We start from the raw sequence: 115,343 nt of genomic DNA, 5'->3' as shown, positions 1-115,343 counted from the left end.
GCTGCCCATACGTCATGGTATGATCTTGAAAGGACCGGGTCACGGGCCTCACATCGAGTTGAATCGTATGCGATATGGCCTCTAACTGCACATAATGAATGCCGTGTACCCGCTTCAGCGTGATACGCGTCATTTGTCCATGGAACAACGTACGCAGCCGCTGGCCATCCTTGTCCTTTTCGATGACTTCAACCGGTTCGGCTTCACTCTCCAACTCCATAAACCGTTCCTGCTTTTCCTCCGGCACGATGCCACTTACTACCAAACGCACATGATCACCTAATCTGCGCTCGATGCGAATGTCTGTCATGGTTTGCAGCGGAACTTTACTTAGCAATTCCACATGACGGTAACCGGATGTTTCCTGCACCTTGTCCATTTGATGAGAAACCCCCACTATCAGTCCAGATTCTGCCCGTCATTTTCAATCGTTATTGCTCCGCAATACAGGCAGGTATTGGTACAATGCTCCAGCAAGGCAGGCTGTCCCTCGACGAGCACATCCTGCTTGCCCCCAATCCAAGGTCGAAGAATGACCGGAACACAAGGCGCCTTCTTCACACCGAAAATGTCCACCATCTGACTATTTTGAACCGCCGGATTGGCCGGGCTAAAACAGTTCCCGAACCCAGAAATATGAACTCCCGGTTCGTGATCCCCCACATTCATCTGGGCCTTGTCCTTGATGTAAACACCGTGGCTAAGCGGACGCTTGAGCCGGGTGGGTTGTGTACCGCAATTGCATTTCAAAATAGCCCCTGCAACCACATATCCTTTTTTTGCACCTGATCCGGCCTGGATGGTCATGGGTGCTTTTTCTTTTGTCATGGTCTGCTTCCTCCGTCAATTCGTTTTGACCTCGCTGCCAACGACCGATGTGTCACCACCGAGTGTAATATGACTGCTGCGGCTGGACAGGTTGATTTCCTGACCAGCGGAAATGGTTACCTTTTGACCTGCCTCCATGTGGATATTACCGCCTGCCGAAAAATGAATATGTTTGTTGCTCACCATATGAATACCGTCACCTTGGTTCAGCTTGATGAAAACAGCACCGTCCTTGCCGGTAATTACCACCTCGTCCGGTGTCAATCGGATTTCCTTACCATGAGGCGTTCGGAATATTTTTACGTCCGGATGCTTCAAGTCGTTGTGACCGCCATCCCCCCGATCCTGCCGGGCCGAGCTACTGGCGATGCCCTCATCATCATGATGGTTCGGGAAATAAATACGCACTTTATCCCCCAGTTCAGGCATCACATACCAGCCGCTGTGCCCCTCAGCGCTATACCCTGTTGCATACGGAAACCAGTGGGCTGTATTTTTGTCCTGCTCCGGGTCGATATCCAGATGTACTTTAACCCGATCACGTTCGACAGCAATCACTTTTCCCTCCAGAGACAGACCCGTTAGCTGCTCGTTATAATACGTTTTCTGTCGCAACCCCTTATGTGTCGTCAAGGTATATGTGTGCAGCAGCACGCCCTGGGTCATACGAGTTTGTGCCTCGTATACATATAGCGTTTTGCCACGGAATTGGATTTCATTGCCCAGTTCCAGCAACTGTTCTGTTTCAACGGTGTAATCGAGAAAATCCTGCTCATCCACCGAGGCAGTATCATTTCCTGCAAAGTAGCGATATGCCGAGATTCTTTTGCTTACCGTGTAATGATAATTGTCCAGTTGAACGGCTGCTCCGCTTTCCTCAATGCCAAAATGGAACTTTGGGGTATCAAATATGGCCGCGGGCATAAGGGAGGTATGGTAATAGGAAGCCAGCCGCTTGAGAAAAGCCCAATCAGTCTCGCGGTACTGCACCCACATCCGCCCGATCGACGCTCCCCCGGTGGCCGAATCCATGATGTCTAAGCTAGGATAAAGAAGCGAAATACGACGCAGCAGTTCATCCACCTTCATATTTTTGTCCTGAAAAGAATGACTTTGGGGGCGTACATCCAGCCTGTAGGTATGCGACACAGCCTCTACCTCCAGGTAGTACACATCTCGTACCGCCTTCACTTCAATTGCCAGCACTGTTCCGCTAAACAAGGGAACCTCTGTGCCATCCTCTGCCAGCTGCGAGATTCCAACAGGTGAGTCAAATTTGGTCATATCCACATAAGTGTCTTTTAGTTCCTCCGGCACGATAGCGGTAAAACGCAACCGGGTATGGTCATTTAGACGCTTAACCAGATAGAGCTCCTGTACATTGATAAGCTGATAAGGCGTGATTTTCAGATTAGAATAGGTGGTGCTTATCTGCTCCATGTTCCTTCTCCTTCAGCCTCACTAGGCAGGATTTTTAGTGTGGTCATCATACGTTGAGCGACCGGACGCCATGTGTCCATACGTTCCTCCGTACAGTTAAATGAGCATATAAGCGCATGCCCTTCCAGAACTGCAAAAAAGGTCAAATTATACAGACGCGTATTCAAAGCCGGAGTCATAAATTCACAGTATCCGACCCGTCGTCCGTGCACCTTGTACATACCGTCTGCATACCATTCCGTCAACTTTTGCGTGTGGTGCAAAATGTAGATCATCTCGCTGGTGAACTCCTCTAGCTCCTCATCCATCAGTTCGCTTGCTGTCAGGTTAAAAGAAAAATTGATCTCCCCAGTTGGATCGGTCAAAATGAGCGGTGGACGATAACTCGAAGGATATTTAAGTTCGATCTCCCGCTCGCCCATCTCGGTGAATGTTCGGGGCAACCACATCGAAATTTTGTCGTTTAGCAAAGGACGTTCTGCAAAAGCAATTCGTTCTCCGTCCAGCATCATAAGTGGATGAAGCTCCATTTCCCTTTTCTCCAGTTCCAAGCTGCTCTCAGACTCTATGTAATTGTGTAAATCCGATTTTGGAAGACCTGATCCACCTTTTTGTTCCTTCCGTGCCGCATTGATCATGGCTACAATTTTCTCATCCATATGTCCCATCGTCGATAAATACTCCTTTATATGTCTAATCTTGATACTCATTTTATGGAATTTTTTAACACAATTGAATCAAAAGAACCATTTGAATTCCAATTTATCCCTTACATTATAGGTATCATACGGAGTGTCTTTGTTATTGTCAATTTATAACTATTATAAGACAAACAAGATATTAGACCTATTTTCATGCATAAAAATGAAAGATTTACTATGATTCAGATTCTTTTTACCCAGAGTAAGCATCCATATTTGTGAAAACACGTCTTCATTTACATAGAAACAAAGGTAATTTACCTATATTCCTCTTAAATTTAATATAATCATATGAATTTTAACTCCCAAAAAATGATTCTTTAGAACCTGAATCAAATTTCCTATTTCCGAGATTAATAGCGAATAATTAACGGATTTCTATGGCCTTACGATCATTTTCAAATCAAAAAAAAGCTCCCTTCTCTGTCAGGTGAGCTCCTCAGGAATAGGTATTAAATTGAAAGTTTTATAGTGAATTCAGCCTCTTTCCTCCTCCGCATAGTTCCACACATGGCGTTCCACAGCAGAGCGGTATTCAACGGGCGTCTTGCCTGTGTGCTTTTTAAACAACATATGAAAATACTGCCTGCTGCCCACACCTACGTAATCGGCAATTTCCTGAATGGGAATGTCCGTTTGCTGAAGCAGCATTTGGGCCTTGTCCATTCGCAGCATCGTTAAATACGCGGTAAGCGTTTGTCCAGTATGTTTTTTGAAAATACGGTGCAAATACCCCGGGTGCAGATTCACGGCTGCTGCCATGTCCTTAACCACAATATCCCGGTCATAGTTCAGATGGAGAAATTCAAGGCACCGTTTGATATACAGATCCATTTGCTGCGTGTTGCTACGTTCGGCCTCTTCCCGTAGACGTGCAATTCGTACTAGCAATTGCATAAAAAGCAGCTCTGCCATTGCACCCGGCTGTTCTTTTCGTTGGTCCAGCTCCAGCACGAGACTTTTCAGCGCATAATATACCTCTTCCGGGTCCGATAGTACCAGATACGGGAATGGACGCGACATGAGGGCTGTGACCTCCTGCTCCTCCGCTGCCATTTGTCGGATAGACGGCCCTACCCTCACCCCCTCCGTAAAACCAAACTCTACGTTCAGCATCCGGCACGGTTGATCTCCCTCCACCACCAGCCGGTGCGATACGCCAGCGTCCAGCATAATAAACTCGCCTTTACGCAGCGTGATGCTTTCTTCCGCATTTCCTCCCGTTTGTACATCCACCCTGCACAAGCCGGAGATCATGTACATGATTTCGGTAGAATGATGATCATGGTAAGGCATGGTATAGTCATGCCATTGCTTGTAATAGTAAGCAAAAAAACGGGGAATATAATCCCCGTCCCGTAACCGTTGCTCAAACAAACTTCCGTTCATCCCCGCACCTCCGTAAAATAGATAAGGCTAACATGGCAACTTATCTGCAACCGCTCTATTTTCACAGTTTAACAGACCGAACCATGTTATTCTATTTTGTTCCATCGGACTATCTGAAATCTGGCGGGATACGACGGGCCGTTCCGGTCAAAATAGCGGCCTCAATCACAGCATATCTCACCTTGGTAACAACCTGCTCATTGAATATGCTTGGGATAATGTATTGCTCGTTTAATTCCCGTTCGCTCACAACGGCTGCAATGGCGCGGGCGGCGGCTAATTTCATCGGCTCGTTAATACGGCGTGCGCGGCAATCGAGCGCTCCTCTGAAAATTCCCGGAAATACAAGCACGTTGTTGATTTGATTGGGATAGTCACTGCGTCCTGTCGCAAACACGCGAACATGCGGTATCGCTTCTTCGGGCGCTATCTCCGGATGCGGGTTGGCCATAGCAAAAATGATACTATCCGCGGCCATGCGCTGAACATCTTGGGCATTCAGCAGGTCCCGCCGGGATACGCCAATGAACACGTCCGCATCACGAATGACTTCTTTTAACGTGCCTGGCTTCGGCTCCACTTGAGGCTGATCCGCCAGCCACTGCCACATCGGATGGGAATAGGTCCCGCCACGTACAATAGCTCCATCCCGGTCTACAGGCACAAGCCGGCTTACACCGGCGGCGAGTAGCATTTTGCATATTGATACACCGGCGGCGCCGATTCCGTTCACAACGATTCGAACGTTTTCAATTCGCTTATTAACGACTTTCAAGGCATTCAGCAGGCCTGCAATCACCACGACCGCCGTGCCATGCTGATCATCGTGAAAGATAGGAATATCCAGCTCCTCGGCCAGCCGGGTTTCGATCTCGAAGCAGCGTGGGGAACTAATATCCTCTAAATTAATTCCCCCGAAAATAGGACTGATCGCCTTAATCGTACGGATGATTTCCTCCGTATCCTTCGTATCCAGACAGATAGGAAAGGCGTCGACTCCGGCGAGTTGCTTAAACAGCATCGCCTTGCCTTCCATCACAGGTGCAGCCGCATGCGGGCCGATATCGCCAAGCCCCAGCACTGCGGTACCATCGGTTACAACCGCGACCGTATTCCGTTTTATGGTCAGCGAGTACGCTTTTTTAGGATTCTCATGAATGGATGTGCACACCCGGGCCACCCCTGGAGTATACACCCGCGACAGATCATCCCGATTTTTGATCGGCAGGTTGGGTTGGATTGATATTTTACCCCCCAGGTGCGCAAGAAACGTGCGGTCAGAAACGTTAATGAGTTGAATGCCTGCTAACGATTTGAGTGATTCGATGAGCGAAGTCTCCGCTATTTCAGCGACATGGACGGTGATGTCACGAACGGACGAATCCTGTCCGGGACGAATAACATCAATGGAAGTAATGTCTCCCCCAGCGCGGCTGATGGTTGATGCGACATCACCGAAGTTTACTTTGGAATGAACAAGCTCCAATCGAAGAATCAGACTATTAAAGGCCACGGTACATCCGCTCCTATTCTATTCATAGCACGTGTGCGGCCCAAAGGCAGACACATGTACTGTTCGTGTCCAGACGGTAACAGACACAATATGGTACAGCCAAAAAGTCGAACACTCAGGTAGTTGCCAGCTGCACCTCAGCACTCCCCTTTTCGTCTGAACATAATCATGTAGCTCCCCTGCTTTTACATGTTACCGCTTTCATAAAAGCCTTGGGAAGCTTTTGTTCATATTGTTACTTATGGTCATTTTGATCACGTAGCAGCTCATACCGATTAACCGGACGACCGACTCCACCGTAATTTACGACAAGACGCACGATCCCTCTTTTCTCCAGATAATCCAGGTATCTTCTTGCCGTTACACGGGCAATCCCTACTCCCTCCGCGGTTTCTTCAGCAGACAGCTTGCCGCCATGCTGCTCCATGACCGCAAGCACCTGCTTCAAGGTGGCAGCATTCAAGCCCTTTGGCAGCTCATCGTAAGACATCGCCCATTCCTCGTACACTGGAGTAGGGACTACCGCTTCCTTGGCTGCTTCTCCATTTTGCATAATGAGGTCCAGCTCTTCCTGGGTTCCTACTTCTTCTGCCCATAATCCGGCCTGCTGTACCCGGTAACGCTCCAATGTATGGTGGATACGCTCTACCTTGAACGGCTTCATGATATAATCGAACGCTCCGTTTCGCATCATTTCACGGATCGTCTCCGTATCCTTCGCGGCGGTCACGACAACTACATCTACAGGCAATCCCATAGAACGGATGCGCTGCAAGGTCGTTATCCCGTCCAGCGACGGCATGAACACGTCAAGAAAAACCAGATCAGGCTTTAGCTCCTCGATCAGCTCCAACCCCCGAAGCCCATTGGAAGCCAGACCTACGACTTGGAACCCTTCAACCTGTTCGATAAACTGCCGATTCACCTCTTGTACCATCGGATCATCCTCGACCAGCAGCACACGAAAATGTGATTTAATAGGTTTACTCATCGTCGCTCTCTCTCTCCTTTAACGGAAATAGAATCTCTATCGAGGTTCCCAAGCCAAGGGATGACTCGCATGTCAGGCGGCCGTTCCCCTTGGTGACAATCCCGCTCAGTAAATGCAGCCCCATGCCGCGGCTCTCTCCGTCCTTGGTTGTAAATCCGCGGTCGAGCATTCGTTTCTTCGTGGTCTCCGACATTCCACAACCGTTATCCTCAACCAATATGGACATATATTCGTCATCCTGCTGGATGCTGACATAAATCTCCTTGGAGCCGACTTCTGTATCCGCCAGTGCATCAAAGGCATTCTCCATTAAATTTCCGAGTAACAGAACAAAATCATGTCGGTCAATCAGCCGGGGAAACTGATTCATTCTGCTGTCAGGATCAATCCTAATATCAATGCCAAGCTCTTTACCACGGCTAATTTTACCCAATAGCAGACCTGCAACTCCGTCATCATCGAAATGCTGTTGAAGGAAGCGTGTAATCTCCTCCTGTTGTTCGGTCACCTCGAACAGATAGCTCAAAGCCTCATTCTGCTGCCCAAGCTGGAGCAAGCCGGCGACGGTATGCATTTTGTTCATATGCTCATGATTTTGTGCACGAAGCGCATGAACAAACTCTTTGACACCTGTGAGCTCCTCGGCCATTCTCGTCACCTCGGTCTTGTCCTGAAATATGGAGATTGCCCCCATCGTAACTCCCCGTTCGCGAATGGGAATTCGGTTGCTCCAAATAATAGTTCCGCCAATTTTTAGCTCCTGGCTCAAAATTGCGACTCCCGAATCCAGCACTTCCGGCAAACGAGTATCCGGGATGACCTCACGGATCGGCAATCCCGTTACATCACGGTGCACATCGAAAATTTGTTTGGCCCGTTCGTTGAAAATCGTAATGATGCAGTTGCGGTCAATGGCAATGACGCCCTCGTGCATCGCCTGAAAGGCGGCGCTTCGCTCACGAAACATTCTCGCAATCTCCTGCGGCTCCAGATTGAACATCTGGAGCTTAATATGACGGGCCAGCAATGCAGAGCCAATCACCCCAAACATCAGCGACAGCAACGAAGTCATGACGATAGATTGTTTCTCCTGACGGATAATCTCCGTCACACTTGGCAGCAGGCCGCCCGCCACGACGACGCCCACCTGCTCCGAGGAAGCATTCATAATCGGCACAAAGGAACGCAAGCCGATGCCCGCTTCGCTGCGCACTTTGGAGACATACGTATGTTCAGCAAATGCGGCATCATCATCCCGAGCCTCAAACGTTCCGCCGATTCGCTCCGAAAGCGGATGAGACAGCCGTTTGCGGTTCATATCAAGCACGATGATATAAGCCGCATCGTTTAATATCCGAATTTTGTCCGCCATAGGTGCAATCACGGCAGAAGCATTGGGGTCGTCAATTCTTTCCACTACGTCCGGCAGGTTCGCAACCGTCTGAGCTGTAATCGTAAGCCGCTGTTTGAGTTCTTCTTCCTTGAGCCGGGTGGCGCTACCGAACAGAAAAAGACCGCCGATCAAAAGAGAAAAAAGAACGACTCCAAATGAAAGTATCATTATTTTCCAATATATGCGAAGTCTGTTCATCCTCTTCACCTTCCCTTTAAACCGTTTACCTTTGAATATCATTGTGGAATAATGGGACTAAAATAGCAACAGATGGGAGGTTACTTTGTGAAAAGAGCTGCTGGATTTGGTGTTTTGCTCGTACTGGGTATCCTAACGGCTTATGTGATCGGTTTTCAAAAGAATTTTGGTGAAGAGCTCCCTTATGATAATGAATTTACCGGTCTTAAAGATCGGATCGTGATTAAATTTAGCCATGTGGTGGCGGAAAACTCGCCCAAAGGACTGGCCGCCGCTTATTTTGCACAGCGGGTGAAAGAAAAATCCAACGATCGGATTGAGATTCAAGTGTTCCCAAATGGAATGCGCTATTCAGAAACCACGGAAGTTGCTGCACTTCAACGGGGAGAAATCCAGATGATCGCTCCTTCGTTTTCCAATTTGAATGCGATTGATCCAGCCTGGCTCGTGATGGATCTTCCGTTTGCCTTCGAGGATCAGGCTGAAGTCGATCAGGCATTGAACGGAAAATTGGGCAAGCGGTTATCGCAAACACTTGATCCCTTTGGAATGAAAGGCGTCGCTTTCTGGTCAAACGGCTTTCGGCAAATGACCAACAACGCCCATCCACTCAGCACACCCACAGATTTTACGGGCTTGAAATTTCGTATCCAGCCAAGCCGGGTGTTGGAACGTCAGTTTGAAGCGCTTGGAGCATCGACCCTTAGCACTCCTTTTAATGAAATATACCACAGCCTGGAGACGGGCACGGCAGATGGACAGGAGAACACGATATCCAATATCCTTACCAAACGGTTTTACCAAGTGCAACGCTATATGACCATCAGCAACCACAGCTATCTGGGTTATGCCGTCGTATTTAACAAATCCTATTGGGGTCGCCTCCCAAATAGCGCTAAGCTGGTGCTGCAAGAGGCACTTGAGGAAACGACGCGTTGGAACAAACGGGAAACAGATGAAAATGCGGATCGACTTAGCCAGTTGCAGCAGACTGGAGACATTAAAATTACCCACCTGTCCGAGGGTGAGCGTAAGCTTTGGAGGGAAAAACTGCGCGTACTCTATCAGGAGTTCACTCCCATCATCGGGTCGGACCTGATGGATATGATTCAAGGACCATAAAGACCAAAAAGAACGTTATGACCGTATTCTTGTTTGCCAAGAACGCAGCTTTTACACTGGGGATACAAAAATAAAGCGTTTTCAAAAACCAAAAGAAAGCGAGAGCGTATCCCTATGAAACTGAGAATTAATTTTAAAAACTTGACGGTTCAGGTCGTTATCGCTATTGTTCTGGGCATTCTTCTTGGCCACTTTTTTCCTGCAACAGGCGAAAAGCTCAAAATACTCGGAGACTCCTTTATCAAGCTCATTAAGATGGTCATCGCACCCATTGTATTTTTTACAGTTGTACACGGGATTGCCAGCATGGGAGACATGAAGAAGGTCGGTCGCATCGGCGGAAAGGCCCTTCTCTATTTTGAAATCGTTACCACAATTGCGCTGGCTATTGGTCTAATCGTTGTTAATCTGGTAAGACCGGGAGCGGGCATTGATGTGAGCAAAGCAACCGGAGACGTATCTCAATATGCTCAAAAAGCAGCGGAATCAAGTCATGGGCTCGTTGATTTCATCGTCGGCATTATTCCTGAAAATGTAGTGAGCGCTATGGCAGGCGGAGATTTACTGCCTATCCTGTTCTTTGCCATCCTCTTCGGGCTGTCACTGACGGCCATGGGGGAGCAAGCCAAACCCGTCATTGTCCTGTTCGACAAGCTGTCGCACGCCTTCTTTGGCATCGTGAATATGATCATGAAATTGTCTCCAATCGCCGCATTCGGTGCCATGTCTTATACGATTGGTAAATTCGGCATTGGGTCGTTAACCTCTCTGGGCAAGCTGATGGGTTCCGTTTACCTGACCATGGCCTTATTCATTATCATTGTGCTCGGTATGATTGCTCGTATGTACGGTTTCAGCATTTTCAAGTTTATCGCTTATATCAAAGAAGAAATTTTGCTTGTACTCGGTACTTCATCCTCCGAGTCTGCCCTGCCCCGTATGATGGACAAAATGGAGAAATACGGCTGTTCCAAATCGGTGGTCGGCCTGGTCATTCCAACGGGCTATTCGTTTAACCTGGATGGTACGGCGATCTATTTGTCCATGGCCGCCATATTCGTAGCTCAGGCCTCCGGCGTCGATATGACCATATGGCAGCAGTTGACACTGCTTGGTATCCTCATGCTGACCTCAAAGGGAGCAGCGGGCGTCACGGGCTCCGGATTTATCACGCTGGCAGCCACACTCGCGGCGTTCCCTTCCATCCCGCTGGCCGGAATGGCGCTGCTGCTCGGTGTGGATCGCTTCATGTCAGAAGCGCGGGCCATCACCAATCTGATTGGTAACGGGGTCGCTACCGTCATCGTCGCCAAATCGGAAAATGAGTTTCATCCCGACAAGCAGCCAGAAATTGCTCCGGCATCGACTGAGCTTGAAACCCGTCCTTTAAACAGCCCGGTTACTAAATCTGTATAATAAAGTATGCTTTATAGTAGAGCCGGTATAAACAATTAAATGTGTTAAAAAAGAAGGAGCACTTACCGCTCCTTCTTTAGATATTTCTGTTACCAAATACCAACAACATTGAACGTTTAAGCCAAGTTAATACCGGAAGAGGTCTTGGTTAGATACCTTACACCTTATACCTTACACCTTAACCTACCCCAATACCGCTATTGAGAACGTACTGATTTATTCTTGATTTACACATTGGGTTCCCTTTTTGCAAACTCTTGTAACATACCTCTTATTTGTTCTACCAATAAAGTAGGCGCTTTCTTTGGTGAACCCGTGTCAAACGGAGGCTGAGGATCGTATTCCAAAATCAGTTGGACTCCTTTACCCATATCTTCTCCCAATTCCCATGCTATTAGTTGGAGTGCCATATCAATACCAGAGGAGACACCGGCTGCTGTAACGATTTTGCCCTGACGAACCACTCTCTCATCTGTTGGAATGGCTCCAAGAGATTGGAGCAGGTCTAAGGAACCCCAATGACTGGTGGCTACGATTCCATTTAACAAGCCTGCGGCGCTCAAAATCAAAGAGCCGTTGCAAACCGACGTGGTCCATTTCGTAGTTTCATGTATTTGGCGAATCCAATTTAACGTTTCTTCGTCATTCATTGGAGTTTTATAATTTGGCGGACTGCAACCTGGAACAACAAGAATATCAGCTGAAGTAACTTCAGAAAAACTGTAATCGGCATGCAAATAACCCATATTTGAGTCCAGCTTGATTAACCCTTTTTTCTTAGCGACAAACTTCACTTCACATTTCAGTGTAGCAGCAAATACATCGTATGGACCAATTGCATCTAATGCTGTGATTCCATCGAAAAGCATGATTGCGATTTTCATGATGATCTCTCCTCTGATGTGGGATTTTTTTCTTACACACTAATACTAACATACCCATAGGGGGTATGGGTATATAAAATATTGCGAAAACTTACCAGTGTAAAACCCTCTGTCCTCGACCGAGGTATCTTAATTTCAAACATCTCTTGTCACAAAAAGGCTTACTTAAAAAGGACTGCCCCAGGGTAGTCCTTTTTAGCATTATAAAGCTTCTACATCATGCCTACAAATCTGCTTATCCAGAGCCGGCTTAAGAGCTTTGCTTTCTCAACTGACCATAGTATAAATCACTGTAAAATCCTTTGTGGGCCAGCAGTTCATCATGTGAGCCCTGCTCATCCAAACGTCCATCCTTTAAAACGAGAATCCGGTCAGCCTGACGAATGGTATTCAGTCGATGCGCAATGACGAAGCTTGTTCGCCCCTGCATAAGCCGCTCCAGTCCTTCTTGTATTTTTATCTCAGTAATCGTGTCGATGCTGCTGGTTGCCTCGTCTAGTACGAGGATTGAAGGGTTGGCCAAAATAGCGCGGGCGATAGCCAATAGCTGTTTTTGCCCTTGGCTGATGCCGCTGCCGTTAGCCTCCAGCACCTTGTCGTATCCGTCCTTCATCCGCATGATAAAGGAGTGGGCATTCGCCAGCTTCGATGCTTCCTCTATCTCTTCATCGGTGGCATCCAGTCTGCCGAAGCGGATATTTTCGCGGATTGTCCCTTGGAACAAAAAGGAATCCTGTAGCACAAACGCCATGCGGGAGCGCAAGCTTTCACGCTGTATGGTGGTAATGTCACGTCCATCTAGCGTGATCATTCCCTTGTCGGGACTGTAAAAACGGGATATCAACTGGATCAGCGTCGTTTTTCCGGCCCCGGTCGGACCGACCAGTGCGATCATCTCACCCGGCTTGGCTTCAAAAGAGATACCTTTCAGCGTAGCACTCTCCTCATCATAGCCGAAGGAAACATCGGTAAACCGAACTGCCCCCTCTACATGCTCTACCTCCACTGCACCGCGTTCATCCTTGGACTCTTCATCCTCATCCAATATTTCGAATACACGCTCAGCTCCGGCAATAGCGGACAGTAGTGTGTTCCACTGGTTAGCCAGATCGTTCAGCGGTCTGGTGAACTGGCGGGCATACTCCACAAAGATGATGATTGTCCCGATGGTAATAGAGCCGTGAATGGCCAAAATCCCGCCGATCCCCGCTACAATGGCAAAGCTGAGATTATTCAGCCCGTTCATCAGCTTCGGAATAAAACCGGAAATCGTTTGTGCCCAGAAGCCCGACAGACGGATACGATCATTACGTTCGCCAAAGCCGCGAATAACTCTCTTTTCCTGCGAAAATGCTTTGATAATCTGCTGCCCGGACAGCGTTTCTTCAATATAACCGTTCAGTTCCCCCAGGTTCTTCTGGCGTTCCTTGTATAAAGGCCCGGTGCGGCGCGTAATCCAGCGCATCCCGACTGCCATCAGCGGCACCACGATAAAGGTGAGCAGTGTCATCAGCGGACTTAACCACAGCATCACCGTGAGCGTACCCACCAGTGTCAATATGCTCGAAAAAATCTGAATGGCTGAGCTATTCAGCGTAGAGCTGACATTTTCGATATCATTGGTCAGACGGCTCATGATCTCTCCCTGCTGACGTTTGCCGTAGAAAGGAATTGGTAGCCGATGCAAATGTGAAAACAGGTCGAAACGCATCCGGTACACAGTCTCTTGGGCGATTTCGATCATCCAGATATTTTGCAGCCAGGAGGTCAGCGAGTTGAGCAAATACACAGCCCCCAGCCCAATGAGAAAATAAATCCACGTGCGTCCGCCCGGACCTTCCAGAAAATCGTCCACTGCGACGCCGACCAAATACGGACCCATCAGAGCCAGGCCGGAACTGAGCAGTACCATGAACAGTACCAGCATCAGCTTGGCCTTGCGACGGGCCAGATACGCCCATGTCCGTCCTAACGTGCCGGACCAGTTCTTGGCCTTGGCCTTGGCCTTGCGGCGTCCCTCTGCTCCTGCCGGGTTCCGCAGCACACCGGACGGCGGTGTAGGCTGACGGAACGGATCAATGAGTTCCTTGAACATGCGACTCCTCCTTTCCGTATTGTGATTCATAGATGCGTCGATACAGCTCCGAACTGTCCATGAGATGCTCATGACTTCCACTCGCAGTCAGGCGCCCCTCATCCAGCAGTAAAATCTGATCTGCTGATGCGGTCGAGCTGATCTTCTGCGTAATGAGAAATGTCGTGCAGGACAGGCCATCGAGTGCATTCAGCAAAGCCGCCTCTGTCCGCACATCCAGCGCACTGGTGCTGTCATCCAAAATAAGCACCGCCGGATGGCGCACAAGTGCGCGGGCAATCGAAAGCCGCTGTTTCTGTCCGCCAGACAGATTGACGCCACGCTGCCCGAGCATCGTGTCATAGCCTTGCGGCAAGCGTTCAATCATATTATGGATCTGCGCCATACGAGCCGCTTCCTGAATCTGCTCCAGGCTGGCATTCTCCAGCCCCCAAGCGATATTTTCCCGAATCGAGCCTGTGAAAAGAAGCACCTCCTGCGGCACGTACCCAATGGCCTCACGCAGTATGGAAGCGTCCAATTCACGCGCGTCCTTGCCGTCAAAACGCACATGCCCCTCATCTTCTTCATACAAGCGCGTAATTAGCTGCACAAGTGAGGATTTCCCCGAGCCAGTGGCCCCCATAATAGCTATCCGCTCACCTGATCGCGCCCTAAAAGATATATCCTTTAGTACAGCCAAATCACTGCCCGGATAATGAAAGCTCACCCGGTCCATTTCCACCTGTCCCTCAATCCGTGTATGATGTGTTGGAACAGAATCCATCGCTCGCCCATCTTCATTATGTGTTTCCAATACCTCTCGAATCCGCGCCGTGGAAGCGGTCGCCCGGGAAAACACAACAACAATCCCCGACAAGGCAGACAAGGCTCCAATCGTCCGCAATGAATAATTGACGACAGCGACCACCTGTCCCACACTGGCATCCCCTGTTGCAATCTGACCCCGTCCGAACCAAAGCACAGCAATAATCCCTGCATTCATGGTAAACAAAATGAACGGCATCGTCGTTTCTGTCCAGCGCAAAGCGGAAACCGTCCCTTTCATCAATTCGCCCCCGTAGTGGGCAAAACGCTCGATTTCATGCCGCATCCGCACAAAAACCCGAATGAGCCGGATACCTGTCAGGTTCTCCTGAATCACCCCGTTAACATCATCCAGGCGACGCTGGACACCCTTAAACAAAGTGACCGTCCTCCGCATCATCACCAGCACAAACACGAACAGCACCGGGGCCATAACCGCCAATAGCAGCCCAAGCCTGAAATGTACAACCAGTGCCATCACAATACTGCCGATGACTACAAGCGGAACCCGTGTCATAAACCGCAGGCTCATAAACACCGTATCCTGTACTTGCGTGACATCCCCGGTCAGGCGCGTAATCAGCGACGAAGTGGAAAAACGTTTAAACACAGGATACGAAAAGGATTGCACTTTACGATACAGCTTTTCCCGCAAATCATAGCCGAAGCCCTGACTTGCATGTGAAGCAAAAAAAGAGCTGGATATGCCCGCCATAAAAGCGATAACGGCACTCCCCACCAGTACACTGCCCCATAACCAGACGACGGACAAATCCTGCTGCCGGATGCCCTCATCAATGATTTTGGAGATCAGATACGGTTGCGACAATTCCACCGTCAGCTCCAGCAGCATCATCACGAGCGCTGCGATGGCTGGAACCCGATATTTTTTTAGAAAAGAGAACATCATCCCCACAAGCATTCCTCCAATTGCCCAATAGCCGTCCTTCCAGATCAGCGTGTAATGGTTATAAGAATCGAACCTGCCTGCTGTAAAACCATATATACGCACTTTATACAGCACTATATTTTATTATACCCTTCTGAACGGCTTCGTTTAACCAGCAAATTGGAGACTCCGGTTGTGAAATTAAAAGATATACAAGAAAGCGTTCCAGTCACGGTCACACTTACCGGACGGGAACGCTTTTTCGGTTATTTCGGCAGCTCTGCCGGATAATACTGCAGCCAGCGCTTTAAGTCCGCGCTGTAGATAACACGCTTGGGGTCTTCACCGACCAGGCGAAGCCGCTCCAGCAGGAACTTGATTTCACCGGAGCCTGCCTCGATTCCTTCCTGCTCCAGCATATATTGAACTGCACTTCTGCCCGAATGCTTGCCGAGCACGAACGAATGGTCAGTACCCAGTTCGGTCGGATCAAGGGCCTGATAGGCGGCGCGCTCCTTTAGCAGACCATTGATATGTATGCCGGATTCATGGGCGAATACCATGTCTCCCACAATTGGCTTGCCTTCGGGAATGATTCGGTTGGAGGCTTTGGACACCAGTGCAGCCAGCGGGTTCAGCAGCTCAGGGCGGACGCTGCAGGTTCCTTGATATATGTCCCTCCACGACATCACCACCTCCTCCAGCGCCGTATTGCCTGCCCTTTCCCCAAGGCCCGAAATGGTTGTACTAGCCCAGACAGCTCCCGCCTGCAAAGCTGCCAGCGTATTGGCAAGCGCCAGGCCATAATCGTTGTGGCAGTGGATCTCAAGCTCCACATCCTGCGGCACGCGCGATACAAGCCTGTCTATACGGACAGCTATGGCAGCAGGATGGTGAACGGACAGCGTGTCGGCATATCTGAAGCGCCGGATACCATCCCTATAGAGCTGATTCGCCAACTGCTCAAGGAACAGGTCATCTGCCCTTGAAGCATCCTCAAAGCCTACGGAAACAGTCAATCCTTTACACTGACCGTAATCGACAGACTTGCGGATCAGCTCCGTCACCTGCTCAGGATTCATACCCAGCTTGGCCTTCATCTGCACCGTCGACACGGGAACCGAAATATGGGCCCAGCCGACACCCGTCGATTCCGCTGCATCAATATCCGAGAACACTGCGCGATTCCAGGTCATCAGCTTCATCTGTAGTCCGAGAGCGGCAATCCTGGCAATAGACCTGCACTCTGCCTTTCCCATTGCCGGAATTCCGATCTCAGCCTGCTCCACCCCGGCCAGATCCAGCATAATGGCAATTTCTGCTTTCTCTGCGGCCGAAAAGGCAACGCCCGGTGCCTGTTCTCCGTCACGAAGTGTCGTATCACAAATATGCAACTGACTCATCTATATCCCCTCCCGTTCCGCAGCAAGGACAACGCGGGTTGCGTTTGACCGCTATGGTGCAGCTGCTCATATCCAGCACATTCATACGGTACATGCGGTCAGTGAACAGATTGCCCGCATTCGTAATCCATTTGACCGCTTCCAGTGCAGCCATACAGCCAATCAAACCGGAGGTGGCTCCCAGGACCGGGAATCCCAGAGGCTCCCAAGACTGTCCGCCTTCCGGGTAGAGACATTCCAGGCATGCCGTCCTACCGGGATCAATGGTCATCAATGATACTTCATAGGCGTACATGGCGGCTTCTATCATCGGTCTGCCATGTCGAACACATAGTCTGTTCAGCGCATATCTTTCCGGAAAATCATACCGTGCATCAATCACGATATCCGCCGCTTCTACCCATGGTCCAGAGGATTCTTCCGTGATTCTGTCGGCGTGGCCCTCAAGCTCGGTCTCCGGATTGATACGATGCAAATGCTGCAATGCCGTCTCCATCCGTTCCTCCCCAATTCGTCCGCTGTCCATCAGCACCTGCCGGTTCATATCGGGCAGATGGATTACGCCCTCATGGGCCAATATCAGCTTTCCCACTCCGGCAGCGGCCAGGTACATGGCCGCTGTCCCTCCCAATCCTCCGATGCCTGCAACCATAACAATAGCCTGCTTTAGCCTGTTCTGACCTTCCACTCCCAGCAGCTTCAACTGGCGTCCGTATCTGCTGTCTTCCAGCAGCTGTATCATTCGTCCACCCCCTCCATGTGCGGCCCCGCCTTTAAGATATTCGGTCCGCAGGATCTTGACATCATATATGGTTGCTCTTCCTTACAGAAGGCTCATGATTCAGCTTTGCCGCTGCCCTCCTCAGCATGCAGGATTTTGGCAAGCCACATGGGCGGATTGCGAGCCAGCATATGCTGGAGACGCTGGAGCTGCTCCTCAATGGTGCTGCCGAAGGCCACCTTCACAGGCATAATGGTCCGCTTGGTCACCTGTGCAGCGGCCGAAGCGCCGATCTGTACCAGGAAGATCAAGGCACAATCCTCGATCAGGCCAATGCGGCTGGCGATCTTGCCCGCCTCGTTCTCATCGCTCCCCAGGGCTATCCGCCGATGCTCCAGGAACTGGACGCCTGAGTGCCGGATTTCGAATACAGTGAACATGGGACTCTGCCCAAAATGAGCATTCACAAGCACACCGTCTTCCGTCGCAAATGCAACCTTCATCCTCCCCTCCCCCTCTCGGCAAGCAATACATTGCCCACCTTGTTCACCCACTCCATGGTTCCACGATATCCGACGCTTACAGATGTGTGGGCGCCCAGCTCGTCATACACCGGCAAGCCTGCCGGTACGAATGAGGCCCCGGCCCGTGCCGCTCCCTTTCTTCCATGTGAATTGCTGATCCACAAATCCACGCCCTGTGCGCTCTCCTCTGCATCATCCAGATCACCGATCCAGACTTCCCGTTCTGTCTTTTGCAGTGCGGGCGTGCTGCAGGATGTAATTAGCCGCTTTAGTTCCACTCCCATCTCCTCCAGCCAGGCTGCGGTTGACAGCATATGATCCGGTTCTAGCGCCACTACAGCCGAAGCGCCAGAATAATAGAAATGGGCATCCAGCATGCTGTCCAACAGATTTTCACGCTGCCAGCGGAAGCGAACGGGGGCTGGCTCGCGGCTGATCTTTTGCAGAAAATGTATGAACGCATCGCTCGCGGCCAAGCCAGACAGACCAGCGAACAAGTGGTAGGGAATGCCTGCGGCATGATCCAGCCTGCGCGCCGGACGTTCCATGCTCGCGCCAATGGCAATGGTGCAGGAGGACTCCAGCATCTGGCAGGCTGAATCCAGCGGAGTCCCCCCTCTCGTCAAAGGGGAAAAGCCTGTCAGCAGGTGACCGGACAAGGAAGTGGAGATATCGGGGAGCGTAATAACCTCCAGGCCGAAGGAAGCGATCATATCCTTAATTTCCATGACATCTCCGGCAGTCAGATAAGAAGCCGGCAGCAGATTGACCTGCGTCCGGCGCTGTTTTTTGGGGGACTTGCCTCCGGCCAACCCGAGTACGGCATCCATTAGCGACTCTACTGTACTGCTGTAGCCCGTCTCCAGAGAACCGTGAAAATCAGGCAGCGATACAGAAAACAGCAGACTGTCCTTCAATGCCCGTTCTCGCTTGAACGCCTTTACTCTGGAATGAAAATCAACGCCTGCCACCTCGGTGAGGGCCGTGCTGATCACGCCGATGACATCTGGATGGTGCTTGGACCAGATATGATCCAGCGCCTCCTCCAGATTCCGGTCTGCATCAAATATAACGTCCATCTCTTGCAACGCAGAGGTCTGAACGGCAATCGGCTCTCGAAAATGACGAGTCAGCAGCGCCTTGGAGAAGGCCGAGCAGCCCTGAGCGCCGTGCAGCAAAGGCATTGAGCGATACATCCCCTGCAGAGCCAGTACGCCGCCCAAAGGCTGTCCTACCTTGAGCGGGTTGACACTGACAGGCTTCGTGGCGGATTTAATCGGCAAATTCCGTCTCCTCCTCCCATGGAGCCAATTTGGCGGTCAGCTCCCATACCGGATGCTGCAGCGTATGCACAAGCTGTTTCGCCAGAGACAACAGCCCGTCATAGCCCGCATAGGCTTTGTGCCGCTCCTGATTGATGTCCACAAAAGGAATCTGTTCCTTAAGCGCCATATACATGTTCCGGCCTCCGGCAATGACCATGTCTGCCTTGCGGCTCCGTACGGTCTTGAGAATCTGCCGGGCGCCGCCTTCCGGGATGTATTCCACATCATCTCCGATACGGTCAGCAATCCGGGATACATCCTCGGCTGTGCTCTTGTTCGTGCCTACACCAACCACCTTAATGCCCAGCTCCTGCAAAGCCGTAATGACAGACCAGCTCTTCACACCCCCGGTATAGAGCACTGCCCGCTTTCCTTTCAGCTGCTTACGGTAGGGCTCCAGCTCCAGCGATAGCCTCATTTCCTCCCGTGCGGCCAGCTTATCCACCCGTCGCTCCACATCACGATCTCCGGTCAGGTAAGCCATCTGCCGCAAGGAATAACTCGTCTCCTTTGCTCCATAAAATGAACCTTCAAAATAAGGAATGCCGTATTTACGCTCCATTTGGACTGCCAGACCCAGCAAAGCCCGGCTGCATACGACCATGTTGGCCTTGGCACGATGCGCCCAGCCCACCTCACGGAACCGGCCGTCCCCGGTAATTCGGGACAGGATACTCATTCCCGTCTGCTGCATCAGCCGCTCGATATGCCACATCTCGCCCGCAATATTGTATTCCCCGATGAGATTGATATCATGGGAGGTTGTCTGTTCCGGCTCGGTGCTGCCGATAATATGCTGGAACAGCACATCTCCAGCCAGCCGGGTCCCGAGATTCTTGCTGCCCACAAATCCCGGACTGTTCACCGGAATGATCGGCGTCCCCAACCGCTCCGATTCAGCCTTGCAGACCCCCTCGATATCTTCACCGGTGAGGGCTGTGACGCATGTTGTATAGACGAACACAGCGGGAGGAGCAAAACGGCTGACAATGTAGCGAATCGATTCATGCAGCTTCTGTTCACCACCAAAAATAATGTCCTGTTCTCCAAGATCAGTAGTGAAGCCATACGCCGACAACTCTGGGCCGCTGGACAGGCTGCCTCTGCTCTCCCAGCTATTGCCGAGACACGCAATCGGCCCGTGCACCAGATGAGCCGCATCTGCAATGGGTATCAGTGTAATCTGGGCCCCGTCAAAGGAGCAACCTCCCGAAGCCTCCCCCGGCACAGGCCGGGGACAGGGCGTGCTTTTGGGAATTTTGTTGCCGCAGGATACCTCCACCCTTCCGTTAGACACAGCCGGGTCCATCCGCACAACCCCCTTATTTCAGATAAAATCGATTAAAATCACAAGCCAAGCTGCCAACTTCCATCTACGCGGTACAGCAATTAGCGTACCAGATCAAAGCTGTGATCCGGAGCCTGCTCTTCCATGACATCCAGTACGGTATTCACGAATTGGGTAAGCAGATTCAACGCACCCTGGTAGCCGATAATCGGATAACGATGCAGATGATGCCTGTCGAAGATCGGAAAGCCCACACGGAGCAAAGGGATTTTCGCCTCTTTGGCCGCGAACTTCAGATGGGAGCTACCAATAGCCAGGTCCACCGGGTCCTGGAACAGCAGCGAACGCATATGCCACAAATCCTGACCGGAATGAACCGTGGCTTCTGCACCGTAAGGGCTGGATTTCAGCAGAAGCTCTGCTTCCTTCTCAAATTTCCGGTCCCCATTGGAGCAAACAATATGCACCGGCTCCATGCCCAGCTCCAGACAAAAGCCAATCAGACCGATGAGCATATCCGGGTCTCCCGCCATAGCCACTCGTTTGCCGTGCAGATAAGCATGCGAATCCATCATGGCATCCACCATTCGGGCGCGCTCCTGCTTCAATGCCTCGGGAATTTCTTTTCCGGACAGACGACTGATCTCTTCAAGCAAGCGATCTGTAGCGCGGATGCCCAGCGGCGTGGAGGTGGAGGACACCTGCTGCTCCCAGGTTCGCTGCATATAGCCTAATGTTTTACGAAGAGAGTACTGCTGGATCGCCAACGTGCCGGCAGCATCTGCGGCCTTGGGCACATCCTCAAGCGGCGTTCCCCCGTAATAGTAGCTGTACTCTCCAGTAGCCCCTGAATCAAAATTACTGCTGTGGTCACCCAGAATGGTATACGTAACGCCGAACATTCCCAGTATGCGCCGCATTTCCGCAAAATTGCCCGTATACCCGTCAAACCCGAGCAGTACATTCAGCTTCAATTCATGACCAGGCTGCGGCGTCCGGCCTGACTTGTTATACAGCGTCTCCAGCACAGAGCGCAGCATGGCGTCATAGCCTGTAATATGTGAACCGGAGAAGCTGGGGGTATTGGCAAAAGGAACCGGCATATCCTCGGGAAGGGCTCCCTCCTGACGGGCATTGGCCAGGAAGGCAGACAGATCATCCCCGATCACCTCTGCCATACAGGTCGTGCATACCGCAATCATCTCCGGCTGATACAAGGCAATGCAGTTCTCTATACCGTCAATGAGGTTGCGCATGCCGCCGAATACGGCGGCATCCTCGGTCATCGAGGTGGAGACGGCAGGAACAGGCTCCTTGAAGTGGCGGGCAAGATGGCTGCGGAAATAAGCCGTACAGCCCTGTGAGCCATGAATGAACGGGAGCGTTTTTTCGAAGCCCAGCGCAGCCATAACCGCTCCCAACGGCTGACAAGCCTTGGCCGGGTTCACGACTACGGCTGTACGAGCGAAATTCTTGTCCTTGTATTCCTTGGTCTTGGTGTACTCCAGGGTGGCTCGGGCCTCCTCCGGCGAGCAAGGGGCCTCGAAGGCTCGTTTCTCCTCACGCTGGCGCACATATTTATCCTGCCGAAACAGCTGATTGTGATCGACAATATTCAGACGCTCGCTCATACCGGCACCTCCGCAGTCTGCCGGGACGGCAGCAGGCTCCATACTGGACTGTTTATGGTCATATCCATATCACGTGCAAAAATCTTGAAGCCGTCAAAGCCATGATAAGGCCCGCTGTAATCCCAAGAGTGCATTTGGCGGAAGGGAATGCCCATTTTGTGATACACGTATTTCTCCTTGACTCCGGCGCCCATTAAGTCAATATTCAGCCGCTGGGCCAATTCCTCCAGCTCATAGGCAGTTGGATCATCGTACAGAATAGTGCCTTCTTTTACATCGGGAAACGTCTTTTCGTAATCATCCTTATGGGCAAATTCATAGCCTGTAGCCACAATTTCCATACCCAGGTCCTCATAGGCACCGATGGTATGCCTTGCCCGCAGCCCGCCAATCAGAAGCATCACCTTTTTGCCTTCCAGACGTGGGCGGTATTTACGGATGACCGCCTCCATCTGCGGCATATATTGGGCGATGACCTGCTCACATTTTTCCTGAATCGTCTCGTCAAAGCGGGCAGCAATCGCTCTTAGGCTTTCCATCGTCTTGGTCGGGCCGAAGAAGTTATATTCCATCCAGGGAATTCCGTATTCCTGCTCCATCGTTGTGCACATATAATTCATGGAACGATGACAATGGATCAGGTTGAGCTTGGATTTATGGGCAATCCCCAGCTCATTGATCGTACCGTCACCCGACCACTGCGCTATGACCCGCAGTCCCATTTCCTCCAGCAAAATGCGTGAGGCCCAGGCATCACCACCGATATTGTAGTCCCCGATAATGGAGACATCATAAGGCCCGCATTCCTTCAGCTCCCGGCGCCCCATCAGAAAATCGCGGATAGCATCATTGGCAATGTGATGGCCCAGAGACTGACTCACCCCGCGAAAGCCCTCACAGCGTACTGGAATGACCGGAATGCCCAGTTCCTCTGTCATTTTCTTGGCCACAGCCCCGATATCATCACCAATCAGTCCGACCGGACATTCAGATTGTACGGAGATACCTTTGGCCAGCGGGAACATCTCCTTAATTTCCCTGCAGATCACCTCCAGCTTCTTATCTCCGCCGAACACGATATCCTTTTCCTGAAAATTGCTTGTAATCTGCATGGCGGTAAAATTATCGATTCCCAATATCCCATTCGCATAATTGCGTCGGGTACCCCAGCTGTATTGTCCGCAGCCGATGGGACCATGGCTAATGTGCACCATGTCTTTAATCGGGCCCCATACCACACCCTTGGAGCCTGCATAAGCACAGCCCCTTGCTGTCATGACGCCGGGCCGTGATTTCATGTTGGACTTGATGGAACAGGTTCCGCAGTTCACAAGCTCCTCATCCGCGATCTCAAAATGCTTGGCCCGGTCCTTCTTTAACTTCTCGGGATATACCTCCAGTATCTCCTCTACGACCTGCTTTCCCTTATCCACAATACTGCTCATTTGGCCTATTCCTCCCTCCTGCGAGCTGCGCGTTCAGCTCCCCCCATTATCACACGATAGTTCCGTCATGAAGCCTTCTGGCTACGGTCTACTGCCCCGACGCCTCAGCTTTGTTAATAGCGGTCTCTTCATCCTCAATAATGCCGAACTCCATCAACAGATCCTCCAGATCTTCCATGGAAATGGGAGTGGGAACCGTTAGCATGTCGTTATTCAAAATTTTACCTGCCAGCTCTTCATACTCCGCAGCCTGCTTATGTTCCGGGTTATATTGGGTAACGGTCATACGGCGCAGCTCAGCGTGCTGCACAACATTGTCACGCGGCAAAAAGTGGATCATCTGCGTGTTCAGTCTCCTTGCAAGCTCTGTAATCAATTCCGCTTCCAGGTCCGTATTCCGGCTGTTGCAGATTAAGCCGCCCAAACGCACCCCGCCGCTATTGGCGTACTTCAAGATCCCGCGTGCAATATTGTTGGCAGCGTACATAGCCATCATCTCGCCTGAGCATACGATGTAGATTTCCTGCGCCTTCTTCTCCCGGATCGGCATGGCGAAGCCCCCGCACACGACGTCCCCCAGTACATCGTAGGACACGAAATCCAGCCCTTCGTAGGCCCCCTCTTCCTCCAGAAAATTAATGGCTGTAATGATACCGCGCCCTGCACAGCCGACACCAGGCTCTGGCCCGCCGCATTCCACGTTCAGGATGTCACCGAAGCCCTTCTGGACAACGTCCTTCAGCTCCAGGTCCTCCACCGTACCCATCTCAGCCGCCAGATGCAGTACGGTCTGTTGGGCCTTCGTATTCAGAATAAGACGGGTGGAGTCTGCCTTGGGATCACAGCCTACGATCATAATTTTTTGTTTGAATTTGGTTGCGAGCTGAGCCAGTGTATTCTGCGAGGTTGTCGATTTGCCGATACCGCCCTTACCGTAAAACGCAATTTGTCTCATATTTTCTCAGCCTCCAAAATGTTCAATGGGTAAATGCTTACTTCCCTTATTGCTCTGCACAGGATACATATAACGCAGAAATTTTACATATTCCAGAACGGATTCCTCAATATCCCCGCCGCATACAATAGGTAGCACGCCAGCTTCCTGCAATGCCTCTTTGGGGGCTTCGCCTATGCCGGACGACAGCAGCAATGCACAGTCATGCACCATGGAAAGGATCTCCTTCATCGTCTCGGCCTTGTCCCCGTTGCAATCGGCTTTCCCGTGGCAGTAGGATTGCACCTTACGAATGCCTATGAAATTTACGATGGTCCCGTCGCTTTCATAAATCATAAATTCCTTGGCACGACCGAAATGCTGATTCACCTTCCCTCCGCCACGACTGGTCACAGCGATTAGGACTGGCTTTGAGGCAAAGCTCGCTTCAGGCTTATCCCCCGATAACGGGCAGCTACAACCAGGCCCGGTTGACGGTTGTTTGTGGTGCAATTGTCCCTCCTTGCGCTCCATTCTCACTCTCACCTTCTCATCCAGTTCTTTCTGAAATTGTGCCCTTGCCCCTTCATCCATGGGAGGAGCAGCCGCTATGTTCTCCCATGTAAAATCCTGATTGCGATCCTCGCCCAGCAGTCCAATCGCATCCGCCCTGCACTGACGGCAATGGCGCATAATGACAGCCCCCGCGTCAGCACATTGCTCCTGCAGCTGCCGGACCAGACGGGGACGGGGGGCCCGCATCCCTTCCTGCTCATACCGGCTACCGGGTGCGATGATGAGTGGCATAATGTTGTGCAGCACCGCGCCGTGCTCCTTGACCACCCTGGCTACCTCTGGTAGATGGGCATCATTGACTTCGGGAATCAGCACCGAGTTCACCTTGCACAATACGCCTCTCGAAGCCAGCATCTTCAAGCCTGCCAGCTGGCGGTCAATCAACAGCCGCGCGGCCTCCTCTCCTGCATAGCGTTTTCCTTCATCGTAGACCCATCCATAAATGCGGCTCCCCACCACTGGATCTACAGCATTGATCGTGATCGTGACATGCGAAATGCCCAACTCTACAATCCTGTCGACATGCCTGATCAAGGTAAGGCCATTCGTGCTGAGACAGAATATGACATCCTTAACTGTCTCACGGACCCGGCGGAAGGTATCGAAGGTTGCCTCCGCATTGGCCAGCGGATCTCCAGGTCCCGCAATGCCGACAACGGACAGCTGCATCAGCTGTGCCGCTACGCCATAGGTCTTGCGCGCCGCCTGCTCCGGCGTGAGCAGTTCACTGACAACGCCGGGACGGCTTTCATTGACGCAATCGAATTTGCGGTTGCAATAATGGCACTGAATATTGCATGCCGGGGCCACCGGAAGATGAATGCGCGCAAAATAGCGATGTGCCTCTTCGTTATAACAGGGATGTCGTCTGAGGGCTTCTAATGCTAAAGGGGTCTCCGAGAGATCAGCTAAAGAGTCCATTCATTCCCTCCTCTCTACGTTATATTACCTTACACAAATCTCTGTTTTTGCCTGGGATATAATTACATATTAGAGACAGGAACCAATCCAGTCAATTTGATTTTCCATGAAATCCCTGACATATATCCTCATTTCACATATGTGTCAAATTTTACGTTAGATAAGATATCACATACTTTACATGTCTGCGGTTACATTTCATATTCTCAATGATATCAAGCCGTAAAAAAAGAGAGTCCGTATACACGGCTCTCCTGATGAATAAGAAAATTCAAATTTGCTCGATCCTTACATGTTGGTAAAATGCCTGCCCTCCAAATACATTCACACCCACATGTCCCTCGGTAAACGTACCATCTTCCAGGTCGATGACCTGCTCACCGTCTACGTCAACGCGAATGCGCAGGCCCTCTGCCACGATTTTAATATGATGAAACATTTCCGGCAGAACAAACCTCGGGACCTTGGCAAGCACCTGCTGATCCTCGAATCGGCCGTCTTTTTTATAAAACAGACGGATGGATTTCATATTGGGGTCCACATTCAGGTAATAGCCGCTTGATCCGTCAGCATTGGCGCGGAAGAGCATGGAGCCTGCACTCCCATGTTCAGACAGCTTCACATCTGCCTCATACGTGAAATCTTTCGCCTGCTCAATAGCCATGTAATTCGCATCCATGATATAGCTTCCACGTATCCCATCCGTTGTCACGATCCACTGCGATGCAGTAACATCCGGCTTCCAGCCCGTCAGGTTGGTATGAAACACCCCGCCGTGCACTTTGACCAAGGTACTGCCACGCACCTTACCCTCCAAGTCGGAAGCTGTAATAACAGCTTCTCCGGGCGAACTCGCTTTCATTAGTGCACTTCCGTCCTCAGATGCGGTGATCTTTACAATCCCAACATTACTGGAAGCCCAAATCAGCGAGTTTTCTTTTACCCCAGGCTCATTCTCCACACTCGCGTACAAACGCTTTGACTGCTCCCTCGCAAGCTCCACATACGTGTGATCCATGATCACTCTGGCGAACGAAGCATCTGGCAGCCTCCAGCTGTTTCGTAGCGCATATACACGAAGGGAAACGATTTTGACCTCACCGCCTTGGACGAAAAAGCTCATCCCTCTTCGCGCCGAATCGGGCAAAATAATATCCGAAAATACGACTTCTCCGTCATTCCCAAACACCTCGACCGAGGATTCATCCACGAATATTCTCATTTGGATTCGATTTCCGACGGGTGCAAGTGATGCTTCATGAAGCGTTGAAAACAGACTGGAGAAATCAGTAAGCCCTGAATCAGCACGGTTTACAAACAATTGTTGTACGTCTGTTTTATAGCCGACTATGGTTCTTTGCTCACCGCCATCCCGCACGTAAAAACCAAAAGTCGAGGTAACCCCAACTGAAGGCAGTTCGAACTCCGCTTCAATCTCATAGGCACCTGCGTTCAAACCTTCCAGTATATTCGGAGAAGATTCCGCGACGCTCTGGTTGTCTAGCGAAAATAAACCAGTACGCAGCGAAGTCAACTCGGATATCGGATGCTGTATCAAACGGATGCCTTCACGGGTTGTTTTTAGCGATAACTCTCTCGGGATGCTAAACTGCCCCTTCCAGGGAGAGGTCGGAAAGCTGAACGGATAGTCCCAATTCGTCATCCATGCCAGCATGATACGCCGCCCGTCGGGTACATTGGAGAAGGACATAGAGGCATAGAATTCCTTTCCCCAATCGGTTCTTAACACATTCCCAGGCGAAAGATCATTAAGAAATTTGCCATCAGGCGTCAGTTCACCGATAAAATATTCCGCATCCGAGCCTTGAGTGTTCGTGCTGGCTCCAGTGCTAATCATCAGCACCCATTTAAAGTTACTTTCATGATTATCTTCATAGTCATCTTCATCATCGACCGGAAGCCGGAATAGATCCGGGCATTCCCACACCCCGCCACGTATATAATCGCCATAGCCGAAATTATCCGTCCATATCCAATCTATTAGATTCGTGGAGGTAAAAAAACGGATATGATCGCCTCCCGACACGACCATGATCCAGCGCTGATGGGTTTCGTCCCATACCACTTTTGGATCACGAAAATCCCAGTTGCCGGGGTCTTCTTCACTTTTGCCCGGATTCTCTATCACAATGGGACGGTCTTTCGGGTATTGCCATGTACGCCCCCGGTCCGCGCTGTAGGCAAGACCGATTCTCTGGTTGCCCCTGGGCTGATCGGGATTGAAAGAAGTATAATAAGCGATCAGTCCTGTTCCGCCATAGTCGCCGAATAAGTCGGAGGCATTGGTTAGGTCTGCTACAGCCGAGCCGGACCAGATATGGCCGAGATCATTCCACTTCAATGCAAACGGAAGCCTTTTCCAATCCAATAGATTGGTGCTGACCGCATGTGCCCATTGTCCTCCATCCTGATGGAACAGGTGATACTCGCCTTCGAAATAAACCAATCCGTTCGGATCGCTGGCCGAACCTCTGGCAGGGGAATAATGATATTGGGGTCGGTACTTTTCTGTATAGTAATCCGGGGCCGGGGTGAGGTAGAAATCCTGAAAATAAGCTGTCCCCCCAGCTACCTTTATGCCTGTAAAACCACTGGAATAGCTATTATCCACAATGTCAATCGCCGCAGGAGTATAGCCATCTATAAATACGCGAATCCGCTCTCCATGTGCGTTGATTTCCAAACTGTGTTTGCCGCCCGTTGTACCCGGATACGTCTGCGCCGACCTTGTAATCACCGTTCCGTCCGCCTTCTTCAATTGTACACGAACCTGATTGCCTTCTCCTTGCACAGAAGCAACATATCCATCCTTTCCGTCCTGGCTCCCTCTGAAAAATAGTCCTGCCTCCATTCCCGGTTCAGAAGGATTCAGCGTCACACTCCCTTCCAGTACCAGGTCTGTAGCTGCGGAGCCATATATTTTCAACGCACCTTCTGCACTTGTTCCCTCAGCCCTTTGTCCCCTCAGGTCAGGCTCCCATTTTCCACGGACCAGCAGCGGCTCACTTACATTGGTATCCATATCACTAACCTGAATGTTCTGAAACAAGGCCGAGCCATTCCAAACATTCAGTCCCAAATATCCTGCTGTATACGTCGTATCGACTACATCCATGATTGGACTATAGCCCTCATCCCAGTACACCTGAAGATGAGATCCTTCCACGCTCACCTTGAGATGATAAATATCTCCTTTTTTTAAATCTACCCGACGTTCCTCTTTCAGTCTTTCAGTGTCTCCGGCAGCATCCCGCAATCGCAACAATCCGGCATCCGGCGCGATCTGGAGCATATAGGAGGAGCGTCCATCCTCACTGGAACGGAATACAAGCGCAGCATCTGCATGTGTGTCTATGACCATAACATCTGCTTCAAAACTAAAATCCTTTGACATTGTCCCAGACATAGCCATCACAATTTCCTGTGGCTCCGACCTTAGCAAAAGACCCTGGACGTTATCCTCCATGTGCCCCTGTCCTTTAATCTGCCAATCGGTCAGGTTCGTTCGCGTGTTTGTAAACTCCACCTTCATCCCCAACCCCCTACCTTCTAGTACGGATCAACACCGCACATCCACTACAAAATAACTGGAAAATCCGCTGTTTAGATCGTCATGGAGAACGTCTCATTTCAGCGTATAAAGCTTTAGGGAAAAACTCGCAATTCCCCCAATCTGTAATAAACCATCTGTATAACAAATTTGAAAAGGCTTACAATTTCCATCTTCAATTTACCAAATCGAAATGTCATCCGTCAATGATTTTTGTAAAACAATTTATTTACATTTGACTAAAAAATACTATTAATAAGTTATTTTTTTGTAATATAAAATGTATAAAATTGAATTTAAATTCATTTGTCGATTCGATGAAGATAAATATAAGTTATCAAATAAATCTTCCAAATGTAAATATTTCTTGTTCATTTGTAATGTAAAAGTTGCTATTTTATGCGAACTATTATACATTTAAGATACATTAAGGTCTGAACGGAGAGCCGTAAGAGGCAACTGTATCTCTCAAGCAATCCATTTATTAGTGAAGGTGGAACCTGTCTATGAAGAAAGAAAAAGTCACCATTCAAGACATTGCTGACGCTTTGGGAATCTCCCGAAATACCGCGTCCAAAGCGATTAACGGTAATGACAGCATCCCGGTTGATACTCGGAGCAAGGTCATAAAAAAAGCCATAGAACTCAAATATAAGCAATTTGCCTATATGGAAACGGAGAGCATCATCCCGAAAAGTCAAGGTAACATTGCCCTGTTCACATGCAATCTGCCGAACAGCTCACATTTTGGCTCCTTCCTCATCAGTGGTCTGGAGAAAAGAATAAGCGCAGAAGGATATAACCTGTCGATTCATATTGTGCGGGAAAATGAAGTACATGCAGGAACACTTCCTAACAATTTTGAAGCTTCCAAGGTCGATGGAATCATTTTTATTGAAATGTTTGATCCACAATATAGTGAGCTCATTACGGATTTGGGACTGCCCACGATCTTTATTGATTGCTCTGTGGACATTTTTCACCTTGATTTGAAAGCGGATTTATTGTTGATGGAAAATGAACATAGCGTTTATTCTGTCACCAAAAGCCTGATTGATGAAGGATTTACACGGATCGGTTTTGCTGGGAATTATAAGCATTGCAAAAGCTTCAACGAGCGGTGGATTGGATATAACAGAGCTTTAATCGAAGCGGGTCTAAATGTGGATTTATCTTGCTGTATCGTCGATCAGGACCGAAATTTTTTCTCCGAATCGGATTGGATGGATAAACAATTGGAGAGCATGAATGTGCTACCGTCTGCGTTCGTGTGTGCCAATGATTTTATTGCCGTCAGTGTCATGAAAGCGCTCAAAAATAAAAATTTGAAAATTCCTGCGGATATTGCTGTGTTTGGGTTTGATAACGCTCCTGAATCCCGGATTGTGGAGCCTCATTTATCTACCGTCCATATCTACAATAACGAGATGGGCATTACGGCGGCTGAGATGCTATTGGCACGGGTCAAAGATCCTTCCCGACCTTATCAAATCACACATATCAAAACAGAGCCGATATTTAGAGAGTCCACTCCAGCTTTACAAATAGAAGGGTAAGAGTAAAAGAGGTGTTCTAACGACGCTCCGCGTTCTATGCTGCTGTTAATGCTTTAAAAACGCAAAAAGGCAAGCGTCTAAATACTTAAGAGGCTTGCCCTTTTTCTAAATCCATTAACTAATTTTATGTGGTAAAGTCTTAGTCTTAAGCTAGTCGTTTATAAAGCCTCTGCTGGAACTGCTGACTCTGCCTCATCCACCTCATCACTGCTCTCTTCCTCCATCAAAGCTCTTGGCGTGTAGAGCTTGGGAATCGGCACATTCGCCCAATTCATATCGGATGCAAGGTAAAAGCTTGTATAGGATGGCTGGTTATAGGCCGAATTCTGGCGGGCCACGTCCGCCCGATACTGCGGATCATGCATCAACGTGTATAATTTATGTGTTGTAGGTTCGGTGCTCATATAGATACGGATCGCCGAGCTATCCGCTGTACGAACAAGCATTTCCTCGCGCCAATCTCCGAAAACGTCCGCAACCAGCGATGGCGTTCCTTTCGTATAATTGTTCGTTTTAGTTCCAGTTGCGGTCAACAGTGTGCCCCGTCTCCAGTCCTCAATGGTTGGAGTCACGTCAATCGCTCCGTTTACGATTTGGGTGGTCATATCGGCGGCCCATTTGATATTCATATTGGTGCCCGGCATCTTCGTATCGAGCTGTTTACCCGTAGCAGTCCACAAGCCCATGGCCCAGGTTTCCAGCCCTCGCTGTTCAGGGTCTATATCACCGATCATTCCCCGGCCTGTATCTTTACCGGAATATCCTCCGTAAATGACTTTGCCCGTTTTGGCATCCCTTAGAGCATAACCATAAGGAGCATAGGTACCGCCCTCATACACCATAAAGATTTCCTTGCCTGGTCGATCCGGGTCAATGTCCGTCACATGCAGCGCATCTCCATGTCCCAGTCTAGCTGTTTGGCCCGGAATCGCGCTTTCAGGAGGCATGACATCAAACGAGCTGTACAGCAAGCTGCCATCGTGGTCGATCGTGGCGGCGCCGTACACGATTTCGTCCTTTCCGTCACCGTCCACATCCGAGACGCTAAACGAATGCGCTCCCTGTGTGGTCAAAGTACCGAATTGCGAGTCCGTTCCATCGCGCCCGTGCGGACTGTCGTTAAACGGATTCGTCATCGGCACCCAACCGCTATCCACCATCCAATGCTTTTGGAGATGGCGTCCATCCCATGTGTAGGTGACCAAGGTAGAACGCGTATAATAGCCGCGTGCAAATACGGCATAAGGCTTGCGGCCGTCCAGATAAGCCACTCCTGCCAGGAAGCGATCCACACGGTTAGCGGGTTCAATTCGGGCCATAGCGTAATCGCCCCACATGAGCCCATCGTCATGACGCTCCGGCTCATAGCGGACGGTATCCAGCTCAGCCCCCGTTTTTCCTTTGAAAATAGTCAAATACTCCGGTCCATCCACAATGAAGCCTTCGAACTCTCTCAGCTTGTTTTTGCCGCTCCGTGCAGGCGCATATACATCCATAAAGTAGTCTGTCAGGCTTTCTGCATCCTTTCGGGATAACGGATAATTATACTTCGGAGCGATGCCAAAGCATTCCTCTAGCGTAGCAGGCCATTGTCCCTTGACCACTTCTTCATGCTTCGTCCAGTTCATAAACATGTTCACCACATGCTCATAATAATCCGAACGACTTAAACGGTAATCGTCCTTGTGCGTAATCCCTGCTTTACGATCCTCACGAGGCAGGGTAATATATTTTTCTTTTTTCGGCTTGCCCTTCTTATCAAAAGAAATCGTTTTGGTACCCGGAGCCGTTTTGAACATCAGCTCGGCTTTACCATCGCCGTCAAAATCGTACACCATCATCTGTGTATAATGCGCACCTGATCGAATATTCACACCCAGGTCGATCCGATATAACAGCTTACCCTCGACCGTATATGCATCGACATACGTATTTCCGGTATACCCCTTCTGAGATACATCTTTGGAGTTGGACGGGTCCCATTTCACAAAAAATTCATATTGCCCGTCTCCGTCCACATCCCCCACACTCATATCGTTGGCCGAATAGGTATAGGATTCACCTGCTGGCGTTACTCCATCCGCAGGCTTTTGGAGAGGAAGTTCATAGTAACCCTGCTGCCACGGCGTCACTTTGGCGCTGCGATCCTTTTCCCGCCCATTAACGACCGAAGCCACCCTGTACACTGCATTTCCGTTTCCTTCCTTATCAACATAGTTGGTGCTGTCGGTTACCGTCGCGATCTTCTTGCCGTCACGGTATACGTTAAAGTCCGCTCCCGTCAGCCCTGTTGAGCCGTAGCCATTCACTTCCTGGGCCAGCAACCGCCAGCTTAAAAATACCCCCTCCTGCGTCACCTCAGCTATCAGTCCCCGATCCAGCTTTTCCAGTTGGATGCTGCCGCTACGGTGCTGTTCAGCAGCGATTGTTGATTCCGCCTGTAGCGTCGTCGGTTCGGACAAGTCTTCCGCAGCCACTGCTCCAGTCGTACCCGTCATCGCCAGCATCGCTGCCAACGCGGCGGTCAAGCTTCCCCTTCGCCATGCGCCTTTCCTTTGAGCCATCCAAGTCGTCCTCCTCAATTGTGTGTGATGACAAGCAAGTACGCCAAGATGATTGCGCTTACAAAATTTAAATTCTTTATTATTATAGTTTTGCAGTTCTCCCAAAGGCGTTTAAATATCCGGGGATTTCTCTTCACAAATCCGTGTTGTTTGCGGCCAAAAGAAACGAACCCATTTCTGATACGGAATACCCGATACGGCCAAGCTCCCCATTAAGGCTGAGGAAGTAGGCAAAATCATATTTGAAAATCCATCTCCCAACTGGAATGCAAGTACCGTAGTCTGCCGTGTAATGACGATCAAGATGACAACAGGATGGCACGAAGCCACAGCCCTGAAAAAATAGGAATTTGCGCAATCACCTGTGCCAAGCCGACATTAAATGGATTCAGCAGACCAGCGGTAAATCCGCACAAAGCCCCAAACGAAATCATAGCTGTACCCGTCATCACATCAAATTTCAACGCCCGGGCGAAAGAAACTCGCTTTTAAAGCGACCGCTTCGCTTGTACAACACCATTCCGCCTACTCCGTTTACTTGTACATTTTTGAGTTCAGCTTGCATAGAAGAAGCTCACCGAAGGATGAAAAGCATCTCCCATCAAGTGAGCTTCTTTTGGGTTCTTAATGTGGAACAAAGGAACTAAAATCATCCCGGCTCGACTGATCCGCATGATAAAACGCTACATCCCCATCCTGTAAACGAAAGGTATGTCCATACGGGTCTTTTACTTCTCTCCGGTAGCCTTCCAGTTGCCACTGGTTCAGCAGCGGGCCGTTAATATACTGCAAATGTGGATGCTCGGTATCCCCCTGACGGAGCGACTCCAAATTGAAGTTAACAATGATGTAGCCCGTTTTCTTAAATATGCTCGCATGCTCGTTTAGCTCCCGGCGACGGCTTTCTTCACGTAAATCCGTCCCTTTAGGAACCACGTATACATCAGCAGGCAAGCTATATTCGCCATACCAGCGCTGAATCGACGCATTGGCACGGTCGACATCGACTCCATCCGGCAGGTCCGTCTTGGGACCGATCAAGGTACGCACCGCCGCAGGCAGCACCAGCCAATCGTAACGGCCGATCCACGTCTTGCTGCGCATGATACGCTGGGCATACAAGGAAACATAGCGTTCCAGCGTCGACTGGCTCCGCTGTGCTTCACTCAGCTCATGCTTGTATTGATAGGCTGCTGTATCCTGTATTTCCTCTGTCGGTACATTACGCAGCCGCTCATTTAAAATGACATATCGCTTCTCCCGATCCTCCGCCGATCCCAATCGGATGAACTTGCGGCTTCCCGCATGTGTATACAACTCCACCTCTTCTCGCTGACGCCCATCCTTGCTCACCCAATAGAATGATGGCGTGATGCGGATACCATCCTTGGCGCTGAACATATTCCCTTTGGTTTTGAGGTCAAACTTGAAGTGGTAGCCTGTCTTGATCGCCACATTTTGGTAGCCTTCATGCGGATGACTGCCAGGGCGGACAGGCAAGGTAAACGGCTCCTGATTCCCCCTTGGCAGTCCGTCGATGTTCCCTAGTCCCGTCCAATAGGACAGTCCGCTATGCACCGGACTTCCTTTGCGCTGTCGGAACACCCTCTCCCAATGGTAGTCGGCAATATCTGTGATATGAAAATCATACATCCGTCCGATGACCTCGATCTCTACCACATCATTGGCGACATGATGCTCGATATCCGTATTGGCATGACGCTGCTCAGTGAACCCGTCCGGTGCGTTTTCCGCAATCGTACGAAACTCAACGGTATAATTCCCTTCATCCACCCATACGGGCAAATAGAAGTCTGTGTCCAGTTGCCTTACCGGAATGTCGATCCAGGTTCCATGCGGATAGAATTGAGTTTTCCCCTTGTCGTACACATCAAACGGAAATCGCACCTGCTTGGTTCGCACATATTTGGCATACTCCCGATCACCATAGCCGGGAATATTCAAATGCGGGCCTGCCGTCGAAATCGTCACGCGGAAAGGACGTTCCAGAATGAGTGCCGATCGACCTTTCGTCGGTTGGGTTTTCTGGTTGTGGGTAGCATCGTCTGATACGCTTGAAAGATTCACCACGGGCGTGTGGACGGTCACGGTGTTGATCCCTTGAATCGGCAAAGTCTTATCTGCACCGCCATTGATATTTCCTTTTAGAATCGCATAGGTGATATCACCGCTACTTGACGTATTGGGTTTATTGATCTTGTGCTTTTCAATCACATGGCCTGGGCTGTACAGGGTATCCGACCCGATTTTTACGGGTTCAGGGATTTTGCCAGGAGTCGGGCCTTTTTCCTTGACACGCTGGTGGTCCATGATCGTCTGACCGTTGAATTTCACAGTATCGTTTTCCACCTCTACGTCTGGTGTAGCCTTCTGGGCCACAGGCTCCAGTGACCTTTGTTCATTGGGCACCTTCGGCATACTCTTGCCGCCATAAATATAAAGTGAACCGCCGTCGATAATCCCCGGCGAAGGAGCCGGATAGTATTTCCCATTGGTCGCGGACTCTAAAGCAGGAGGGGCATAGTCCTTCGGCGGAATCGTAATACTACCTCCCGGCAGTGCATAGTTGCGTAGCTGCGCGTTCTTGATACCGTACACCTCGAGGTTGTCGATCGTCCAGTAGGAGTACGGTTTTACAATTTCGTATTTGTAATATTCCACGACCTTCATGTGCCGGGTATCGTTAATATCTTCCCATTCCAGATCATACGTGCGCTTCAGCTTGACGTTGTAGGTGCATTCGCCCTTGAGCTGTTGGTAGGTGTTTTGAAACAGGTAATTCCGGGCCAGCACGTTTCCATACAGACTTTCAGAGGTCGGGATGCCCTTGGCTACATCAAACCGATGTGCGCCACGCTGGTCGGCCTTTATGACCGCAGAAACCATCGGGTCAAGGTATTTGTCCGACTGGCTACCGCTAGGCGTAGGTCGAGTACAGGTGACTCCTGTCGGGGGCTCCTCTTCAGGCTTCAGCTCCTTGTAGAACAGATGGACGGTGTACTGTTCAAATTTGCCGTCATACGTCAATGCCGGGAGCTGGCCGGGCGTAATGTTGCCACTCGGCGGCGCATCGGTGGAGCTTTTCTTGTAGCCCACGTACTCGTAGTTCGGGTTGCTGCCTGGCGTGAAGTCGTAGGTTTGACCAACTTTCAGGTCTTCATTACGTGTTGGAAACACGTTGTCAAGCAATTTTTCTGTCTCGGTATAATGCTTTACGGTCAAGCCGCCATCCAGTTCGATCTTGAACAGGATCGGCTGGTAGATACGCCAGGCCTCAACCTCTTTGGCACAATTCGGGCAGCTATCTTCCTTGATGTTTTTAGCCTGTACTTCTGCATCAAGTTTTATATTCACAGTGATTGGAATGATAGCGGTATCTGTCCCCACTCCCTTCGGCTGAAAGTAATGTTTATCATCCTCCACCGTGCCTTTACTCATCGCGTAGGCATACTGTGCGTAGCTATCAGAACGGGATTCCTGGAAGTATTCCGGATGGCTCCCATTGTCCGCTTTTGTGTACAAGCGAGCCGTTACGTTCTTGATTTTACGACCCGGAAACTGAAATTTGTAGGTGAATTTGGCTTCACCATGCATTCCCTTCCCTGGCTCCTTACCGCCATCTGTAACCCACTTACCAGCGGTGTTCTTCCACATATCAAAGTACATCATACCAACAAAGTAACGGTCATTCTTGTCCGCATAGTAAGACAGCGGTGTGATTTCTGTATCAGCTGCCGCCTTATCAGTGGAAAAAGAAAAAGGTGGAAGCTGCAACAAAAGCAGTACCCCCACCAGCAATACGGCCAGAATGCGTTCCGTGTTCTTCATGTGCTTAGTTTCCCTTCCACGGGTTGACCAGCATAGGGATGTAGTCATCTGACGCTAATCCGAATGCAATATATTCAATGTCTTGCAATTTAAAGGATTTGTAATTTTTAATGCCTTGAAAGAGTTCATCTCCAGACAAATAAATTGGGTAATATACCATCTTTGTACCGTCTCCATTATCTTGCATCAAGCCGTCCATCGGAAAACGCACACGTGCATCCTTATTCTTCGTCAAGTAAAATATGCTACCTGCTGTAGTAGACTTCGTTTTCACCCTCATACGCAGATAAGGCACACCCTTTGGAGATGTGTAAGGCTCAATCGAATAAATACCTTCAAGTAGCTTAATAGGCAGATCAGATTGCTTGAAGATCACTACTTTGTTGTATGGCTTACCTGCAACATCGTTTATAAGATTTGGTATCTTGTTTATTGCCTTTTTATACGGTTCAATGCTCACTGCCTGATGCCCCGTATCCTCCAGCGCAGCGATCTCCTTCTTCCCAATCCAAACCCAGCGGCTGACCTTATCCCATTCCACCGTCTGTCCCAAGCCTTCACTTACCAGCCGTAGCGGTACAAAAGTACGGTTCTGCTTCAAAATAATCTTCGTCTCATATGTTTTACTCTGTCCATCCACGGTAGCCGTGTTCTGTCCCACCGTCATGTTGACCACATGTGCATCATTCTTAATCGACACAGCCAACTGACCGCCTGCTTTCTCCCAGCCTACCTTAGCCCCTAGCGCTTCGGATACAAAACGAATAGGAACCATCACATAATCATTATCATCCTGAAATGGTTTAGCGTCCGGAAACTGTATTTTTTTCGCATTCAATAATACTTCAATCGGTTTGGAGCTACTTGCTGCTTCCGTCGTTGAAATTGTACTTGTTGCTCCCCATAGCAATGTGACTGCGGTCAAACTCAACATCCATTTTTTCATACTCATCTCTCTATCCCCTTTGTCTGTTTAAACTATAAACTATGTACTATCAGCCCAAATCCCATGAACTTATCGCAACCCCACTTCCGGAAAATACTGGATACAACTTATATATTATATGGTTTCCCTATCACAAAATCTATAAGAAAAACTTCTAATATAAAGGCATTCTAAAAAAACAGACTACATTGACCAAAGTTTTATCCCCCTAATATCAGGAACCTAACTCCTTCAAGTAGTTACATTTCGCAAAAATCTCAACAAAAAAGGGCTGCCTCTCCCCTGTAAGGAAGAAACAGCCCGTGTGCTTCACGCGCAAAAAACGATGAATATATCAGCGCATACCCTAATGATTGTTCCAGCAGCATCCAATATTTCTTACATCATAAATCATAACTGACTAAAAATCAAACGTTACTTTTTTCTCACGAAACATCTCAAATATTATTCATGCAAACCTGAACTGCAGCTTAATTAAGAAATCCGGGCGCAACAGCGATGGAAAGCACCATCCGACCGCGTAGTGGCGCCTCATGTACATCTTTAGCTAGCTTATATACTAAAAAACTCTATGCGAAAAGCGCATAAATATCAACATGTAGCTTACTTATGCCGTATACTTTGCCTTGGGTGATGGATTTACGTGAGGACAAAGACTTAACACAATAGTATTCATAGGGAGGCATAATGAAAATGATTTTGGAAGATATGTATTATGGGAATTGGCGTCCCAGTGAACAAATAAAGTCAACCGACCCTGAGTCTCAAAAAGTGAATCAAAAAATTAGTGAATATATGGAGATGCTAAAAAATAAATTATCAGAAGTCGATTTTGAGCAAATTGAAGTCATGTTTGATTTATTGAGCGAGTCAACTTCCCTGCACTCCGCAGCAGCATTTATCCACGGGTATCGAACGGGGGCCTTAACGATGATTGAAGTATTTAACGGGGAGAAAGAACTTGTTGATGGTAATAAACCATGAAGATAGATGATGGAGGAGGAGTTACGGCGGGGGAGCGCGCAGCGCCTCCCCGACACACACCCAAACGAGCAACTATGTTTTTAAGCCTCCACCCGATTCAAAAACACCTTAGTCCGCTCTAGCTGGGGATTGCCGAATATCTGCTCCGGCGTACCGGATTCCGCAATTTCTCCATTGTCCATAAAAATGACACGATCCGCCACATCTCTCGCAAAGTTCATTTCGTGGGTCACAATGACCATCGTCATATGCTCCTCAGCCAGCTTTTTGATAACACGCAGCACCTCGCCCGTCAGCTCGGGATCAAGGGCCGAGGTCGGTTCGTCGAATAGCAAAATGTCGGGATTCATCATCATTGCCCGGGCAATCGCCACACGCTGCTTCTGTCCACCCGACAGCCGGGATGGATACGCATCCGCTTTATCCGCCAAGCCGACTTTAGCCAGCAGCTCAGCGCTTTGACGACGCAGCTCAGCCTTGCTAACCTTTTTCACCAGCTTCGGAGCCAGCTCCAGATTATCCTGCACCGTCAAGTGAGGAAACAGATTAAAATGCTGGAACACCATGCCCATCCCGGTAGTAATGCCCTTAATGTCACCTGCCGGAGCGTACTGACCGTTTTCCACCAGTGCTTTATCATGGATGCGGATCGTCCCGCCCGTCACATCTTCCAGGTGTACCAAACTACGGAGCATGGTACTTTTTCCTGAACCCGAAGGACCGATGACAGCTACAACCTCGCCCTCCTTAACATTAAAGCTCACTCTTTTCAGAACGTCGAGCTTGCCGAACGATTTTTTCAAATCGGTTACTTCTATTGCGTTAGTGTTCATATCCCGACATTCCTTTTACTCAAATTTAAAACGTTTTTCCAGCGCTCTAAAGAATAGCGTCAGCACCAAAGCCAACAACAAATAGATCATAGCCGCTACAAAATAAGGCACAATCGTAAAATCACGGTTCACAGCCGTATTCGCAAAATGCAGCAGTTCCGGTACAGCTACCGCGTATAGCAGAGCCGTATCCTTGACCAATGTTGTCGCCTCATTCGTGACCGCAGGCAAAGCAATCCGTACCATTTGTGGCACAATGACTCTAATCAACGTCTGCGACTTGCTCAGGCCCAGCACTTGTGAAGCTTCGTATTGCCCCTTATCAATCGACAACATCCCGCCTCTGAAAATTTCAGCAAAATAAGCCGCATAATTCAGCACAAACGCCAGCAACGCAGCCGTTGTCCGGTCCAGAACCAGATACTCCCCGATCACAGGCAACATCGGCAGACCAAAGCAAAAGAACAGCAGTTGCAGCAAAAGCGGTGTGCCCCGTATGACATAAATGTACGTATGCATCAGCCAGGCAATAGGCTTAATTCGGCTTTTCGCTAGCAATGTAACGATAAATCCCAGCGGAATGGACAAGATGAGCGTGATAAAAAATAAAATAACCGTCATCTGCGCCCCTTCGAGCATAGGCTTCATAATTCGTAAAATATAATCCATACTCATAACCTTCGACTCCTAAACCCTTAGTTCAATACGCTACGTATTAATTCAAAACTTTATCTTCACCAAACCACTTTTTCGAAATCTCAGCAGCTTTGCCATTCTTGTGCAGCTCATCCAAAGCAGATTGCAATTGCGTCAGCAGCTCTTCGTTCCCTTTTTTCACGCCGATGCCGTACTCCTCAGGGGCCAGCGATTCATCAAGCAGCTTATACGTTCCTGGCTCTTTGGACATATAGTATTTGGCTACCACTTCATCAATGACAACCGCATCCAGACGTCCGGTTTTCAGGTCGGTCAAAGCGAGCACATTATCGGGATACTCAGACACCTTCACCTTGCTCTTGATCGGATTCGCATCTAGTGCATCGGCTGCCGAGGACAATGTTTGAAGACCCACGTTTTTGCCCGCCAGATCGTCCAGCCTCGTGAGATTGGATTTGGTCGGAAGCGCGATCACCTGACTATTTTTCAGATACGGCTTCGTAAACAGCACTTTTTCCTTGCGCTCATCCGTAATCGTATATCCGTTCCAAATCAGATCAATACGGCCGCTGTTCAGCTCGGATTCTTTGGTAGACCAGTCAATGGGCTGAAATTCCACTTGCTTACCCATCTGCGCCGCAGCCGCCTTGGCGTAATCAATATCAAATCCGGTCAGCTCGTTATTTTCATCTCTAAAACCCATCGGTGCAAATTTATCATCAATTCCGATGATCAGCTTGCTGTTATCTTTACCGCCGGAACATCCGGCTAAAACGATCATAATCAATCCAATCATCATTGTGAACATGGCTGTTTTTCTCATTTTATTCCCTCCAGCAATGGTAACCTCCCCATCCTAAAGGACAGGCGGCAAACGCTTTAGTTCGTTAACACGTTATCAGAGTATCATCATAACATACCGCAGGATACTCGTCGAGAGGAATGAGCGGAATCTTAGCCTTATAAAAATGGAAAACCTGTGACAAAAATTTGACCAATGTTTTATAATGTAAAACCTTACCTAAACGTATGAGAAGCTTTCTTGCGGTTGGTAGGCGCTGCGCGTGCAGATTGTTCTTCCGATCGCCACCGCCCTCGGATTTTTATTATTTTATACAACCTGTAAAGGTTAAAATCCGGGACAAAAGCGAACGCTTCGCTTCTTCAGAACAATTCTGCCCGCTCCGCTCGCAACCGCCGTAATGCTTCTATACGTTTTAGTGGTGGGTAAGGTGGAAAAAGGGGTAGGCTAAATTTAAATCACTTGGCTACCTTACTTTGTAGCTCAGGTACAAAAAAAGAATTCCGTGGAGTTTATTCGCGGAACTCTCTTTTTGACTTTTCCTGAAATCGTTAAGGGACAGTTACATAAATATATTGATTTGCGGTAATTTAGCGGCAAATGTTTTATAATTCAGTGAGGAGGAGGTTTTATAATGTTTAAACCGAGATATACCATTACGTCGTCGATGATTAATGATTTACTGAAAATAGAACGCTCCAGCGTAGTTGCAGAGCAGCTTCCGCTTCCGGCAACGATTCTTGAGGAATTAAAAAAAGAAGCGCAAGAGGTGACTGTACTACTTTCAACCAAAATGGAAGGTAACACACTGGACAATGAAGCAAAGCGGAAGGTTCTTTATAAATCCAGTAAAAACGACGAAGAGCAAGAGGTTTATAACTTGATGAAGGCCATTAAATTTCTAGATGAGTCGGAGCAGCGTGAACTGCCCATCACCGAAGAATGGATTAAAAAACTACATGCTATCATCAAAGTAGTACATGGACGCAGACCTAGACTGAGCGAATACCGTAATGAACAAAATAAAGTTGGCGACCGCAATCAAGCAGGTTTTTATCTCCCGCCGGAGTCTCAAGATGTTCCCGTTCTGATGGAAGACTTGATTGCATGGGTTAATTCGCCGCATAATGTGAATTTAGCTGCTCCAATTCAAGCAGGAACAGCCATGTGGCAGTTTCTAACTATTCATCCGTACATGGATGGCAACGGACGAACCGCTCGTATGATCGCTACGTACATTTTGCGTAGAGGGGGTTATGGTCTGAAAGGATTGTTCGTTTTGGAAAATTTCTACGATCGAAACCTAAATGATTATTACCGTGCTTTGCAGATGAAGCTTTCCCATAACTATTATTTTGGTCGAAATGATGCAGATATAACTGTTTGGTTGGAGTACTTTTTGAGTGGATTGGCCGAAGTATACTCAGAAGCAGCAGAGATCGTTCGACAAAAAAATAGCGAGATGCTCAGGGTAGAACCTGAACTGATCCGTAAACTGGACATACAGCAACGTACACTATTCCGTCAATTGGTATTCAAGCAAAATGCCGCCTCAATAACTGAGATTTGTAGGCTATTGGACGCTGGTGAACGGACGGTAAGAGAAAAGATTAAAAAGTGGATTGAAGAAGGGTTCCTGGAGCCAAAAGATCCGGAAGCGCAACGTATCCGTACTATCGTTCTTTCAACCCAATATGAAGAGCTTGCCGCCGATATTCGCAATGAATCCGAAAAATATCAGTATCTTTTGGGTAGTGATGACTAAACAGACAGTGCCCATCGTGTTATGTTGACAAGATAGATAACACAGGAAAAGAGAGCTCCGCGGAGTTTATTCGCGGGACTCTCTTTTTGTTTTCCTTAAGTCTACCATCTGCGGCGTTCGTCGCCTCTCAGGGGAAAGTCGCTCAAATCTCCGAGTTGGTCATACGCATCTTTGTAAATTCGGATCATAGCTTGTACCTTGTTAAAGTCGCTGTCTTCCGGGCCGAATCCTTCCATATACATTTTTTGAATGATGTTCTGGAAAAATTCGATACGCTTGCGGATGGAATCCTGCTCCATATGCAGCACATCTTCAAAGCTGTGTGCCTCGGCAAATTCAGACAGCTCATCTGGCTCCTGCTCTTGAAATCGCTCTCTCCGGGTTTCAGGATTGAGATCAATAGAGGTGCGCAAGGCTGACAACAAAATATTTTCCCGTACCAGCATGACATGAAAATCCTTGTTCTTAAACAGGTCCGCCACGATCAGACGGCACATTTCCTTGTTCTGCAACAGAATCCCGTCAAAGGGATGCAGCGTCCACACACCATAATTAAAAAATAAATTGAAATTAAAACTGCTGCTTCCATACTGATACACAATGTTGATTTTCGATTCGTCGATGATTTCAAATGAAAATTCCAGCATGCATTCTCCTTTGGGATTCCAATATTTAACTCTATCCTATCAGAAAATGCATGATTTTCAATAAAAAATTTTATTTCACAGAATCATTTAATTCCACGATAGAATCGGCTTTTTCGCTACTGGCAGCTACAAGCAGATAGACAATCACACACCCCATAATAAAGGACATCATACACTCGTTCTCTCCTTTGTTATTTCACTTTTTAAGAGTTTATGCACGAGATTGCTATGTATGATCATCATGTCCTTTATTTGCTGCCCCCAAACCAAAAAAGACGCCTTTCGGCGTCATTCGATATAAGCTGTGCTCAAAAGTTAGTTCAGAAACGAGCTTGGTCTTTCGGAAGAATCGTTATCCTTCAAACTCTTGGGCTGTTCCTTCCCTTCTATCCCCAAACGTTGGCTGAGGTTGGCGTTGATTGCCGTCATTTTGCTCGTATAATCATGACAGCTTTCAATAATTTGACGGTTGGATTTTTCGGACAGATCCAAAGCAGATACCAAATCCCCAATCGCCTGATTCACAGCTTCCAGTGACATTGAAGGCTTGCTAAGTAGATCCGTCGTTCTCTCGGTCGTCGTTTTGAGAAGCTTGGCATTTTCCTTGAATTGATTCTCAATCGTACGATTCGTGGCATCCACGGCTGAAATGATTTTGTCCTGATCCGCCAGCGCCATCGCAATCATAGCCGATACAGTGATCAGATTCGATGTTTTATCAATGGCATTATTTACGGAATCAATCAGTTTATCATTATTATCATTAATAATATCCGTGGCCGCAATCGCCTGATTGTAGAGCAAAATCATTTCGGTCATCGACTGCGTGCGAGTAACCACCTTGCGCAGTCCCCGTTCCAGATGAGGCTTCCGCGTTTCATTCTCCGGCTTGGCAATCTCAGTCTCGAACAGCTCCTTCAACCGATTGCCAAAGGCGATCTTCGTCTGCAAATTGTAGATTTCCTCAATGGAAGCCTTTTTCAACTGTCTCATACCGACGATGTTTTCTTCCAGATTGTCCTTACCGTCTCTCAAGGCTGTAATGATTTGCTCAATGTTCGTTTTGACCGACTGATATTTGTAAATGTAATTCTTCAGCGGGCTTTTCCGTAGAAGCTTGCCGAAAAGGCTCACATTTTTGCTCTGCTGGAGCGTTTCACATTCGTCCCGCAGCTTTAAGATCATGTTCGATACCTCGGCCCGGTCGCCGGACATGAGATCGTTCACCGGACGATCCAGCATTTTAAGAGTCTGTCCCGCACGCTCCTGCGTTTTTACCCCCAGCTTCCCGATGTCGTCCATTAAGGTATCCAGGCTCATGACATCGCTCTGTGACACCTTCTGAATGAGTTGTGAAGCCTCCTCGGTCACCTTTTGTTCGTCTTCTTTTTTCAATTCAGCCCATGGGGTCGCCATAACGCTACCTCCTATCCTAAACAATAACTGTTATCCAAAGGCTAATAGTTATTGTTTAGGGCAGCTATGCTGCTTTTTTTAATTTTAAAATCCAACGGCTAATCGTTGTTATTCAGAGCAGCTATGCCGTCATTTTTATCAATTTTCCCAAAAAATAGCCTACAATTCGGAACTGCTGTACCGCTGGTGAATCAGCTCGGCTTTGCTTTGTAATTCCATCAGATCCTTGTGCTCCACCGTGGATACAATCACGGATATTTTGCTATCCACATCCCGCAAGCCGTTTAATAACGTTCTCCGGTTGGTTCGCTTGGCATCACCGCTGAGCCGGAGAAACGGATTAATCAGTCCGTTCAGGTCCTTCAAAATTAGCCTCCGAACGGTGTGGTTTACTTCGCTGTTATTTAATTCATGCAAAAGCGGAATCACCCGCTGTAAACGTGCGAACAGAGCCAATGCCTTCTCGACGATCTCGTTATCGAGCGCATCCTTTTGCCCCTCGGAGATTACCATATCCTCCAATACCTCCAGATACTCCATAACCTGAGCAAATTCGCTGCTCACCTGGTCTGGTAAGCGTGGTCTTCCAGTCATAGGCTTCGATGGTTCCGAGGCTTTCTTTTCAATCTTCTGTGTTTCAGCAGCTTGCTCCTGCTCTACCGGTATAACAGAACCCGTCAGATTGGGTCGGGGATGGCGGATAGCCATAACGACGTTGTATCCCCCTAAACCAATGATCGGAATCGCCAAACACACAAAAAATGGCAACCAAAAGCTCAGCAAAAGCGCAATCAGATAGCTGGCCACGGCAATCGTGGTTCCCCACATTTTTGACGTCATAGCTTGTACCTCCTGACGTAAACCCTTACCATATTGTAGAAAATATACTCTACATGTGTCAATGTAAGGATTTACGTATGGTGATTGGCTGCTCGATATGACTGGCTAAAATGTCGTATTGCGGATGAAGCGGACCGACCTCGTGACCCAAAGCCGATTTCACCGCCAAATAAGGAAAATTGATGCCGGACAAGCATGATACATGCAGCCCCCCGGACATCCGCGGATTGATCTCCAGCAGCTTGGGACGCTCGCCGTTATATTTTACCTGAATGTTATAATTGTACGGAATGTGATACGCATCAGCGACCTTATGCGCCACATCCAGCAGCTCGGTATGGTGCTCCAGCAACCGTAATCGCCCTCCCGCCTTCCTGCGCGGAACTGCTGCCAGCAGCTTTCCGTTTCGGTCAGCCAGGCAATCAATACTGTATTCATAGCCCTCCAGCAGCTCCATCACCATCAGGTTGGGGAACGACTCTGTGGATGACAATACACGATGTGCCTCCTCGAACGAGATATGGTTTAGCGCATGGCCGAACAGCTCCTCCAGCGGATTACGTTCATTGTCGATGATGCGAAAACCCATTCCGCCCTCTGCATTACATGGCTTGAAGCATACCTTATGCTCGCGTGCCGTTAACGTCTCATAAGCCTGTTTAAACTGCTCTGCATTACTGGCAATGGCATAATCGGGAATCGTGACGATGTCCTTTTGGCGAATGGATTCGTAAAATAAATCCTTTTCCATCAACTGCTCCAACAGTTCGGTATCCCGGCATACGATGACCTTCGTCCCAATTTCGTCGAATAGATGAAGATTCTTGCTAATATCGAGCATATTCCACCGTGGAATAAAGACATCAATTCCGTGACGCTTACAAAAATCAGCGCAAAATTGTGCGTACTCCACACCACTTGTGCGCGGCTCTACTTCAGCTACATCACTGGCCTGTAATGCCATATGCTGCGGGTCCGAGTGCGTCGCATAGATCTCGAACGGAATACCGTCCTCATTGTTACGAATAGCATTCATATAATGATACGCCACCGAAAACCAGCGGTTAAAATATACCTTGACCTTCTTCACAGAGCCACGTCCCCTATCTATTCTGAAAATGAAGTTCGAGCTGCAAACACACTCCGATGTATTTCATGAACATACGCCATGATTTCGTCCGCTGCATAAGCCCCCGACACTTCCGTAAAACGGTAATTGACCTCCAGCTTATCCCGCAGCTGTTCCCGGTACAGCTCGCCATGACGCGGAGCAATCGCATGGTCGGCATAGTCCAGCAGACAACGGTCCAGCAAAGAGTCGCCGGACGCTACAACAGGCCCTCCATCCGTGAGGTTACGGATATGCTCCACGGCTGCCTGTTTATTTACAGCCGCAGGCACCAGATACACCTTGCGCCCCTGAATGGATACCTCCCAGCCCATTTCACGCATGATTCGCGCCTTCTCCAGCACCTGCTCCAGCGGCATCCGATCCCGTTCAATCATGAAAGCATAAAATAGCTCATCGCAGAAACGCTCACTCCTAACCCAGTCTTCATGCAGCACCTGTCCGAACACCTGACGTGCTTCTTCCGCATTGGCACCATCTCGGCGTACTTGTTCGTGGATACTCCGATTCCACTCCCGATCCACCTCGCCTCTGACGATGATGTTACCGCCATTACTGGTCACGGCGTACGTCGGAACCAGCTCCGTTTGAAACACCGTGATTCGTCTATACTGTGCCATCGTGCGGGTCGTCACAGGCATAAACATCACGTCTTTTGGCAGCGTCTTTAGCAGTTGGAGGGCTTGTGTTGAAATAAACGCCGCCGTTGCCCCTTCAATGTGTTCCGCAGGCAGCAGCCCAGGGGACTCCAGCGGCACGCCAAGCGAACGTTTGGAGTAAATTAGCGTCTGGTCCAGGTCACTTGCGTAGATCATTCTTGTCCTCCCTTGAGCGGCTTGATGATCCCGCAGCAGGAATAGGTCAGCCCTTTAAATACCTCGACAGGCACTCCCCGGTCCTTTGCCAGCAGCACGATATGCCGAAGATTCGGATTATCCTCACGATCAATCAGGATTTTCCACGGTACCCTGCGCAGCAGCACACGGGTCGTCTCCCCCACACCGGGCTTGACCAGATTGATATCCTGAATACCAAAAGCCTTTTGAATCGCCTCGATATCCCGTAAGCCCTGCCACGTCACCGCAGGTGGATTCAATGTCATCTGTTGAGCATACGCAACGGCAGCTTCAGCCACGTCTTGAAAGTAACCGGAAACCGTATCCACAAACGTATTGGACTGATCCACCGACCGCCAGGATTCATAAAATTTGGCCCCATGAAAATCGTCCGGACCTATCAGATCGTCGCGCAATACCGTCCGGCTCATCAAACCAGATACGGTCGAATTCAGACAAGCGCTCGGGATCAAATAATCTTCCCGTGTACCGAAGGTATCCGAGCAGCTACCCGGATCGGCCAGCACCGCCAGATCATCATTTAGGCGCAACCCGTAATCCGCATTCATCTCACGGCAGGCCTCGATCAGCACCTGCCGAATCGCCCCTTTTCCCGTCCAGCCATCGACAAACTGGAGTTCAATTTCCAGCCCATGCTGCTGTAAAATATACAAAATAGCATTCCGGTCAATGCCTTTGCCGCGAATAATGGAAATGCTGTAATGCGGCAGGGAAACGCCGTACTTCCAGTCAATATACCGCTTGATCAGGATACCAATGGGCGTTCCTGCTCTGGCAAGCGAAACAATTGCCGTGTTCAGGCCCCTTTTTCTCACAATCATTTCAGCCACAGAAGCTGCGGCTAACGCGACTTTTTCGGCCGATTGGGCAAGCGTTTCGTGAAACAACGCAATATACTCCGCTGTAGGCTCATATTCCACCGGAAGCATTTCTGAATAATGGACTCCCGACTGAATCGCCTCTTCACGATCCTCCGTCCCTTTTTCCAACGTAACGCGGCTCAAATCCTTCAATAAAAAAGTAACATCCGATGCAGGATAGCTCCCCAACGGCTCGGGCGGATGAATGTTCTTCTGTTGTATTTGCTTAATGAGTGTCTGCTTCATATCCGTGCTCCTTTACTCTCCTGCCCAGTTAATCGGTTAAAATAAACGACATGCACTTGGTCGCAGCCAAGACGGGTCAAAGCATCCAGCATGGGCTGCATTCGCTGCGCGACCGACTCCCTTTCGATCAACACAAAGATCTCGTCATACTGACCAGGATCTACATTATAAATAAAATTGCGTATCGTCCCATCATCAGGTGAGGGATAAGGCACACCACAAACTACGCCATATCCTTCCTCACGATGGGGGTAAACCGGGCTGCGCGTCGTCGACTGATAATACACATTCGGGCCTAGCTCCGCTGCAATCCGCATCGGAATGTACATAAATTCCCCCGTACCCATCACCAGCGTGCGCTGCCCTGAACGAAGCTTCTTCAATCGTTCCGCAGTATGCGTAATTTCCGCATCCAACGCAGTATTATCGGCGGATTGCAGGCCGAAACGACCTGTATATTTCAAATAAGCAGCCTTATTGGCGTATCCGTCCGTTGAAATCGAGCTGTGTACTACCCGTTCAAAATCAGACGCATCCTCTTCAAAACAGTGGTCAATTATTCCAGAAGCGTCTGTCGTATCCTCTGCTATGCTAGTAGCAGCATGTTCTGCGTGCCCAGCTCGCCCAGCGTATTCTGCGTAATCCAGCATCGGCACTCCTTGTACCTCAATCTTTCCTTTGAGCAAGCTTAAAGGCGTAATCGTAATGCCCAACTCTGCCTCCAGATCGGTAAAAGCCTGCTCATCGCTGTCTGTCCGCCAATCCAATAACGAAGCAATCACATATTGCTTTCTTGGAAAATGTGCCTGAATATCCCGAATAATATTAAGGGTCGTTTTGCCCGTCGTAATTTCATCATCTACCAGAACAATGGGGCCGTCTCCCGCAAATGCATTCTCATCCAGCGCATAGCACCGATGATCAACAGCGTGCGAGTGCTCTTCTTCAAAACGAATGACCGGCCGAAGGCCCGGAATATCCTCGCGCGTCGTATGGATATACGAGGCACCATCGTCAAACAACCGATACATGCTGTGTCCCAGTGCTGTAGCCGTCTCGGCAAAACCAACAAACTTGATCGGCTCCGAAAAAGAAAAAGCCAAACGCTCATCCATCAGCTTTCGGTAGGCCTCTTTCGCATAGTCCGGGTCTAGAAGTCCTCTCACGGCCTCTCCGATCAGCTCGTCCATCTGTTGTCCTGCCTGTGGGACAAGCTCCTTGTACAGCAGTATCGCAAGTGCCGCTCCACTCAACAAAGAGGTGTATGGATTTACCGGAATATGCTTGCCTAGCACCTTGCTGACAAACAAAAACGAACGCTTCTTGTTCACCCGCGCCGCCATCGCAAACAGCTTGTCCACAGGAAGGCGGAATGGATTATGTGTTTCCGTAATTTTAACGCTGAACTGCTCCAGAATAGGCAGCAGATGTGTTTTCATGGTTGGGTAAGAGACTGACAAAATGTTGTTGTTCATGTAACACCCCGTATACTTTTGATCTGTTTATAATACGATGAGCCCAATTTAAATGCGGCTTAATTTCATTCATTTTGTTGGCATAGGTGCTTTTGAATACACCCAGACTACCGTCATTACGCTCCACAATCGCGAGGGCATCCATATACTCCTCATGTGTCACTGCGTACATGGCCTGTACCGGCTTAATATGGGAAGGATGGATGATCGTTTTGCCGATGATGCCATTTTCCTTGTCCATCATGACCTCTCGGATCAGTCCGTCCATCGCATCTGAAATGAAGTCCATCCGCAGGTTGCGTCCCTGCTTACCAAATGCATCCTCAAAGGGTGATACTCTTAATTGAGGCTTAAATACACGTTCCCGATGGGAGAAATATTCCCACACTGGACCGGAAATGACATAATCCGAGTCTACGCGTCCAAACAGGTTAATAATATCAGCGATGCAATCCCGAATGACGGCAATTTCATAGATTGTAATATCCGGGCTACGTCTCAAGCCAAACAGGCTGGAAAAATCAGTTGCCCCAATTCGTACATTCAGCACATATTCCTGATACTCGTCCAAAATCTCTTTGATCGACAGCAGCTCATTCCAGCGGGTTTCCCGGTAAATGATGTTGGAGCTTTCAAGAATCGGTAATCCGTACAACACAGGGATATTCCATTCAGCCTTAGCGTTAGTGTTGATGTCATCTCCAGCAACAGCTTCGCTTTCCCCTTCGACCTCCGTAACCGTGCGCTTCCCCCGGTTATATCCGGCAATGAGTTCAAAATATGCTCGTCCATTATCAGAAGAGAACTTGGGCAAAACAAAGCCGGTCAGCAGTGTCAAGGATTCTCCTAACCCGTTCAGCAGCCGCTCCAGCTGTTCCACAGAGCGCACACGTACAAACAGCAGCGGCAAACTCTGTTCACTCATCGCGCCTGTCCGTACATAGGACAATAGTTGAAGCAGTTGCTGCGCCAGCGATTGTTCCGCCTGTCCGACCTGCTGATCCCCTATAGCATCCTCCAAATCCAAAATGACCGTCGTTAATCCTTCATGTTTTCCATTTTTGATCTCTACCGCTACTTCCGAGCGGGTAGCAGGCATATACAAAGCTGCTCCTATCGCATAAGCCAATATACTTTTGGGAGAACGGTTATGAAACTCCAACGGTGGAGTACAAAAGATCGCTTCTACTTCCTCAGAGGTCAAATCATTAAAATATTTCAGGGCCTTCTCCTCCTCTTGCTCTTTCTTGCCTGACTGAAGCCCTGTGCCTCGGGTATAAAAGAAATCCCCCCTTAAGTTCAGGAGGGATTTCGCTATACTTTGTACATTAAGCCTCTTCGTCGGCCTTTTTCTTTCTTTTCGCCGAGCTAATAACCATTGTGCCTACAAAGACGGCAATCAAAATGCCGAAGAACAAGACCTGCGACATATGAAAGCCAAAAGCAGCAGCCAGCATTTTACCCCCGATAATGGCGATCATAATAAAGGCTGTCTGTTCCAGTTCCGGAAATTTATCAATGAGCTTGAGGAACACTTGAGCAACACCGCGCATCATCAGAACGCCGAGAATACCACCCAGGAACAGAACCCATACCTTCTCGCTCACACCGAAAGCGGCAATGACGCTATCAATACTGAAGGCAATATCCATCAGTTCGACCATTAATACCGTTTTCCAGAAAGAAGTAGGTTTGTTTTTCACTTCTCCTTCACCTTCGGACTTGAATAAGCCCTTATAAGCAATATAGAGAAGATAGGCCGCACCCAGTACCTTAATCAGCGTGAACTTAATCAGGAATGTACCCAAGCCGATGGCCAGGAACCTGAATATATACGCACCCAAAATCCCGTAAAATAAGGCTCTCTTCTGTTGCTCCTTCGGTAAATGCTTAACCATAACCGCGAGAACCAAGGCGTTATCCGCCGACAAAAGACCTTCCAGCAAAATGAGAGTTCCAATAATCCCCCAACTCACCGGGTCAGAAAGCGTAGCTACAACATCACTCCATGAAAAGAAATGGCCGTAGTTCTCGCTGATATTTTTAAATAAATCATTCAACATGAAAAAAGTGCCTCCGATAATTCAGTTTTATTTGCTACCCTGCGACCATCGCATGCCCCAGTTATGTGCACGATCCAACTCACGATGACCGCCATAGAATTGCACGAGTCTTTCAATGCTGAACGTTTCATCGTTCACGTTTTGGAGCATGGCAATCGCACACATCCCCTTGCGGTTGTCATGTTCATTCAGGTGAACGACAATATCCGGTCCGTCCTTCTGGTACAACGTGACCACCCCATCCGCCTGCGACCAGTTCGTAACGCCTTCATAAATGAAGCTAAACACCAAAATTCGCTTGATTTCAGAAATTTTAGCTCCGTTGATGCGGAGATTTTCCCCTGTTTTCACAGAACCAGTACGGTCGTCGCCGTCCAAGGCAATGTACGGGAAGCGAGTCAGCGAGCCGAAAGCTTCACCTAGCGCCTGAACAACACCTTTATCCCCGTCCTTCATCTCATACAAGCAGCCCAGATCCAGATCGACACCCTTGGAGCCACGACTGAAAAAGCCCTTGCTCTGCTGCACCTGATTCCAGTTCAGATTGATCAGGATTTCACCCAATCCGCCCGAGCCTTTTTTCAGGTTGATGGTGTCGCCCTTCTTCTTCAGCTCAATTTTGCGCAAATTCAGATTCACCGGTGTTGCAGATGGCTCTGGCTTCGGAGCAGGAGGTGCTGGCGGCGGTGTTGGTGCTGGCTGAGGCGTTGGAGACGGTGGTGCAGGCACTGGCGCCGGAGGAGCCGGATTATTTTCCACTTCAATCCCAAAATTAACGCACAACGCATCCAATCCACCGGAAAAACCTGCGCCAATCGCGTTGAATTTCCATTCCCCGTTATGACGATACAGTTCACCAATGACAATGGCCGTTTCCACTGTAAATCCGCTATCCAAATTAAACCGCAAAACCTCTCCGCTAACCGGATGAGCAAAACGAATGAATCCACCTTGAACCTGTCCAAAATTTTGCCGTTTCTGATCCGCATCATAAATCGTCAACGTAAACGCAATCTTCTCGATGTTTGCCGGAATTCGCGTCAGATCAAGGGCAAATTGCTTTTTGTCACCGGACTGTTGTCCGTCTGAATATGTGATAAAGGGCGTGGTCGGATTGTTATAAAAAATTAAATCCTCATCGCCTGATACTTTTCCTCCAGGACCCAGCAAAAATGCCGAAGTATCCAGTTCCAGAGACGCTGGGGACTCCCAGCCAATCCCTACATTGACATGGGTCAGACCCGGATTCGTTTTGGTCAAATCCGCCTTCTGTCCCTTTACTACGATAACAGCCATGATTGTGTCACCTTTCTGTCCGTTTGTCATGTGTCAGCGTACGCCCATTCAATGGCTTAAAAAGAAAGGGTAGCGCCCTATGGACACCACCCCAAGTGGATATTATTGAGCGTCCAAGCCATAGTTTTTAGCAAGCGCACCCAATCCACCAGCAAAGCCACTGCCGATCGCCTGGAATTTCCAGTCCGCATTCTGACGGTAAAATTCACAGAATACCACGGCCGTTTCGGTGGAGAAATCCTCTCCCAAATCGTAGCGCAGCACTTCACGATCCGTCGCTGCGTCTACCACACGTACGAAAGCATTGGACACTTGACCAAAGTTTTGCGCGCGTGCCTCGTAATCATAAATGGTAACCGTGATCCCGATACGGTGGATGTTCGCAGGAATCTTCGAGAAATCAACGATGATTTGCTCGTCATCCCCATCGCCCTCACCTGTGCGGTTATCGCCTGTATGGGTCACAGATTCTGCTCCGCCTGTTGGATTGTTGTAAAATACAAAATCATCAGCAGCTTTCGCTTTGCCATCTTCATAAAGCAGGAAAGCCGAAGCATCCAGGTCAAAGTCCGCGCCACCGCTGTATTTGTTCGTATCCCATCCAAGACCTACGACAACACGGGTCAAGCCGGGATTCGTTTTAGTCAGATCAATACGTTGTCCTTTGGAAAGACTAATGGTCATACTGCATACCTGCTTTCTTTGTATAGATTTCAGTTACGCCAAACCGTAATCGCGAGTCAACCCTGCAAGACCATCCTGGTAGCCACTGCCAATGGCATTGAACTTCCACTCACCACTATGACGATACAGTTCGCCTACAACAACGCCTGTTTCGATCGAGAAATCTTCTCCCAGATCAAAGCGAATCAATTCTTCATTGTTTGCTTCGTTCACGATACGAGCATAAGCACGGGACACTTGTCCAAAGTTTTGGCTGCGTTCTTGTGCTTCATAGATTGTAATCGTAAAAGCGATCTTTTCAACGTTAGCTGGCACGCTGCCCAAATCAATTTTAATTTGCTCGTCATCTCCGTCACCATCACCTGTACGGTTATCACCGGTATGAACAACAGAGCCGTTCTCATTTTGTGGGTTATTGAAAAAGACGAAGTTCTTATCCGATTCTACTTTACCCTCTGCATTAGCCAAAAATATGGATACGTCCAAGTCAAAATCCTTACCGCCGTCGTATTTGTTCGTATCCCAACCCAAACCAACCGTGATTTTGGACAAGCCTGGATTAGTTTTCGTCAAATCAATCTTTTGACCTTTGGATAAGTTAATTGCCATGATAAGAACCCCTTTTCCATAATTAAGTTTTGTATTCGTAAAATAAATTACATATAGCGCTGAGCCAGCACATCAATATGTACGGCATGAGTGCCCTCACCGATGGCAGCAAACTTCCATTCGTCGTTATGACGATAGAGCTCTCCACAAACCAGCGCAGTCAGTCCTTCATAATTATCAGATAAATTAAACGTGACCAGTTCCTTGGAATTAGCACCATCCAGAATGCGGATATACGCTTTCTCGATCATGCCGAAATCCTGTTTCCGGTTTACGCAATCATATATATTCACAACAACAAGCACTTTGTCGACATTGGCAGGAATACGTGCCAGGTCAATCGCAATTTGTTCATCATCACCGTCGCCTTGTCCGGTCAGATTATCACCGGAATGAACGACTGAGCCGCATGGGCTTTTTTTATTATGGAAGCATACTACATTGTCCGACTGAGTCAGTTTCCCGTTTGCGTCCAGCAAAATGGCAGAAGCATCACAATCAATATTCGGTTGCTTCTTGATGCCAAAAAATCCTTTGGACTGCACCGGGTCCCATCCCAATCCGGCAATAACTTTGGTTAGACCTGCGTTTCCTTTGGTCAAATCAATTTTCTGGCCCTTGACCAGATTAATTACAGCCACTGATTAACACACCTCCCTTCCGTAAAATTTACAGACTAAATTCAGACGGATTCAAACCCAAAGCGCCGCAAATTTCAGCGACAATTCGTTGTTCATTGGCATCAAAGTCACCGTCAGCAGCACCAATGGCACTACATACGCCAACGACGAGTCGGCCCACTTCAGGCTTGCCTTTCAATTTGCCAATAGCTTTGAGTGCTTCCTGTTTGCCGATTTCAGGCGAAAATTCAAAGTTCGCTACATAGTGATTGAAACGGTTGATGACCTCCCCCATATCAAACACTTTCAATTCTTCACTGATATTTATGTATCCGGCCATTTTCGCTTTCTCTTCCGGACTAATAGTACCGTCAGCAAAAGCTACTAATGCACAACCTGCAACAACAGCATCCATAAAATCTTTATTCTTAAATTTTTTAACTTGGTCTCCAAGTCCTTTTTTAGTTGTATTCAGCCAATTTTTAAATGTACTCATGGTTACCTCCACAATTACGTATTTGAGTAAAATGCATCCTAGTTAATTTCTTCCTTTACTATAACCTGAATTACGATCTTTTTCTACAATAATATACAAAAATACGGTAAATACGATCTATTTATTATTGGTATCCTCTCTATCTTTAGCCCTATTTTCTACATAAAAGGCCCTCTTCTATCATCCATCATTTGGTACCCCAATTGCAAGTCCGTAGATACCGCGCAGATACGTTCATATGGATATGTGGCTAAATACAGCCCTATGCTACCTTCACAGTATTAGAGCAGAGACGAAAACTAGCAGTTTAGCTGCCTTTAATAATAATCATTTGCCTTTGGATAACTATAATTATTTAAAATGGATTGACAGTTTGAGAGGAATAAGCTATTGTTCTATCAAATTACAAGTTTTTAGCTGGGAATAATAAAAAAATAGTATAGCCAAATTAGGAGGAAATTCACATGACAGCACCTTTTGCCAACCTAAGACTATCTCCTTGGAAAATCATCCCACTATCCACTGCCCTACTCATTGCTGCCTTTTCCAGTCCTATTGATTCCTATGCCGCACCCGCGGCAGCCCCGGTCGTCCAGCAAGTAAGCATCTCCAGTTCAAGCAATATCACTGATTCGGACAACCAGCTCACCTATCTAAAGGACCGTTATAACATTCAACTATCCTCCACCCCGACAAAAGGGGAATATATCGTCGCTCTTGCCACCGTGCTGAACCTGAACAGCTCAAGTACAGCTTCTGCGGACAAAAACACCGCCTTTACAGGTTTAAACTCAAATGACCCGTTGTATGCCCAAGCGGCAGCACTGTATGCAGAAGGTATTCTGGATAACACTGACGTAAAACCGTCTGCTCCCCTGACACAAAACGACGCGATCCGTATAGCTGTAAAAGCCGCTGGATTGACTGAGTTGGCTGCTACATACTCTGAGGATAAGGCGCAGGCTGTGCTGACTAAATCGGGTATTCGTACATTGACTGGAACTGCTGAGACCCGTCTGGCGGCCTCGCAGGATCTGGCAGTCGCTGTAGATACAGGACTGCTGCCGCAAAGCGCGCTGTCCTCCTTCCAGCCGGACCAGCAGGCCGATGCGTCATTCACCGCCGAGGTGCTAAGCCGTGTGCTGGCATTCCACGGCGAATACAAAAATACCGTCGGTCAAGTACAGGATGACGATATTTTTGCTAAAATCCATCAGGCCTACGATACACAGATACTTGTCCAATCCCCAGAGCTGCAAGCCCTGTTCGACGCAGGACTTCAGCAAAATCTATTCACAGGCTACAATATCAAGGACAGCCGCTATGATGCCCATTTTGATCCGAAGCTGTCCCTTACTTACGGACACAGCGATCTCAAGCACGCGATCCAACTGATTGGGCTGCTTCGCAGCGAGGGTATTCAAGCCAAAGTACAGTTGGAACCGAAAACTTCGGCTTTTGTATACTTGAAAGAATGGGGAAAGCCTGTCCAGACCGAAAACTATAAAGCCGTACAAACCAACAACGGTAACTATATCGCCTACTCCAAGGAGTTTGACCTTGCCCTCGAATTTGCGACGATCGGGCAGAAGAACCGTTTTGACACTATCATCAACCAATACGCCAAAAAGAACAGCGAAGACCAAGCCGGCCTGATCGCTAAGTCCTGGTGGCAGCCGCTCTATTACTCCCTGTCCTCCCCCGGCTCAGCCTACTCGGAGATTGCGAGCAACCGGGTCAGCGCAGGACGCTATTACGCCAAGTCCTTTTCGCTGACGGACAAGGCTTCCTCCATTGCCGATGGCTTACGTAAAATCAAGCCCGGCGTAGAGGTGGAAAGCTCCCACTTCTGGGTGGATGCTCCCTTTTATCGTTATTTGAACGGGGAAGCCCAGTAAATTTAATTAAAGCAACGAAAAGGCGCAGCCTTCCAATTCAACGGAAGCCCTGCGCCTTTTACCATAATCCGCGGTTCACCACAGCTTTTTTCAAGCTTGTATAAAACGCTTCAAGGTCTGTGTGTTCCGGCAATCCCGAAACCTGCCCGTCTCCCAATTCTATAATGATCCATTGTCCCGCTTGCGTACGAGCAATATCCATCGTGAAAAATGGACTCCGAACCTGACCTGCTATCTTTATAAAGTCCTCCAGATCTGCCTGAACTTCCTCATACGCCGCTTCATCCCAATAATTGACCATAAATACTGGCTTCCCGAACATAAAGAAAATACGATATTCCTTGGACAAAGGCATACCACTTTTCGGATGATTCGTTAAAAATTCCAAGGGTACAAACTCCCTTAACACGATTCCCCCATTCATTTCCGTTCCTTGAAGTTCAACAAAACGACGAATCACGCGTTCCACATGCTCCTCATCTGACGCATCTGGAATATAGCAGGCCTCCAGCCAATCGTGCTTCCGTGATTTAACGAAATCTTTGACCATAAGCGCCGATGTTCCGAAAGACTTGATCACCTCTCGAATATGTTTCACATCCAACTGCTCCTGCTCCAGCCACACACTACGTGGCGTAAAGTCCTGAATTACTGCATATGATTCAGGGAAATAGTGGCAGAAAGATGCATATGGATCCCCCCCACATGCTCAGCTTCTATTTAATTTGCTCATTTTGTCTATAAAATTATAATCCCATCTCTCAGATTCGATCTGGGTTTTCAACAGTTCTTTGAATCGTCGGCGCTCCAGTCTACTAGAAAAAATCCGTTTGGGAACCAATACAAACTTATGATTAGGCAACAATATATAAAAGGCAGTCAGCGTATTAATGACCCCCTTTACTTCATCCCAGTTGTACCCCGCAGAGTACGTAAAATGGAGGCTTTCTTTTGAGAATTCATATTCTTTTTCAATAGGCCATTGCGGATGATTAAGGTAATTAGCTCTCACACCCCTGATCAAAAAGAGTGGAATCACTACAAAAACCAAGATTGGAAAGAAAAACATAGCTATTGTATTAGTGTGAAAGTAATCATCTGTTATGAGCTTATAAATAGCCATGATAAGCATTAAGAATTGGATTGTCGCTAAATAACGGAGTCCCGTAGACTTCTGATACGTCCAACAAAAATTAAACAACATGATATCTTTTATCGTTAGCTTATACTTGTACTTAAATATTCCAGAATCTTGCATAAAATAACTCCTTTGATGTTATACGGTTCCTCCTGAAGATGACCCTTAAATTGAAATTTTAAGATCTCCCTACCCTCGCAAAACAACGCGGCTACTAATCCAGCCAATTAAACCATCAGAAGTTTCAACACGATACCATGTTCGCCCGTCACTAGGGTCCAACACAGTATCTTGTAGAAATTCTAAATAGTCTTGATTGTGTACAATACCAACAGATTTACTGCTGATGGATGGTTCTGCACGCAAATTCGCCTGGCTCACGGTAACCTGCCAGTATTCGATCTCCTCCGTATCCGCATAACCACTGTAGTAACGTCCATCAGACTTGATAATGACCCGACTGCTTATCCACCCAATTTTCCCTTCCCATGTCTGCACTTCATACCAGATGCGATCATCATTAGGGTCTATGTATTTGTGGTGCAGATATTCAAGCTCTTCGTCCCGCTCAAGTACAGCCATTGACTGAGAATGAATATCTGGTCCCTTTCGAAGATTCACCTGTGCCTCGGTAACACGCCAATACCATGTATCTTCTTCAATCGCAGTTTCCTTAACCGGATAACTAGATTTTACGGATTTCTTTTGTAATGCTTCAGAGGTTGAAGTTGTGCTGTCAGTTGCCGTTTTAACCTTAGATGCAGTTGCATTGCCAGTAACACTTTGAGTGTCAGAACTTGTAGCGGTTGAATTCTTAGCTTCCTGAACCTTACTTGGCTCAGACTGCTCCTTATTTCCATTAATATTAATATCAATTTGAGATGGTACGTTACACCCAGCAAGCATTATTAAGCTGGCTACTCCCAATACACCGACTCCTATTTTTTTCATTTACTATTTCTCCCCCTAAAACTACCCAGTATTTTTCGTCTTTTTGAATTATTCATTTATTTCGCAGATCATGAATATGTATCCTATCTATTAATATATCGGTTTTCAGAAAAATTTGGTAAACAAAAAAATCTACAGACTTCTCCAGCTAGCGAGTTTTACAGTTTCCAACTGCCACTCACCTGTTCCAGAAAAAAAGACTGTAGATTTTATAGATACCACTTCTAGTTATAGTCCTCCCAGTAGCGGTATTCCATTTCATTCTCACCCTTGGTGACGATGATCATGTTTTCGATATGTCCGGTTTCCTTGTCGGTTCGGTAGATCATGGTGCGGGTTTCGCCTTCATCCGGTACAGAGAATAGCACCTTGTCACTGATCATGCCGCCACCGATACCGACGACGTGCTCTCCCCAGCCGGAGGCTGCACCTGAACTAATGCTCGAACCTGCTCCACCAACGCCAGTCCCACGCGACAAAATAAGACCTATGCCATACCCGGTGACGGTCTGGGCCGTTTTACCCAGAGCGTGCTCTTCAGCGGATTGGGTATGCTTTTGGACCCAGTAATCATATTTGTCGGTATTTTGCTGGTAGCTGACGACGTTACCTTTTTTATCTATGGAAATATCCGTTTTTGTGCCATCCTTACCTGTCAGCTCGGTGACGGCGACGAGAGAATCGGATGTGATCTTTGACGTTTCTCCTGTATTGTAATCTGTACGGGTCACCGAGTCCTCATATTGCAGCCGCACGGCGTTCATCTGGTCGTGGATTTTCTGCATAACCTGCTTGTCTCCAATCGCCTCGGCATCTTTCAGTAATTTCTCATATTGATGGTATTTATCGGCGTCGGCCTGATCCCAGTCATCTATGTTTTTGGGCGGCTCGGAGGCATCTCCAGCGTGTTTCCCGGCTTCTCCACCGCCCGCGGACGCTGCACTGGCGCTCATAGCCGCCGCTAATGCAGTCCAGAAGCCACGCGGGTTGTCATCCGTACTTCTAAACTTCGAAGCAATGCTTTTCAGCTCAATTTCAATGGATTGAACCTTGTTTAACACGGAAGAAAGCGTATATTTAGCCGTCCGATAGTCGCTATAAAAGCGATTTCTCTCCATACCGTCCCACTGGCTGTGAAGATTGTTCATTGTGTTATCCAGGCCGTTTAACTGGTTATACAGTGTTCCATGGGCATTGGCAAATTGGGAGGCCACGCTATCCAGTTGCTCCGGTGTGACTTGGATTTTCGTCATGATGATCACATCCCGTCTATGAAAATAGGAGATAGGCATTATTTTTTACAGTAATCCTTATTTTATATTGTAAGCTATAGAAGTCGGACATTCATGAGGATTTATACGTATTTGTGTATTCAGAAGCAGTTCCTTTGATATAATGAATCCATATGAGTTCATTTCGACAATACATTATTGAAAGTCAGGTGTAGGGACATGTCAGACAAAAAAATTATCTTTTTCGATATCGACGGTACATTACTGGACGATGACAAAAAAATGCCGCTAACGGCTGAAAAGGCTGTCTTTGCTTTGAAGGAGCAAGGGCATGAGGTGGCCATCGCCACAGGCCGTGCACCTTTTATGTTCAAGGAAATCCGCGAGCAGTTAGAAATTGATTCCTACGTTAGCTTTAATGGGCAATATGTCGTGCTTCGCGGGGAAGTCGTCGCTACCAATCCGCTGAACAGAGAGGCCTTGCAAGCGATGACCGATCTGGCACTCACACATAATCATGCGATCGTATATATGGATCATGCCAATATGAAGGCCAATATTCCTAACGATGAGCTTGTAGAGAAGTCAGTCCAAACGTTAAAGGCCAAGATTTCGGTTGGATACGATCCGCTTTATTTCCAGGGGAGAGATATTTATCAGACACTGTTGATGTGTACGGCAGAAGAAGAGCCCTTCTATGAAGCGGTATTCAAAGCTTTTGACTTTGTACGCTGGCATCCAAGCTCTGTGGACGTTGTTCCTCACGCTGGCTCCAAAGCAAAGGGCATCCGCGAAATTACGTCCAGACTTGGCATTGCCGATGAAAATCAATACGCTTTTGGCGATGGTTTGAACGATGTGGAGATGCTGACGGCTATACATAACAGTGTCGCGATGGGCAACGGCTGTGATGAAGCCAAAGCCGCAGCTAAAATGGTCACAAAACGCGCAGATGAAGACGGCATTTTGTACGGGCTGCAAAAGCTTGGTTTGTTAAGCTAACAGGATTGCTGACTGACTGGGCAATGTTTCGGGAAAAATAAGACTTACATCCGAGAAAATAGGAGGTTGTCGTTGGATATGGAGACGGAAGGCTTACGCAATGTCGAACAGCTAGCCATGAAGAAGTACAAAATTTACAAGCAAAGCCTGCTCCGGTATTTGGCGCGTTCCATGCTGGCGAGTATGTTCATCGGGTTCGGTGTTATTGTAGCGTTCAAGACGGGCAACTTTTTTTACATGGAGCATTCTCCATTCACTTATCCCATGGCGGCGCTCACGTTCGGGGCGGCTATCATTCTGATCGCATACGGCGGCGGCGATTTGTTTACAGGCAATACCTTCTATTACACCTATGCTGCGCTCCGTAAAAAGCTGCGCTGGGGACAGGTGCTTCGGCTGTGGGCTGCCAGCTATGGCGGTAATTTGCTGGGTGCGGGGGTATTCGCGCTCCTTATTTACTTAACCGGGCTGTTTGACTCCTCCAGCGTGAACAGCTTTCTACTGAACGTGGTGGAGCATAAAATGGAAGCGCCTGCAATGCAGCTGTTCTTCCGGGCTATTTTATGTAACTGGCTGGTCTGCCTTGCCTTCTTCGTGCCCATGTTCATGAAGGAAAATGGCGCCAAAATGTTTGCCATGATGCTGTTCGTGTTCTGCTTTTTCATTTCGGGATATGAGCATAGCGTGGCTAATATGTGTACTTTCGCCATTGCCCTCGTGCTGGACCATCCGGGTACAGTCTCTGTCGCTGGTGTGATCCATAATCTCGTTCCGGTTACGCTCGGGAATCTGGTTGGCGGTGTGCTGCTGATGGGAGTCATGTACTATTCGGTGAATCTCCCGTTTTTGGACGAGGAAGAACACTAAAAAAAGAAGCCGTGGGACTTAGGTTCCACGGCTTCTTTGCATTATTTTGAATTAGACATTTTGAATTAGAGCATGCAGCGTCTACAGGTGTTTACGTATCTGTTATCCTTCTTGAGCAGGAAAATGAATAAATTCCTCCAGCTCCTTGAACAGCTTTTTGGGATTAACGGTGTCAGGTACCACCAGAGTTAGCGGTTCATCCAGCTTTAGCACATACATGCCTAAAATGGATTTGGCATCTGCCATGCCGCTTTTGCCATGAATCCAAATGTCATAGGTATAATTCGAAACGATTTGATTGATTTTTTCAATATCCTTAACGTCTTTTACCTTGATGGGTGTCATCATTGCACAGCACTCCCCTGCGTTGAATTGGGACTTACGAAACAAGTCTCAACTTCACTTTACCCCATATGAAGCATGTTGCAAAATCTTAATTTAGAAAATGACATGCGGTGCGGAGCTGATTTTCCAGTAGCTGCCGACCTTTTCAAAATTTACGGTGATTTTCTCGTTCGCCTGCTTGGTTCCTGCCGGATAAGGCACGGTCAGCAGATAGCTGCGCTTCACCGGGGTCATCGTCACCATTTTCGCTGTAGCCCGGTTGAACTCCAGCAGGTTACCGCCATCTGCGTCCAGCTGAGCTAGTTTTCCGTTAATTTCAACGAAACACTTCCCAACAAATTGCTCACTGGCCTGCTTGGTGTAGGCCTGCGTCAGATAGCTGACCAGCTTGGTCTTCGTACCGATATCCTCGGACAGATAGCGGTAGCTTTTGCCGTTCCACTGGAACGATTCGCCCACCGTGCTACCACCGCTGATCGCGTACAGATAACGCGACTGCGCCTCCAGCACGAGCGGAATGGCGCTCTCGTGATTCAGCTTGTCCAGCTGCGTTGGTTTCACGCTGGTAGCCGCGGCCGCTACTGGCGCCGAAGTGGACGGCGGCTGCGGCTTGGACGGCTTCGCAGTCGACGGTGCGGACGGAGCAGCCGCTGGCGCTACCGACGCGGATGGACGCGGTGCCGGTGCAGACGGAGCTGCTGGTGTAGCGGCTTTGGCGGAACCTGCGGCTGCGGACGGGGCCGGGGACGATGCTGCTGGAACCGACGGCGCTTGTGCCGGGGCTGGCGCGGTAACCGACGCAGATGCTGCTGGTGCTGGCACCTTGGCTGGGGCAGATGCTGCCGGACTGGCAACGCCCGGTTGCGTCGCTTCCGCTGGAGCGGTCACAGCGGGCGCGGCTGCGGCGGCCTGTGCTACGCTCATAAGCGTAGCTGCGATGCACAGCGCGGATAGCTTCGTATTTATTTTCATACCTGTTTTCATCATTCGATGCACCTCCATAGTCATATGTCTGCATAAACTGCACACGTTTCTATTATAAGAATCTCGCTTCTCGATTGGGTTGCTAAATTGTTTCTATTTGCCTTTTTTTGTTCATTCTATACGAAGTTTGTCCGTATTTGCCGGGTGCGTTTCTTCTGACTGCTTCACTCGCTTTGCCTCCACCTCTTCCAGGGATTGTGACAGTTGCTTAACAGACCGGTCAAGCTGCTCCAATCTCCGGCTAAGGGTGACAAGGATATATTTTAACAGAATCAGACTTAATGCAGCAGGGAATCCGACATTGGTTACGAGCGCAATCATACCTTCCGTCGTTAGAGAAGTCACATATCCCGCCTCCTTTTTCATGCGTATTTTCACTAATAAGAACTAATGTTCCCATTTTTATAAAAGTCATACGTTGTCTTTTTTTGGCATGACAAAAAGAGCTCCGATCAACCCGGAACCCTTTCCGTTTTTGTTCATTCGCGTTTCATTTCGACCTGCAAATTGACCTGCAAATCAAGGGGTGTATATATTCGGCTGCGCGGGCTTGGACATCCCTTCTCCCAGATAAAATCCAGTGTGCGGCGGCTGGTTATAGACCACGTTCTGCCAAGCCACGCTCAGGCGGTACACCGGATCATGCATAAGTGTATAAAAACGATACTCTGACTCATATGGTGTTGTGTAGATACGCAGCGCCGAATTATCGCTTTTGCGCCAAATCACTTCCTCGCGCCAGTCTCCGAATAGATCGGCCTGCAAGGACGGTGTTCCTTTCGTTCCGTTATTGGAGCTGGTGCCTGTCGCCGTAAGCAAATTGGAAGTGGTTGAGTTCGTATAGTTCCACTTATCTATTTTTCCAGCGCTTGAAGAAGTATGGTCCAGCAGCTCACGCAGCAAGTCGCCATCCCACCAGATGCCAAAATTAATGGAGGACGGTAGCGTATTCGTAATAAGCTCTCCTTTAGCCGAACGCACGCCGATGCCCGGTGCCCATTGCTCGTTGCCCTTGGTACGCGGGTCAATATCTGCCGACATGCCTCTTCCAGTATCCTTACCTGTATTTACGCCCCATAAAATGTTTCCATTACGCGGGTCATACATGGCAGCGCCGTAAGTGGCGTTTTTGTCCTCGTTTACCTTGAACACTTCATAGCCTGAACGGTCTGGGTCCAGATCCCCAACATGAAGCGCATCGCCGTGTCCCATGCCCGTATTTGCTAGCTTGGTCCCGTTATCGTCCACCACCAGCGAGCCGTACACGATCTCATCCTTATCGTCTCCATCCACATCCGCCACGCTCAAGCTATGGTTGCCCTGTCCGGCGGTCCCGGCATTGGCGGAGCTGTTGCTATCAAAGGTCCAGCGTCGATTCAAGTTACCATTACGCCAATCGTACGCGACCAGAACCGTCCGGGTATAATAACCCCGTGCCATCACAATGCTGGGCCGTACGCCATCCAGATAAGCAACCCCGGCGAGAAAACGATCCACCCGGTTGCCATAATTATCTCCCCAGTTGGATACCGTTTCCCGTGGCGGCACATAGTCAATCGTGCTAAGTGCTTTGCCCGTATCGCCCGAGAACACGGTCAGAAATTCAGGCCCGTCCAAAATATAACCACTGGCATTGCGATAATCCGCCGAGACGTTGCCGATGATCACCCCTGTGCCATCTTTAGTGCCGTCTGCTGTTTTACATACGATTTCCGCTTTGCCGTCTCCGTCAAAATCATAGACGAGAAATTGCGTATAGTGCGCTCCTGCCCGAATGTTCCTGCCCAGATCGATCCGCCATTTGCGTGTTCCGTCCAGCTTGTAGCCGTCCAAAAATACATTTCCCGTATAGCCGGATTGTGAATTGTCCTTGGCATTGGAAGGGTCCCATTTTAACACAAGCTCATACTCGCCATCCCCATCCAGGTCACCTACACTGGCGTCATTGGCATGGTACGTGTAGCTGACATTATCCGGAGTTGTACCTCCCGCTGGTTGCTGGATTGGAACATCCAGATTGTTGTTGCTCCAGACTTTTACCGCCAGAGAAGCAGCCTGTTCTGCTCCATTCACTATGGCACGAACAGTGTAAGATGATGAGGTCGTACCTGCCTTGTCCAGAAAGTTGGTTTTCGACGTAATCGGCGCAGCATTGACCTTACTTGTCCCTCTGTACAGATTGAAGCCGGCCGAATCCGCTTCCGTGCCCAGCAGCCGCCAGCTCACCAGCACGCCCTCCGGCACCTTGACCGCGACGGCTCCCCGGTTCAGCTTTTCCATTTGCCTCGTAGAGGCAGCAGAAACCTGGCTATCCATCGGGGTGACCACTCCACTCAACATTACACCGAGACAGAGCAACACAGTATACCGAAACCTTTTGTTCATCTGAATCCTTAGCTCCTTTCATGGTTTGTATTTTCAATAAATTTATTTTATCTGACTGATAAATTATTGTTGTTTAAATTTTATGATAGCGCTTACATAAAAGTAAAGGAACGAATACGTCCTTTTTGTTCACAAATCCAGATAAATGCTTTAAAAATCAGAGGTCCATGAATAATCGTTCTTCATCCGCTATGCTCTGGATATCCTCCGAGCTGATGCTGATATACCGATAGCCTTCTGCCTGTTGTTTTGTTAATGCCAGCTCTTTCATAAAACGCGGACTGCCCTCTGCCGCATCCTCGTCATAAACGAGCAATAAACCATCGGTTTTGCGGAAAAGCAGTTCATCCCGTGCCTTGAGCTGCCATATTCCCTGATAAGGCTGGCGGCTGACTACTCCCACATAGTCAACTCCCTTACAGATCTGCTGAAAATACTCCTTTTTGTCCTCCTTCCACTTTTCCTCCATATTTTGATAGGCCGCCATAATGGAGCATTTTAAGTGAGGATATTGCTGCTTCAGTGAAATTGCCACTTCACAGGCCCACAGATCCACCCCGTACTGACCGGGGGTAATAATCCACTCCAGTCCTTCTTCAATCAGGGGAATGAGCCTGCCTGTGATCGCCTTTTTGATATACGGAATGCCTTCGTGCTTTTGGTTGAAAATATTCAATTCATGAGCGCGGTAGCCCGAAACGAGCAAGTTTTTCATCATCTCAACGTCCTTCTCGAATGATCATAATGGTTATTGTACCACTTACAAAGAGGCCACTACATAACTTAGTTCTTTGGAGGGCTGAGTGAATACGTCCAAAAAGACGAACTTCGCTCCATATTTGCTGGATGAGGTTCGTCTTTTGGGATTCGATATCTGTGCCGTTGCTGCTTACTATCCCGAAAACGGATTTCATACTCGCAATAGTCGTCTCCGTTTACATTACATTCTTCCCCTAGCATCCAGCACTCTTCAAGTGGCCGATTTGACACGCACATCTTTAATTCTAATGTTGCTGCTGAATAGGCCCGCATCGCTGCTCAATTTAAACGACGGATAATTAGGGTCTGCCTCAAGCCTCATTCTACTGTCGAATTGCTGCTCCTGCTGTCGGTCTACAAAAAAAGAATAGGGCTCGGACTGAATGACTATATCGGTAGCATCGGGCGCAGTGACCACCAAGATGACAATTACGCCGTTACATCCACAGCCCTCTGTGTCATAAAACAACTTAAATACTCCCGGTTGTGCTGAAAGCGCGCTTGCTAATCGTTCAACTGACAATGGGTCCAACTGTAATTGTATATCCATGAGGCTATTCTTCTCCTTTATACATGAATGCTTGGAACCGCCGATTCCAAAAGGGCTAATTTAAACATTGTATATGTATACATTATAGTTTTCAATATACTTGTGTGACTGCACTCACTTTTTGAACGATTGAGTGATGGGTGGTCCCGAACCAATTCTGAACAATGCTAAGAGCACACAAAAAAGAGCACACAACCACACCGCGACAGTTGGTACAGCCACCATTTGTCGGGCCGCTGGATGGATCAAGCGCCACGTTCCAGAACAGAAGCTACTCCCTAGGGCCAACATTTATTTTCATAGAAAGAGAGCGTTAACAATTCAGTTAACTGACGATATAGTTACATTTTTGTCGCTTTTATATGACCCACTCATTCCAGCGCTCATATGAACATTTTTAACAAAAAAGTCCAAAGAGCTTCAAAAGCTCTCTGGTCTTTAAGTGGTTTATTCTTTATTCAATTCATAATTCAATTACTCAAAAGGATACCGAAGCCCCCACTGTGCGCGAATCTGATCCATCAGCTTCATAATACCCAGTGATTCATCCAAAGATATCGTGGTACTTTCGAGCAAGCCTTCATTCAGGCAACGCCCCACTTCTTCTGCTTCAAAGGCATACCCTGTGGAAGCTCGGTCATCCTGAAAGGTTTGTGCCTCTTCGCCGTCCACATGTAAAGTAGCCGACGTGCTATTCAAGAAAGATGGAATGTGGATATATCCCTTTGTGCCATGGATGTATGCCTCATTCGTCAGTCCGAGACGAACTGCCCCGTTAAGCATAGCCGTGCGCCCGTTTCCGTAATCCAGCAGGATGGAGAACGTCTCGTCAACACCCGTTTCCCCAATATGAGCTGTACTCCATACATGCTTGGGTTCAGGACCAAACACCATCGAAGCAAAAGATACCGGATAAATCCCCGTATCTAATAAAGCACCTCCGCCCAAATCGGGGTTCAGTAGCCGTCCCTCGGGATTCCAATCTACGCGAAAACCAAATTCCGCCTTAACCAGCTTCACCTCACCAATTCGTCCCGCATGTATCCACTCCCGCACTTGGCGAATCGCAGGCAAAAAGCGTGTCCACATCGCTTCCATCAGGAACAGCTTATGTTCACGCGCAAAGCCGATCAGTTCCTCCAGTTCCCCGCTATTCACAGTGAAAGGCTTCTCACACAGAACGGCTTTACCCGCCCGAAGAGCCGTCAGAACATTTTCTTTATGAAAAGGATGAGGAGTGCCTATGTATATAGCATCTACCTCGGGATCTTGAGCCAGTTCCTTGTAGCTTCCATAAGCGCGTGCAATTTGATGCTTAGCTGCAAATTCGGTAGCGCTTTCAATAGTGCGTGATCCAACAGCGTACCCTTCCCCGTTCGTAACATGCGCCAAATCCGCGGCGAATTGATCTGCAATCCATCCCGTGCCGACAATTCCCCATTTGATCTTCTTGCTCATACTCGTGTCCCTCCCTGCAATATGGTCAACGTTGACTTACATAACCTCCTTTATTCTAGCAAACGCCTGCCAGGAACAAAAGAATTATCTGGCATAAAAGATGAAGCCCCGCCACACGGATCTGCATGGACGGGGCTTCACGTTACTTCAAAATGAATCTCTATATCACAGCTTCTATCCTACGCCTGAAGCTGCGTAAGAATTTGCGGGTCCTTGATTTTCTGATCCTCAGCCAGCAGTACAATTTTGGATAAAATCTCGGCTGTTCTTGGATCTTCATCCAGGAACGGCAGGAAGATGCGCCCACGATGCTGCGAATGCACCGGAATGATATGCAGCGCTCCCTTCGCCTGCTTGTAGACACCGCCGCTTCCCAAATGCACCGCATATTCACCAAGGCTGCCGTCTACACGCGCATAATTGCCATCCAAGCGTACATTACTGATTTTCAGCAAACGCAGCGATTCCTGCACAATAACGCTACGCATTTCAATGGTCGTAAGACTGGCTTCCGGATCAACGCCACCCACATGAGCAACACTGACGACCAAATCTACATCCCGCATGACTTCCGAGAACAGCACTGGAGGAACTTCCTCCAACGTCACACTCTTATACGTTGTCCGATCAAAGAATTGCACCGTCTCCAGTGTAGGAGCCTCCGTATCGGCTGGTGAGAACCAATCTGCCATCGCGTACAGGTTAGCAATCAGGTTTTCGGCATAATACACCTTCTGGAGTCCTTCCTCATAGCTGACCGTCCACTGGCGACCTTTCAGCAGGGCTACCGTTTTATTCGGCTGTACCTGATGTCCTGCATATCGACGGGAAACGGTGGCACTTGCACGTTCATCTGCATTCGGCAAATACAGCTCACGGAACACCTGTTTAAACGGCTGCCGAATCTGGCGGTCAAATAAATCCTTCTGGAAGTCGCTCCAACGACCACTTTCGTACAAATGGAGCGGATGAGCGATGATCAGCTTGTCCTCTTCACCTACGGGATACTGTTGACCCGAAGGATCAGCCAACCCTGATGTATCTTCATTGAAATATCCCAAGCGGTCTCCAGCCTTGAAAACTAGCGTTCGCACCAACGGAGCAAGCACAGGGTTGCCTAATAATCCCGTTAATTCCTTTACCATAAAGGCCGTGCCGGACTCCATAGAGCGTTCCAATTCCTTGCGGGCTCTACGGTACTGGTCCACCAGATCGCCTTTAAGCTCCTTCAACGCAGCAACATACTCATCCTTCTTGAAGCGAGCCGGAATAGATTTCAGCGTCTTCCCTTTGCTGACAATCTCAATATCTGCCGTTCCTTCTTCATCAATGACCAACTGTATCGTTGTGGCCTCTTCCAAAGCATGTGGCTCAAAATAAGACCGAAGATCCTCTAGCTTACGGGCTTCCATGTCCCACACGAGCCGGGTTACATCATCATAACCTGCATTACGTGCCAAATTCCCAAGCGCAATTCGTGAAACCAGAGCTTCACTGGCCTTACGCTGTGCCCCGAATTTTTTGCTCTGTTCCAGAAACTTCTGGATGAAGTCATAACGTTCCCGTACATCTGGTTCAGGAGGTTTGGCAAGAGGAATCAGACTGTAGGTCAGCAAATGTTCCTTGTTCCGTTTGTCTTCCACCGACTTTTTCATTTCACTCAGTTTCAGCTTACCCAGCGTCGCATCCGCAAATAGCTGGGATCGGCGATGATTGGCTCCGGCCGAAATATATTTGGCACAGTCGTAGAGCAGATCAAAACGTTCCTCGCCCAACGTCTCATAGGCTTCGTGAAACCAGTGAATATCGAAGGCTCCATCATTAAAATCCTGCGGAGCAATCGGCGAATAATGAGCCACAATCGTTTCCTTCTCGGCGGAAAAACCTTCATTAATATGCGCATGGAAGTACCATGCAGCACTGCGAAGACCTTCCCATCCCAGGTAACCTGCTACAATTTCAATCCACTGTGGAGCATACATTGCCGCCTCCAGCAGACGTTTATCCGTAATTTTAGCGTTACTCAGCTTTTCCTTCAGCAAAGCAGAATCCTCGCCATCACGCGGATAACATGCCTTGAGCAAGTGGCTGAACGATTCCTTTTTGGTAATACGATCGCCGTAGCCATACACATAACCACGCACGAACGTTTCCTTATCGAGTCCATCCAGAATATGGATGAAATAATCCATGCCTTCAATTCGGCTCAATCCCATCACTTTTGGCGTGGCCTCGGTAGGCAAATCACCTCGAACCAATTCAACCTCCAGCAGTCGGTCAATAACCGTACGCCGTATTTCTAAAAATTCCGGATTGCTGGCAATCCATGTATTGCGGGCATTCGTTAAGGAACTCATATGTCTTCTGCTGTCACTGCCAGCCAACAGTTCCCGATACACTTCTCCTACACCGATCAGCCCTTTTTCATACGCTTTAAAATAATCCTCCAGATCGAGCGGTGAATAAAAGTGATTTAATACGCCTGCCAGTTCATTATAGTTAACAAAAGTATGGAAAAAACGTTTAAAGGACTCATCATCATATACACGCCCTCTCTCCAACCCGATCCACGGGCTGGACAGCAGGTGCAGCATTCCCATGTCCTCAGCAGGTCTGTCCTTCGGCATAGCTTGCATCAATGTATTCAACGAGAAATCAATGGTATCAAAGGTTTTCTCGCCAGGAGTGTCCAGAAAATAAGCATTAATCAGCGTGCTTACCTGATTGTTATACGTCAGCTCTGCTATCCATCGCTGCATCTCGTTAATTCGATCCAAAGGATACATTTGTTCAGCGAAATCTTTACGCCATCCTTCCAGCAGCTTGTGCTTGCTCAGTTCTGAATAGTCCATGTTATGATTGGAGAAATAACGGTAATAGCGGTCAAGTGTTTGATCCATAGACTCCAATCGGTCATATAAAACAAGCTCTAGCAGTTCACTGGCTTCCATGTCGCTCTCCTGCAAATAACAACTCCATTCCTCGTGAAGAGGATATAAAGACAGCATGGAAACCGCTTCCTCATTAGGCTGAGCCAACCGCACGGTACGAAAATTAGCACCGATTAGCAGCGTTTCTTTGTAACCCGAATAATACTCAGCGGTATATTCTACATCACGGTGCTGGTGGACAAGCTCATTCAGTCCGTTCAGGAACCGCTTCATCTTCTCCAATGAACCCACAAAAACATCACTCAACCGGAAATCCCCCAGATCCGGCTGTTGCTCCAACCAAGCCTCCTTGGCAGCAGGCTCGTACAAGCCAAAGCCGTTTGTCCCCGTATAAGCATCCTCCTGCCCCAGCTTGGACAGCAGTTGTTCTTCCTTAGCCGTCGGCTGCTGGATAATATCTGCTAAAGACTGGAGGGTTTCATACTGCTCGGCACGCTCGGGGTCTGCATAGATCTTCGTCAATATTTCCAGTCCGCCCAATCGTTGCAGCTCCGCCTTTGCTCGAAGCAACCGTTCCAACGAGCCATTCAGAGACTTATCGGGCTGTACCAGCAGCACACCAATGACACTTTGCCGCAGGGAACCCGTCTTGAGCTTCAAGAGCCCCTCCATCTGCTGCATTTCTTCTTCCGCCAGCGTCAGCTTGCGTGCCTTGGCAACAGCGAACTCGCGAATGCTCATACTTTTATCAGACAGACTGGCAAAAATAAAGTCGCGCTGTACCTTATTATCCGGGTTCTGCACAAAATGATTAAGCAGCTCGCCACGCAGATCAGGGCTAATCTGATCCTTCAAAGCTACGATTTCACCGATCCAGGTCACGTCCATGTCATAACTGGCGAGATACAGCATTTTTTGAATCGGTGCATCTGAACGGTGATAAACGTTTACAAAATCCAATACCTTGGAGGGCTCGGTAGACTCGCCTTTTTTCATCTGTGCAAACAGAGCATGAAGTCGCTCAAAATCCTTACGCCGCTCTTCTTTATTTTCCAGTAATGGAGTACGCACCACTTTAACGATCCGATCGGCGACCGTTCCACCTTCTACCCATTCGTAAAAATAATTACTTGTATAGTTCGTCAATACCCAATATTGAAGCTCCGGGTTCGTCTCATTCAGATATTCTCTGGCAATCCCCAGACGCACATCTTTGTTTTTAGTGTTAGAGAGTACATAAAGCGCCACAATCTTCTGATAAGGTGCTCCCTGTTCCATGACTTGCCGAACCTGTCCATACAGATCACGTTCCTCATGTACTGCTGTAGCCCACAAGCTCATATATACCTCATTGGCATTCGCGCTAGTCAGCCATTCCTGACGTAGCCCGCTATTCGTCAGTGCTTCATACGCCTGCTCGATCAGTTGGCGAACCACCCGCTGATTAGCAGACTCCAAGCCCATACCTGTCCATACCGCAAGCGCCCGTACCACTGAGCTGTAACGAATGAAACCCTGGTCGATAATCACCTTCAACAGATATACAAGAGCCTCCGGGGTTCCTTCATCCATTTGTTCCACGACGCTTTGGCGCAATCCCTCCTGAAGCTTGGCAGCTGCCAAAAGCTCGCCGATCATATGGTAATTCTCCTCTTGATGGCTCAAGAGCATTCCTTTAATCATGGCACGCGTAAGAAGCGCAGTCTGGTTATCGCCATAAATAATACCTTTTAGCGCCTCCAAGACCTGCGGATTACCGTTGTCCAACTCATAGGCTATCCAATCACTAATCGTCTCTTGAATCCGATAGTCATTCCCATGTTCATAATCCTTTTTCGTTAAATAATCTATAAGGGAGAAGCCGATCCAGTCCATTCGGATAAGCTGCACCATTCTTTTATAAATCCGCGAAGTATGGAATGTGATATCCGAGGTACGGAACGGTTTACGCTCATACCCTGTACTGTAAGGATATTCAGTCACATGCTCTGTTATATATGCAAACACATCCCCGGCCGTTGTTCCAATCAACTGACGCAGCACCTCTGCCAGTGGCTTAAACAGCGGCTCTCCGCTTGCTTCTGCCTGTACTTTTAATATGCGCTGGCATTCGTTAAAAGGCTCCTCATCCTCGCGTATGTAATGAATTCGACCCAGTTCCATAACATGTTGGGCCAATTCCTGTTGTTGTCCATCCAGTTGCGCCGCGCGCCCCTTCAGTTCGGTGAAATATTCCTGCTCATTTTTCTCCTGATGCATATTTCAATTCCCCCTCTACCATAGGCTTCCTGCCAGCATTGTGAACCGTATAAATACAATCTCGTCTCCATCCTCAAGCAACAAAGGGGCATCCAACACAGTAGCTTCCTCATCACGTACAAAAACCCTGTACAAGCCGTCTTCAAAAGACTGCATCGCCGTGTTTATCGCATCCTCCACATCAGGAGCACCATCATTATAGATGGACCCGAATCCTACCTTGCCTGTCTCACTCTGTGACTGAACCTCCTGCCCTGTGAGGAACGGGATCAGTGCGACACTCTCCTGCTTTTCACGCAGTCTGCGGACATTCAGAGCGACGGTAGCAGCAATCAGCTCTCGCAAAGTTTCAGGGGCAGGATTCAGCTCCATTTCCTGTTTTGCGAGTTCCGGCTTTCGTTTTCCCAAACTTTTTACAGTTACAGCCAGCTTCATGTCGTTCCCCTTCCTTCTTGCTCCCGCTTCTGACCCGTTGTCAGTTGAATTTTCCACCCATACAAAGACACCGTTAACGAAATCGAAAACGAATGTTTGTTCGTATATTTATTTTAATATGTTCCCAAGCAATACTCCATCGCCCTATATGACCAAAAATCACAGCCATATCACGCCCAGTAAACTTAAAAACTAAGACTTTTTACCCTGTTTTCGATAAGAAATATCCATATTAAGGATAGAAAAGAAAAAGACCTGCACAAGGAACTCCATCTGCTCATCACAGACTTCATTACCTTATACAGGCCGCAACTAATCATAAAACAACGTTTCAACACTCGTATTTATTTAAAATGCTGGGACAACGCTGTCCTTGTAATTATCCTCGAAAAATTTACGAACCTCCGGACCAGTCATTCGCTTCGCCAGCTTTTGAATGGCATCCGAATCCGCATTATCCTTGCGCGCTACCAGATTAATAGCAAAGTGGGTATCGTCCTTTTCAGTAATTAACGCGTCCTTCTTCGGTGTCAGGCCCAACGGCTTGGCATAAGCGGGATACATGGCAGCCATGTCCACATCATCCAGCGACCGCGCCAGCATTAACAGATCGACTTCTTTGAACACAAACTTTTTCTTGTTTTCAATAATATCAGCCTGTGTGGCATTATAGCCTACACCTTCTTTAAGCTTGATCAGACCGTTTTGCTCCATCATTACGAGAGAACGTCCGGTATTGGCCGGGTCGTTGGCAATCGCAATCGTCGCACCTTCGGGCAGGTCTTTAATGTTCTTGTATTTTTTGGAGTACGCGCCATAGATGGCGTTGTAAATCGGTTTGACTGCTACCAGATCAGACTTGTTGCTTTCATTGTATTGTTGCATAAAAGGAGCATGCTGAAAGAAGTTTGCATCCACTTCATGAGCTGCCAATGCGTTATTGGGTTGAATATTGTCCGACAGCACGACGATTTCCAGATTAACTCCGTCCTGTTTGAGCAATGGTTTTACGATATCCAGTACATCCGTCATCGGCGGAATCAGCGTTGCTACTTTCAAAGTCACTTCTTTTTGAGAAGTCGCTTCTTTAGGCTGTGTTTCTTGTGCCGCCTGCTTTTGACCGCCGCATCCGGCAACCAGCAGCATGACGACAGCGAATAGTGTAAGTAATTTCAGGTTAGTTTTCATGTTGTTTTTCCGACTCATTAGGTAAGGAACCTCCAAGTAAATTTGTGATTGGGAAGAGGAGAGTGAGTTACAGAGGGGGAGCCGCTTCGCGTGCAGATTGTTCTTCCGATCGCTGTTACCCCCGGATTTTTTTCATTTAGTAAAACATTATAAGGTAAAAATCCGGGGGTAAAGGCGAACGCTATCGCTTCTTTAGAACAATTCTGCCCGCTCCGCTTATGTGCCACTGTAAAGTCATTCTCATTTCCCATAGTGGGTGGTGCAGATGTAGTGCTTACGAGCATTAGGTGCTGAGTGATTCCCCCTCAGCTTACCTTCCTTGCCGCTGGCTGCTGTTACTTTTGAGCAAATAGGGCGTCGATAGAGCAGCCGTCTTAACGTAGCAGGCTATAGCATATACTATCGCTTGTCGATCCGGCGGGATATGGTGCTTCCGGTGAACTGGATCGTTTGCACGAAAATAATCATGACGACGATGGTGAACGCCATCAATCCGGTTTCAAAACGCTGATAACCGTAGCGGATGGCGAAATCGCCCACGCCGCCGCCGCCCACAATGCCCATTACCGTGGAGTAGGAGATGAAGCTGATTGTGGACGTGGTCAATCCCAGTACAAGTCCGGAACGGGCTTCCACGTACAAAAATTTAAAAATAAGCTGGAGGGTAGACGCCCCCATAGAAGTGGCAGCTTCGATTACACCCTTGGGCACATCCAGCAGTGACTGTTCCACTAGCCTTGAATAGTAGGCAATAGCTACCACTGACATGGGAACCGTAGCTGCCATCGTACCCAGCGCCGTACCCACCACGAGACGTGTAAATGGAATCATAAACACGACCAGCAGCAAGAACGGGAACGAGCGAATGACGTTGACCAAACTATTCAGTATGGTGAACACCAGCCGATTTTCATATTTTTGCCCTTTGCCGCACAAATATAAAATCGTTCCTGCCGGAAGCCCCAGCAGCACGGCTGCCGCGATGGAAATGCCCACCATGATAAATGTCTCTCCGATGGCCTTCCATATCTCGGACTGATACTGTGCAATGATGCTCAGCGTTTCATTCACGAGCTTCACCTTCTCCCGCTTTTGAACTGTCCGACGGATCGCCTACAGGCTGCGTTGAAAGCAGTCGCCCATCCCGCATCTCCGAAACGCGGCTACAAATACTCCGCACCACGTCCATATCGTGCGTCACGATCACAATCGTAACGCCCAGCTCACGGTTGATCTCCCGCAACACGCCTAGAATATCCGCTGTTGTCTGCGGATCAAGCGCCGAGGTCGGCTCATCACAAAGCAGCACCGCAGGTCGATTCGCAAGCGCTCTGGCAATCGCCACACGTTGCTTCTGGCCTCCGCTCAACTGTGCTGGATACTGCTCCGCCTTGTCAGCCAAGCCGACGAATTGCAGGCATTCGCGCACACGTACCGCTCTCTCTTTTTTCGGTACGCCTGCCAGCTCCAGCGGCATTGCCACATTGCCACTAACCGTACGGTTGTGGACGAGATGATAATGCTGAAAAATCATCCCGATGGATCGCCGCGCTTCACGAAGACGTTTTTCCGGCATGCGGGTCAGCTCGTCTCCATTTACAACCACATTTCCCTCATCCGGCTGTTCCAATACATTCATCAGCCGGAGCAACGTTGACTTACCGGCACCGCTGGCACCTATGATACCGTGAATTTCCCCTTCCTCCACTTGAAGGGACACGGATTGAACCGCTTGAAATGGGCCGCTTGAGGTCGTATAATGCTTGCTTACCTGTTGCAGCGTAATCATGAAACTGGCCTCCTGATGATCCATTTCTCGGGAATATGTAATAAAGCCCGCCAGACCACGCGGGTCTGTGCGAGCCGTCATTTCCCATTGCATTAATATACCACAGGGCAGAAACCCGGCAAAGCCTTTTGGCAACAATTAGCGTACATCCCATGTCCCCACATAAGGGAACTGGATACCAAGTCCCCAAGCCAGTGCAATCATCACCACAAAATAACAAATAAACACGATATCTACAGCCGAATGACGGAACTCATAATAATACGTGCGCTTGGTCTCATTGGCAAAACCCTTGGCCTCCATGGCAATAGCAATTCGCTGGGCGCGCCGGATGCTTTGAGCGAGCAGCGGAATTGCATATCTGCGGAGCGTAGCATACATATTCCATTTGGACACATGCTGATGTACACCCCGAATGCGGTGGGCATGTCTCAACGTTTGGAATTCCTCCAGCATCATCGGCATCATCCGCATCGCCGCCAAAAAGCTGTACGCATATTTCGGAGGAAGCCTCCATTGCTGCATCAGCGAATAAAACAGGCTCACCGGGCGGGTCGTCAAACCAAATAACAGTCCTGCCGCCGCCATACTCAGTGCACGAAATCCCAGATGCATTCCCCGATAAAAGCTTTCCTGCGTGATATGGATCAGGCCCCATGTCCACCAGGTCGTCACCCCTTTACCGAACATCATCATGCCTGTGGAGGTTGAAATAAATACCAGTATAAAGGGAGAACCATACAGCAGCAGTCGCTTCCACGGATGGCCTGACCAGACGAGCAACAGCAGCATAGCACACGCTACATTGAACATCACGTTTGGATTGTGAATCAGAATGACGACCACGAACAACAAGGAAAACATAACAAGCTTTAGCCCCGGATTAACCCGGTGAAGCCATGTTTCATGATGGGGAAAAGACAGGTTCATGCCGCAGTTCCCCCTTCTGTATCCGCCATATATCCGTGCAATATCGACGGACAATTTCCGGGTCATGCGTGACCATCACAATCGCCGTGCCTGCCGCTCTAAGCTGTTCCAGCATGTCCAGCATGACAAAGGTATTGCACGCATCCTGCCCAAAGGTCGGCTCATCCAGCAGCAGCACCGCTGGCTCACGGATAATGGCCGTGGCAATGCTCAGCCGCCTTTTTTGCCCCAACGAAAGCTGATACGGATGACGTTCATCCAGCCGTTCCAGCCCAAACTGTACGAGCATTCGATCCACTCGCTCCCGGCGCTGTTCAGCCGTAAACAAGCTCTCCGGCAGCGAATACTCCAGTTCCTTCCGAACGGTGTGCGCTACGAATTGCAGCTCCGGATTTTGAAACACGAACGCGATACGCTCTGCCAGCTGTTCCGTACCGCCAGCCTCTATTCCGTCCACGCTGTAACTTCCCTGCGTTCGGATTAAGCGCATCATGGAGAGCAGCAGCGAGCTTTTACCAGCCCCATTTTCACCGACCACACCAATCCAGTCCCCCGGCTTCACCTGCGCTTGCTCTACATAAATGACTGAGTTCGAACCCCGAAGACCGCTGAAATGCTTCAGCTCCAGTATAGGAGTACCCGCTGCCAAGATGAACGCCCCGCAGTCATTCCCCACTCCATGCTCCTGTGCCCCTTGTTCACTCCAACGTGGTGAAGATGCCTCATCCCATACGCCCGGATACCAGACACCATAATCAGACAACGCCTGCCGATGCTTATGAAATACCTCCTCCGCAGTCCCGTCCGCCATGATTTCCCCTTGAGCAGAAAGCACCACAATCCGGTCCACATCATGGACAATTTCATTAATTTTATGCTCCACAATCACTAGCGTCTGATCTGCCGAAATGTAGCGAATCGTATCCCACACCTGTGCGGTGCCTTCTTCATCCAGCAAAGCCGTCGGCTCATCCAGAAAAAGCACCTCCGGCTCCATCGCCAGCACAGACGCAATCGCCAGCCGTTGCTTCATGCCCTGAGACATGCTGCCAATCGGCATATGTATCTCATCCGTCGAAAGACCGACCTGCGTCAGCAGCTTGCGGATACGAGACGGCATATGCTCCCGGAGAACCTGATTATTTTCCAATACAAAAGCCAGTTCCTCGTCCGCATACGACATACAAAACTGCGTATCCGGATCTTGAAATACGACACCCACACGCGCCGGAATGACAGCAGCATCACATTTCATCGGCACTTCTATCGTGCGTGGAATCAGACCGCTCAGCACCTGGAGCAGCGTTGATTTACCGCATCCGCTCGGTCCGAGCAGCAGCAGCTTTTCCCCCTTGCAGACGGATACAGACATATTGTGAAAAAGCAGCTCCTGCTCACCGGGAAATTTCAAACGAAGACGAGTGACCGACGCCACCACATCTTCGGCAAACAAACTCATCAGTCCAGCCCCTTGTAATCCTGTTCCGTTGCTGGTCTTAAGGTACGTGTCACTCCGGTGACTTCCAGCGCCTTAGCCAGATAGAACGCGAACACCCCGGCAATCACAATACTGCCAATCATCCGGAATCCAACATACAATACATAGTTCCAGGTCGAAAGCTGATCAATATACCCGTAACTGAAGTCTAAAATCAAGGAGGCTATAGCCGATCCAGCCGCAGCCAGCGAAGCGACCCACAGGTTGGCGTTCCGGTACAGAAAAACCGCAAAAAACAGCTCTGCTCCCAATCCTTGCAGCAAGCCGTAGTACAAGGTAGACATCCCCCATTCACTTCCCAAAAAAGCACTGACCGTTGCCGCTGCCACCTCTGCCAAAATCGCAACTCCCGGCTTGCGGATAATAAGGTATGCGAATGTGCCCGCCATAAACCACATGCCATACACCAATTGCTCGGCGTTTAGCCCAAGCGGTTTCACCAGATCATACGCAGGCCCCCATATTTTATAGACCAACCCGAACACGACGGCGATCACAATCGTGACCAAAATATCCGTCAGCTTCAATCCTTTAGACGCTTTTACAGCAGTATTCATTATGATGTACTCCCCTTTTCCCTTAAAATGGGCCTCGTGGCCATGAAAAAAAGCTTGTCCGGAGCTGAATCTCCAGGCAAGCTTTATGCGCAGTAAAAGGTGGATCACCATACAAAACATCATTCGTCGATATGCCTCATACTACCAGTAGCCTAAGCGCAGCCGTCTAGCTTGATTATAAGATATGAACCGAATCTATCGACAACCGCAAAACAAGCGGCATTCCTGTATAGTGCTCTAGGTTTCTCTACGCTGGCATTACCCAGATCAGATTTCACGGTCGATGGCAAGGGCCACCCTCTCAGCCTGACTTTCTCAAGCTCCCGACAATGCTTTTTAATTCACTATAATGTACACCACATCTATTGCTTTGACAATCCTAATATTGGTTTCAATAACCATTTATTCTTCTACAGATAATCCGAAAAAACGTTTTGCCGTCTCCATCGTGGCGATTTCGATCTCCATGATGCTTCGACCTGTACATTCTGCAACCGTAGCGGCAATATGTGCGAGATAGATCGGCTCATTGCGCCCTTCCTTCGGCTTTACAGGTAAATTACGCGGGGTGAGAAATGGAGCATCTGTTTCAATCATCAGACGGTCCAGCGGAATATCCCTGACCAGTTCACGCAAATGCTTGCCGCGCCGTTCGTCGCAGATCCAGCCTGTAATACCGATGTACAATCCCATGTCTACATACGTGTGCAGCTCCTGTGCGGTTCCGGTAAAGCAATGCACCACCGCCTTATCTACCAGCCCATTATGCTCCCGCAGCATAGCCGCAAAATCCTCATGCGCATCCCGCTCATGCAAAAATAACGGCATTTTCAGCTCGCCAGCCAGCTTAATCTGTTCCCCAAACCATTGGCGCTGCACATCACGCGGAGAGAAATCGCGGTTATAATCCAGCCCGCATTCCCCGATGGCTACGACCTGCGGCTGACCCGCCAGCGTACGGAGCTGTTGAATCGTATCCGGGGTACAGTCTTTGGCATCATGGGGATGCACACCAGCCGTCGCATACAGCTTGCCGGGATAACGTGCCGCATACTGAGAAGCCTCCCGGCTGCTGCGGACACTTGTCCCGGTAATAATCAGCGGTGTAATCCCTTCGACTGCCGCTCTCTCCACCACCTGCTCCCGATCCTCATGAAACGAATGATGCATCAGATTCACACCAATATCAATCAGTGACGTGCCCATTTCAGTTCCTCCTTTATAAAACTATAATCTCGGATCAACCGGTTCCGATTCCAGCGACAGAGCGGCAAGGACGCATTCATGAATACGCTCCACCGTATCCTTGCGGACAAAGCGTTCCACACTCTCCATACCAAGCGCTCCCTCCATCAACGCATGACGCTCCTTTTTACCCGTTCGTCGCTGCTTCAGACGCTTTAAATGTTCTGGCACCAGATAATCCATACCATAAATGATGTGCAAATATTTGCGTCCTCTCACCTTGATCGCAGGCTGAATCAGCTTGTCCCTGTTTTTCATCAAAAAGCGTTCCGGCTTGATCACAATTCCCTCGTGACCATCCTCTGTCATTTCGCTCCACCAGCGAATGACCTCTTCCTCGCTTGCCTCATCCGTAATGACCCGATACTCCGTCTCCATAAACAGCGATGACATACCAGCCAGCTCCCGGTTTTGCTCCATATGCCATACATGAGATTGGTCGAAAAAATCTCTTTCGCTGTGTGCCAGCGTATGGAACGGTGCAATACAGATTTCATCCAGACCGTCCACATCCCAGCAATATTTTTGAAAAGCCTCCTGAAACGTTACCGCATTCGCATATTTCCGCTCCATTTCCTCCAGCCAGTCTCCAACTTCCCGTCCCCCAGACTTGGCCTGATGCAGCTTGTTGATCAGCTTGCTGCGGTCCAGAAGGGCGGCTTCACCCACATGCGCATACTGTGAGGCAATCAGTTCCCGGGCCTTGAGATTCCACGGTACAATTTCCGCATCCAGTAAAACAAACTCCGTCCGGTTCCGTTCAAAATATCCAGCGTTCTGGAGATCATGATTCAGCTTCTTCAGCACCTGCTTGCCGATACCCGGTTCAAAGAAAGCCCGCCCGCTCCGACTGTAAATCGTACCCAGCGTCGGGTAACCTACATATTCAACAGCGGCCTGCTCGTTCTTGAATAACAACAAAACAGCACGGCTGCCCATATGCTTTTTCTCCGCCACCATCGTCTGAACTCCCTGACCGCGATAATAAGCCAGCGCCTCACGCGGATGCTCCAGATATCCTTCCTCCGCAGACACCATGGGGGCGGGACTCATGGTCGGCGGAATATACACCAGTTCCTCCATCGGCACCGTCACATGTGACACCGCATCTATAGCAGATTTGGCCAGTTCTCCCTGTATGCGAACCTCGCCGTACGCTTCCGTAAGCACGCTGTACCCTGCCACCAGCTTGCGCAAATTCGGCGGGGAAAAACGTTTTTTCTGCCATCGGACCAACGGGCTATCCGAATCATTCGCATAATTCTCATGGGCTGGAACACTGACAAACTCCTTTTCAGGATAACGATAAGCCGTCAGCATACCGCCGAATACCACGCCCTGATCTATATTGACCGTCTGGTTCACAATAGTAGGCTGCGGTCTTGGATCATGTCCCCATACCACTATTTCTCCCGATTCATGCTCTACGAACCAGTCTTTACGGATCGGTTTGCCGTTCGCATCCTGTCCTTCCGTATCTCCATAACGACAATAATCCGAAATTCGCGCCGATTGCTTGCCAATATAATGATCCTTAATCCCGGCATGAGCCACCACCACATTTCGTAAACCATCCCTACCAAAAATAAGATGAGACGGTGCAGCCAGCAGAAAATCCCTCAACTCGCTTCTAAGCTGTTCTGCTGCTTCCTTGCCCGCTTTGTGTTCATATTGAGTCAGCTCCATTGCAAAGCGTTCATCCCCGTGACTGAGTGTAACCTTTCTCCCATCCAGATAACGGCCGATTTTCCAGCCGTGGTTGCTGTCGATCATATACGCTAATCCGGCATCCACCTGCTTTTTCCAGAAGCACATCGCCTGTAACGATTCCGGGCCACGGCTCATCACATCCCCGACAGATACGAGCTTTCTTCCATCAGAATGACGATACAGCCCTTCTGCATCCTCCGTATATCCAAGCTGGTCTATCACTTCCATCATCTCGCGATAGCATCCGTGTATATCGCCAATGATATCAATTCCTGCCCCGATTTCATGGAACAGCGGATGGTCACGGCGGACAAAGCTCATTTCTTCTACATCCTTAAGCACATAACAGGAGTCGAAGCCTTCAGCCCGAAGGCCGCACAGGTTCCGCTTCAATTGCTGTGCCTGCTGCTTGACCCGTTGGCGACCACGCGGATGCTCCCTGCCTGAATCCCGCTCCAGCAGCACGGATTCCGGTACATCCAGCACTATAGCAATAACGGGAACATGCGCCTTGCTTGCAAGCTGTACATATTTTTGACGGTCCTCGGCATACAGATGGGTAGCATCCACAACTGTCAGCTTATTCAGGCGACAACGCATAGCCAAAATCGTATCCATTGCCTCGAACGCCTTAGCCGACATTTGCTGATACTCATAGAACAGCACGTCCGATTCCAGCCTTGGAAGACCGCGCCAGTCTATAAATTCCGTATCTCCGACCAGCTTGCGAAAATGATCCGAGGATACGATTTCTGTCTCCAGCAAAATCCCTTCGCTCACCAGCCTGTCCAATAAAGTGGTTTTACCACTGTTGGAAGCTCCCACCAGCACAACCAGTCCGGCATGTGGTAACTCAATCGTACGTTTGGATGAAATGCTCCTGCTCATGCGTCCTTCTGCCCCTTTCTGCGCGTAAATATAGCCATTTGAGTCGGTTGGCCGAAGCCTGCGACTTCTTCTCCAACACCCTCCAGTAATAATGAATAAGGAGCTTCCTTAATCCATTGCTCACACCGTTCCTGAAACTCCGTTCTGCTCCACTCAAATCGGTGATCCCCATGCCTTAGCTCCTGCTTATCCATGTTATATACTTCATTGTATTCCAGGTTTGGAGTCGTTACGATCAGCACACCGGGCTGATATTCCGTCACAATGGTCTCCATAACCCGGTTTAGACGATGCTCATCCACATGCTCGATAACCTCGCACAGGATTATGACATCCTTGCCCCGCAATAATTCATCATAATAAAAGAGGGAGCCTATCACTGGTGTGGGGCTAATCGCGTCAGTATGCCTTTCCAGCTTGGCAAACCGCTCCATGGCTCTCACCTGTGCTTGTGCGGACGGCTCCACCGCCCAAATTTCTTCGACACCCGTCATTTGAGCCATCCGGGCCGACAGCTTCCCTTCGCCTGAACCAAAGTCCACGATCTTCTGACGCCGGGGCAGCTTGCGGATCACGTTCATAATAGCTTGATAGCGCAGCTCATTCAGACGGACTACAGGTTCTGGCTTCACTTCCTCCTGCGACTGTTCTTGCTGCTGATCGTGAGCCTGCTTATGCTTTTGATCTGGTGCAGCATGCTTTTCAGCACGCCCAGACTGCCCTTTTGGATGAGGCTCAACAGCGACTTGTTGCTCAAACTGTTCGATCAGATTGGCAAAACGAAGCGTACGCCGAATAATCAACTCACGCAGCGGATGCTCCTCCAGCCAGCCTTCGCCATAACGTTTCAGCTTATCAAACTCATCCTCACTGATGTAATAATGCTTGTAATTATCCAGTACCGGAATCATCAAAAATAACTGCCGCAGCACATGCTGCACCGTCTGACAGCCGCTTAACGTAATATATCTGACCGTACTTCGGTTTTTCAGCTGAAAAGAATAATCTGCTTCCCCGCGTTCCATGATCATTTGATAGCCCAGCGGAGCAAACAATCCCTCTATTACAGAATCCGGCAAATCCGAAGCAATGGGACCAAACGATAGCTCCAGCGCAAAAGGATGATTCACCCATTCTGCGTATTCCTCCTTGGGTTTACCGTTCAAGGCCGTCCCCAACGCACCACGAATATAGGAGCAGAACAGGCTACTCGTCACAAACTCACGGTCATTAATATATTGTGTAATGTCATAGCTACCCGGACTGTTTTTGACCAGATCAATAGAATCAGGCGAAGCCTGAATGACAATCTCAGCCTCTTCCTCGGTAAAAATGGTGTACACCATGCGCACCCGTACGCCTTTTTCCGTGCGATCATACGTATTGTAAGGATTTTTAGCGAGCAAATGAGAAATCATTCCCGCATTCGTTCCTGTCGCTTTTAATGTGATATGCATGTTCCTTTTCCCCTTCCAAGCCCTATGCTTGCCATACTTCCTTCACCGCAGCACGGAACAAATCATCCAGTTGCTGATCACGTCCACCCTCCATATGCTGGAGCAAAGGTGCCTTTTGTTCAAAATAAGCCATTTGCTGCTGGATATAATCATTGACCACAGAAAGCTGTGGCTCAATATCCAGTTCCTCGCCCGCTTTTTTACGTTGCAGCAAATGTCCGATCACCTGATAAAGCTCTGTATCTGCCGGAATTAATTCCTCCAGCAAGTCCTCGAATTCCATCGGAGGCATGCTGTTATAGCGTTCAATCCAGCCACAGGCCAGCAACGGGCGCAGCACGTAAAAATATTTTTTAATCTTCACCTGTTCTCCTTGCAGATAATCCCGATAGTTCCCCCGCGCCATATTCAGATAGTGATACATACAGGACTTAGGCGAAAAAGTTAACGGCGATATAGCGCGAATTTGCTCTGCCACTGAATATGGCTCCAGATAGGGAATCGGGGATTGCAACCATTCCAGCAAAGGCGGATTGGACTTGCGAAACAGACTGAGCGCCTTTTTCAAATCCCAGCCGTTGATATCCAGCAAATCGCTGATCGGACGCTCAATCACATCCCGTTTATCAAAAATGGACAAATACCACTCCACCGGCCTTACATAAATAAAACGTACATCATAGTCACTATCCTGTGAAGGAAATCCCCACGCCCGACTGCCTGATTCACAGGCATATACAATCCGCACCTGCTCCTCCTGCTCCAAAACGCGCAGCTCCTGCAATATCGTTTCACGCATTTCCGGTCTGATTGAATCCTGCTCATGTTTTATATCTGTCATGCTATTCCCTCCCTAACCACCGCTTTTATACCTTGATATTTCCTGAATGCTCCACATTCATTCTACGCCCCGTCTTGGCTGACGGATTCTACTTGGTATGTATATCATCCTATATTTTGCTTGCCGCGAACATGGCGAAAGTATTACAAAGATGAATAAATTCCCTTTTTCCTGCATCTCTTCCCTGTTAGAATAGAGGGATACTTATTTTCGGAGAACGGCAACAGAAACGGGGAATCCGCCATGGCGAGAGAGAGCTTTGATAAAGAAATTCAATTTCTGCGCATGCTGACACTGACGAGCGGCGCTTATAATCGGCAGCAATTTGCAGACAGACTGGGCATTTCCGTACATACCTTTGATAAAACAATCCGGCGTCTCAAAGAAATCGTTCAATCCGTACAGCAGCAGTTACCAGCGGAGCAGGGACATGACTTCAATGAAATGCTGCGCTTCAACTACTATGAATCCGCTGATCCACTACTGCTATTCCTGTTTCGGGCCAAATCGCTCAAGGAGTCGGAAAGCGTCCGCCTGGCCCTTCTGCTGACAGCGCTACAGTCACAACCGCTGACCACCATGGAGCTGCTGGATGCCTGCTGCGACGGGCTGCCTCCCGACAGTACGCTACCGGATGAGAAAACGATCCGTTCGGACCTGAAATATCTGGTCGAAGTCGGCGTGGTTCGCAAGGAGCCCGGCGGCAGACCTTACCGCTATGCTGTCCGCAACGATCTGGTCACTGGACTGACGGACGAGGAATTACTGGACCTGTATGACTTTGTGGACATTATGTCGAATACGCACCTCCCCTCTGTACAGGGATATCTGCTGCGCGATCATTTAAAAAAAGCTATGCGTCGTCAAACCGGAGATCAGGAGATGGTGGAACCTTTTTTATACAAATACCACTATCACTCACGTATTCTGGATGAGGCGCATGTTCATCCGCTTCTTCATGCCATTCGACAACGTCGCTGTGTGACTTTTTTGTACTTTTCGGCGGCCAAACGAAGCATGTATGGGTCACAGAACACAAATCCGCTGTTTGAAAAAGAAACCGAAGGCCGTGAACACACCATTCTCCCCCTGCAAGTCATCTATGATCATCAATACGGGCGTTGGTATGTGCTGGGTCAGGTGGGCGGCAAAGGAATCATGAAGTTCCGCATGGAGGGCATGACACAATTGGCGGAGGGCGAACCCGTGTCGGAGCAGCGTTTTGCCGACCTGCTGGCCGTGTTGGAAGAAAGAACGCGGTATAGCTGGCTTGTGGATACCGGGCGCACCGTGAAGGTGCGGGTACGTTTTTTCAATCCTGAAGGTGCCAAACGCAACTTTATTCGGGAACGGGTGCTGTTGCAGGGGCAATGGGGAACGATCACGGAGGAAGAAGGTGAATCCTTTATCTATGAAATTACAGTGAATGGAATCACCGAGATTAAACCATGGCTGCGCAGCTTTGGATCAAGCTGTGAGGTATTGGAGCCCAAGCGGCTGCGTCAGGAATTCAAGCAGGAATGGAAGGAGCTTCAAGCCTATTATGAGCCTATTCGAGAAAATATTTAACTACCAGATCGTCTCGCGGCTGGATGAATCGGGCGCTTTTGCTACTACATCGCAGGAAAGAATCTGGCTCCAGTCCATGCTGGCAGATCGGGCGGCGGCAGAAGCCTTTACCCCGTCTACGCTCGATAAGCTTCGGCTGATGCTCGCAGATGACGAGCCGCTGGAGGTCGATGGCAGCTTGAGGGAAAAGGCCGGCATCCCTGCCTCCCCGGTCTATCATCCGCTCCTGCGTATATTGCGTCCCATCCTGCGGTCACGCTCAGGTATCTGTATGAGCTACAGAATGCGCAACGGACGTGTTCATGAGCGTATGTCCGGCTTTCCGTATAAACTGGAATTTTCCATGGTCAAAAAGGAATGGAGCCTGCTTTGGTACAATCGCAGACACCGTGCGCTGATGTCCACCAAGCTGCCTAACATCGTAACCATCACCGAAGAGGAAATTCCACCTGAAGAGACCGAGAAATTCACCCAACGTATACTCGGTATTCTGGAGTCACGCAAAGAACAGGGCATCATCGAAATTATTCCTGTCTACAACGGGGAAATGTCCCGTATTTTATACGCCTTTTCCTGCTTTGAGAAAGAAGTAGAGTATATTCAGGATGCGGATACCTATCGCATTACGCTCACTTTTCAGGCAGACGAAGATGAATATGTACTGTCCAAAATCCGTTTCCTCGGCAAACGCGTCAAGGTCGTCCAAGGCTCTCGGCTCATTTCCCGAATGAAGGAAACAACTGCCAGGGCACTTGCAAGATACGAAGAGGATTAGCCGCTGGAAAAATGTTAAATACAGCCAACGAAAAAAGGCCCGCACTCTGTCCATAAGACAAAGGGCGGGCCTATTCATATTGAAAACGCGAAAATGCCGTACTTTACCGGATTCCTTGAGCTTGCTGAACGCCTCCGCCACTTCTTCCGGCTCTACCAGCGGATCGGGGCGATGCAGCAGCAGGATGTCCAAATATTCGGTGCCCAGACGCTTCAGAATACCATCCACAGACTCCCCAGACGACTATCGGAGATTCCGCGTTTCTGTAAAGGCATAATCTTCATGCTGCTCCTCCTTTACTTCTCCAAAATATTCCTTCAGCATCCCACATGATATCAACCTATGAAACCGCTACCATCTACTATTTTAACACCTACATGTGGTCGTGTATAACGATGTGCCCCGAATCGCACCTTTTTTATCCGAAAATCCCCATGCTCAAATAACGCTCTCCTGTATCCGGGGCAATACAAAGCACCCGTTTGCCCGGTCCCAAGCGCCGAGCTTCCTGAATTGCCGTCCATATTGTAGCTCCGCTGGAAGGTCCGACGAGAATTCCTTCCTGAGCAGCAATGGCCCGTGTCATTGCAATCGCATCCTCATCCGAAACCTGTATGATTTCGTCATAAATATCCGTATTCAGTACGGCAGGAACGAATCCCGGGCTAGTACCAACCAGCTTATGCGGACCGGGCTTGCCCCCTGACAGCACTGGCGAACCCTTCGGCTCTACCACGACAACCCTCAGATCCGGCAAATGCTGGCGCAGCACCTCACCCGTTCCCGTAATCGTACCGCCTGTTCCCGAAGAAGCGACGAACACGTCCAGCTTGCCTTCTGTCTGCTCCAAAATTTCAAGTGCAGTCGTCGTACGGTGGATATCCGGGTTGGCCTCGTTTTCAAATTGATGTGGGATAAAGCTCCCTTCAATCTCAGCCCCCAGCTCCAGCGCCTTGCGAATCGCTCCTGACATCCGTTCTTCCGCTGGTGTCAGCACAACCTCAGCCCCGTACGCTTTTAAAATATTGATTCGTTCCCTCGTCATATTCGACGGCATCACCAAAATCGCACGGTAGCCTCGGGCAGCCGCATTCATCGCCAAACCGATCCCCGTGTTGCCACTGGTCGGCTCAATAATGGTTCCACCCGGCTTTAAGTGTCCAGCCTTTTCCGCCTCGGCAATCAAATTACCCGCCGCCCGATCCTTAACACTGCCGCTGGGATTAAAGTATTCCAGCTTCACATACACTTCCGCATCCTGCGGTCCGGTTAACCGTTGAAGCCGCACACAAGGCGTATCTCCAATTAAATCTGTAATACTATGTACCACTTTAAGCGTCATCATTGTATCCTCCTTGGATAAGTCCATATTATAAAAATAACATATTTAACCCGCTCATACCTGTCGCCTTTGTAAAATACATAAATCTTATCTGCTTAGTATGTAAAATTCTTGCAATGTCTACAGCGCAGCGCCAGCGTAGCGGCTCATGATGTGTGCATGCCATCTTGGATTTGGCCCACAGCTCTTTCGCTCCGTGGGCTGCGTGAAACGAACGACAGGAACATAGAGCGCTTTGGCCGGGGTGCTCTCGCCCGGCGTAGGCGCTCTAGTTATCGGCATGAGCAGCGGCCCAGCGGTGCATTTTTAAACCACAACTTGATAAAATTTAGTTTTTTAAAAATTATGTTTCGAGCGTTAAGTTTGCTATAGTGTACGCCTCAATTTCAGACTACAATGAAGATACCAAATATGGAAGCGTTTTATATTTGTCCGGTAAGATGGCCAATACTTGAAATAATGTATCATTGTCAGCCATTTCTTTCATGTTTGGTCAATCTTTTATGGAGGTGTAAAATGAAGAAGAAATCTTGGTTTACTTTAATGGTCACGGGCATTGTCTCTCTGTTTTTTTCGGTAAGCGTTTATGCGGGGAATGTTTTTTGGGAACCACTTAATGGTTTCAATTCTGGTGCATGGCAAAAGGCGGACGGATATTCCAATGGGAACATGTTTAATTGCACTTGGCGTGCCAATAATGTCAATTTTACGAACGATGGCAAGATGAAGCTTGGCTTAACGAGTTCTGCGTACAATAAATTTGACTGCGGAGAGTATCGATCGACGAACACTTACAGATACGGCTTATACGAGGTCAGCATGAAGCCTGCTAAAAATACAGGGATCGTATCTTCCTTTTTTACGTATACGGGACCTACTGATGGCACGCAATGGGATGAAATAGATATTGAATTTTTAGGCAAAGACACGACAAAAGTGCAATTCAACTATTATACAAACGGGGTCGGTGGTCATGAGAAGATTATCGATCTGGGCTTTGATGCATCTAGAGGCTTTCACACCTATGCATTCGATTGGCAGCCAGGATACATTAAGTGGTATGTTGACGGGGTTCTAAAGCATACAGCAACTACGAACATACCGAGCACGCCAGGCAAGATTATGATGAATTTATGGAATGGCACTGGTGTTGACGACTGGCTAGGTCCATATAACGGAGCGAATCCGCTATACGCCGAATACGATTGGGTAAAATACACGAGCAATTAGCCCGTAGTACAAAAGCAGCCCTGTAGTGGCTGCTTTTTTTGATGATGCATTGATTCAGCCATGTTCCGGCCATGAAGAAAATCGCTGAAAGTCTATTCAAAGCTAGCGATCACCGATGCGCAGCTTGAATATAATCAGGTATTTAATAAATCCCCAGTTTAACCCATACGTTTGCGGGTGGTGTCAGCGACGCTGGTACTACCCCGTATAATCCAGAAACAATTGTTGTTCCACTTTTATTTTCTCATGATATGCATATCGGGTAGCACCTATTTTGTACATCAAATGAAGATATTCTTTGCTCATAGGTAGGCTGGTTTTTAAACTGTTCGGAGTCTGCATAGAGCGATCCAGATTGAGGAAATGACGAAGCGCATCGTTACGATCCATAGCGGTGAACACTCGAATTTTGACCTGTCTTGATGTGTTTCGGTAAACGACGCTATTTTCAATGAGTAATTGGTTCATTTGAATTTCTTTCCTCATCGCTTCAAGTACATCTGTTTTTGCAAGTTCCATTATAGCTCCGTCCAACTTCCTCTCTCCCGTCCTCGTTCAAGTACAATTATGTTTCAGTTAACCATTCTCTATTTTATAAAAAATATCGTATGTTAATAAAAATCCGATGATACTTGGATACTTGCTCATCGGGTTTTTATTACAAATATTATCTTTAAAGTAAAAAATATTGTTTTATTACGGGGGACAGATACAATGGGAAATATAGTAAGTTGTAGTTTATTTGCAGTTTAACTTGCAGTTTGATTGCAGTTCATTTAGAATGGAGGCATAAAGAGGTGAATATGGTGGCGTTATCAACAGAGGATAAAATAATATTCGAAAACTTCATAACTGAATCTTCACGATCCCCGGAGAAAGCAGAAGTTATTTTGAAGATTTTTCATAACATCGCTGTGAGATTTAATGCGTTACCTGCAAACTTGGAATCAGAAATTACTGAAATCATTCAGTTCGGACGTGTAGGCGATGAGAACTTAGATATCCTTACAAAAGGTTTAAAGGACGTAAGCGCTAGTATACTTACTCTGGCGGAGGAAGAAATATCACCCTCATATTCGACAGGGCAGTTAGCTAAAATGTTTAGAGTTAGTATATCAACTATTAACAACTGGATTGCCGCAAAACGATTTGTAGGATTCGTCAGAGAGGAAAAAAATAAACAGGCCCGAATTAACGCTCGAACCTTGTGGATTTCCCCTACAGGAGAACACATTTCCTTGAAGGAAGTAGCTACATTATACAAAGAAAACCAAACCAAGTTAAACATGGATAAGACCGAATCTCAAATAAATCACATTCGTTATTCTGTAGATATGATCAATTTTTATGAAGAACGATATGGTAATTCGTTCGAACATGTGCTTAAAGAGAAAGGAGAACCAAGTATGTCTAATGATTTTAAATGGTCAAGAGAAGGTAAAGAGTGGCGAGCTTTTCTTCAAGAAATCAGCCCTAATTGATAGGAAATCCTGCTTCAAACTTGGAGTTATTGAAAAGAACCTTCGGGGATGCCATTTCGCTTGTTCGAGATACAGATAGCACTGGCAAGACAAGTACCGCGCTTACGCCCAGCGAGCGACCCTTGTTTTTGTAGATGACTCCAAGTTATACATAACTGAACATATACGACACGGTGTGATTACACACTATTACTACGATTGGATTAGCAAAGACGATAAACAGGTTCTAGCTAAATTCCACTGTGAACCACATCAAGATGAGGATTATCAAACTACAACAGAGCCCTACCACATTCACTCGCCTGAGTACTCAAAGTTAACGAACCAAACCCGCTTTGCTAACCATTCATTTACTAGCTTATTTGCCATAGTAGAAGGTATATTTTTATTTCATATTATCCCCAATAAACCACATATTTAGAATTCAAAAAGGAGAGGGTAACCCCCTCTTCCTTTTACTTATTCAAACGATGGCTTTTAAATTCTGCGACGTTACCTGCTCAGCTTAACCAATTCTCAAAAAAGTCCCGATACCCCTGCTTCATCACCTTGCTCGAAAACTTCTCCATGGCATACGACTGATTTTCCGTGGAAACCCGACGAGGTGAGGCGGCAGCCATATTGACCAGCTCGAACCAGTTTTTCTCATTGCCCGAAAAAGAGTGTGTGGAGCTAATATGTCCGTAGCAAGGATGCTCAGGCTTCACGACGATTTTCCCCATAGCCAGCGCTTCGGTCAGCGGCATCGCAAACGTGTCGAATTTGGAGCAGCTCCAGTATACTTTGGCCGTATTCATCAGCGCGAATACCTCATCCTGCGTCAACGCAAATTGAAGCTTCACATTGTTAGGGATATCGTACTTCTTCATGCTTTCCTTGTAGCGTTCCCCGCCAAACACCATGTAAACTTCCTTATCGGGATTATGCCGCGCATACTCCAGTACCAGATCAGGACGCCGATTCTCTTCATCCCTTCCGATCCACATCACCCGATTCTCCACCACCTGCGACGGGTTAAAATGCTTTTCCACCAGCCGCTCATTAAACCCAATCGGGATAACTGTCACATCCGTTACACCAAATTTGGATGCCATCTCCTGCTTGAGAAAATCAGTCTGCACAATAGCCTTGTCCACAATCTGATAAAAAGGCTTCATCATCTCATATCCAGTAAGCGCCGGGTCCGGAAAACTGTGCGGAAAAAGCACGCTTTTTTTAAAAAACATATTCAAATATGTAAAGCCGGATACCGTATAAATAACATGCTCAATCTGCTGCCCATGAAGCTGGTCGAGTACCACGTCATAATTGACCAGATCGCCCTTTTCATGCTCATAGCCTGGAAGCCAATCATGGCTGCTGACATGGCGCTCCGGTGACACAAATACGATGTCCACGCCCAGCTCCAGCCCGATCTGCTTCAGACGTTCCGCAAAAATACGCGGGCCCTGCGCTTCGGCAAACTGTATTTTTCTCATGACCAAACCGACTTTTTTCATGTATGTCCCCACCCTTGTTTACGATCTGTACACACTCTGTAATTCAAGCTCTTGATTTACACCGTCTGGCTTGTCCCCATTCCAGCATCGCTGCGCATTGGTTCAAACAGGCTAACGCCTCGCCCCGTTGGGCTTCTAATTGCTCTTTTGACCATTTATCACTGTTTATATGCAATTTCGTTCCGATCTTTCGCAAATCACTTTCAATTAACAACAGCATCCACAGTGAAAATACCACGGCAAACATGCTGTATTCTTGCATAAATGTGCCCCGCTCCAGTCCTGCTCCCAGCAGCTCCATCTGCTCCAAATACCTGTCCAGCAAGCAAATTCGCAAGTCGGACGTCATACGCCGGGGAAACAACGGATGGGACATGTCGAGCAGATGATACACATCCCAAAGCGGTGTGTTCAAATGGGTATGCTCCCAATCCAGCACCATCAGCCGTTCCCCACTTAGCGCATAGTTTCCCGGATGAAGGTCACCATGAGACAGCACAAGCTGCGGTGAAAAAGCGAACCGCTCCAACTGTGCATACATACGCTGCACCTGCTGTTTAGGAACTCCTAACGAGCTGCAAAGCTTCAACACATCAAGCTGACGTATGTACAGCTCAGCAACCAAATCTTGAATAAGCGGCTTCGGTCCTCGCAGTGTAATTCCGGTAAAACGATCCGTTGGCAAAGCATGCCACCCTGCTACAAGTCCAACCGCTTGCAACATGACTTCTTTATCATGCAGATGATCTAATGGACCAAGGTCCTCAAAAATCATCCACTCCCCACTGCCATCTTCCCCCGAATCAGACCAGGCAAGCAAGCGGGGATAAACCGTCGGTAGTGAAGGAAGTACATGCTCATACACCCATCTCTCTCGGCCTTCTTGCTCATCATTGGTTAACGGCTTGAACACATAGCTCTCAGAAGGTGACACGTAAAAACGTTCAACATGCCGACCATTTGTACCTGTATATAAAACTTCCCGACTCCATACCTGCGTATCATTCAAAGTACCGTCAACATTCACATATGGATGAAATAGATTCATAGCTTCCCAACTTTTTTGTATAAAATGTAATAGCACGATCATATCACAGTACTCGTTCTGAACGAAGCCCGGCTTGTCCCATCAGACCCAAGCGAACTGTTGGACACGTATCACCACCTTCGTACAATGAACCCATTGACCGACACACGTCTGTGAAATGGTAATCAGAACCTTTTTCGTCCTATACCTCGTTTTTGATGTGATCTATACTATTGAATGACACGTTTGATGAACGTATAATGTATTTAGTGCTTTGAAGCGTTACATCTCAACATTACTGGTGAGAAAAGAGTGGTTATAGTGCAAAACAAGAGTGAGATTCCATTAAGAGAACAGAATATTGTGCTCATTGGCTTTATGGGTGTAGGCAAAACAACGATCGGTTCCCATCTCGCGCGCAAGCTGTATCGGGACTTTGTGGATATTGATCAGGAGATTGAACAAGAGTACAACATGCCGACAACAGAAATTTTCAAAACATATGGAGAAAAAGGCTTCCGCGAGATTGAAAAAGACCATATTCTCAAACTTAGCAGCAATACCCGCTTGAAAGTCATTTCGATTGGCGGCGGTGCTTTTTTACAAGAAGAGGTTAAACAGGCTTGTTTGGCTTCATCTATCGTCTTCTTTTTAGATTTAAATTGGGAATCCTGGAAGGAACGACTCAAGATGCTCATCGATACCCGTCCCAATCTGCAAAACAAGAATTTGGAGGAAATCGAAGCTCTTTTCCGTTCCAGACAGGACATTTACGCGGTGAATCACTCCAAGATCGATACGGATCAGTTGGATGCGGAAGAAGTCGCAGACTATATTATCCAAACTCTAAATCTGGGTTGGGAGTTGTATGAACCTACTCGGGGATTGAATTAGAGTTACAAAAAGGAGGGCTCCAGCATGCTTATCACATGGGGGCCTTCCTTTTTTGTTCACTGCGGATACCTTGCTTGCTGGCAGTAATGCCATGCGTCTTTTAAGAATGACTATGCAGTACCGTCAATATCTCTCTCAGTTCAGTGACAGGTATCTGCCCCGGCGCGGAAGCTTTCTTAGCGGCACCAAAGGTTAAAGCCGAACCAAACAGCTCTCCGGTCAGACGGCTCACGACACCTTTTCCTGCCATCGACATCGTAATAATAGGCCGGTCTGCATATTCCTCTGCCATGGTACGCGTGGCATCCAGCAAGGTCAGCACATCGGCCGTACTTGTCGGCATGACCGCTATTTTAGGCAGATCGCCTCCCAGCTCCTGCGCCTTACGCAACCGAGATACGATTTCCTCCTTCGGGGGTGTCTTCTGGAAATCGTGGTTGGATATAATCACGGATACATTATGCTTATGCGCAGCTTCCACCAGCGCCTTCACATCGGCTTCGTCATTAAAAAGCTCCACATCAATGATATCTACCTGTCCCGATTCGGCTGCCATGCGGTTCAACTCCACATAACTCGCCGTACTGATTTCCTTTTCCCCGCCTTCCCGGGCGCTGCGGAACGTAAAGACGAGCGGAATATTCGCCAAGATGGACCGGATTTCAATCAAGGCAGTCTTCACCTTCTCCAAATCCTCTACATGCTCGAAAAAATCGACTCTCCATTCCACGATATCCAGGTCGAGTGTACGCAAATAGGCAGCCTCTTCCTTCAGTTGCTCCAACGTTTCTCCCACCATCGGAACACAGATTTTAGGCGCGCCTTCACCGATCAGAACATCCTTCACTTTAACGATTTTTGCCATATCTAACTCACTCCCAAATCACAGTTTTAAGTCGAGCATTTACAATATTTCATAGTATAACGCATTCTGAATAAGCCTGCTGATGATTAGGTTCAGCCTGCCCTACTATTCCGTTTTCAGCACGATACCCAACACATTCACAATAATAGCCAGCATGAAACCACTGGAAGGAAAAAGCGTGCTTGAAGATGTATCATACAGCCCGGCTAAATCCAAGTTGATGGAACAAGCCGAATCCGTAGGTGCAACAGCCATTAACGGTCTGGGCATGATGCTGTGGCAGGGCGCACTTGCTTTCGAGCTGTGGACAGGCCAGGAAATGCCGGTCTCTTATATCAAAGAACAGCTGTTTGCGGACCGACTGTAAGACTTAAAGTTACTATAATACTCAAAAGAGACTATATCCGGCGAATGATCGTTTCAGCCCCCTATATTTGCGTGGAAATTTCTAGCCACTTATCCGTCTCTCTGTTATACTATTGCAGCATCTACTAGAGGAGGGATCTTTCATGATTGAAAAGGTAAATTTGTTGTCCAAATTTGATCAGATTCAAGAATATTACAGCCCCCGCATCGTTGCCAATGTAAATGATTCAGCCGTTAAAATCGTTAAAGTCAAAGGTGAATTTCTATGGCATCACCATGATGATTCCGACGAATTATTCCTTGTCATTAAAGGGAAATTGACTATAAAACTACGCGATAAGGATATACACCTGAACGAAGGTGAAATGGTGGTTATCCCTAAAGGCGTAGAGCATATGCCTTTTGCAGAAGAAGAGGCTTATGTTGCTCTTATTGAACCTGGCGATTTATTGAATACCGGCAATGTTCAAAATGAACGCTCCGTTCATCATGTGGACAACATTTAAACGTTGAACCTGTTAATAGCATTATGTACGTTTTACCAGCTTCCGAACAGGGCGTAAGTATTACAAGCACAACAGCAGACGTCCCCTAAGAGAATGAAAAGGATATCCATGCAGCCAACAAGACTGCAGGATATCCTTTTATGCTATTCATACTAAGGCTTCCTCTCCCTTGGCAAAGCCAGCCGCTTCCCGAAATTCCACCGTATGAGCGATGAGATCACAGCAGCTTACACTTTTGCGCATATAAAACCAAATAAGGCCGACCGGATGTTTGCAAAGTTTGCAAAACCGGCAGCCCTGTTTCCCTGTTCTAGGGTATCGTTAAATCACAAACCAACTAATGTGCAGACGTATTTCTCAAATCCGCTTCAAATCGAAGGCCAATCTGCTGTCTTGCATCCTCCATCACTTCGGCGACTGCGAGTGAACATTCCAGTGAGTTAATGGAGCTATTGCGTTCTCCGCTTTTAATCAGATCAATAAACTCCTGAATTTCATAATACATCGGTTCGCGCGTCTGTGCTTTCGTCAAATCCTCAATCGTGCCGTCCCGATAATGAATTTTCACCTCATACGGTTGGCTGATTTTATCAATCACCATCGTTCCATTTTCACCCTGAATTTCGGCAGGTAAATATGAATCGGTAATTTTGGAATGCATCACGACGGCATCCATATCCGGATATCGCATAGCAATGCTACCTTCCCCATCTACACCAGAGGACAGGAGCACGCCAACCGCGCGAACTTCCTCCGGTTTGCCGAACAATGCCACCATAGGATACAGGCAATAAATCCCAAGGTCCATCAATGAGCCATTCGAAAAAGCCGGATTAAAGGCATTCAACACTTTTCCTTGCTTAAAAGCATCAAAACGTGATGAATATTGACAATAACTTGCAAAATAACGCCTAACACGGCCTATTTTATACATATGGTCTTTAACAATTTTAAAGTTTGGCATAAGCGTAGATTTAATGGCCTCCATTAGCAAAACATCATTGTTGCGCGCAGCCTCAATCATGCTCTGCACCTCCGTTGCATTGGAGGCAAATGGCTTCTCACACAGTACGTGCTTTCCGTGATTCATACACACAATCGCCTGCTCCGCATGCAAGGAGTTGGGACTGGCAATGTATACGGCATCCACCTGATCACTTGCAGCCATTTGCTCCAAGTCTGTAAATACCTCCGGATGGCTGTTGTTCTTGGCAGCAAAAGCTTTGCCTTTATCCTCTGTTCGTGAGTACACCGCCGTCAGGGCAAATTCGTCCGTCTCTACCGCGGCTTGAATAAACCTCTCCGTTATCCAGTTTGTTCCAACAATACCAAAACGTATCACAGTATCCCATCCTTCCCCGTGAGTCATTTACATTTAATATATGTATCTATTCTCGCATTCTAGCTTAAGCTTGTCCACTATACAGTTAAGCATACTTCGTCCTTGGAAATAATCTCTATTCGACACAAAAAGACTGCGGTCATCAGGCCAAGTTCATCTCTGATTGTACCACAGTCCTTGTATGTTTATTGGGTTTTATACCTCTATCTTTTAGAAATTACCTTGCCTACCTCTACCAAAATGGTGTCCATGGAAGCTGGGTCATGCACGTCATATTCATCAATGTTCAGACGCAGCACAGGACAGGCATCGAACTCGTTGATCCAGTTGGAATACCTGCGATACATTTGCTCCCAATAAGATCGCTCTGTCTGAATCTCCATTTCACGACCGCGCTCCTCGATCCGGCTCAGTATGGATGGCAAGCTGCCTTCCAGATAGACCAGTACATCCGGGTGCGGAAAAAATGGCGTCATCACCATCGCCTCAAACAGACTGGTATACGTTTCATAATCCGTAGGGTTCATCGTCCCCTGATCGGCATGCATTTTCGCAAAAATTCCTGTGTCCTCATAAATCGAACGGTCCTGCACAAAGCCTCCACCGGACAAGAAGATGTTTTTTTGCTCCTTGAAGCGCTCGGCCAGAAAATAAATTTGCAGATGAAAGCTCCATCTTTCGAAATCGTGATAAAACTTCTCCAAATATGGATTATGATCTACCTTTTCCAATGAGGTTTTAAAGCCCAGGCGTTCAGCTAGAGCCCCCGTCAGCGTGGATTTACCCACACCTACCGTACCCGCTACCGTAATCAGGGCATTCGCGGGGATGTTGTAATTATTCATTGTATAAGCTCCTTTACATCGGAAACAATCTGTTCAAATTGTGCTCGGTTTTCTACAAAATCAATCTCATTCCCGTTAACGGTCAATATCTTGGGAAAAGGAACCTGTTCAGCGAGGAATTGTATGCCTTTATCATAATCGATAATAAGTTGCTCCAGATAGGCTGGGTCCATCTCCTGTTCAAAGGAGCGCGCCCGTTTGCGAATTCTGCCCAGCAACGTATCCAGATCGGCTTTAATGTAGATGATCACGTCCGGCTTAGGCATATCGTCGGTGAGCAGATGATAGATTTGGCGATATTTTTTAAGCTTCACACCCTTTAGGGTCCGCTCAGCAAAAATGAGGTTTTTATAAATATGATAGTCGGAAATAACAGGCTGTGCCTTCTCGATATATTGCAGGCCGGTATCCTCCAGTTGCTTGTACCGATTGCAGAGAAAGAACATTTCCAGTTGGAAGCTCCACTCATCTATATTTTGATAAAATTTATCGAGAAACGGGTTCTCCTCAACAATCTCTTTAATAATCGGCATATGCAGCTCCGTTGAAAGCATCGAAGCCAAAGTCGTTTTTCCTGCTCCGATCGGCCCTTCAACAGCTATAAATGGGGCTTGTTTCATGTGGTTCCGTTCCTCCTTGTACTTCGGTCCATCCCATGGACAGCTATCCTATTGTATCACAAGGAAGTAGGCTAAAGGCATATCAAATCTACGAATAAAACAACAAAACAGGGTAGCTATGTCTTCCTTCATAGCTACCCTGTTTCTCCTTGGACATTTCTGTCTGCCGTTTATTTAAACCAGCCTTTTTCATTAAAGCGCGTAATCGCCTCAATCCGGTTGCTGACACCCAGCTTATCCAGAATGACTGAAATGTAATTGCGCACCGTCCCTGTCGTCAGGTACAGCTCACCGGCAATCTCTTTGGTGTTCTTCCCGTCAGCAATGAGCGCCAAGACGGTCTTCTCACGCTCGGTCAGCGGGTTAACTTCAGCATAAGCATCATCGACCAGCTCCGGAGCATAAATGCGGCGGCCTGCCATAATACTTCGAATCGAAGAAGCCAGTTCTTCACTGGGACTGTCCTTGAGCAGATAACCGTGCGTACCTGCCTTGATGGCCCGTTCAAAATATCCGGGACGGGCAAACGTGGTCAGAATCAGCACCTTGCAATTCAAGCCCTTAAGTTCCTCAGCCGCATCCAATCCGCTCTTGATTGGCATTTCGATATCCATGATGCATATATCCGGCTGATGCAGCTTGACCAGTTCTAAAGCCTCTTCCCCGTTGCTTGCTTTTCCGACTACTTTCATGTCCTCTTCCAAGTCCAGCAGGGAGGCCAAAGCACCCAGCAGCATACGCTGGTCTTCCGCAATGACGATTCGAATCATGGCCCCACCTCCTCATTTGGCTTTTTAGTGATATTCGGCACTTTAATGATCAGGGCCGTTCCCTGATCTGAACGCAGTTCCATACAGCCATTCACAAATTCGAGCCTTTCCTTCATCCCTTTCAGACCATTCCCCCGAAAGGCTGCACTTTCTCCCGTAACGCCGACTCCATTGTCCTGAACCCGAAGGGTTAGCTCCTTACGAGACGGCTCAATGGTAATGGAGCAGGCTGTAGCGCCACTGTGCTTCACCACATTGGTCACCGCCTCTTTCATGCACATACTAAGCACATTCTCGTTCATCAAAGACGTATGCTCCAGCTTTGGGTCACCCTCCAAGGTGAATTCAATGTGAGCAGCCTTTAAAATCTGCCGAATACGCAGTAATTCATCCTCTAATCGCATACCTCGCATCTGAGTGACCATTTCCCGCACTTCTTTTAACGCACTTCTCGCCGTAAGACGAACATCGTTAATTTCAGCGTGAGCCCGCTCTGGGTATTGATCCATCAGCTTGCCAGCCAAATCACTTTTCAATCCGATGAGTGACAGCTTCTGACCGAGAGTATCATGCAGGTCGCGTGCAATTCTTTGCCGCTCCTCCAGCTTAATCAATTCCGATATTTTCTTATTGGCATCCTCCAATTGCACTTGCAGCCGATCACTTTTATTTCGGTTAAAAGTGGTTATCGGAATCAAGATTACACCAAGCAGATTCAGCAGAATAAAAGGAAGCTGCTTAATAAAAACAGGATCTTGAGCTACGAAGCCGTAATTGATCAATCCAATGGTACAGACCATCAGAACAATATACAGTGTAGTGAATGCGGCCTTGCTTTTGATATTACCAATCAGAAAAGCGATAAATATGGAAAAATACATATAGCTGAATAACAGCGTCATGGTTATGGATATCGCAATCTGTACACTGGTCCAGAAGTAGATCAGCCAGCCTTGAGAGACAAAAGCCAGTACATAACAAGCAAAAAACACTAAAATAATGGCGGTACCCAGCACAATATGGCTTGTAGATGAGGAGCTAAAATAATAGAAGGGCAGGATATAAAAGACGACCCATACATAAGGGTTAAGTCCCGTATTTCTTTGAAAAATCTGATACCATTTTTGCATCCTGCCCACCCTTTATCATTTCACTAATTCAGCTTATATTCCTTATCTTATCATACCGCGTTTCGTACAAAGTTATTTTCTTTCCGTGCTCACAACAGGTGTAGGGACGGGTTTCGTAACGGCAGCACGTTTGCTGAGCAACGGCTTCACTTGTTTAAAGGACAAAAAGGTTTTCGTGCTTTCATCCCAAAGCCGGAACTTCAGAGATTGCAGACTTGTGCTCACCGTGATAGTCGTCGCTTTTTGAAGCTGCGGGGTGGCATCATGCGCCTTCTCCAAATTGTAATTCGGCACCTTCGGACTCAAATGATGAACGTGATGGAAACCGATATTACCTGTAATCCATTGCAACACCTTAGGAAGCTTATAATAAGAACTGCCTTCTACGGCTGCGTTAATATAGCTCCACTCTTCATCATGTTCAAAATACGAATCCTCAAACTGATGCTGTACGTAAAACAACCAGATACCGAGCGCACCCGATACAAAAAAAACAGGTGCCTGTACCAAAACAAAAGCTTGCCAACCGATAGCCCAGCACAACAGTGCATACAATAAAACTAGAGATATATTCGTTACATGCGTATTTATTCTTTCCTTGCGTTTTGCCTTCTTTGTGTTAAAGCGATAGGAAATCAAAAAAGTGTAGATCGGACCGAGTCCGAACATCCCCCATGGACTCCGGTATATACGATAAGCCAGTCGTGTCCCTGCAGAAGCTTCTAGATACTCTTCCACCGTAAGCACCCACATATCACCTGTACCTCGTTTGTCCAGATTACTGCTGGTTGCATGGTGGATCGCGTGGCTATTTTTCCATTGGTCATACGGGCAAAGTGTAATAACACCTGTAATCGTGCCCACAATGTCATTCAGCCTGCGGCTTTTGAAGAACGATTGATGACCGCAATCATGAAAAATGATAAACGTTCGTATAACAAACCCGGAAGCAATAATAGTAATCGGAAGGGTCAGCCAATACGATACTGACAGACTAAGATAAGCGGCATACCATAGCAGGATCAGTGGACCCAGGGTATTAATGAGTTGCAGAACGCTCGATTTCGTGTTTATTTTCTCATAGGGAGCCATATTTTTTTTCAATTGGGCTAATGGGAGTTGTGTCATACTTAATGTTGATCCTCCTTTAAAATGACGCCTGTACCTTGATCTCGTCAGGCGTACATGTTGATCTAACTCAGTATAAGGGGATACCTGTGTTCGATGTAGTCATAAACGTCAGTTCGGGAGTATGACATTTGTCATATAGACAAATAACATGACCTCTTTGCCAAATGTTCACGGCTTTCTTTTCGGAAGATTATTTGCTAAAATATAAGATATATAACGCTGTATGTGACTGGCGAAGTCAGTGGAATCAACCACGAGGGAGCATACAATGAAAGCGTGCCGTTCGCCTGGGAGAAGTATTTGCAGAGGATTCGTCTGTCGTGACGACCTTGTGCAAATACTTTTTTTCGTTTTAAAAGACCATAACACCCTGTTGATTCCATTATGCGATAAATTTAGAGGAGGTTCGAACTATGGCCATCATTATGAAATCCAAAGAAGCAGCTGAGCAAGTGTATGCAACGATCCGTACCAAGGTAGAACAAATGAAACAGCAAGGGCATCTCCCTCATTTGGCAACACTGTTGGTAGAAGGCGACCCTGCCTCTGCCTACTACGCCCGGACCAAGCAGAAAATAGCAGAGAAGCTGGGCATCTCCTTTCATCTTCATACCTTTGACCGCCATGTAAGCGAAGCCGAACTCCTTCACCTGATCGGCAGCCTGAATGAAGCCTCCCATATACATGGTATTATGCTGGAATTGCCTCTTCCCCAGCATCTATCCGCCTCCGTCATTAAACAATCCATCGCCCCGTACAAGGATATTGATGGAATTACCCCAGGTAACAAGCTGGCTACCGTTACAGGTGAAGCCGGATTGTATCCCGCTACCCCTCAAGCCTGTATCGAGCTGCTCAAGCATTACGGTCACACGTTGGCAGGCAAAAATGTCACCCTTGTCGGCATAGGACAGACGGTGGGACTCCCCCTTTTTCACATGCTGCAAAGAGAAAATGCCACCGTTACCGCCTGTCATGCAGGCACCCGTGATATTGCAGAGCATTTAAGTCATGCGGACATTGCTTTCGTGGCAGTCGGTTGCCCTGATGTGATTACGCAGGATATGGTCCATCCCGGCCTGATTCTGGTGGATGCAGGAATTAACGAGACGCTGGAGGGAAAAATAGTGGGGGATGCCGCTTCGGACGTTGGGGAAAAGGTACATGCGATTTCTCCGGTTCCCGGCGGTGTCGGCACATTAACGACTGCCATCTTGTACAAAAATCTGCTCAAAGCGATTGATCTGCAACAATACTCCCGAGAGGTGGTTTATTCATGAGTGAACTGTCGTGGAATGATTCCATTCGACATTTTCTGAAAGAAGCTGGAAGCGCAGCGCCTACCCCCGGCGGAGGAAGTGTATCCGCACTGGCAGCGGCACTGGGCGTGGCTATGACCTCCATGACCGCCAACCTTTCCCAAGGAGAAAAATACGTGCATGTTCATGGTCAAATCACTGAAGTGATTCATAGCATGGAAAATCTGTCTGCACGCTGTGAGGAGCTGATGACCGCAGACATTCAATCCTTTGAACAATACATGACCGCATTGCGCTTGCCCAAAGAAACAGACGAAGAAAAACGCTATCGCACCCATTCCCTACAGACCGCGGTGATCGCCGCCATTGAGGTGCCGATGCGTTTGCTGGAAGTATGCCGGGACGGAATGCAGCGTGCCTACAGTATTGTGGAACTGTCCAACAAAAATGTCATTTCTGATCTCGGCATAGGCGCGATTCTGTTCGAGGCTGCCGCCCAATCCGCCCTGCTGACCGTTGACATTAACCTTGCTTCACTGAAAGATTTGGATGCCAAACACGCCTATGAAGCGAAAACGGCTGCACTCATCCGTGAAATTGGACAAATCAAAGCTCAAACCTTATTGATCGTGCGTAGCCGAATAACGGGCTAAAAAATAACCTCCACATCCACTCTAAGCGTGGGTTTCTGGAGGTTATTTTATTCGAATTGATGTGTTTTGGAAAACTTTTCTATATATTCTTCGTCTATTGATAAGGAGATATCCCCCCCCAAGGTGTTATTTTCACCTTATATACATTGATGAAGAAATGAGGAAAAACGCATGAAAAGACGTACTCTGTTAATCAGTATGATCGCGTTGTTATTGTTCAGCTCCAGTGCATGGGCGGCTGGAGCTGAATCGACGTCCCGTATTCGCTCCTATGATTCCGGGAGTCTGATTCAATCCGATGGGAGCTTGTGGTTATGGGGCTATAATCAATCCGTACCGACTCGTGTAGAGGATAAGCCGAACGTTGTAAAAACATTTTCTAATATCTTTAACGAAGGTGACCTGGTATTTACTTTACAGGATCAATCCGCTTGGTATATACCCAGAAACAACATTTCTGAATCCGTGAAATTCATTCCTCTGGAAGGACTACAGAACCTCGCAGCTGTAAGTAGTTTAAATGATCATGTGCTTGCCCTGAGCACCGAAGGCAGCGTATATTCCGCTGATCGACTCGACAATGGCAGCATCTTTGGCCCTTTTCAAACCCTATCTGGCGTCGACGAGGTTGCAAATATAGACAGCTATTATGAAGAAAGACCGGAATATGAGGAAGGCTGGATTTTCTTAAAAAAAGACGGCAGTGTGTGGAAAAATACAAAAGGCTTGCAGGGTTTTAAACCTATTGCCTCATTAAAGAATATTACGGCAATCGCGAAAAACATAGCCTTAAAAAAAGACGGTACTGTATGGACATGGCCCAAGGAATTTGATACAAATGCCACCTTAACCGATACTGCAACTGCATCGCAGATTCAATCCTTAACAGGAATCCAAACGATCAAATCCAATAGTCGAACCCAGCTTGCGGTGGATCGGCAAGGTCGGCTGTGGTTCTGGGGTGCTACAGTCACAGGTTACTCGGATAATACAACCTATCACAACGAAAATACCCCTGTATTGTTAACAGGTATAAAGGATGTCAAAGACGTCTTTATCGTTGAGCGTTCCATTCTTGCACTGACCACAGAGGGGAATGTTTATGCAGCGTCCTTGGACGGAGAAAAATTATTACCGAATGCCCACTTTACATTACTTGCCCAAAATATTCAAAGCATCAAAGCAGGCTCCAGGCATGTAATCATGCAAAAAACAGACGGAACCCTGTGGGGCTGGGGGGTCAACAAACATGCGCAGCTTGGCATAGGGGATTATGAATTTCTCTACAGTACGCCGGTTCCTGTACAAAAGCCCATTCTCGTCCGCCTCAACGGCACACCTGTCCCGCTAAGTAACGGTGTTATCACCCGGAGCGGACAGGCGTTCATTCCCCTTCGTTCTGTTTTTGACAAGCTGGGGGCCGAGGTCACTTATGATTTTAACAGTAAAATAGCGAAAATTAATCAGTCCAAGACAGGAGCCAATCCCGTCTCTCTGCAAATTAATCTTAAAAACGGGCAGACAACGATGAACGGTAAAGTTGTGAAACTCACAAATCCTCCCTTCACTGTAAACGGCATTGGCTATCTTCCGCTCCGGCTGATCAGTGAGACGCTAGGGGCCAAAGTAGATTGGATTCAAAAAGAAGATACTATCGTCATTACGACGAAATCGTAAATCAAAAACCAGTCCAAACACGACTCTTGTTGGACTGGTTTTTTACCGCCTTGGCATTTATCTATAGAGCGGATATTTTTTCAAAAGCCGAAGTAACAAACTCTTTGTGCCTTTCTCGCATTCTCTGTTCCGTGCTTTATTATCTCCTTATCAGTTGCTTTATACACTGCCATCAACCTCTATATATCCCCTAATACATCGGGAAGATTTTTGTAATTTTCCGCAAGCCAGTTCACTTCTCTAGCGAATCGGATAGGAACAGCATGTGGGTCCATGTCGCCCGTGAACGTGATTCCCTTAATTTTGCGGCGGGTCGCTCATTGACATCATCGTACCCGTTAAGAGCTCTGGAGACCGTTGTGACGGAAACGCCGGCAACGCGCGCGATATCTTTAATTGTCGTCATCATTGTGCTCCTTACCCATCTTCCAAAACGTTTCGGAAGCAGCAGCCAAAATAAAAAACGATTTTTTTTCAACATATTAGCCCTCGCCTTGTCCAAAATCGCGCCGACCCTGTACATTCCATATGGCACAACGACTAACATTTACGATACGGTCAAGCTGTTCGGTGATACCTGACCAAATCATCCGATGAGTGGTTCAGCCTTATGAATCATTTGATTTCCAGTCTTTCACTGGATTTATGCAAAATACTCTTATAGATAAACCGCAAAAGGCCCTACGGTATATGCTCTAGCATACGATCGTAAGTGCCTTTTGCGCGTACCTGTATTGATAGATGAACATCCCTTTACAAGACGGGCTTGGATGGCTCCATGCAGCTTTCTGATGAACGATGTTTGGTTTTATATTCTTCTCCCCAATCCTTCATTAAGCTAATAATCGGAGTCAGAGTTCTTCCAAATTCGGTTAAAGAATATTCGACTTTGGGAGGAACCTGCTGATAGACTTCACGGTGAACTACACCATCCTCTTCCAGCTCGCGTAACTGGAGCGTCAGCATGCGCTGAGTGATTCCCGGACAGATTCGCCGAAACTCACTAAACCGCTTGGTTCCATACATTAGATGATATAAGAGAATCCCTTTCCATTTGCCTCCAATCACATCCAGTGTGTACTCCACCGGGCAGGCCTGATCTTTTCCATCGGGACATTCTCCAAAGCCGCCTTTCCGATTTCGCATAGGTAATCTCCTCCTAGTATCATTTTGTATACTACAGCACATTAATGTGCGTACTTCTAAAACAGTCATGTATATTTTAATATTAAGCATGCCACTTGGTAAGCGTCAAATTCAATAAAAATTCACAAGGAGTGAGTAAACTATGGAAACCGTAACAACTGCTAAAAATCAAATCTTATCTGCATATGAGTTCAGACATGCTACCAAAGAATTTGACAGCCATAAGAAAATCAGCGATTCGGACTTCGGTTTTATTCTCGAAACAGGTCGTTTATCTCCCAGCTCGTTCGGCTTCGAACCCTGGAGATTCGTTGTCGTCCAAAGTAACGCCATGCGTGAGAAGCTGCTCCCGTACTCTTGGGGAGCCAAAAAACAGCTACCTACAGCGAGCCATTTTGTACTCATTCTCTCCAGAATGCCTAAAGACATGTTGGCCTCATCCGAATATATCAAGGGTATAATGGAAAACGTACAGCAATTGCCTGCTGAAGTGGCTCAAGGCAAAGAAAAGGTATATGATGCCTTCCTGAAATCGGATTTTGGGCTGGAGGAAAATGAAAGAGCGATGTTCGAGTGGGGTTGCCGACAAACCTATATCGCTCTGGGCAATATGATGACAGCCGCAGCTCAAATCGGAGTTGACTCCTGCCCAATCGAAGGTTTTAATAAAAACAAAATTGAACAAATTCTTTCCGAAGAAGGCATCATGGATGCCGAGCATTTCGGCATTTCCTGCATGGTGGCTTTTGGATACCGTCTGAATGAGCCGCGTGGAAAGACTCGGCGACCTGCGGATCAAGTTATTGAATGGGTATAACTGAAGGACGAGTAGACCAAAAAGAACCGAAAGCAATATGCTCTCGGTTCTTCGTTTCATACAATTACTGATAGTTCACTTCTTCTGAGAAGTAGATCTCCTTCAAACGATCCTTTACGCGCTGAATTTCCTCTGTTGTTAACGGAGCCGTAGGATGTAGCTTGAAGTTTCTTCCGGTGACATAGCTTACATCCGTGTTCTTATTCAGGTTGTATGGTAGCTTTGGAACCGGATTTCGGGTATAGTCGGTAAAATCAATAATGGACCATGCCGTATCTCCATCCTCCTTGGACAAAATAATCCGCTGTGAGGCGTTTTCAGTCCACAAGTAACGCAGATTGGCCGGCGAATTATTGGAGTCCATGACCGCCTTAATGCCGGAGCCCCTAAACATGAGCGAAAATTCCGTATGATCATTATTCGATCCAGCTAACGATTCATAAATCTGTTTCAGCCCATCCACTCCCACAATCTCGACCTCACGGTCAGCAGGGAAGTGATTCACAAAGTTCTCCCATATTTGGTTCATGCTATGGTTTTTGGCAAGCCAGTTGACATCCAAAATAATGGACATGTAGTTTACCGTATTTAAACGTTGATACGGGTTATCTAAATATTGCTGTGCTATATACAGTTGTGGTGCCGCATCCGTTTCAGTCACATATGGGTCACCTGGATGGAGAGTCCAGCGTGAGGAATCCTTTGTATAGCGTGATCCAATGGGATCAATCGTAATCGAGTTCATAAACACGATACCGCTATTATTTGTAACTCCCTGTGCCGGAACAATCGGATTATCCTTATTGGACCAGTAAGGCATCAAAGGCGAACCCTCACCATACATGTTGTTCACATTATACTGTGTAGCCGACCACCCCATGGCTGAAGTGATTTTAAAATGATCCTTAAGCCATTGGGCCTGCTCAGGATTCACCGTAAAGCTGGTCAATGATTTAGGCAGATACTTCCGGTATTGGTCTGTATCCATGCTTTCAAACACCGAAGGTGATCCCAACGAACCGGATTGGTGCAGCTCATTGAGTGCATTATAACGATACATATACAACCATTCGTTCATCCGTGCTTCCCATTTGGGAAGATCGTACAGATTATTCGGATATCCGTCCAAAATCCCGACTTCATCGCCATACTGATCCACGTATTCCAAAACCTTTTTAAGCTGCGGACGATTTACTTCCACAAAGATAAATCTATTTTCCATGGCCCACGTCACTTTTAAGTTGGGACCAAAGTGATCCATCAGCAATTGACGAGCCTGCTCGATTTGCTCTACCGTGGTCGTACTGCCCGCATCTTGTCCCTGCAGCATCATCGAGACAGCAAAATATTGCTTTTTGCGCTCTCCCGGTACTACAGTTAACTCTGCATCGGATATGAAGTGAATTCCCTGAGAGGATGATTCAACCTCGATCTTGAATGGAATGACAGAGTTCACTGCAGGAATCAGATGCAGATTGGCAATATGTCCATCCTCGTCAAATATCCCTCTGGAATCATCTATCCGAAGCTTCAAATCTGACGGCAATAGACCGGACGGTATGACCTCTCCCTTTGCATTTTGAAATACATAGGGCATGCTCCAGGCATCAGGGTCTAGAGTCGTGGCCTGTGAAATGGTGTACGTCGCCAAGTATACGGACCTGATTACACTCGGTTCCTCTACCGGAGGAGTCTTCCCTTTCACGATCAGCTTGGTCTGTGCTTTAAGCACCTGATGGGGTTTGGCAATTGTGACTTCTATCTCTACAGGAATGTAACCATCAGCAGCAGGTATATTTTCGGAATGCGCGATTTCCCCATGTTCATCAAATACACCTAATGTATCACTAAATGTGTAGGTGACACTTGTGACGCTAACATCGGGAATGCTTAACAAGTGCCCTTTATTGTAGAGATCAAAGGACAGCTGATACGAAGGATACGTCTCCGGTTGATTTACCAACTCCGGCGCCTTAATTACAACCTCATCCACTACAAAATCCGAAGAATGATCCGGTGGAATCACCGGTGGTTTCGGTCTCGGTCCTGGTGGCCGTGGTGTCACTGGTGGTCTCGGACTAGGATCTGATGGTATAACTGGCGGCCTCGGACTAGGATCTGATGGTATAACTGGTGGTTCCGGCTTCGGCTCTGTTGGTGTTACCGGAGCTACCGGTGGATCCGGCCTTGGACTATGGCTTCTGGGCTCTTCGATTTCCGGATTCGCCCGCTGATGGCTAATTTCCGGCGCCAAGTCTACCACGATCTTGTTCGACTCTGGTCGGTTGATCGTCTGAATGGCAGCTCCACTTCCGTTTCCTAATGAATCCAGCAAACGTTTGGCCCGATCCCGCAGAGTGTCACCGCCTAGCCATACCCGATAAGCGACCAGCGTGGCATCCTGCCGTTTCACAAACTCTTTTGGACGGAAATAATGATTCTTATCCCCCTCCATCAGCCCCAACTGCTCCATCAGCCATACGCTTGTTTGTGCATAGTCTGATATATCAGGCTGATCCACAAATCCGGATACACTGGAAGACTGGATATCTTCAGAAACACCGAAATACCTGGCATACCAAACTGCCATATCCTGACGAGTCATATTGTGCTTTGCACCGAACAGTTGATCACTAATTCCTTTGGTAATGTTCTCTTCCTGCAAGGTCTGCACATAAGATAGAGCCCACGGCGACACATCTGTAAAAGGAACAGCACCTCTGGTGTTCGACGATCGTTTTACGGTTTTAGCAAAGATACTCGCCCACTCCTGCCTCGAAATAAAATCTATGGGCCGGAAGCTGCCATCCTGATAACCAGTAATAACCCCTTGAGCAGCCATGGCTTCAATCGCATCAGCAGCGTAGGAATGTTCAATATCGTTAAAGGTCCTGTCTGCAAAAACAGGTACAGTATGTACGCAGAACAACCAAACAGCCAGTAAACCAGCCATGTACCACCTAATTCGTTGTAACTCCTTTTCACGTTTCATAAGATTCTAGGGTATTTCACCTCCTTCATGATGTAAAACCAGGTCAGTTCCCCCTGTGCTCCTGTTCATTTGTGAAAATTATCTCTTTTGTTTTCAAACGAATTTTCATAACCATTGACACCAAACTGTATATACTTGAATTATCGGAATAATCTCCCTAGGTTTGAATAAAGACTGTAAAAAAAGTCGCTTTGGTATGCTGTATTATCCATTAAATCGTCATTATTTTAAAACCATATATCCTGATCATTTAAAATAGTTTTCATTGGAAATCAAATTTTCAACCCTTTTCTTCCATCACTGTATGTTCTCATTGCCAGCGTAGAAATAAAAAAGATAACATCATGTATATAATCCCGGATGGGTATACACTCTGTTATCTCTACTATTGCAGATCACTCTCACTTACTTATTTGCTCTTTATTTGGATCACGTATTAGCCATTCTATATCATCTGGGTTATTCTTTTGTAGTAGCACCTTGATAAACATAATAGTAACCCTCTGAAATCCCATCTTGCGGATAAGCTGCAGGATCTTCGCTTGTTACTTGACCTACAAGCTCCCGATTTATAAACGTGTGAGGTCCTTCCTCTATTAGCGCTTCAGCAGACATACCACTGATAGGTCTTACTGTACTGGACCAGAATGTAACTAAATATATATCGTCAGGATTAAATTGAAAGCGTCCTTCACTTGGTGTCCCCTCATAAAACAGCTCAGACAAAGAAGTCGCTTCTGACCCTCTCATAAAAATCCGAATATCACTAGTTCCATTCCATCTATGAGGAATTCCGCCTCTGGGATTTATATACTCTACAACCTCAGGCTCCTGATCGCGAAGAAAATCAGTAACTGTAAATTTATAAACCGCATCCGTTATGCTTTCGGTTACAACTCCAGTTGTTTTCCCCGTTTCATAGCCGCTGAAATCTCCATACACATTTGGGGT

The 115,343-nt window shown here is 48.0% G+C and carries 98 protein-coding genes, 4 pseudogenes and 1 riboswitch (2 of these 103 only partly in view); of the genes and pseudogenes, 20 read left to right on the top strand and 82 right to left on the bottom strand.

The features are described 5' to 3' along the window. From AC0WRU_RS05025 to AC0WRU_RS04990, 8 genes are all read right to left on the bottom strand, one after another. On the bottom strand, window positions 1-379 hold the 5' portion of the coding sequence (locus AC0WRU_RS05025; RefSeq protein ID WP_476127479.1) for a CdiA C-terminal domain-containing protein. Its footprint begins 2,894 nt before the window's first position; 379 of the gene's 3,273 nt are visible here — the first part of the coding sequence; the start codon lies at window positions 377-379; its stop codon lies off the left edge, out of view. Between the two features lie 20 nt (window positions 380-399). Next, complete coding sequence (locus AC0WRU_RS05020; RefSeq protein ID WP_025682337.1) at window positions 400-828, bottom strand: DUF4280 domain-containing protein; 429 nt, start codon at window positions 826-828, stop codon at window positions 400-402. A 15-nt stretch (window positions 829-843) separates the two neighbouring features. Beyond that, window positions 844-2,268, bottom strand: coding sequence for a hypothetical protein (locus AC0WRU_RS05015; protein WP_476127478.1), 1,425 nt, complete (start codon window positions 2,266-2,268; stop codon window positions 844-846). After that, window positions 2,256-2,936 carry a hypothetical protein gene (locus tag AC0WRU_RS05010; protein WP_476127477.1) on the bottom strand — a complete coding sequence of 227 codons (681 nt, stop codon included), beginning with the start codon at window positions 2,934-2,936 and terminating at the stop codon, window positions 2,256-2,258. The genes AC0WRU_RS05015 and AC0WRU_RS05010 overlap by 13 nt, the downstream gene beginning before the upstream one ends. 510 nt (window positions 2,937-3,446) lie before the next feature. Then, window positions 3,447-4,358, bottom strand: a complete 912-nt coding sequence (locus tag AC0WRU_RS05005; RefSeq protein ID WP_476127476.1) for an AraC family transcriptional regulator — start codon at window positions 4,356-4,358, stop codon at window positions 3,447-3,449. A gap of 109 nt (window positions 4,359-4,467) precedes the next feature. Beyond that, window positions 4,468-5,871, bottom strand: coding sequence for an NAD-dependent malic enzyme (locus tag AC0WRU_RS05000; protein WP_476127475.1), 1,404 nt, complete (start codon window positions 5,869-5,871; stop codon window positions 4,468-4,470). Between the two features lie 235 nt (window positions 5,872-6,106). After that, entirely contained in the window at window positions 6,107-6,862 is a 756-nt protein-coding gene (locus AC0WRU_RS04995) for a response regulator (protein WP_476127474.1), read from the bottom strand. Next, window positions 6,855-8,453 (bottom strand): ATP-binding protein, encoded by a 1,599-nt coding sequence (locus AC0WRU_RS04990; RefSeq protein ID WP_476127473.1) that lies wholly within the window; start codon window positions 8,451-8,453, stop codon window positions 6,855-6,857. Before AC0WRU_RS04990 ends, AC0WRU_RS04995 begins: the two co-directional genes overlap by 8 nt. A gap of 87 nt (window positions 8,454-8,540) precedes the next feature. On the opposite strand from AC0WRU_RS04990, the gene AC0WRU_RS04985 reads away from it, so the two are divergent. Beyond that, window positions 8,541-9,575, top strand: coding sequence for a DctP family TRAP transporter solute-binding subunit (locus AC0WRU_RS04985; protein WP_476127472.1), 1,035 nt, complete (start codon window positions 8,541-8,543; stop codon window positions 9,573-9,575). 114 nt (window positions 9,576-9,689) lie between these two features. Further along, a complete protein-coding gene (locus AC0WRU_RS04980) occupies window positions 9,690-10,991 on the top strand; it encodes a dicarboxylate/amino acid:cation symporter (protein ID WP_476127471.1) in 1,302 nt (433 codons plus the stop codon). Window positions 10,992-11,218: 227 nt separating this feature from the next. Here AC0WRU_RS04980 and AC0WRU_RS04975 read toward each other — a convergent pair whose 3' ends face one another. The 13 genes from AC0WRU_RS04975 to AC0WRU_RS04915 all read right to left on the bottom strand — a co-directional run bounded on the left by AC0WRU_RS04975 (window position 11,219) and on the right by AC0WRU_RS04915 (window position 29,987). Next, window positions 11,219-11,875 (bottom strand): DJ-1/PfpI family protein, encoded by a 657-nt coding sequence (locus tag AC0WRU_RS04975; RefSeq protein ID WP_476127470.1) that lies wholly within the window; start codon window positions 11,873-11,875, stop codon window positions 11,219-11,221. A 250-nt stretch (window positions 11,876-12,125) separates the two neighbouring features. Continuing rightward, window positions 12,126-13,970 carry an ABC transporter ATP-binding protein gene (locus tag AC0WRU_RS04970; RefSeq protein WP_476127469.1) on the bottom strand — a complete coding sequence of 615 codons (1,845 nt, stop codon included), beginning with the start codon at window positions 13,968-13,970 and terminating at the stop codon, window positions 12,126-12,128. Beyond that, window positions 13,951-15,687, bottom strand: coding sequence for an ABC transporter ATP-binding protein (locus AC0WRU_RS04965; RefSeq protein WP_476128577.1), 1,737 nt, complete (start codon window positions 15,685-15,687; stop codon window positions 13,951-13,953). The genes AC0WRU_RS04970 and AC0WRU_RS04965 overlap by 20 nt, the downstream gene beginning before the upstream one ends. A gap of 245 nt (window positions 15,688-15,932) precedes the next feature. Continuing rightward, window positions 15,933-17,069 carry a homocitrate synthase/isopropylmalate synthase family protein gene (locus AC0WRU_RS04960; RefSeq protein ID WP_476127468.1) on the bottom strand — a complete coding sequence of 379 codons (1,137 nt, stop codon included), beginning with the start codon at window positions 17,067-17,069 and terminating at the stop codon, window positions 15,933-15,935. Then, window positions 17,047-17,811 (bottom strand): HesA/MoeB/ThiF family protein, encoded by a 765-nt coding sequence (locus AC0WRU_RS04955; protein WP_476127467.1) that lies wholly within the window; start codon window positions 17,809-17,811, stop codon window positions 17,047-17,049. Before AC0WRU_RS04955 ends, AC0WRU_RS04960 begins: the two co-directional genes overlap by 23 nt. Window positions 17,812-17,903: 92 nt before the next feature. After that, window positions 17,904-18,293, bottom strand: a complete 390-nt coding sequence (locus AC0WRU_RS04950; protein WP_476127466.1) for a NifB/NifX family molybdenum-iron cluster-binding protein — start codon at window positions 18,291-18,293, stop codon at window positions 17,904-17,906. After that, window positions 18,290-19,597, bottom strand: coding sequence for a nitrogenase iron-molybdenum cofactor biosynthesis protein NifN (nifN, locus tag AC0WRU_RS04945; RefSeq protein ID WP_476127465.1), 1,308 nt, complete (start codon window positions 19,595-19,597; stop codon window positions 18,290-18,292). Before nifN ends, AC0WRU_RS04950 begins: the two co-directional genes overlap by 4 nt. Then, complete coding sequence (gene nifE, locus AC0WRU_RS04940) at window positions 19,587-20,948, bottom strand: nitrogenase iron-molybdenum cofactor biosynthesis protein NifE (RefSeq protein WP_476127464.1); 1,362 nt, start codon at window positions 20,946-20,948, stop codon at window positions 19,587-19,589. The genes nifN and nifE overlap by 11 nt, the downstream gene beginning before the upstream one ends. A gap of 80 nt (window positions 20,949-21,028) precedes the next feature. Next, complete coding sequence (gene nifK, locus AC0WRU_RS04935) at window positions 21,029-22,558, bottom strand: nitrogenase molybdenum-iron protein subunit beta (RefSeq protein ID WP_476127463.1); 1,530 nt, start codon at window positions 22,556-22,558, stop codon at window positions 21,029-21,031. Next, the gene (nifD, locus tag AC0WRU_RS04930) at window positions 22,555-24,003 is read right to left on the bottom strand and encodes a nitrogenase molybdenum-iron protein alpha chain (protein ID WP_476127462.1); all 1,449 of its coding nucleotides are present in this window, start codon (window positions 24,001-24,003) and stop codon (window positions 22,555-22,557) included. Before nifD ends, nifK begins: the two co-directional genes overlap by 4 nt. A gap of 88 nt (window positions 24,004-24,091) precedes the next feature. Beyond that, window positions 24,092-24,958, bottom strand: a complete 867-nt coding sequence (gene nifH / locus AC0WRU_RS04925) for a nitrogenase iron protein (protein ID WP_476127461.1) — start codon at window positions 24,956-24,958, stop codon at window positions 24,092-24,094. A 6-nt stretch (window positions 24,959-24,964) separates the two neighbouring features. Then, complete coding sequence (nifB, locus tag AC0WRU_RS04920) at window positions 24,965-26,434, bottom strand: nitrogenase cofactor biosynthesis protein NifB (RefSeq protein WP_476127460.1); 1,470 nt, start codon at window positions 26,432-26,434, stop codon at window positions 24,965-24,967. Between the two features lie 271 nt (window positions 26,435-26,705). Then, window positions 26,706-29,987: a glycoside hydrolase family 32 protein gene (locus AC0WRU_RS04915; RefSeq protein ID WP_476127459.1), complete on the bottom strand. Its 3,282-nt coding sequence runs from the start codon at window positions 29,985-29,987 to the stop codon at window positions 26,706-26,708. 524 nt (window positions 29,988-30,511) lie between these two features. Between AC0WRU_RS04915 and AC0WRU_RS04910 the strand changes: the two genes are divergently transcribed. Next, complete coding sequence (locus AC0WRU_RS04910; RefSeq protein WP_476127458.1) at window positions 30,512-31,561, top strand: substrate-binding domain-containing protein; 1,050 nt, start codon at window positions 30,512-30,514, stop codon at window positions 31,559-31,561. A gap of 158 nt (window positions 31,562-31,719) precedes the next feature. Here AC0WRU_RS04910 and AC0WRU_RS04905 read toward each other — a convergent pair whose 3' ends face one another. The 5 genes and pseudogenes from AC0WRU_RS04905 to AC0WRU_RS04885 form a co-directional block, all read right to left on the bottom strand. After that, the gene (locus AC0WRU_RS04905) at window positions 31,720-34,125 is read right to left on the bottom strand and encodes a rhamnogalacturonan lyase (RefSeq protein ID WP_476127457.1); all 2,406 of its coding nucleotides are present in this window, start codon (window positions 34,123-34,125) and stop codon (window positions 31,720-31,722) included. A gap of 156 nt (window positions 34,126-34,281) precedes the next feature. Next, a pseudogene (locus tag AC0WRU_RS04900) lies at window positions 34,282-34,422 on the bottom strand (hypothetical protein); the annotation flags it as partial. Window positions 34,423-34,424: 2 nt separating this feature from the next. Next, window positions 34,425-34,574: a hypothetical protein gene (locus tag AC0WRU_RS04895; protein WP_476128576.1), complete on the bottom strand. Its 150-nt coding sequence runs from the start codon at window positions 34,572-34,574 to the stop codon at window positions 34,425-34,427. 175 nt (window positions 34,575-34,749) lie between these two features. Further along, entirely contained in the window at window positions 34,750-37,974 is a 3,225-nt protein-coding gene (locus AC0WRU_RS04890) for a DUF5704 domain-containing protein (protein WP_476127456.1), read from the bottom strand. Window positions 37,975-37,978: 4 nt separating this feature from the next. Beyond that, window positions 37,979-38,926 (bottom strand): copper amine oxidase N-terminal domain-containing protein, encoded by a 948-nt coding sequence (locus AC0WRU_RS04885; protein ID WP_476127455.1) that lies wholly within the window; start codon window positions 38,924-38,926, stop codon window positions 37,979-37,981. Between the two features lie 687 nt (window positions 38,927-39,613). On the opposite strand from AC0WRU_RS04885, the gene AC0WRU_RS04880 reads away from it, so the two are divergent. After that, entirely contained in the window at window positions 39,614-39,904 is a 291-nt protein-coding gene (locus AC0WRU_RS04880) for a DUF6809 family protein (RefSeq protein WP_476127454.1), read from the top strand. Window positions 39,905-39,984: 80 nt separating this feature from the next. On the opposite strand, the gene AC0WRU_RS04875 is transcribed toward AC0WRU_RS04880, so the two are convergent. From AC0WRU_RS04875 to AC0WRU_RS04865, 3 genes are read right to left on the bottom strand one after another with little or no spacing between them, the layout of a single operon-like run. After that, window positions 39,985-40,737 (bottom strand): amino acid ABC transporter ATP-binding protein, encoded by a 753-nt coding sequence (locus AC0WRU_RS04875; RefSeq protein ID WP_476127453.1) that lies wholly within the window; start codon window positions 40,735-40,737, stop codon window positions 39,985-39,987. 15 nt (window positions 40,738-40,752) lie between these two features. Then, window positions 40,753-41,412, bottom strand: coding sequence for an amino acid ABC transporter permease (locus AC0WRU_RS04870; protein ID WP_025683112.1), 660 nt, complete (start codon window positions 41,410-41,412; stop codon window positions 40,753-40,755). A 40-nt stretch (window positions 41,413-41,452) separates the two neighbouring features. Further along, on the bottom strand, window positions 41,453-42,217 hold the full coding sequence (locus AC0WRU_RS04865) for an amino acid ABC transporter substrate-binding protein (protein ID WP_476127452.1): 765 nt from the start codon (window positions 42,215-42,217) through the stop codon (window positions 41,453-41,455). Window positions 42,218-42,830: 613 nt separating this feature from the next. Here AC0WRU_RS04865 and AC0WRU_RS04860 point away from each other — a divergent pair. Further along, window positions 42,831-43,961, top strand: coding sequence for a Fic family protein (locus AC0WRU_RS04860; protein ID WP_476127451.1), 1,131 nt, complete (start codon window positions 42,831-42,833; stop codon window positions 43,959-43,961). Between the two features lie 101 nt (window positions 43,962-44,062). Here the strand turns inward: AC0WRU_RS04860 and AC0WRU_RS04855 are convergent, their stop codons facing one another. The 14 genes from AC0WRU_RS04855 to AC0WRU_RS04790 all read right to left on the bottom strand — a co-directional run bounded on the left by AC0WRU_RS04855 (window position 44,063) and on the right by AC0WRU_RS04790 (window position 57,199). Then, window positions 44,063-44,608: a hypothetical protein gene (locus AC0WRU_RS04855; protein ID WP_476127450.1), complete on the bottom strand. Its 546-nt coding sequence runs from the start codon at window positions 44,606-44,608 to the stop codon at window positions 44,063-44,065. 315 nt (window positions 44,609-44,923) lie between these two features. Then, window positions 44,924-46,024: a toxic anion resistance protein gene (locus tag AC0WRU_RS04850; protein WP_476127449.1), complete on the bottom strand. Its 1,101-nt coding sequence runs from the start codon at window positions 46,022-46,024 to the stop codon at window positions 44,924-44,926. Between the two features lie 159 nt (window positions 46,025-46,183). Next, a complete protein-coding gene (locus AC0WRU_RS04845) occupies window positions 46,184-46,864 on the bottom strand; it encodes a hypothetical protein (protein ID WP_476127448.1) in 681 nt (226 codons plus the stop codon). Window positions 46,865-46,922: 58 nt separating this feature from the next. After that, window positions 46,923-47,954: an ATP-grasp domain-containing protein gene (locus tag AC0WRU_RS04840; RefSeq protein WP_476127447.1), complete on the bottom strand. Its 1,032-nt coding sequence runs from the start codon at window positions 47,952-47,954 to the stop codon at window positions 46,923-46,925. A gap of 17 nt (window positions 47,955-47,971) precedes the next feature. Next, window positions 47,972-48,808, bottom strand: a complete 837-nt coding sequence (locus AC0WRU_RS04835; protein ID WP_476127446.1) for an HAD family hydrolase — start codon at window positions 48,806-48,808, stop codon at window positions 47,972-47,974. Next, complete coding sequence (locus AC0WRU_RS04830) at window positions 48,805-49,956, bottom strand: cysteine protease StiP family protein (protein ID WP_476127445.1); 1,152 nt, start codon at window positions 49,954-49,956, stop codon at window positions 48,805-48,807. The genes AC0WRU_RS04835 and AC0WRU_RS04830 overlap by 4 nt, the downstream gene beginning before the upstream one ends. Then, window positions 49,953-51,299: a phosphoribosyltransferase family protein gene (locus tag AC0WRU_RS04825; RefSeq protein ID WP_476128575.1), complete on the bottom strand. Its 1,347-nt coding sequence runs from the start codon at window positions 51,297-51,299 to the stop codon at window positions 49,953-49,955. The genes AC0WRU_RS04830 and AC0WRU_RS04825 overlap by 4 nt, the downstream gene beginning before the upstream one ends. A 52-nt stretch (window positions 51,300-51,351) precedes the next feature. Next, entirely contained in the window at window positions 51,352-52,593 is a 1,242-nt protein-coding gene (locus AC0WRU_RS04820) for an HpcH/HpaI aldolase/citrate lyase family protein (protein WP_476128574.1), read from the bottom strand. Between the two features lie 166 nt (window positions 52,594-52,759). Then, window positions 52,760-53,494 carry a TerC family protein gene (locus AC0WRU_RS04815; protein ID WP_025684509.1) on the bottom strand — a complete coding sequence of 245 codons (735 nt, stop codon included), beginning with the start codon at window positions 53,492-53,494 and terminating at the stop codon, window positions 52,760-52,762. Between the two features lie 27 nt (window positions 53,495-53,521). After that, on the bottom strand, window positions 53,522-54,790 hold the full coding sequence (locus AC0WRU_RS04810; protein WP_476127444.1) for a TerD family protein: 1,269 nt from the start codon (window positions 54,788-54,790) through the stop codon (window positions 53,522-53,524). A 102-nt stretch (window positions 54,791-54,892) separates the two neighbouring features. Beyond that, a complete protein-coding gene (locus AC0WRU_RS04805; RefSeq protein ID WP_476127443.1) occupies window positions 54,893-55,474 on the bottom strand; it encodes a TerD family protein in 582 nt (193 codons plus the stop codon). A 33-nt stretch (window positions 55,475-55,507) separates the two neighbouring features. Further along, a complete protein-coding gene (locus AC0WRU_RS04800) occupies window positions 55,508-56,083 on the bottom strand; it encodes a TerD family protein (RefSeq protein ID WP_134911025.1) in 576 nt (191 codons plus the stop codon). Between the two features lie 47 nt (window positions 56,084-56,130). Beyond that, complete coding sequence (locus AC0WRU_RS04795; protein WP_025684513.1) at window positions 56,131-56,724, bottom strand: TerD family protein; 594 nt, start codon at window positions 56,722-56,724, stop codon at window positions 56,131-56,133. Window positions 56,725-56,752: 28 nt separating this feature from the next. After that, window positions 56,753-57,199, bottom strand: coding sequence for a tellurite resistance TerB family protein (locus AC0WRU_RS04790; RefSeq protein WP_476127442.1), 447 nt, complete (start codon window positions 57,197-57,199; stop codon window positions 56,753-56,755). A 464-nt stretch (window positions 57,200-57,663) separates the two neighbouring features. On the opposite strand from AC0WRU_RS04790, the gene AC0WRU_RS04785 reads away from it, so the two are divergent. Next, a complete protein-coding gene (locus AC0WRU_RS04785) occupies window positions 57,664-59,097 on the top strand; it encodes a hypothetical protein (RefSeq protein WP_476127441.1) in 1,434 nt (477 codons plus the stop codon). Window positions 59,098-59,155: 58 nt separating this feature from the next. Here AC0WRU_RS04785 and AC0WRU_RS04780 read toward each other — a convergent pair whose 3' ends face one another. The 4 genes from AC0WRU_RS04780 to AC0WRU_RS04765 all read right to left on the bottom strand — a co-directional run bounded on the left by AC0WRU_RS04780 (window position 59,156) and on the right by AC0WRU_RS04765 (window position 62,439). Then, entirely contained in the window at window positions 59,156-59,695 is a 540-nt protein-coding gene (locus AC0WRU_RS04780; RefSeq protein WP_476127440.1) for an ATP-grasp domain-containing protein, read from the bottom strand. A gap of 111 nt (window positions 59,696-59,806) precedes the next feature. Beyond that, the gene (locus tag AC0WRU_RS04775; RefSeq protein ID WP_476127439.1) at window positions 59,807-60,355 is read right to left on the bottom strand and encodes a YcxB family protein; all 549 of its coding nucleotides are present in this window, start codon (window positions 60,353-60,355) and stop codon (window positions 59,807-59,809) included. Window positions 60,356-60,424: 69 nt separating this feature from the next. Further along, entirely contained in the window at window positions 60,425-61,186 is a 762-nt protein-coding gene (locus tag AC0WRU_RS04770; protein ID WP_025684518.1) for an SH3 domain-containing protein, read from the bottom strand. A 224-nt stretch (window positions 61,187-61,410) separates the two neighbouring features. Then, a complete protein-coding gene (locus tag AC0WRU_RS04765; RefSeq protein WP_476127438.1) occupies window positions 61,411-62,439 on the bottom strand; it encodes a WXG100 family type VII secretion target in 1,029 nt (342 codons plus the stop codon). A gap of 198 nt (window positions 62,440-62,637) precedes the next feature. Between AC0WRU_RS04765 and AC0WRU_RS04760 the strand changes: the two genes are divergently transcribed. Next, window positions 62,638-63,420 (top strand): Cof-type HAD-IIB family hydrolase, encoded by a 783-nt coding sequence (locus AC0WRU_RS04760; protein ID WP_025684520.1) that lies wholly within the window; start codon window positions 62,638-62,640, stop codon window positions 63,418-63,420. 78 nt (window positions 63,421-63,498) lie between these two features. Then, the gene (locus AC0WRU_RS04755; protein WP_013308962.1) at window positions 63,499-64,287 is read left to right on the top strand and encodes a formate/nitrite transporter family protein; all 789 of its coding nucleotides are present in this window, start codon (window positions 63,499-63,501) and stop codon (window positions 64,285-64,287) included. 102 nt (window positions 64,288-64,389) lie between these two features. On the opposite strand, the gene AC0WRU_RS04750 is transcribed toward AC0WRU_RS04755, so the two are convergent. The 19 genes from AC0WRU_RS04750 to AC0WRU_RS04660 all read right to left on the bottom strand — a co-directional run bounded on the left by AC0WRU_RS04750 (window position 64,390) and on the right by AC0WRU_RS04660 (window position 88,456). Continuing rightward, the gene (locus AC0WRU_RS04750) at window positions 64,390-64,635 is read right to left on the bottom strand and encodes an HPr family phosphocarrier protein (protein WP_014279995.1); all 246 of its coding nucleotides are present in this window, start codon (window positions 64,633-64,635) and stop codon (window positions 64,390-64,392) included. 90 nt (window positions 64,636-64,725) lie between these two features. After that, window positions 64,726-65,604, bottom strand: coding sequence for a DL-endopeptidase inhibitor IseA family protein (locus AC0WRU_RS04745; RefSeq protein WP_476128573.1), 879 nt, complete (start codon window positions 65,602-65,604; stop codon window positions 64,726-64,728). Window positions 65,605-65,727: 123 nt separating this feature from the next. Further along, window positions 65,728-65,961 carry a hypothetical protein gene (locus AC0WRU_RS04740; RefSeq protein ID WP_476127437.1) on the bottom strand — a complete coding sequence of 78 codons (234 nt, stop codon included), beginning with the start codon at window positions 65,959-65,961 and terminating at the stop codon, window positions 65,728-65,730. 174 nt (window positions 65,962-66,135) lie between these two features. Next, window positions 66,136-68,001 (bottom strand): rhamnogalacturonan lyase, encoded by a 1,866-nt coding sequence (locus AC0WRU_RS04735; protein WP_476127436.1) that lies wholly within the window; start codon window positions 67,999-68,001, stop codon window positions 66,136-66,138. A 157-nt stretch (window positions 68,002-68,158) separates the two neighbouring features. Continuing rightward, window positions 68,159-68,716, bottom strand: coding sequence for an SLOG family protein (locus AC0WRU_RS04730; protein WP_476128572.1), 558 nt, complete (start codon window positions 68,714-68,716; stop codon window positions 68,159-68,161). A 255-nt stretch (window positions 68,717-68,971) separates the two neighbouring features. After that, complete coding sequence (locus AC0WRU_RS04725) at window positions 68,972-69,310, bottom strand: iron-sulfur cluster biosynthesis family protein (RefSeq protein ID WP_025682678.1); 339 nt, start codon at window positions 69,308-69,310, stop codon at window positions 68,972-68,974. Window positions 69,311-69,784: 474 nt separating this feature from the next. Continuing rightward, window positions 69,785-70,768, bottom strand: coding sequence for a Gfo/Idh/MocA family protein (locus AC0WRU_RS04720; protein WP_476127435.1), 984 nt, complete (start codon window positions 70,766-70,768; stop codon window positions 69,785-69,787). 179 nt (window positions 70,769-70,947) lie between these two features. After that, window positions 70,948-75,918 (bottom strand): DUF5724 domain-containing protein, encoded by a 4,971-nt coding sequence (locus AC0WRU_RS04715; RefSeq protein WP_476127434.1) that lies wholly within the window; start codon window positions 75,916-75,918, stop codon window positions 70,948-70,950. Between the two features lie 15 nt (window positions 75,919-75,933). Then, on the bottom strand, window positions 75,934-76,353 hold the full coding sequence (locus tag AC0WRU_RS04710) for a hypothetical protein (RefSeq protein WP_476127433.1): 420 nt from the start codon (window positions 76,351-76,353) through the stop codon (window positions 75,934-75,936). 348 nt (window positions 76,354-76,701) lie between these two features. Next, window positions 76,702-77,559 carry a MetQ/NlpA family ABC transporter substrate-binding protein gene (locus AC0WRU_RS04705; RefSeq protein WP_025683837.1) on the bottom strand — a complete coding sequence of 286 codons (858 nt, stop codon included), beginning with the start codon at window positions 77,557-77,559 and terminating at the stop codon, window positions 76,702-76,704. Between the two features lie 381 nt (window positions 77,560-77,940). Then, a complete protein-coding gene (locus AC0WRU_RS04700; RefSeq protein ID WP_192512355.1) occupies window positions 77,941-78,612 on the bottom strand; it encodes a methionine ABC transporter permease in 672 nt (223 codons plus the stop codon). Next, the gene (locus AC0WRU_RS04695) at window positions 78,605-79,330 is read right to left on the bottom strand and encodes a methionine ABC transporter ATP-binding protein (protein ID WP_476128571.1); all 726 of its coding nucleotides are present in this window, start codon (window positions 79,328-79,330) and stop codon (window positions 78,605-78,607) included. Before AC0WRU_RS04695 ends, AC0WRU_RS04700 begins: the two co-directional genes overlap by 8 nt. 138 nt (window positions 79,331-79,468) lie before the next feature. Continuing rightward, the gene (locus AC0WRU_RS04690; RefSeq protein WP_476127432.1) at window positions 79,469-80,260 is read right to left on the bottom strand and encodes an energy-coupling factor transporter transmembrane component T family protein; all 792 of its coding nucleotides are present in this window, start codon (window positions 80,258-80,260) and stop codon (window positions 79,469-79,471) included. Continuing rightward, window positions 80,235-81,719 carry an ABC transporter ATP-binding protein gene (locus tag AC0WRU_RS04685; protein ID WP_476127431.1) on the bottom strand — a complete coding sequence of 495 codons (1,485 nt, stop codon included), beginning with the start codon at window positions 81,717-81,719 and terminating at the stop codon, window positions 80,235-80,237. Before AC0WRU_RS04685 ends, AC0WRU_RS04690 begins: the two co-directional genes overlap by 26 nt. Continuing rightward, window positions 81,719-82,315, bottom strand: a complete 597-nt coding sequence (locus AC0WRU_RS04680) for an ECF transporter S component (RefSeq protein ID WP_476127430.1) — start codon at window positions 82,313-82,315, stop codon at window positions 81,719-81,721. Before AC0WRU_RS04680 ends, AC0WRU_RS04685 begins: the two co-directional genes overlap by 1 nt. Window positions 82,316-82,717: 402 nt before the next feature. Next, on the bottom strand, window positions 82,718-83,521 hold the full coding sequence (locus AC0WRU_RS04675; protein WP_476127429.1) for a TatD family hydrolase: 804 nt from the start codon (window positions 83,519-83,521) through the stop codon (window positions 82,718-82,720). 21 nt (window positions 83,522-83,542) lie between these two features. Continuing rightward, window positions 83,543-86,158: a polynucleotide kinase-phosphatase gene (locus AC0WRU_RS04670; protein ID WP_476127428.1), complete on the bottom strand. Its 2,616-nt coding sequence runs from the start codon at window positions 86,156-86,158 to the stop codon at window positions 83,543-83,545. Further along, window positions 86,155-87,615 carry a 3' terminal RNA ribose 2'-O-methyltransferase Hen1 gene (locus tag AC0WRU_RS04665; protein ID WP_476127427.1) on the bottom strand — a complete coding sequence of 487 codons (1,461 nt, stop codon included), beginning with the start codon at window positions 87,613-87,615 and terminating at the stop codon, window positions 86,155-86,157. The genes AC0WRU_RS04670 and AC0WRU_RS04665 overlap by 4 nt, the downstream gene beginning before the upstream one ends. A gap of 22 nt (window positions 87,616-87,637) precedes the next feature. Continuing rightward, window positions 87,638-88,456: a nucleotidyltransferase domain-containing protein gene (locus AC0WRU_RS04660; RefSeq protein WP_476127426.1), complete on the bottom strand. Its 819-nt coding sequence runs from the start codon at window positions 88,454-88,456 to the stop codon at window positions 87,638-87,640. A 243-nt stretch (window positions 88,457-88,699) separates the two neighbouring features. Here AC0WRU_RS04660 and AC0WRU_RS04655 point away from each other — a divergent pair, with 243 nt between their 5' ends. Together AC0WRU_RS04655 and AC0WRU_RS04650 are read left to right on the top strand one after the other, a co-directional pair. Then, complete coding sequence (locus AC0WRU_RS04655; RefSeq protein WP_476127425.1) at window positions 88,700-90,025, top strand: helix-turn-helix transcriptional regulator; 1,326 nt, start codon at window positions 88,700-88,702, stop codon at window positions 90,023-90,025. Continuing rightward, window positions 90,000-90,800, top strand: coding sequence for a WYL domain-containing protein (locus tag AC0WRU_RS04650; RefSeq protein WP_476127424.1), 801 nt, complete (start codon window positions 90,000-90,002; stop codon window positions 90,798-90,800). The genes AC0WRU_RS04655 and AC0WRU_RS04650 overlap by 26 nt, the downstream gene beginning before the upstream one ends. Window positions 90,801-90,845: 45 nt before the next feature. On the opposite strand, the pseudogene AC0WRU_RS04645 reads toward AC0WRU_RS04650, so the two are convergent. Continuing rightward, a pseudogene (locus tag AC0WRU_RS04645) lies at window positions 90,846-91,034 on the bottom strand (aldo/keto reductase); the annotation flags it as partial. 184 nt (window positions 91,035-91,218) lie between these two features. Further along, entirely contained in the window at window positions 91,219-92,142 is a 924-nt protein-coding gene (gene cysK / locus AC0WRU_RS04640; protein WP_476128570.1) for a cysteine synthase A, read from the bottom strand. 516 nt (window positions 92,143-92,658) lie between these two features. On the opposite strand from cysK, the gene bglS reads away from it, so the two are divergent. Further along, window positions 92,659-93,372 carry a beta-glucanase gene (gene bglS, locus AC0WRU_RS04635; RefSeq protein WP_476127423.1) on the top strand — a complete coding sequence of 238 codons (714 nt, stop codon included), beginning with the start codon at window positions 92,659-92,661 and terminating at the stop codon, window positions 93,370-93,372. Between the two features lie 198 nt (window positions 93,373-93,570). Here bglS and AC0WRU_RS04630 read toward each other — a convergent pair whose 3' ends face one another. Further along, window positions 93,571-93,906: a hypothetical protein gene (locus AC0WRU_RS04630; RefSeq protein ID WP_476127422.1), complete on the bottom strand. Its 336-nt coding sequence runs from the start codon at window positions 93,904-93,906 to the stop codon at window positions 93,571-93,573. A gap of 263 nt (window positions 93,907-94,169) precedes the next feature. On the opposite strand from AC0WRU_RS04630, the gene AC0WRU_RS04625 reads away from it, so the two are divergent. Together AC0WRU_RS04625 and AC0WRU_RS04620 are read left to right on the top strand one after the other, a co-directional pair. Further along, a complete protein-coding gene (locus AC0WRU_RS04625; protein WP_476127421.1) occupies window positions 94,170-94,853 on the top strand; it encodes a hypothetical protein in 684 nt (227 codons plus the stop codon). Window positions 94,854-95,004: 151 nt separating this feature from the next. After that, window positions 95,005-95,274 carry a hypothetical protein gene (locus AC0WRU_RS04620; protein WP_476128569.1) on the top strand — a complete coding sequence of 90 codons (270 nt, stop codon included), beginning with the start codon at window positions 95,005-95,007 and terminating at the stop codon, window positions 95,272-95,274. A 79-nt stretch (window positions 95,275-95,353) separates the two neighbouring features. Here the strand turns inward: AC0WRU_RS04620 and AC0WRU_RS04615 are convergent, their stop codons facing one another. Together AC0WRU_RS04615 and AC0WRU_RS04610 are read right to left on the bottom strand one after the other, a co-directional pair. Then, window positions 95,354-96,352 (bottom strand): glycosyltransferase, encoded by a 999-nt coding sequence (locus tag AC0WRU_RS04615; RefSeq protein ID WP_476127420.1) that lies wholly within the window; start codon window positions 96,350-96,352, stop codon window positions 95,354-95,356. A gap of 43 nt (window positions 96,353-96,395) precedes the next feature. Next, the gene (locus AC0WRU_RS04610) at window positions 96,396-97,442 is read right to left on the bottom strand and encodes a phosphotransferase family protein (protein WP_476127419.1); all 1,047 of its coding nucleotides are present in this window, start codon (window positions 97,440-97,442) and stop codon (window positions 96,396-96,398) included. A 258-nt stretch (window positions 97,443-97,700) separates the two neighbouring features. Between AC0WRU_RS04610 and AC0WRU_RS04605 the strand changes: the two genes are divergently transcribed. Further along, window positions 97,701-98,273 carry a shikimate kinase gene (locus tag AC0WRU_RS04605; RefSeq protein WP_476127418.1) on the top strand — a complete coding sequence of 191 codons (573 nt, stop codon included), beginning with the start codon at window positions 97,701-97,703 and terminating at the stop codon, window positions 98,271-98,273. 100 nt (window positions 98,274-98,373) lie between these two features. On the opposite strand, the gene aroD is transcribed toward AC0WRU_RS04605, so the two are convergent. After that, complete coding sequence (gene aroD / locus AC0WRU_RS04600; protein WP_476127417.1) at window positions 98,374-99,138, bottom strand: type I 3-dehydroquinate dehydratase; 765 nt, start codon at window positions 99,136-99,138, stop codon at window positions 98,374-98,376. Between the two features lie 154 nt (window positions 99,139-99,292). Between aroD and AC0WRU_RS04595 the strand changes: the two are divergent. Both AC0WRU_RS04595 and AC0WRU_RS04590 read left to right on the top strand, forming a co-directional pair. Next, window positions 99,293-99,505: pseudogene (locus AC0WRU_RS04595) on the top strand (quinate/shikimate dehydrogenase); the annotation flags it as partial. Between the two features lie 142 nt (window positions 99,506-99,647). After that, window positions 99,648-100,010, top strand: a complete 363-nt coding sequence (locus AC0WRU_RS04590; protein ID WP_476127416.1) for a cupin domain-containing protein — start codon at window positions 99,648-99,650, stop codon at window positions 100,008-100,010. Window positions 100,011-100,347: 337 nt separating this feature from the next. Here AC0WRU_RS04590 and AC0WRU_RS04585 read toward each other — a convergent pair whose 3' ends face one another. The 6 genes from AC0WRU_RS04585 to desA form a co-directional block, all read right to left on the bottom strand. Next, window positions 100,348-101,349: a Gfo/Idh/MocA family protein gene (locus AC0WRU_RS04585; RefSeq protein ID WP_476128568.1), complete on the bottom strand. Its 1,002-nt coding sequence runs from the start codon at window positions 101,347-101,349 to the stop codon at window positions 100,348-100,350. A gap of 206 nt (window positions 101,350-101,555) precedes the next feature. Further along, complete coding sequence (locus tag AC0WRU_RS04580) at window positions 101,556-102,197, bottom strand: deoxynucleoside kinase (RefSeq protein ID WP_476127415.1); 642 nt, start codon at window positions 102,195-102,197, stop codon at window positions 101,556-101,558. Beyond that, window positions 102,194-102,817, bottom strand: a complete 624-nt coding sequence (locus AC0WRU_RS04575; RefSeq protein WP_476127414.1) for a deoxynucleoside kinase — start codon at window positions 102,815-102,817, stop codon at window positions 102,194-102,196. The genes AC0WRU_RS04580 and AC0WRU_RS04575 overlap by 4 nt, the downstream gene beginning before the upstream one ends. A gap of 170 nt (window positions 102,818-102,987) precedes the next feature. Further along, window positions 102,988-103,587: a response regulator transcription factor gene (locus AC0WRU_RS04570; RefSeq protein WP_025683815.1), complete on the bottom strand. Its 600-nt coding sequence runs from the start codon at window positions 103,585-103,587 to the stop codon at window positions 102,988-102,990. Then, the gene (locus tag AC0WRU_RS04565) at window positions 103,584-104,717 is read right to left on the bottom strand and encodes a sensor histidine kinase (protein ID WP_476127413.1); all 1,134 of its coding nucleotides are present in this window, start codon (window positions 104,715-104,717) and stop codon (window positions 103,584-103,586) included. The genes AC0WRU_RS04570 and AC0WRU_RS04565 overlap by 4 nt, the downstream gene beginning before the upstream one ends. Window positions 104,718-104,789: 72 nt before the next feature. Continuing rightward, on the bottom strand, window positions 104,790-105,845 hold the full coding sequence (gene desA / locus AC0WRU_RS04560; RefSeq protein WP_476127412.1) for a Delta(5) desaturase DesA: 1,056 nt from the start codon (window positions 105,843-105,845) through the stop codon (window positions 104,790-104,792). A gap of 218 nt (window positions 105,846-106,063) precedes the next feature. Then, a riboswitch (ZMP/ZTP riboswitch) is annotated at window positions 106,064-106,148 on the top strand. A gap of 113 nt (window positions 106,149-106,261) precedes the next feature. On the opposite strand from desA, the gene AC0WRU_RS04555 reads away from it, so the two are divergent. The 3 genes from AC0WRU_RS04555 (at window position 106,262) to AC0WRU_RS04545 (ending at window position 109,437) form a co-directional block, all read left to right on the top strand. Then, complete coding sequence (locus AC0WRU_RS04555) at window positions 106,262-107,128, top strand: bifunctional 5,10-methylenetetrahydrofolate dehydrogenase/5,10-methenyltetrahydrofolate cyclohydrolase (protein WP_476127411.1); 867 nt, start codon at window positions 106,262-106,264, stop codon at window positions 107,126-107,128. Further along, the gene (locus AC0WRU_RS04550; protein ID WP_476127410.1) at window positions 107,125-107,760 is read left to right on the top strand and encodes a cyclodeaminase/cyclohydrolase family protein; all 636 of its coding nucleotides are present in this window, start codon (window positions 107,125-107,127) and stop codon (window positions 107,758-107,760) included. The genes AC0WRU_RS04555 and AC0WRU_RS04550 overlap by 4 nt, the downstream gene beginning before the upstream one ends. A 171-nt stretch (window positions 107,761-107,931) precedes the next feature. Next, window positions 107,932-109,437, top strand: a complete 1,506-nt coding sequence (locus tag AC0WRU_RS04545) for a stalk domain-containing protein (protein WP_476127409.1) — start codon at window positions 107,932-107,934, stop codon at window positions 109,435-109,437. A 298-nt stretch (window positions 109,438-109,735) separates the two neighbouring features. Here the strand turns inward: AC0WRU_RS04545 and AC0WRU_RS04540 are convergent. Together AC0WRU_RS04540 and AC0WRU_RS04535 are read right to left on the bottom strand one after the other, a co-directional pair. Next, window positions 109,736-109,843 (bottom strand): annotated as a pseudogene (locus AC0WRU_RS04540) (LacI family DNA-binding transcriptional regulator); the annotation flags it as partial. Between the two features lie 347 nt (window positions 109,844-110,190). Beyond that, window positions 110,191-110,583, bottom strand: coding sequence for a winged helix-turn-helix transcriptional regulator (locus AC0WRU_RS04535; protein WP_476127408.1), 393 nt, complete (start codon window positions 110,581-110,583; stop codon window positions 110,191-110,193). A 142-nt stretch (window positions 110,584-110,725) separates the two neighbouring features. Here AC0WRU_RS04535 and AC0WRU_RS04530 point away from each other — a divergent pair, with 142 nt between their 5' ends. Next, window positions 110,726-111,400, top strand: a complete 675-nt coding sequence (locus AC0WRU_RS04530; protein ID WP_476127407.1) for an NAD(P)H-dependent oxidoreductase — start codon at window positions 110,726-110,728, stop codon at window positions 111,398-111,400. 64 nt (window positions 111,401-111,464) lie between these two features. On the opposite strand, the gene AC0WRU_RS04525 is transcribed toward AC0WRU_RS04530, so the two are convergent. After that, entirely contained in the window at window positions 111,465-114,392 is a 2,928-nt protein-coding gene (locus AC0WRU_RS04525; protein ID WP_476127406.1) for an S-layer homology domain-containing protein, read from the bottom strand. Window positions 114,393-114,851: 459 nt separating this feature from the next. Then, window positions 114,852-115,343 carry the 3' portion of a hypothetical protein gene (locus AC0WRU_RS04520; protein WP_476127405.1) on the bottom strand. It continues 207 nt past the right edge of the window, so 492 of the gene's 699 nt are visible here — the last part of the coding sequence; its start codon lies beyond the right edge, outside the window; it ends in the stop codon at window positions 114,852-114,854.

This window comes from Paenibacillus sp. 1-8, from assembly GCF_056316205.1.
This window is presented reverse-complemented; position numbering and strand designations above follow the sequence as displayed.

Coding starts and splice junctions, on each gene's coding strand:
- AC0WRU_RS05020 (WP_025682337.1), bottom strand. CDS start 828: ATGACAAAAGAAAAAGCACCCATGACCATCCAGGCCGGATCAGGTGCA.
- AC0WRU_RS05015 (WP_476127478.1), bottom strand. CDS start 2,268: ATGGAGCAGATAAGCACCACCTATTCTAATCTGAAAATCACGCCTTAT.
- AC0WRU_RS05010 (WP_476127477.1), bottom strand. CDS start 2,936: ATGGGACATATGGATGAGAAAATTGTAGCCATGATCAATGCGGCACGG.
- AC0WRU_RS05005 (WP_476127476.1), bottom strand. CDS start 4,358: ATGAACGGAAGTTTGTTTGAGCAACGGTTACGGGACGGGGATTATATT.
- AC0WRU_RS04995 (WP_476127474.1), bottom strand. CDS start 6,862: ATGAGTAAACCTATTAAATCACATTTTCGTGTGCTGCTGGTCGAGGAT.
- AC0WRU_RS04990 (WP_476127473.1), bottom strand. CDS start 8,453: ATGAACAGACTTCGCATATATTGGAAAATAATGATACTTTCATTTGGA.
- AC0WRU_RS04980 (WP_476127471.1), top strand. CDS start 9,690: ATGAAACTGAGAATTAATTTTAAAAACTTGACGGTTCAGGTCGTTATC.
- AC0WRU_RS04975 (WP_476127470.1), bottom strand. CDS start 11,875: ATGAAAATCGCAATCATGCTTTTCGATGGAATCACAGCATTAGATGCA.
- AC0WRU_RS04970 (WP_476127469.1), bottom strand. CDS start 13,970: ATGTTCAAGGAACTCATTGATCCGTTCCGTCAGCCTACACCGCCGTCC.
- AC0WRU_RS04965 (WP_476128577.1), bottom strand. CDS start 15,687: ATGATGTTCTCTTTTCTAAAAAAATATCGGGTTCCAGCCATCGCAGCG.
- AC0WRU_RS04960 (WP_476127468.1), bottom strand. CDS start 17,069: ATGAGTCAGTTGCATATTTGTGATACGACACTTCGTGACGGAGAACAG.
- AC0WRU_RS04955 (WP_476127467.1), bottom strand. CDS start 17,811: ATGATACAGCTGCTGGAAGACAGCAGATACGGACGCCAGTTGAAGCTG.
- AC0WRU_RS04950 (WP_476127466.1), bottom strand. CDS start 18,293: ATGAAGGTTGCATTTGCGACGGAAGACGGTGTGCTTGTGAATGCTCAT.
- nifE (WP_476127464.1), bottom strand. CDS start 20,948: ATGGACCCGGCTGTGTCTAACGGAAGGGTGGAGGTATCCTGCGGCAAC.
- nifK (WP_476127463.1), bottom strand. CDS start 22,558: ATGAGCGAGCGTCTGAATATTGTCGATCACAATCAGCTGTTTCGGCAG.
- nifD (WP_476127462.1), bottom strand. CDS start 24,003: ATGAGCAGTATTGTGGATAAGGGAAAGCAGGTCGTAGAGGAGATACTG.
- nifH (WP_476127461.1), bottom strand. CDS start 24,958: ATGAGACAAATTGCGTTTTACGGTAAGGGCGGTATCGGCAAATCGACA.
- nifB (WP_476127460.1), bottom strand. CDS start 26,434: ATGGACTCTTTAGCTGATCTCTCGGAGACCCCTTTAGCATTAGAAGCC.
- AC0WRU_RS04915 (WP_476127459.1), bottom strand. CDS start 29,987: ATGAAGGTGGAGTTTACAAACACGCGAACGAACCTGACCGATTGGCAG.
- AC0WRU_RS04910 (WP_476127458.1), top strand. CDS start 30,512: ATGAAGAAAGAAAAAGTCACCATTCAAGACATTGCTGACGCTTTGGGA.
- AC0WRU_RS04905 (WP_476127457.1), bottom strand. CDS start 34,125: ATGGCTCAAAGGAAAGGCGCATGGCGAAGGGGAAGCTTGACCGCCGCG.
- AC0WRU_RS04895 (WP_476128576.1), bottom strand. CDS start 34,574: ATGACGGGTACAGCTATGATTTCGTTTGGGGCTTTGTGCGGATTTACC.
- AC0WRU_RS04890 (WP_476127456.1), bottom strand. CDS start 37,974: ATGAAGAACACGGAACGCATTCTGGCCGTATTGCTGGTGGGGGTACTG.
- AC0WRU_RS04885 (WP_476127455.1), bottom strand. CDS start 38,926: ATGAGTATGAAAAAATGGATGTTGAGTTTGACCGCAGTCACATTGCTA.
- AC0WRU_RS04880 (WP_476127454.1), top strand. CDS start 39,614: ATGATTTTGGAAGATATGTATTATGGGAATTGGCGTCCCAGTGAACAA.
- AC0WRU_RS04875 (WP_476127453.1), bottom strand. CDS start 40,737: ATGAACACTAACGCAATAGAAGTAACCGATTTGAAAAAATCGTTCGGC.
- AC0WRU_RS04870 (WP_025683112.1), bottom strand. CDS start 41,412: ATGAGTATGGATTATATTTTACGAATTATGAAGCCTATGCTCGAAGGG.
- AC0WRU_RS04865 (WP_476127452.1), bottom strand. CDS start 42,217: ATGAGAAAAACAGCCATGTTCACAATGATGATTGGATTGATTATGATC.
- AC0WRU_RS04860 (WP_476127451.1), top strand. CDS start 42,831: ATGTTTAAACCGAGATATACCATTACGTCGTCGATGATTAATGATTTA.
- AC0WRU_RS04855 (WP_476127450.1), bottom strand. CDS start 44,608: ATGCTGGAATTTTCATTTGAAATCATCGACGAATCGAAAATCAACATT.
- AC0WRU_RS04850 (WP_476127449.1), bottom strand. CDS start 46,024: ATGGCGACCCCATGGGCTGAATTGAAAAAAGAAGACGAACAAAAGGTG.
- AC0WRU_RS04845 (WP_476127448.1), bottom strand. CDS start 46,864: ATGACGTCAAAAATGTGGGGAACCACGATTGCCGTGGCCAGCTATCTG.
- AC0WRU_RS04835 (WP_476127446.1), bottom strand. CDS start 48,808: ATGATCTACGCAAGTGACCTGGACCAGACGCTAATTTACTCCAAACGT.
- AC0WRU_RS04830 (WP_476127445.1), bottom strand. CDS start 49,956: ATGAAGCAGACACTCATTAAGCAAATACAACAGAAGAACATTCATCCG.
- AC0WRU_RS04825 (WP_476128575.1), bottom strand. CDS start 51,299: ATGGCGGCGCGGGTGAACAAGAAGCGTTCGTTTTTGTTTGTCAGCAAG.
- AC0WRU_RS04815 (WP_025684509.1), bottom strand. CDS start 53,494: ATGTTGAATGATTTATTTAAAAATATCAGCGAGAACTACGGCCATTTC.
- AC0WRU_RS04810 (WP_476127444.1), bottom strand. CDS start 54,790: ATGGCTGTTATCGTAGTAAAGGGACAGAAGGCGGATTTGACCAAAACG.
- AC0WRU_RS04805 (WP_476127443.1), bottom strand. CDS start 55,474: ATGACCATTAGTCTTTCCAAAGGACAACGTATTGATCTGACTAAAACG.
- AC0WRU_RS04800 (WP_134911025.1), bottom strand. CDS start 56,083: ATGGCAATTAACTTATCCAAAGGTCAAAAGATTGATTTGACGAAAACT.
- AC0WRU_RS04790 (WP_476127442.1), bottom strand. CDS start 57,199: ATGAGTACATTTAAAAATTGGCTGAATACAACTAAAAAAGGACTTGGA.
- AC0WRU_RS04785 (WP_476127441.1), top strand. CDS start 57,664: ATGACAGCACCTTTTGCCAACCTAAGACTATCTCCTTGGAAAATCATC.
- AC0WRU_RS04775 (WP_476127439.1), bottom strand. CDS start 60,355: ATGCAAGATTCTGGAATATTTAAGTACAAGTATAAGCTAACGATAAAA.
- AC0WRU_RS04770 (WP_025684518.1), bottom strand. CDS start 61,186: ATGAAAAAAATAGGAGTCGGTGTATTGGGAGTAGCCAGCTTAATAATG.
- AC0WRU_RS04765 (WP_476127438.1), bottom strand. CDS start 62,439: ATGACGAAAATCCAAGTCACACCGGAGCAACTGGATAGCGTGGCCTCC.
- AC0WRU_RS04760 (WP_025684520.1), top strand. CDS start 62,638: ATGTCAGACAAAAAAATTATCTTTTTCGATATCGACGGTACATTACTG.
- AC0WRU_RS04755 (WP_013308962.1), top strand. CDS start 63,499: ATGGAGACGGAAGGCTTACGCAATGTCGAACAGCTAGCCATGAAGAAG.
- AC0WRU_RS04750 (WP_014279995.1), bottom strand. CDS start 64,635: ATGATGACACCCATCAAGGTAAAAGACGTTAAGGATATTGAAAAAATC.
- AC0WRU_RS04745 (WP_476128573.1), bottom strand. CDS start 65,604: ATGAAAATAAATACGAAGCTATCCGCGCTGTGCATCGCAGCTACGCTT.
- AC0WRU_RS04735 (WP_476127436.1), bottom strand. CDS start 68,001: ATGAACAAAAGGTTTCGGTATACTGTGTTGCTCTGTCTCGGTGTAATG.
- AC0WRU_RS04730 (WP_476128572.1), bottom strand. CDS start 68,716: ATGAAAAACTTGCTCGTTTCGGGCTACCGCGCTCATGAATTGAATATT.
- AC0WRU_RS04725 (WP_025682678.1), bottom strand. CDS start 69,310: ATGGATATACAATTACAGTTGGACCCATTGTCAGTTGAACGATTAGCA.
- AC0WRU_RS04720 (WP_476127435.1), bottom strand. CDS start 70,768: ATGAGCAAGAAGATCAAATGGGGAATTGTCGGCACGGGATGGATTGCA.
- AC0WRU_RS04715 (WP_476127434.1), bottom strand. CDS start 75,918: ATGCATCAGGAGAAAAATGAGCAGGAATATTTCACCGAACTGAAGGGG.
- AC0WRU_RS04710 (WP_476127433.1), bottom strand. CDS start 76,353: ATGAAGCTGGCTGTAACTGTAAAAAGTTTGGGAAAACGAAAGCCGGAA.
- AC0WRU_RS04705 (WP_025683837.1), bottom strand. CDS start 77,559: ATGAGTCGGAAAAACAACATGAAAACTAACCTGAAATTACTTACACTA.
- AC0WRU_RS04695 (WP_476128571.1), bottom strand. CDS start 79,330: ATGATTACGCTGCAACAGGTAAGCAAGCATTATACGACCTCAAGCGGC.
- AC0WRU_RS04690 (WP_476127432.1), bottom strand. CDS start 80,260: ATGAACCTGTCTTTTCCCCATCATGAAACATGGCTTCACCGGGTTAAT.
- AC0WRU_RS04685 (WP_476127431.1), bottom strand. CDS start 81,719: ATGAGTTTGTTTGCCGAAGATGTGGTGGCGTCGGTCACTCGTCTTCGT.
- AC0WRU_RS04680 (WP_476127430.1), bottom strand. CDS start 82,315: ATGAATACTGCTGTAAAAGCGTCTAAAGGATTGAAGCTGACGGATATT.
- AC0WRU_RS04675 (WP_476127429.1), bottom strand. CDS start 83,521: ATGGGCACGTCACTGATTGATATTGGTGTGAATCTGATGCATCATTCG.
- AC0WRU_RS04670 (WP_476127428.1), bottom strand. CDS start 86,158: ATGAGCAGGAGCATTTCATCCAAACGTACGATTGAGTTACCACATGCC.
- AC0WRU_RS04665 (WP_476127427.1), bottom strand. CDS start 87,615: ATGCATATCACATTAAAAGCGACAGGAACGAATGCGGGAATGATTTCT.
- AC0WRU_RS04660 (WP_476127426.1), bottom strand. CDS start 88,456: ATGACAGATATAAAACATGAGCAGGATTCAATCAGACCGGAAATGCGT.
- AC0WRU_RS04655 (WP_476127425.1), top strand. CDS start 88,700: ATGGCGAGAGAGAGCTTTGATAAAGAAATTCAATTTCTGCGCATGCTG.
- AC0WRU_RS04650 (WP_476127424.1), top strand. CDS start 90,000: ATGAGCCTATTCGAGAAAATATTTAACTACCAGATCGTCTCGCGGCTG.
- cysK (WP_476128570.1), bottom strand. CDS start 92,142: ATGACGCTTAAAGTGGTACATAGTATTACAGATTTAATTGGAGATACG.
- bglS (WP_476127423.1), top strand. CDS start 92,659: ATGAAGAAGAAATCTTGGTTTACTTTAATGGTCACGGGCATTGTCTCT.
- AC0WRU_RS04615 (WP_476127420.1), bottom strand. CDS start 96,352: ATGAAAAAAGTCGGTTTGGTCATGAGAAAAATACAGTTTGCCGAAGCG.
- AC0WRU_RS04610 (WP_476127419.1), bottom strand. CDS start 97,442: ATGATCGTGCTATTACATTTTATACAAAAAAGTTGGGAAGCTATGAAT.
- aroD (WP_476127417.1), bottom strand. CDS start 99,138: ATGGCAAAAATCGTTAAAGTGAAGGATGTTCTGATCGGTGAAGGCGCG.
- AC0WRU_RS04590 (WP_476127416.1), top strand. CDS start 99,648: ATGATTGAAAAGGTAAATTTGTTGTCCAAATTTGATCAGATTCAAGAA.
- AC0WRU_RS04580 (WP_476127415.1), bottom strand. CDS start 102,197: ATGAATAATTACAACATCCCCGCGAATGCCCTGATTACGGTAGCGGGT.
- AC0WRU_RS04575 (WP_476127414.1), bottom strand. CDS start 102,817: ATGAAACAAGCCCCATTTATAGCTGTTGAAGGGCCGATCGGAGCAGGA.
- AC0WRU_RS04570 (WP_025683815.1), bottom strand. CDS start 103,587: ATGATTCGAATCGTCATTGCGGAAGACCAGCGTATGCTGCTGGGTGCT.
- AC0WRU_RS04565 (WP_476127413.1), bottom strand. CDS start 104,717: ATGCAAAAATGGTATCAGATTTTTCAAAGAAATACGGGACTTAACCCT.
- desA (WP_476127412.1), bottom strand. CDS start 105,845: ATGACACAACTCCCATTAGCCCAATTGAAAAAAAATATGGCTCCCTAT.
- AC0WRU_RS04555 (WP_476127411.1), top strand. CDS start 106,262: ATGGCCATCATTATGAAATCCAAAGAAGCAGCTGAGCAAGTGTATGCA.
- AC0WRU_RS04550 (WP_476127410.1), top strand. CDS start 107,125: ATGAGTGAACTGTCGTGGAATGATTCCATTCGACATTTTCTGAAAGAA.
- AC0WRU_RS04545 (WP_476127409.1), top strand. CDS start 107,932: ATGAAAAGACGTACTCTGTTAATCAGTATGATCGCGTTGTTATTGTTC.
- AC0WRU_RS04535 (WP_476127408.1), bottom strand. CDS start 110,583: ATGCGAAATCGGAAAGGCGGCTTTGGAGAATGTCCCGATGGAAAAGAT.
- AC0WRU_RS04530 (WP_476127407.1), top strand. CDS start 110,726: ATGGAAACCGTAACAACTGCTAAAAATCAAATCTTATCTGCATATGAG.
- AC0WRU_RS04525 (WP_476127406.1), bottom strand. CDS start 114,392: ATGAAACGTGAAAAGGAGTTACAACGAATTAGGTGGTACATGGCTGGT.